This is a genomic window from Nocardia aurantiaca (genome assembly GCF_009708175.1).
In the GTDB taxonomy this organism is placed as follows: Bacteria; Actinomycetota; Actinomycetes; order Mycobacteriales; family Mycobacteriaceae; genus Nocardia; species Nocardia aurantiaca.
The window spans coordinates 1-115343 of the sequence record NZ_WMBB01000010.1; the positions used below are offsets into that span (position 1 = coordinate 1).

At 67.8% G+C, this 115343-nt stretch carries 105 protein-coding genes, 1 tRNA gene, 1 pseudogene and 1 riboswitch; of the genes and pseudogenes, 48 read left to right on the plus strand and 59 right to left on the minus strand.

What is annotated here, in order from left to right; all coding sequences use genetic code 11:
• Window positions 1-347 (plus strand): hypothetical protein (locus tag GLP40_RS33320; protein WP_230329795.1); only part of this gene is annotated, 347 nt, incomplete at its 5' end.
• A gap of 124 nt (window positions 348-471) precedes the next feature.
• Complete coding sequence (locus GLP40_RS21290) at window positions 472-2424, plus strand: ABC1 kinase family protein (protein WP_154789757.1); 1953 nt, start codon at window positions 472-474, stop codon at window positions 2422-2424.
• 147 nt (window positions 2425-2571) lie between these two features.
• Here GLP40_RS21290 and ychF read toward each other — a convergent pair whose 3' ends face one another.
• The 5 genes from ychF to GLP40_RS21315 all read right to left on the minus strand — a co-directional run bounded on the left by ychF (window position 2572) and on the right by GLP40_RS21315 (window position 8155).
• On the minus strand, window positions 2572-3666 hold the full coding sequence (gene ychF / locus GLP40_RS21295) for a redox-regulated ATPase YchF (protein ID WP_328290484.1): 1095 nt from the start codon (window positions 3664-3666) through the stop codon (window positions 2572-2574).
• A 29-nt stretch (window positions 3667-3695) separates the two neighbouring features.
• Window positions 3696-4616, minus strand: coding sequence for a glycoside hydrolase family protein (locus GLP40_RS21300; protein ID WP_407671649.1), 921 nt, complete (start codon window positions 4614-4616; stop codon window positions 3696-3698).
• 310 nt (window positions 4617-4926) lie between these two features.
• On the minus strand, window positions 4927-5739 hold the full coding sequence (locus tag GLP40_RS21305) for a carbohydrate ABC transporter permease (RefSeq protein WP_154790015.1): 813 nt from the start codon (window positions 5737-5739) through the stop codon (window positions 4927-4929).
• Between the two features lie 182 nt (window positions 5740-5921).
• Window positions 5922-6818, minus strand: coding sequence for a carbohydrate ABC transporter permease (locus tag GLP40_RS21310; protein ID WP_154789759.1), 897 nt, complete (start codon window positions 6816-6818; stop codon window positions 5922-5924).
• Window positions 6815-8155 (minus strand): ABC transporter substrate-binding protein, encoded by a 1341-nt coding sequence (locus GLP40_RS21315; RefSeq protein WP_154789760.1) that lies wholly within the window; start codon window positions 8153-8155, stop codon window positions 6815-6817. The genes GLP40_RS21310 and GLP40_RS21315 overlap by 4 nt, the downstream gene beginning before the upstream one ends.
• Before the next feature lie 352 nt (window positions 8156-8507).
• Between GLP40_RS21315 and GLP40_RS21320 the strand changes: the two genes are divergently transcribed.
• The 5 genes from GLP40_RS21320 to GLP40_RS21340 all read left to right on the plus strand — a co-directional run bounded on the left by GLP40_RS21320 (window position 8508) and on the right by GLP40_RS21340 (window position 13690).
• Window positions 8508-10901 (plus strand): carbon starvation CstA family protein, encoded by a 2394-nt coding sequence (locus tag GLP40_RS21320; protein ID WP_154789761.1) that lies wholly within the window; start codon window positions 8508-8510, stop codon window positions 10899-10901.
• A gap of 7 nt (window positions 10902-10908) precedes the next feature.
• A complete protein-coding gene (locus GLP40_RS21325) occupies window positions 10909-11148 on the plus strand; it encodes a YbdD/YjiX family protein (protein WP_154789762.1) in 240 nt (79 codons plus the stop codon).
• 209 nt (window positions 11149-11357) lie between these two features.
• Window positions 11358-12854, plus strand: coding sequence for an Ada metal-binding domain-containing protein (locus tag GLP40_RS21330; protein ID WP_407671642.1), 1497 nt, complete (start codon window positions 11358-11360; stop codon window positions 12852-12854).
• Window positions 12851-13369 (plus strand): methylated-DNA--[protein]-cysteine S-methyltransferase, encoded by a 519-nt coding sequence (locus tag GLP40_RS21335; protein ID WP_328290485.1) that lies wholly within the window; start codon window positions 12851-12853, stop codon window positions 13367-13369. The genes GLP40_RS21330 and GLP40_RS21335 overlap by 4 nt, the downstream gene beginning before the upstream one ends.
• 48 nt (window positions 13370-13417) lie before the next feature.
• Window positions 13418-13690, plus strand: a complete 273-nt coding sequence (locus GLP40_RS21340; RefSeq protein WP_154789765.1) for a DUF2277 domain-containing protein — start codon at window positions 13418-13420, stop codon at window positions 13688-13690.
• 179 nt (window positions 13691-13869) lie between these two features.
• On the opposite strand, the gene GLP40_RS34520 is transcribed toward GLP40_RS21340, so the two are convergent.
• Both GLP40_RS34520 and GLP40_RS21350 read right to left on the minus strand, forming a co-directional pair.
• The gene (locus GLP40_RS34520; protein WP_154789766.1) at window positions 13870-17226 is read right to left on the minus strand and encodes an AAA family ATPase; all 3357 of its coding nucleotides are present in this window, start codon (window positions 17224-17226) and stop codon (window positions 13870-13872) included.
• Window positions 17223-18560: an exonuclease SbcCD subunit D gene (locus GLP40_RS21350; RefSeq protein WP_230329796.1), complete on the minus strand. Its 1338-nt coding sequence runs from the start codon at window positions 18558-18560 to the stop codon at window positions 17223-17225. Before GLP40_RS21350 ends, GLP40_RS34520 begins: the two co-directional genes overlap by 4 nt.
• A 260-nt stretch (window positions 18561-18820) precedes the next feature.
• Between GLP40_RS21350 and GLP40_RS21355 the strand changes: the two genes are divergently transcribed.
• Both GLP40_RS21355 and GLP40_RS21360 read left to right on the plus strand, forming a co-directional pair.
• A complete protein-coding gene (locus tag GLP40_RS21355; RefSeq protein ID WP_154789767.1) occupies window positions 18821-19963 on the plus strand; it encodes a DNA recombination protein RmuC in 1143 nt (380 codons plus the stop codon).
• Between the two features lie 287 nt (window positions 19964-20250).
• The gene (locus tag GLP40_RS21360; protein WP_154789768.1) at window positions 20251-21408 is read left to right on the plus strand and encodes a DUF6542 domain-containing protein; all 1158 of its coding nucleotides are present in this window, start codon (window positions 20251-20253) and stop codon (window positions 21406-21408) included.
• Window positions 21409-21692: 284 nt separating this feature from the next.
• On the opposite strand, the gene GLP40_RS21365 is transcribed toward GLP40_RS21360, so the two are convergent.
• A complete protein-coding gene (locus GLP40_RS21365; protein ID WP_154789769.1) occupies window positions 21693-22709 on the minus strand; it encodes a 4-hydroxy-3-methylbut-2-enyl diphosphate reductase in 1017 nt (338 codons plus the stop codon).
• 115 nt (window positions 22710-22824) lie between these two features.
• Between GLP40_RS21365 and GLP40_RS21370 the strand changes: the two genes are divergently transcribed.
• The 3 genes from GLP40_RS21370 to GLP40_RS21380 all read left to right on the plus strand — a co-directional run bounded on the left by GLP40_RS21370 (window position 22825) and on the right by GLP40_RS21380 (window position 25384).
• On the plus strand, window positions 22825-23541 hold the full coding sequence (locus GLP40_RS21370; RefSeq protein ID WP_154789770.1) for a lipid droplet-associated protein: 717 nt from the start codon (window positions 22825-22827) through the stop codon (window positions 23539-23541).
• 392 nt (window positions 23542-23933) lie between these two features.
• A complete protein-coding gene (gene xseA / locus GLP40_RS21375; protein WP_154790016.1) occupies window positions 23934-25160 on the plus strand; it encodes an exodeoxyribonuclease VII large subunit in 1227 nt (408 codons plus the stop codon).
• Complete coding sequence (locus tag GLP40_RS21380; RefSeq protein ID WP_154789771.1) at window positions 25160-25384, plus strand: exodeoxyribonuclease VII small subunit; 225 nt, start codon at window positions 25160-25162, stop codon at window positions 25382-25384. Before xseA ends, GLP40_RS21380 begins: the two co-directional genes overlap by 1 nt.
• 5 nt (window positions 25385-25389) lie before the next feature.
• Here GLP40_RS21380 and GLP40_RS21385 read toward each other — a convergent pair whose 3' ends face one another.
• A complete protein-coding gene (locus GLP40_RS21385; protein WP_328290486.1) occupies window positions 25390-25971 on the minus strand; it encodes a DUF4245 domain-containing protein in 582 nt (193 codons plus the stop codon).
• A 128-nt stretch (window positions 25972-26099) separates the two neighbouring features.
• Here GLP40_RS21385 and glpX point away from each other — a divergent pair, with 128 nt between their 5' ends.
• Both glpX and GLP40_RS21395 read left to right on the plus strand, forming a co-directional pair.
• Window positions 26100-27131: a class II fructose-bisphosphatase gene (gene glpX, locus GLP40_RS21390; RefSeq protein ID WP_154789772.1), complete on the plus strand. Its 1032-nt coding sequence runs from the start codon at window positions 26100-26102 to the stop codon at window positions 27129-27131.
• A 157-nt stretch (window positions 27132-27288) separates the two neighbouring features.
• Complete coding sequence (locus tag GLP40_RS21395; protein ID WP_154789773.1) at window positions 27289-28695, plus strand: class II fumarate hydratase; 1407 nt, start codon at window positions 27289-27291, stop codon at window positions 28693-28695.
• 96 nt (window positions 28696-28791) lie between these two features.
• On the opposite strand, the gene GLP40_RS21400 is transcribed toward GLP40_RS21395, so the two are convergent.
• Window positions 28792-29976, minus strand: coding sequence for an FAD-dependent monooxygenase (locus tag GLP40_RS21400; protein ID WP_154789774.1), 1185 nt, complete (start codon window positions 29974-29976; stop codon window positions 28792-28794).
• Between the two features lie 105 nt (window positions 29977-30081).
• On the opposite strand from GLP40_RS21400, the gene GLP40_RS21405 reads away from it, so the two are divergent.
• Both GLP40_RS21405 and GLP40_RS21410 read left to right on the plus strand, forming a co-directional pair.
• Window positions 30082-30810: a TetR/AcrR family transcriptional regulator gene (locus GLP40_RS21405; protein ID WP_154789775.1), complete on the plus strand. Its 729-nt coding sequence runs from the start codon at window positions 30082-30084 to the stop codon at window positions 30808-30810.
• A 49-nt stretch (window positions 30811-30859) separates the two neighbouring features.
• Window positions 30860-31282 (plus strand): limonene-1,2-epoxide hydrolase family protein, encoded by a 423-nt coding sequence (locus GLP40_RS21410; protein ID WP_154789776.1) that lies wholly within the window; start codon window positions 30860-30862, stop codon window positions 31280-31282.
• Window positions 31283-31518: 236 nt separating this feature from the next.
• On the opposite strand, the gene GLP40_RS21415 is transcribed toward GLP40_RS21410, so the two are convergent.
• The 4 genes from GLP40_RS21415 to GLP40_RS35100 all read right to left on the minus strand — a co-directional run bounded on the left by GLP40_RS21415 (window position 31519) and on the right by GLP40_RS35100 (window position 35162).
• Complete coding sequence (locus GLP40_RS21415; protein WP_328290487.1) at window positions 31519-32376, minus strand: acyl-ACP desaturase; 858 nt, start codon at window positions 32374-32376, stop codon at window positions 31519-31521.
• Window positions 32377-32490: 114 nt separating this feature from the next.
• Window positions 32491-33012: an LGFP repeat-containing protein gene (locus GLP40_RS21420; RefSeq protein WP_154789777.1), complete on the minus strand. Its 522-nt coding sequence runs from the start codon at window positions 33010-33012 to the stop codon at window positions 32491-32493.
• 233 nt (window positions 33013-33245) lie between these two features.
• Complete coding sequence (locus GLP40_RS21425; protein WP_328290488.1) at window positions 33246-34646, minus strand: PhoH family protein; 1401 nt, start codon at window positions 34644-34646, stop codon at window positions 33246-33248.
• Window positions 34647-35042: 396 nt separating this feature from the next.
• Window positions 35043-35162: a DUF488 family protein gene (locus GLP40_RS35100; protein ID WP_407671650.1), complete on the minus strand. Its 120-nt coding sequence runs from the start codon at window positions 35160-35162 to the stop codon at window positions 35043-35045.
• Between the two features lie 121 nt (window positions 35163-35283).
• Between GLP40_RS35100 and GLP40_RS21430 the strand changes: the two genes are divergently transcribed.
• Entirely contained in the window at window positions 35284-35556 is a 273-nt protein-coding gene (locus tag GLP40_RS21430; RefSeq protein WP_154789778.1) for a hypothetical protein, read from the plus strand.
• Window positions 35557-35647: 91 nt separating this feature from the next.
• Window positions 35648-35956 carry a glutaredoxin domain-containing protein gene (locus GLP40_RS21435; RefSeq protein WP_154789779.1) on the plus strand — a complete coding sequence of 103 codons (309 nt, stop codon included), beginning with the start codon at window positions 35648-35650 and terminating at the stop codon, window positions 35954-35956.
• Between the two features lie 87 nt (window positions 35957-36043).
• Here the strand turns inward: GLP40_RS21435 and glyA are convergent, their stop codons facing one another.
• Both glyA and GLP40_RS21445 read right to left on the minus strand, forming a co-directional pair.
• Window positions 36044-37339: a serine hydroxymethyltransferase gene (glyA, locus tag GLP40_RS21440; protein WP_328290489.1), complete on the minus strand. Its 1296-nt coding sequence runs from the start codon at window positions 37337-37339 to the stop codon at window positions 36044-36046.
• A gap of 124 nt (window positions 37340-37463) precedes the next feature.
• Window positions 37464-37548: riboswitch (ZMP/ZTP riboswitch) on the minus strand.
• Window positions 37549-37915: 367 nt separating this feature from the next.
• Entirely contained in the window at window positions 37916-39118 is a 1203-nt protein-coding gene (locus GLP40_RS21445; RefSeq protein ID WP_154789781.1) for a DUF885 domain-containing protein, read from the minus strand.
• 385 nt (window positions 39119-39503) lie between these two features.
• Here GLP40_RS21445 and coaA point away from each other — a divergent pair, with 385 nt between their 5' ends.
• Complete coding sequence (gene coaA / locus GLP40_RS21450) at window positions 39504-40436, plus strand: type I pantothenate kinase (RefSeq protein ID WP_154789782.1); 933 nt, start codon at window positions 39504-39506, stop codon at window positions 40434-40436.
• A 230-nt stretch (window positions 40437-40666) separates the two neighbouring features.
• Here coaA and GLP40_RS21455 read toward each other — a convergent pair whose 3' ends face one another.
• Together GLP40_RS21455 and GLP40_RS21460 are read right to left on the minus strand one after the other, a co-directional pair.
• A complete protein-coding gene (locus tag GLP40_RS21455) occupies window positions 40667-41272 on the minus strand; it encodes a hypothetical protein (protein WP_154789783.1) in 606 nt (201 codons plus the stop codon).
• A 115-nt stretch (window positions 41273-41387) separates the two neighbouring features.
• Window positions 41388-42215: an isoprenyl transferase gene (locus tag GLP40_RS21460; RefSeq protein WP_154789784.1), complete on the minus strand. Its 828-nt coding sequence runs from the start codon at window positions 42213-42215 to the stop codon at window positions 41388-41390.
• 181 nt (window positions 42216-42396) lie between these two features.
• Here GLP40_RS21460 and trhA point away from each other — a divergent pair, with 181 nt between their 5' ends.
• Both trhA and GLP40_RS21470 read left to right on the plus strand, forming a co-directional pair.
• Entirely contained in the window at window positions 42397-43104 is a 708-nt protein-coding gene (trhA, locus tag GLP40_RS21465; RefSeq protein WP_154789785.1) for a PAQR family membrane homeostasis protein TrhA, read from the plus strand.
• 58 nt (window positions 43105-43162) lie between these two features.
• Window positions 43163-44737: an adenylate/guanylate cyclase domain-containing protein gene (locus GLP40_RS21470; RefSeq protein ID WP_328290490.1), complete on the plus strand. Its 1575-nt coding sequence runs from the start codon at window positions 43163-43165 to the stop codon at window positions 44735-44737.
• A gap of 149 nt (window positions 44738-44886) precedes the next feature.
• Here GLP40_RS21470 and GLP40_RS21475 read toward each other — a convergent pair whose 3' ends face one another.
• Entirely contained in the window at window positions 44887-46974 is a 2088-nt protein-coding gene (locus GLP40_RS21475) for a thioredoxin domain-containing protein (RefSeq protein ID WP_328290491.1), read from the minus strand.
• Between the two features lie 78 nt (window positions 46975-47052).
• Window positions 47053-47832 carry an NAD(P)H-dependent oxidoreductase gene (locus GLP40_RS21480; RefSeq protein ID WP_154789786.1) on the minus strand — a complete coding sequence of 260 codons (780 nt, stop codon included), beginning with the start codon at window positions 47830-47832 and terminating at the stop codon, window positions 47053-47055.
• 138 nt (window positions 47833-47970) lie between these two features.
• Here GLP40_RS21480 and GLP40_RS21485 point away from each other — a divergent pair, with 138 nt between their 5' ends.
• The 3 genes from GLP40_RS21485 (at window position 47971) to GLP40_RS21495 (ending at window position 50784) form a co-directional block, all read left to right on the plus strand.
• Complete coding sequence (locus GLP40_RS21485) at window positions 47971-48819, plus strand: helix-turn-helix transcriptional regulator (protein ID WP_154789787.1); 849 nt, start codon at window positions 47971-47973, stop codon at window positions 48817-48819.
• Between the two features lie 102 nt (window positions 48820-48921).
• Window positions 48922-49623: an alpha/beta hydrolase gene (locus GLP40_RS21490; RefSeq protein ID WP_328290492.1), complete on the plus strand. Its 702-nt coding sequence runs from the start codon at window positions 48922-48924 to the stop codon at window positions 49621-49623.
• Window positions 49624-49995: 372 nt separating this feature from the next.
• Window positions 49996-50784: an alpha/beta fold hydrolase gene (locus tag GLP40_RS21495; RefSeq protein ID WP_196054740.1), complete on the plus strand. Its 789-nt coding sequence runs from the start codon at window positions 49996-49998 to the stop codon at window positions 50782-50784.
• 343 nt (window positions 50785-51127) lie between these two features.
• Here GLP40_RS21495 and GLP40_RS21500 read toward each other — a convergent pair whose 3' ends face one another.
• Window positions 51128-51946 (minus strand): MBL fold metallo-hydrolase, encoded by an 819-nt coding sequence (locus GLP40_RS21500; RefSeq protein WP_154789789.1) that lies wholly within the window; start codon window positions 51944-51946, stop codon window positions 51128-51130.
• 131 nt (window positions 51947-52077) lie between these two features.
• Here GLP40_RS21500 and GLP40_RS21505 point away from each other — a divergent pair, with 131 nt between their 5' ends.
• The 4 genes from GLP40_RS21505 (at window position 52078) to GLP40_RS21520 (ending at window position 55977) form a co-directional block, all read left to right on the plus strand.
• On the plus strand, window positions 52078-52665 hold the full coding sequence (locus GLP40_RS21505) for a helix-turn-helix domain-containing protein (protein ID WP_328290493.1): 588 nt from the start codon (window positions 52078-52080) through the stop codon (window positions 52663-52665).
• A 634-nt stretch (window positions 52666-53299) separates the two neighbouring features.
• Window positions 53300-53698, plus strand: coding sequence for a DUF4870 domain-containing protein (locus GLP40_RS21510; RefSeq protein WP_154789791.1), 399 nt, complete (start codon window positions 53300-53302; stop codon window positions 53696-53698).
• Window positions 53699-53998: 300 nt separating this feature from the next.
• Complete coding sequence (locus GLP40_RS21515; RefSeq protein WP_154789792.1) at window positions 53999-54436, plus strand: hypothetical protein; 438 nt, start codon at window positions 53999-54001, stop codon at window positions 54434-54436.
• A gap of 305 nt (window positions 54437-54741) precedes the next feature.
• Window positions 54742-55977 carry an IS256 family transposase gene (locus GLP40_RS21520; RefSeq protein WP_154789793.1) on the plus strand — a complete coding sequence of 412 codons (1236 nt, stop codon included), beginning with the start codon at window positions 54742-54744 and terminating at the stop codon, window positions 55975-55977.
• Between the two features lie 229 nt (window positions 55978-56206).
• Here the strand turns inward: GLP40_RS21520 and GLP40_RS21525 are convergent, their stop codons facing one another.
• The 7 genes from GLP40_RS21525 to GLP40_RS21550 form a co-directional block, all read right to left on the minus strand.
• Complete coding sequence (locus GLP40_RS21525) at window positions 56207-56650, minus strand: hypothetical protein (RefSeq protein WP_154789794.1); 444 nt, start codon at window positions 56648-56650, stop codon at window positions 56207-56209.
• A 474-nt stretch (window positions 56651-57124) separates the two neighbouring features.
• A complete protein-coding gene (locus tag GLP40_RS21530) occupies window positions 57125-57964 on the minus strand; it encodes a phosphotransferase family protein (protein WP_328290494.1) in 840 nt (279 codons plus the stop codon).
• A 463-nt stretch (window positions 57965-58427) separates the two neighbouring features.
• On the minus strand, window positions 58428-59126 hold the full coding sequence (locus GLP40_RS21535) for a DUF3558 family protein (RefSeq protein ID WP_196054741.1): 699 nt from the start codon (window positions 59124-59126) through the stop codon (window positions 58428-58430).
• Between the two features lie 47 nt (window positions 59127-59173).
• On the minus strand, window positions 59174-59377 hold the full coding sequence (locus tag GLP40_RS33325; RefSeq protein WP_196054742.1) for a hypothetical protein: 204 nt from the start codon (window positions 59375-59377) through the stop codon (window positions 59174-59176).
• A 468-nt stretch (window positions 59378-59845) separates the two neighbouring features.
• Window positions 59846-60253: a hypothetical protein gene (locus GLP40_RS21540; RefSeq protein ID WP_154789796.1), complete on the minus strand. Its 408-nt coding sequence runs from the start codon at window positions 60251-60253 to the stop codon at window positions 59846-59848.
• 136 nt (window positions 60254-60389) lie between these two features.
• Entirely contained in the window at window positions 60390-60548 is a 159-nt protein-coding gene (locus GLP40_RS21545; RefSeq protein ID WP_154789797.1) for an N-6 DNA methylase, read from the minus strand.
• Window positions 60549-60560: 12 nt separating this feature from the next.
• Window positions 60561-61583 carry a fused (3R)-hydroxyacyl-ACP dehydratase subunits HadA/HadB gene (locus GLP40_RS21550; RefSeq protein WP_154790023.1) on the minus strand — a complete coding sequence of 341 codons (1023 nt, stop codon included), beginning with the start codon at window positions 61581-61583 and terminating at the stop codon, window positions 60561-60563.
• 550 nt (window positions 61584-62133) lie between these two features.
• Between GLP40_RS21550 and GLP40_RS21555 the strand changes: the two genes are divergently transcribed.
• Entirely contained in the window at window positions 62134-62832 is a 699-nt protein-coding gene (locus tag GLP40_RS21555) for a hypothetical protein (protein WP_154789798.1), read from the plus strand.
• A 9-nt stretch (window positions 62833-62841) separates the two neighbouring features.
• Here the strand turns inward: GLP40_RS21555 and GLP40_RS21560 are convergent, their stop codons facing one another.
• Entirely contained in the window at window positions 62842-63864 is a 1023-nt protein-coding gene (locus GLP40_RS21560) for an AraC family transcriptional regulator (RefSeq protein ID WP_154789799.1), read from the minus strand.
• Window positions 63865-64345: 481 nt separating this feature from the next.
• Between GLP40_RS21560 and GLP40_RS21565 the strand changes: the two genes are divergently transcribed.
• The 3 genes from GLP40_RS21565 to GLP40_RS21575 all read left to right on the plus strand — a co-directional run bounded on the left by GLP40_RS21565 (window position 64346) and on the right by GLP40_RS21575 (window position 66725).
• Window positions 64346-64813 (plus strand): VOC family protein, encoded by a 468-nt coding sequence (locus GLP40_RS21565; RefSeq protein ID WP_196054743.1) that lies wholly within the window; start codon window positions 64346-64348, stop codon window positions 64811-64813.
• A gap of 127 nt (window positions 64814-64940) precedes the next feature.
• The gene (locus tag GLP40_RS21570; protein ID WP_154789801.1) at window positions 64941-66173 is read left to right on the plus strand and encodes an FAD-dependent monooxygenase; all 1233 of its coding nucleotides are present in this window, start codon (window positions 64941-64943) and stop codon (window positions 66171-66173) included.
• 111 nt (window positions 66174-66284) lie between these two features.
• Window positions 66285-66725 (plus strand): PaaI family thioesterase, encoded by a 441-nt coding sequence (locus GLP40_RS21575; protein WP_154789802.1) that lies wholly within the window; start codon window positions 66285-66287, stop codon window positions 66723-66725.
• Between the two features lie 85 nt (window positions 66726-66810).
• Here the strand turns inward: GLP40_RS21575 and GLP40_RS21580 are convergent, their stop codons facing one another.
• Both GLP40_RS21580 and mca read right to left on the minus strand, forming a co-directional pair.
• The gene (locus GLP40_RS21580; protein WP_407671651.1) at window positions 66811-67107 is read right to left on the minus strand and encodes a hypothetical protein; all 297 of its coding nucleotides are present in this window, start codon (window positions 67105-67107) and stop codon (window positions 66811-66813) included.
• Window positions 67107-68006 (minus strand): mycothiol conjugate amidase Mca, encoded by a 900-nt coding sequence (gene mca, locus GLP40_RS21585; RefSeq protein ID WP_154790024.1) that lies wholly within the window; start codon window positions 68004-68006, stop codon window positions 67107-67109. Before mca ends, GLP40_RS21580 begins: the two co-directional genes overlap by 1 nt.
• Window positions 68007-68246: 240 nt before the next feature.
• Here mca and GLP40_RS21590 point away from each other — a divergent pair, with 240 nt between their 5' ends.
• Together GLP40_RS21590 and greA are read left to right on the plus strand one after the other, a co-directional pair.
• The gene (locus GLP40_RS21590) at window positions 68247-68666 is read left to right on the plus strand and encodes a DUF4307 domain-containing protein (protein ID WP_154789803.1); all 420 of its coding nucleotides are present in this window, start codon (window positions 68247-68249) and stop codon (window positions 68664-68666) included.
• Window positions 68667-68906: 240 nt separating this feature from the next.
• Window positions 68907-69398, plus strand: coding sequence for a transcription elongation factor GreA (gene greA / locus GLP40_RS21595; protein ID WP_154789804.1), 492 nt, complete (start codon window positions 68907-68909; stop codon window positions 69396-69398).
• Between the two features lie 261 nt (window positions 69399-69659).
• On the opposite strand, the gene GLP40_RS21600 is transcribed toward greA, so the two are convergent.
• Window positions 69660-70805 carry a cystathionine gamma-synthase gene (locus GLP40_RS21600; RefSeq protein ID WP_154789805.1) on the minus strand — a complete coding sequence of 382 codons (1146 nt, stop codon included), beginning with the start codon at window positions 70803-70805 and terminating at the stop codon, window positions 69660-69662.
• Window positions 70806-70921: 116 nt separating this feature from the next.
• Here GLP40_RS21600 and GLP40_RS21605 point away from each other — a divergent pair, with 116 nt between their 5' ends.
• Both GLP40_RS21605 and GLP40_RS21610 read left to right on the plus strand, forming a co-directional pair.
• Entirely contained in the window at window positions 70922-72097 is a 1176-nt protein-coding gene (locus GLP40_RS21605) for an acyl-CoA dehydrogenase family protein (protein ID WP_154789806.1), read from the plus strand.
• A 147-nt stretch (window positions 72098-72244) separates the two neighbouring features.
• Window positions 72245-72589 carry a DUF6401 family natural product biosynthesis protein gene (locus GLP40_RS21610; RefSeq protein ID WP_328290495.1) on the plus strand — a complete coding sequence of 115 codons (345 nt, stop codon included), beginning with the start codon at window positions 72245-72247 and terminating at the stop codon, window positions 72587-72589.
• A 43-nt stretch (window positions 72590-72632) separates the two neighbouring features.
• Here the strand turns inward: GLP40_RS21610 and GLP40_RS21615 are convergent, their stop codons facing one another.
• From GLP40_RS21615 to GLP40_RS21625, 3 genes are all read right to left on the minus strand, one after another.
• Window positions 72633-73718, minus strand: coding sequence for a mechanosensitive ion channel family protein (locus GLP40_RS21615; RefSeq protein WP_154789807.1), 1086 nt, complete (start codon window positions 73716-73718; stop codon window positions 72633-72635).
• Window positions 73719-73927: 209 nt separating this feature from the next.
• Window positions 73928-74539: a transglycosylase SLT domain-containing protein gene (locus GLP40_RS21620; RefSeq protein WP_328290496.1), complete on the minus strand. Its 612-nt coding sequence runs from the start codon at window positions 74537-74539 to the stop codon at window positions 73928-73930.
• 1509 nt (window positions 74540-76048) lie between these two features.
• The gene (locus GLP40_RS21625; RefSeq protein WP_154789808.1) at window positions 76049-77437 is read right to left on the minus strand and encodes a cystathionine beta-synthase; all 1389 of its coding nucleotides are present in this window, start codon (window positions 77435-77437) and stop codon (window positions 76049-76051) included.
• A gap of 81 nt (window positions 77438-77518) precedes the next feature.
• On the opposite strand from GLP40_RS21625, the gene GLP40_RS21630 reads away from it, so the two are divergent.
• The 3 genes from GLP40_RS21630 to GLP40_RS21640 all read left to right on the plus strand — a co-directional run bounded on the left by GLP40_RS21630 (window position 77519) and on the right by GLP40_RS21640 (window position 80116).
• Entirely contained in the window at window positions 77519-77983 is a 465-nt protein-coding gene (locus GLP40_RS21630) for a hypothetical protein (RefSeq protein ID WP_154789809.1), read from the plus strand.
• A 347-nt stretch (window positions 77984-78330) separates the two neighbouring features.
• Window positions 78331-79548: an acetyl-CoA C-acetyltransferase gene (locus GLP40_RS21635; RefSeq protein ID WP_154789810.1), complete on the plus strand. Its 1218-nt coding sequence runs from the start codon at window positions 78331-78333 to the stop codon at window positions 79546-79548.
• A gap of 229 nt (window positions 79549-79777) precedes the next feature.
• Window positions 79778-80116, plus strand: coding sequence for a DUF1330 domain-containing protein (locus GLP40_RS21640; protein ID WP_154789811.1), 339 nt, complete (start codon window positions 79778-79780; stop codon window positions 80114-80116).
• Between the two features lie 140 nt (window positions 80117-80256).
• Here GLP40_RS21640 and GLP40_RS21645 read toward each other — a convergent pair whose 3' ends face one another.
• The 7 genes from GLP40_RS21645 to GLP40_RS21675 form a co-directional block, all read right to left on the minus strand.
• Window positions 80257-81114, minus strand: coding sequence for a Bax inhibitor-1/YccA family protein (locus GLP40_RS21645; RefSeq protein ID WP_328290497.1), 858 nt, complete (start codon window positions 81112-81114; stop codon window positions 80257-80259).
• Window positions 81115-81294: 180 nt separating this feature from the next.
• Entirely contained in the window at window positions 81295-82221 is a 927-nt protein-coding gene (locus GLP40_RS21650) for an LLM class F420-dependent oxidoreductase (RefSeq protein WP_328290537.1), read from the minus strand.
• Between the two features lie 14 nt (window positions 82222-82235).
• Window positions 82236-83384, minus strand: a complete 1149-nt coding sequence (locus tag GLP40_RS21655; RefSeq protein ID WP_328290498.1) for a class I SAM-dependent methyltransferase — start codon at window positions 83382-83384, stop codon at window positions 82236-82238.
• Window positions 83385-83503: 119 nt separating this feature from the next.
• Window positions 83504-84928 (minus strand): MDR family MFS transporter, encoded by a 1425-nt coding sequence (locus tag GLP40_RS21660; RefSeq protein WP_154789813.1) that lies wholly within the window; start codon window positions 84926-84928, stop codon window positions 83504-83506.
• 89 nt (window positions 84929-85017) lie between these two features.
• Window positions 85018-85272 carry a type 2 periplasmic-binding domain-containing protein gene (locus tag GLP40_RS21665; protein ID WP_154789814.1) on the minus strand — a complete coding sequence of 85 codons (255 nt, stop codon included), beginning with the start codon at window positions 85270-85272 and terminating at the stop codon, window positions 85018-85020.
• 93 nt (window positions 85273-85365) lie between these two features.
• Window positions 85366-87042 carry a DUF885 domain-containing protein gene (locus GLP40_RS21670; RefSeq protein ID WP_230329798.1) on the minus strand — a complete coding sequence of 559 codons (1677 nt, stop codon included), beginning with the start codon at window positions 87040-87042 and terminating at the stop codon, window positions 85366-85368.
• A gap of 59 nt (window positions 87043-87101) precedes the next feature.
• Window positions 87102-88019 (minus strand): ribonuclease Z, encoded by a 918-nt coding sequence (locus GLP40_RS21675; RefSeq protein ID WP_328290499.1) that lies wholly within the window; start codon window positions 88017-88019, stop codon window positions 87102-87104.
• Window positions 88020-88137: 118 nt separating this feature from the next.
• On the opposite strand from GLP40_RS21675, the gene GLP40_RS21680 reads away from it, so the two are divergent.
• Window positions 88138-88605, plus strand: coding sequence for a DUF6153 family protein (locus GLP40_RS21680; protein WP_154789817.1), 468 nt, complete (start codon window positions 88138-88140; stop codon window positions 88603-88605).
• Between the two features lie 90 nt (window positions 88606-88695).
• The gene (locus tag GLP40_RS21685) at window positions 88696-89349 is read left to right on the plus strand and encodes a DUF305 domain-containing protein (RefSeq protein ID WP_154789818.1); all 654 of its coding nucleotides are present in this window, start codon (window positions 88696-88698) and stop codon (window positions 89347-89349) included.
• A gap of 97 nt (window positions 89350-89446) precedes the next feature.
• Here GLP40_RS21685 and GLP40_RS21690 read toward each other — a convergent pair whose 3' ends face one another.
• Window positions 89447-89734: a hypothetical protein gene (locus GLP40_RS21690; RefSeq protein WP_154790029.1), complete on the minus strand. Its 288-nt coding sequence runs from the start codon at window positions 89732-89734 to the stop codon at window positions 89447-89449.
• 147 nt (window positions 89735-89881) lie between these two features.
• A complete protein-coding gene (locus GLP40_RS21695) occupies window positions 89882-91405 on the minus strand; it encodes an amino acid permease (RefSeq protein ID WP_328290500.1) in 1524 nt (507 codons plus the stop codon).
• Between the two features lie 198 nt (window positions 91406-91603).
• Here GLP40_RS21695 and GLP40_RS21700 point away from each other — a divergent pair, with 198 nt between their 5' ends.
• Window positions 91604-92476 carry a hypothetical protein gene (locus GLP40_RS21700; RefSeq protein WP_154789820.1) on the plus strand — a complete coding sequence of 291 codons (873 nt, stop codon included), beginning with the start codon at window positions 91604-91606 and terminating at the stop codon, window positions 92474-92476.
• A gap of 383 nt (window positions 92477-92859) precedes the next feature.
• On the opposite strand, the gene GLP40_RS21705 is transcribed toward GLP40_RS21700, so the two are convergent.
• The 7 genes from GLP40_RS21705 to GLP40_RS21735 all read right to left on the minus strand — a co-directional run bounded on the left by GLP40_RS21705 (window position 92860) and on the right by GLP40_RS21735 (window position 103121).
• Entirely contained in the window at window positions 92860-93900 is a 1041-nt protein-coding gene (locus GLP40_RS21705; protein WP_154789821.1) for an NAD(P)-dependent alcohol dehydrogenase, read from the minus strand.
• A 131-nt stretch (window positions 93901-94031) separates the two neighbouring features.
• Window positions 94032-94601 (minus strand): TetR/AcrR family transcriptional regulator, encoded by a 570-nt coding sequence (locus GLP40_RS21710; RefSeq protein ID WP_154789822.1) that lies wholly within the window; start codon window positions 94599-94601, stop codon window positions 94032-94034.
• 249 nt (window positions 94602-94850) lie between these two features.
• Window positions 94851-96086, minus strand: coding sequence for a cytochrome P450 (locus tag GLP40_RS21715; RefSeq protein WP_154789823.1), 1236 nt, complete (start codon window positions 96084-96086; stop codon window positions 94851-94853).
• 81 nt (window positions 96087-96167) lie between these two features.
• Window positions 96168-98849, minus strand: coding sequence for an alkaline phosphatase family protein (locus GLP40_RS21720; RefSeq protein WP_154789824.1), 2682 nt, complete (start codon window positions 98847-98849; stop codon window positions 96168-96170).
• 256 nt (window positions 98850-99105) lie between these two features.
• Window positions 99106-101364 carry an ArnT family glycosyltransferase gene (locus GLP40_RS21725; protein ID WP_154789825.1) on the minus strand — a complete coding sequence of 753 codons (2259 nt, stop codon included), beginning with the start codon at window positions 101362-101364 and terminating at the stop codon, window positions 99106-99108.
• 308 nt (window positions 101365-101672) lie between these two features.
• Window positions 101673-102596: a hypothetical protein gene (locus GLP40_RS21730; protein ID WP_154789826.1), complete on the minus strand. Its 924-nt coding sequence runs from the start codon at window positions 102594-102596 to the stop codon at window positions 101673-101675.
• Window positions 102597-102866: 270 nt separating this feature from the next.
• Complete coding sequence (locus tag GLP40_RS21735) at window positions 102867-103121, minus strand: hypothetical protein (RefSeq protein WP_230329799.1); 255 nt, start codon at window positions 103119-103121, stop codon at window positions 102867-102869.
• A 266-nt stretch (window positions 103122-103387) separates the two neighbouring features.
• Here GLP40_RS21735 and GLP40_RS21740 point away from each other — a divergent pair, with 266 nt between their 5' ends.
• The gene (locus GLP40_RS21740) at window positions 103388-104635 is read left to right on the plus strand and encodes a hypothetical protein (RefSeq protein ID WP_230329800.1); all 1248 of its coding nucleotides are present in this window, start codon (window positions 103388-103390) and stop codon (window positions 104633-104635) included.
• A 138-nt stretch (window positions 104636-104773) separates the two neighbouring features.
• On the opposite strand, the gene GLP40_RS21745 is transcribed toward GLP40_RS21740, so the two are convergent.
• The gene (locus GLP40_RS21745; protein ID WP_154789828.1) at window positions 104774-105823 is read right to left on the minus strand and encodes an alpha/beta fold hydrolase; all 1050 of its coding nucleotides are present in this window, start codon (window positions 105821-105823) and stop codon (window positions 104774-104776) included.
• Window positions 105824-105915: 92 nt separating this feature from the next.
• Here GLP40_RS21745 and GLP40_RS21750 point away from each other — a divergent pair, with 92 nt between their 5' ends.
• From GLP40_RS21750 to GLP40_RS35105, 4 genes are all read left to right on the plus strand, one after another.
• Entirely contained in the window at window positions 105916-106524 is a 609-nt protein-coding gene (locus GLP40_RS21750) for a TetR/AcrR family transcriptional regulator (protein WP_328290501.1), read from the plus strand.
• A gap of 285 nt (window positions 106525-106809) precedes the next feature.
• Window positions 106810-107655: a universal stress protein gene (locus tag GLP40_RS21755; protein ID WP_154789829.1), complete on the plus strand. Its 846-nt coding sequence runs from the start codon at window positions 106810-106812 to the stop codon at window positions 107653-107655.
• Between the two features lie 113 nt (window positions 107656-107768).
• Window positions 107769-107842 (plus strand) — tRNA-Leu (locus tag GLP40_RS21760).
• A 505-nt stretch (window positions 107843-108347) separates the two neighbouring features.
• Entirely contained in the window at window positions 108348-108716 is a 369-nt protein-coding gene (locus GLP40_RS35105) for a MerR family transcriptional regulator (protein ID WP_407671652.1), read from the plus strand.
• A gap of 90 nt (window positions 108717-108806) precedes the next feature.
• Here the strand turns inward: GLP40_RS35105 and GLP40_RS21770 are convergent, their stop codons facing one another.
• From GLP40_RS21770 to GLP40_RS21790, 4 genes are all read right to left on the minus strand, one after another.
• Entirely contained in the window at window positions 108807-109199 is a 393-nt protein-coding gene (locus GLP40_RS21770; protein WP_154789831.1) for a carboxymuconolactone decarboxylase family protein, read from the minus strand.
• Window positions 109196-109861, minus strand: a complete 666-nt coding sequence (locus GLP40_RS21775) for a class II aldolase/adducin family protein (protein ID WP_154789832.1) — start codon at window positions 109859-109861, stop codon at window positions 109196-109198. The genes GLP40_RS21770 and GLP40_RS21775 overlap by 4 nt, the downstream gene beginning before the upstream one ends.
• Window positions 109862-110775: 914 nt before the next feature.
• A complete protein-coding gene (locus GLP40_RS21785; protein WP_154789833.1) occupies window positions 110776-110967 on the minus strand; it encodes a hypothetical protein in 192 nt (63 codons plus the stop codon).
• Between the two features lie 210 nt (window positions 110968-111177).
• Window positions 111178-111747, minus strand: a complete 570-nt coding sequence (locus GLP40_RS21790) for a TetR/AcrR family transcriptional regulator (RefSeq protein WP_154789834.1) — start codon at window positions 111745-111747, stop codon at window positions 111178-111180.
• An 84-nt stretch (window positions 111748-111831) separates the two neighbouring features.
• Between GLP40_RS21790 and GLP40_RS21795 the strand changes: the two genes are divergently transcribed.
• Window positions 111832-112761, plus strand: coding sequence for an NADP-dependent oxidoreductase (locus GLP40_RS21795; RefSeq protein ID WP_154789835.1), 930 nt, complete (start codon window positions 111832-111834; stop codon window positions 112759-112761).
• 136 nt (window positions 112762-112897) lie between these two features.
• Here the strand turns inward: GLP40_RS21795 and GLP40_RS21800 are convergent, their stop codons facing one another.
• The 3 genes and pseudogenes from GLP40_RS21800 to GLP40_RS21810 all read right to left on the minus strand — a co-directional run bounded on the left by GLP40_RS21800 (window position 112898) and on the right by GLP40_RS21810 (window position 115330).
• The gene (locus GLP40_RS21800) at window positions 112898-113650 is read right to left on the minus strand and encodes a Mut7-C RNAse domain-containing protein (protein ID WP_154789836.1); all 753 of its coding nucleotides are present in this window, start codon (window positions 113648-113650) and stop codon (window positions 112898-112900) included.
• A gap of 297 nt (window positions 113651-113947) precedes the next feature.
• Window positions 113948-114052 (minus strand): annotated as a pseudogene (locus tag GLP40_RS21805) (helix-turn-helix domain-containing protein); the annotation flags it as partial.
• Between the two features lie 15 nt (window positions 114053-114067).
• Window positions 114068-115330: an MFS transporter gene (locus GLP40_RS21810; protein WP_328290502.1), complete on the minus strand. Its 1263-nt coding sequence runs from the start codon at window positions 115328-115330 to the stop codon at window positions 114068-114070.
• Window positions 115331-115343 lie beyond the last annotated feature (13 nt).

Here is a 115343-nt window from a genome sequence, read left to right on the forward strand (position 1 = left end):
CAGGCTTCGCCGTGGACCGCAATGTCCCGCTACTGGCCGTGGGCGCCAGCGAGATGTACCTCATGCGCCGCGAGGCCACCCGCACCGGCGACCGCACCTTCCGCTTCCTCTCCGACGCCATGGCGGCATCCTTCGCCTGCTATCTCCCGGTCATTCTCTGGGCTCGCCGCATCCCCCAACTGGGCCTGCTCATGATCCCCAAGACCATCGCCTACCTGGCCATGGCCTTCCGCGTCTACCGCGACTTCTTCAGCGGCACAGCGCAATCGGCCGAGACGGGACCGCAGTCGCGCCCAGGGCACGACTCACTCGAAGGCAGCAGCGAGCCGCGACCCGCCCACCGGTGAAGTGCTCGCCGTGTGCGAACCCGGGTTCTGAAGAGTTCGGCCCGAAGGCCCATAGGCCGTTCCGACATCCGAAGGTTGCTGTCAGATCATCGCTGGCAGCCTTGACACAAAGGTTGCTGATCAGATGCTCGTCAGTGTGGTGATCGCGATCGTCGCGACATTGGTGTCGGTGGCACTGATCTCGCGAATCGCCCAACGGGTGCTCGGGGTCCGGGTGGGGCTTGTCCGGGCCACGTTCGCCGCGCTGGTAGCACTGGGCGTCGAGCTGGGATTCGAATCCCAGGTGGTATGGAAGCAGTCGGTCAATCGATTGGCGTTCCTGCCTCAGCAGATCGGTGTGATCCTGCTCGTCGCGCTGTTGTTCCTGGTCGTCGCCGAGATCGTGATCCCGCGGGGCAGTATCACCCGTCCGGACCAGATGATGCGCGCGGTGCGGCTGCGGACGCAGCAAGCCCGGCGCGGTTTCCAATTGAGCAGAGTGGCAGTCCGGCACGGCATTCCGGGGCTGGCTCGCACCGGCCCGAACGCCGGCACACCGCAGGAACGAATGGAACAGGCCGCTGCGCTGCGCGCGGCGCTGGAAGAAGCCGGTGTCACGTTCGTCAAGCTGGGGCAGATCCTGTCGACGCGCCAGGATCTGCTGCCGCAGGAATACATCGACGAGTTGTCACACCTGCAGCAGCGAGTCGGCCCGGTGCCGTGGCCGGACATCGCGGCGGTGCTGGCCCACGAATTGAAGGATGACCCTGACAAGGTGTTCGCCGCCATCGATCGAGAGCCGTTGGCCGCCGCCTCCATCGCCCAGGTGCACCGGGCGCGGCTGCACACTGGTGAGGAGGTCGTCCTCAAGGTACAGCGCCCCGGCGTCGGTCCGGTGGTCGAGCGGGATCTCGGGATCGCTCTGAGCCTGGCGCGTCGCCTCGAATCGAGCACCGTCTGGGGTCGCTCGATCGGAATCGGTGAGCTGACCGAGGGCTTCGCCCAGGCGCTGCGGGAAGAACTCGACTTTCGGATCGAGACTCGCAATATGGCGGCATTGCGGGCCACAGTCTCCCAGCACGACACCACGCCCTCGATCGTTGTCCCGAAGCCCTACCTCGACTATTCGACCGAGCGCGTGCTCGTGATGGACTTCGTCCCCGGCAAGACGCTGAGTTCGCCCGATGCGGTCGAAGGCCGGTCCGGGGCGGAGCGGAACCGGATCGCCGCTGTCCTGTTCGAATCGCTGCTGCGGCAGGTCATGGTGGACGGTGTCTTTCACGCGGATCCGCATCCCGGCAATATCGTGCTGCTCGACAACGGCGGCGTGGCACTGATCGACCTCGGCTCGGTCGGGCGGATCGACTCCGAACTGCGCGCGAACCTGAGCCAGTTCTTGATGGCCGTGGACCGCGGCAATCCCGAACTGGTCTGCGACACCCTGCTCTCGTTCGTGGTCCGCCCGGAATTCGTCGACGAGGACGGGTTGCGGCGTGGCATCGGCCGATTCATGGCGCTGCACATGACCCCGGGCACCTCGGCCGACATCACCGTATTCACCGATCTGGTGCGGTTGGTCGCCGAGTACGACCTGATGGTTCCCGGAGAGGTGGCAGGAGCGTTCCGGGCCATCGGCACGCTCGAGGGCACGCTGGCCGCGGTGGCACCCGATTTCGATATCGTCGCGCAGTCGCGTGAGTTCGCGAACCGACAGTTCACCGAGCGACTGGCACCGGAGTCGTTGCAGGCCGCGGTCACCGATGAGTTGCTCACGGTATTGCCACTGCTGCGGCGGATACCCAGGCACGTGGACCGGATAGCCTCCTCGCTGGAGGCGGGCCGGGTGACGGTCAACGTCAGCCTGTTCGCCGATCATCGGGATCGCTCGGTGGTCACGGGTCTGGTCAATCAGGTGCTGCTGGCGTTCCTCGGCGGCATCGTCGGAATCATGGGCGTGGCGCTGCTGGCCAACCCGGGCGGCGCTCGGATCACCGACGCCCTCACATTGCACGAAATGTTCGGGTACAACCTGATTCTGGTCAGCGCGGTTCTGGTGCTGCGCGTGCTGTACGTCGTCTTCGGCACGCGCCGCGAATAGCCGCACAGCGCGAATTTCTTGTCCAACACGATGACGATGCGCTGACCGAACCTGCCGGCACACGGCGCCGGCGAAACGACCGAGCCCCCACCTGGACACCGGATGGGGGCTCAGCAGAGTCTCTACCAGCAGCGATGCGCGCGCTGCCTACTTCTTCGCAGAGGCTAATCCGCTTCGGAACTCGACGACGTCGCCGTCAGCCATGACATAGTCCTTGCCTTCCATGCGAACCTTGCCGGCGGCCTTGGCGGCGGCCATGGAGCCGGCCTCGACGAGGTCGTTGAAGGCGACGACCTCGGCCTTGATGAAGCCGCGTTCGAAGTCGGTGTGGATAACGCCGGCGGCCTTGGGGGCGGTGTCGCCCTGGTGGATGGTCCAGGCGCGGGCTTCCTTGGGACCGGCGGTGAGATAGGTCTGCAGGCCCAGGGTGTGGAAGCCGGCGCGGGCCAGGGCGTGCAGGCCGGGCTCGGTCTGGCCGATGGACTCCAGCAGTTCGAGGGCGGACTCTTCGTCGAGCTCGAGCAGTTCGGCCTCGACCTTGGCGTCGAGGAACACCGCGTCGGCGGGGGCGACGGCGGCCCTCAGCTCGGCCTTCCTGGCCTCGTCGGTGAGGACCGACTCATCGGCGTTGAAGACATAGAGGAACGGCTTGATCGTGAGCAGCGAGAGCTCCTTGAGCAGCTCGGTGTCCACCTGGCCCCGCGCGGCGAAGAGCGTCTTGCCGCTGTTGAGGATCTCCTGCGCCTGCTTGGCGGCATCGGCGACCGGCTTGCGGTCCTTCTTGACCTTGGCTTCCTTGTCCAGCCGGACCACGGCCTTCTCCAGGGTCTGCAGGTCGGCCAGGATGAGCTCGGTCTCGATCACCTCGATGTCGGACAGGGGGTCGACCTTGCCGTCGACGTGAACCACGTCATCGTCGGCGAAGACCCGCACCACCTGGCAGATGGCATCGGCCTCGCGGATGTTCGCGAGGAACTTGTTGCCCAGGCCCGCGCCCTCCGAGGCGCCCTTCACGATGCCCGCGATGTCGACGAACGACACGACGGCGGGGACGAGACGCTCGGAGCCGAAGATCTCGGCGAGCTTGCTCAACCTCGGGTCGGGCAGCGGCACCACGCCGACATTCGGCTCGATGGTGGCGAACGGGTAGTTCGCGGCCAGCACGTCATTGCGCGTCAGAGCGTTGAACAGCGTCGACTTTCCGACGTTGGGCAGGCCGACGATTCCGAGGGTGAGACTCACGAGAGAAGGAGTCTACCCGGGTCATCGTCCTACGCCGTCACCGCAGGTCCGGGGCCCGGGTTCGACAGGCCTGCGGGTAGCGGGGTACCGGCCGACTCGGGTAGGACCGAGACGTGGCGGATGGTGCCGGACAAATCCGGCAGTTGGACGGGTGGGGTCCATGTGCGGAATCCGTCGTAGCTGTCGCTGTAGAAGTATCTCTTCTCGGTGTATGCGTCGAGGTAGATGCGGTGGCCGCTGTCGGGCAGCGGGATTACGCAGTGACCCTCACGGGGCGCGCCCCAACCGGCCCAGTCGCCGGTGCCGATGAAGCGGTAGGGCCCCAGCGGGCCGGAAGCGACGGCGAGCTCGATGTACTTGGTGGATTCGTTCTTGGTGAAGGCGTAATAGCTGCCGCCGTACGGCACGACGGTGGTGTCGATGTAGCCGAGGTGGCCCGGCTGCTGTGGCCCGATCCCCGCAAGCGGGATCGGTGGACTCCATACCGGGCGGGCCGGATCGGTCGCGATGATCAGGTAGGGGCGGAAGCCCTGTCCCGTCGAGATGGAGACCAGCACGCTGACGTATCCGGAGAGACCGGTGAACCATGTTGGCGCCCAAGCGGCTTTGGCTCTCAGCACCGGGACGGGATAGTCGCCCAGATGGGTCCAGGTGAGGCGGTCGGCGCTGCGGGCGAATCCGATGGTGTTGCCGTCTCCGGCGGTGGTGTAGGCGAGGTAATAGCCGCCGTCGGTGTGCCGGAGCAGGCTGGGGTCCCGCACCAGCCCGGCCGGTGGACGGTACGCGCAGGCCCGCAGCAGCGTGAAGGTCGTCGCGTCCTCGGATTCGTAGACATACAGATCGTTGTCGCTGCCGTTGGTGAACGCGGTCATGGTGTACCGCGTGACCGCCGACGCCCGCGCCATCGCGTCTCGACGGCCCATCCCGGCCCCGACCGACAGCACAGCCATCGAAGCCAACACCGATCGGCGATTCCAGCGGATCGTGCTCACCCGCGGCATTATTCAGCCTCCGATAGCTGCCCCATAGCCGACGCGCCGAGGTCAGATCAGGGGGCCGAGATGATCGGCCAGGCGGACTGCCTGCGATCGGTTGGGCGACCGTATGCCTCGAGCAGACGGCGCACCATGCGAAAGGGTTGTACCGCATATCTTCTGGGGCACTCTGCTCGGCATCGAGCAGGTGCGGCGGGTGTCCCCGTTTCCATGCGACGGCGCTCGTGAGCACCCGCCAGGTCGAGCGCGAAGCTGAGGGTCCTGGTCAGCGGCCGCCCAGGCCGTAGAGGGCTATGCCTCGGATGAAGGCTCGTTGGGCCACGGCGTAGATGAGGAGGAGGGGCAGCAGGATCACCGTCGCCGCGGCCATCAGCAGCGGCCAGTTCGTGGTGTATTGGCCCTGGAGGCGGATCAGGCCGAGGGTGGCGGTGGCGTACTCGTCGCGTTGGATCATGATCAGGGGCCAGAGGAAGTCGTTCCAGACGGTGATCCAGGTGAGAACCGCGAGGACCATGACGGCGGGTTTGATGTGGGGCAACAGAACTCGCCAATAGGTTTGCCAGGGGGTACAGCCATCGATAATGGCGGCCTCCTCCAGTTCTCTTGGGAGAGTGCGGAAGAACTGGCGCATGAGGTAGGTGCCGAAGGCGTTGCCGAAGAGGCCGGGGACGATCATGGACCAGGGGGTGTCGATCCAGCCGAAGGCCCGCATCAGGAGGAACTGCGGGATGACGGTGACCGTCAGGGGGACCATGAGGGTGGCGAGATAGCCGATGAAGAGGAATTCGCGGCCGGGGAAGCGTAGGCGGGCGAAGGCATAGCCGGCCAAGGAGCAGAAGAAGACTTGGCCGGCGGTGACGCAGGCGGCGTAGAGGACGGTGTTGAGGAGCATGCGGCCGAGGGGGATGGAGTCGAAAGCCTCGCGGTAGTTGGACCATTGGGGACGCGAGGGCAGGGGTGCGATGTCGGTCAACTGGCCGTCCGTCTTCAGGGACGCCGAGACGGACCACAGAATCGGTACCAGCGCGCACCAGGCCACCAGGATCAATGCCAGATAGGTGAGCAGACCGGCGGTCAAGCGTCGCCACGTGGCGGTGCCCCACCGCCCGGCTCCCCCGCAGCGCCGCACCCGCCCCGCTCCGCCGCTCGACTCGCTGTGCCGGCCCACGATCCCGCTCCTCTGCTCGACTTCCCCGACCGATCGCGCGGCTCCCCCTCGTGGTCCGGCTCCTCCGCGCGACCCCTCACCTCCATCGCGCCTCACAATTCCATCTCCGAACGCCGGGCCAGCCACTGTTGAATCAGCGTGAAGGCCAGAAGGATTGCGAAAATGATCCAGGCGAGGGCTGCGGCATAGCCGACCTCGTAGAAGCGGAAGGCGTTCTGGAACAGCATGATTCCCAGAACATAGGTGCCGGTTTCGGGGCCGCCGTTGCCGCCGGTCAAGGCATAGGCCTGATCGAAGGCTTGCACCGTATTGATGACGGTGATGACGAGGACGAAGGACAGGGCCCCGCGAATCAGCGGCACCGTGATCGAGAGGAAGCGGTGCCAGCCGTTCGCGCCGTCGATTTTCGCTGCCTCGTACAGGTTTTCGGGCACGCCCTGCATGGCCGCCAGCAGGATGACGGTGGCGAATGGGACCGTTTTCCACACCGTCACCAGGCTCAGCGAGACCATCGCCCAGCGGGGGTCGGTCAGCCACGGCACCGGTCCGAGTCCGATCCAGCCGAGCAGGATATTGGCGAGGCCGTCGTCGCTGGCGAGGATGAAGCGGAACACCACCGCCATGGCCACGGTCGACGCCACCAGGGGCAGAAACGCCAGAGTCCGGAATACCCCTACGCCGCGCAGTTTCCGGTTCAGCAGCCAGGCGACGCCCAAACTGATCGCCACCGTCGGCACCAGCGTCAGCACCGTGAACACCGCCGTATTGCGCAGGGCGATATAGAACAGCGGATCGTCGGAGAACAGCCGCCGATAGTTCGCGACGCCCACGAATCGCGGCGGGCTGAACAGATCCCACGAGTGGAAGCTCAGATACAGCGAAAACCCCAGCGGGAACAGCAGAAACACCAGAATGGCAGCCAGATTGGGCGCGACGAACAGCCTTCCGGCGCGCGCCCGCCGCCGTTCGAGCGCCGACCCTCGCCTCATATCGACGCCCGCAGCAGCTTATCGATATCGGTGCTGGTCTGCCCGCCCAGCGACGCGGCCGTGGCCGCACCGCGCAGCACCCGATTGCAGCCACGCTCGAGCAGCGCTTCCACCTTGCCCCACACGGGCGTCACGGCCAGCGGACGCGAATTCTCCGGCCCCTCGGTGAAGACCTCGAGGTTGCGCAGCGTCGGGTGAGCGGCGGCGAATCCCGGCGACCGCATGGCCGAGTTCAGCACCGGCACGAACAGCCCCGATTCCGCGATGATGGCCTGCCCCTCCGGTCCGGTCGCGAACTTCACGAATTCCCAGGCCTGTTCGCGACGCGGACTGCTCGCGGCGATGGCCAGCCCGGTGCTGCCGATATCGGTGATCGCACCGGGCCCGCCCTGCGGCCCCACCGGCAGCACGGTGACATCGAAGTCGAGATCGTCCCGCCCGGTGAACTCCGAGTACAACCAGTGCCCGCCCATGAGCATGGCGGCGCGCCCACTGCGGAACAGGTCCTGCGCCGAAACCGATTGCAGGTCACCGACGCTGGGCGCGACGCGATGACGCACGGCCAGGTCGGCGTAGAACTGCATGCCCGCCGCGAACCGCGGGTCCCCGAGATTGGTGCGGGTGGGCCGCACCGGTGGGCTGAACCATTCGGACCCGTTGTTCATGCCGAAGCAGGCTGCCGAGAAATACGGCACCCAGGCGTCCGCGAATCCCCACTGCCCGACGCGGCCGTCGGAATCGCGATGGGTGAGCGTCCGCGCGGCCGCCAGGAACTCGTCGAAGGTCCAGGCCTGCGACCACCGCGCGGGCGCCCGAATTCCCGCCTCGGCGAACAGCTTCCGGTTGTAATAGAGGAACACCCCCGACCACTGCTCCGGCAGCGCGAACTGCCCGCCGTCCCAGACGAAGGTGTCGCGCAGCGTGGCGTACCCGTCAGCGCGCAGCCGGGCCGCGTAATCCGGTTCGCGGTCCAAGAATTCGCGCAGGTCGATCAGCACGCCTCGATCGGCGAGCCCCGCGTAGAGCAACTCCCAGGCCATGAGCACGTCCGGGCATTTACCGCCCGCGCAGTAGGTGAGCATCTGCTGCAGCGGATCCGGCCCGGACATGATGGTGCGCACCGTGATATCCGGTCGCCGCCGATGGAACTCGTCGATGATGCGCAGCCGGGCCCGGGCCTCCTCGGGCCGTGCCTGGAAGAAGAAGGTGACCGCGTCGTCGTTCCCGCGCGCGCAGCCCCCGGCAGCGAGGAGTGCGGCCAGCGCGGCCGAGCGCAGCAGGGTACGCCGATCGCAGCCGGGCTGCCGGGTGCTCGCGGAGCGGGACTGCACCGGCATCGCGTCTCCTCTGGTCGCGGGCGTTCGCGGCGGATGGAACAGGGCGGCGACGGCGATCGGAACGACATGTCCGTGAACTAAATGAACTAATGCCACCACCGTGACGTAGATCTCGAATCAGCATGGCAGCATACGGGGAGCAACCTGCGACATGTGGAAAACACGCGAACTCGCGGGAACCACGCCGGACCGCACCACCCCCGCGACGCCCGGCGCAGCGTCCGCCGGGCCACCCGCACCCGGCGGTCCGACATGAGATGAACAGCTGGTCGAAGCCGGTTCGCTCGCGTGTCGGTTGGGCTACGTTGTGACCATTTCAGTTAGAAACCGCAGTACCGCAGGGAGTTGTCGCATGGCGACCATCGAATACCTCCGGACCGACCCCGACCTACCACCGGTAGGTGTCGTGGACCGGACGCCCATGACGCCCCTCAAAAAGGGCATCTTCCTCGCCATCGCCGTACTCGGCGCGATCGCCTGGGCCATCCTCGCATTCGTGCGAGGCGAGAACGTGAACGCGGTGTGGATCGTCGTCGCCGCCATCTGCACTTACGTTCTGGCATATCAGTTCTACGCCCGGCTCATCGAATACCGGATCACCACACCGCGTGATGATGTCGCCACTCCCGCCGAGGAGATGGAGAACGCCAAGGACTACATGCCGATGGACCGCCGGGTCCTGTTCGGCCACCACTTCGCCGCCATCGCGGGCGCCGGCCCGCTGGTCGGCCCGGTGCTGGCCGCGCAGATGGGCTACCTGCCCGGCACCATCTGGATCATCGTCGGCGTGGTGCTGGCCGGTGCGGTACAGGACTACCTGGTGCTGTGGGCGTCGGTGAAGCGCCGCGGCCGCTCGCTGGGGCAGATGGCGCGCGACGAGCTCGGCGTGGTCGGCGGCGTCGCGGCCATCATCGCGGTGCTGGTGATCATGATGATCCTGCTCGCGGTGCTGGGCATCGTCGTCGTGAACGCCCTTGCGGCAACGGAGAACAAGACGACCCACGTCCTCGAGGGCGGCAGCCCATGGGGCGTGTTCTCCATCGCCATGACCATCCCGATCGCCCTCTTCATGGGCTTGTACCTGCGCTTCCTGCGTCCGGGCAAGGTCGGCGAGGTGTCGATCATCGGCTTCGCGTTGCTGCTGCTGGCCATCATCTCCGGCAACTGGGTGGCCGGATCCGGTTGGGGCCGTGACCTGTTCACGCTGTCCGGCACCGCCATCTCCTGGATGCTGATCATCTACGGTTTCATCGCCTCGGTGCTGCCGGTGTGGATGCTGCTCGCCCCGCGCGACTACCTGTCCACCTTCATGAAGATCGGCACCATCGCCCTGCTGGCGGTGGGTGTGCTGTTCACCATGCCGGTACTGCGGGCTCCGGCCGTCTCCCAATTCGCGAGCAACTCCAACGGTCCGTCCTTCGCGGGCAGCCTCTTCCCGTTCCTGTTCATCACCATCGCCTGTGGCGCGCTGTCGGGCTTCCACGCGCTGGTGTCCTCGGGCACCACGCCGAAGTTGTTGGAAAAGCAGTCGCAGGCCCGCATGATCGGTTACGGCGGAATGCTCATGGAGTCGTTCGTCGCGGTGATGGCGATCATCGCGGCGTCGATCCTGGATCAGCACCTGTACTTCGCGATCAACAGCCCCAACCTCACCAGCGCGCAGGCCGCCGCGGACAGCGTGAACAAGCTCGGCCTGAGCGGAAATCCGACCAATGCGGACTTCCTCAACCAGATCGCGCAGGACGTCGGTGAATCGCGCGTCTACTCGCGCACCGGTGGCGCGCCCACGCTGGCGATCGGCATGACCGAGGTCATGCACAAGTTCATCGGCGGCAACAGCCTCAAGGCGTTCTGGTACCACTTCGCCATCATGTTCGAGGCACTGTTCATCCTCACCACCATCGACGCCGGCACCCGCGTCGCGCGGTTCATGCTCTCGGACTCGCTGGGCAACCTGGGCGGCGCGGCCAAGAAGTTCCGGGATCCATCGTGGTGGCCGGGCGTGTTCATCTGCTCCGGGCTCGTAGTGGCGGCGTGGGGTTCGGTGCTGCTCATGGGCGTCACCGATCCGCTGGGCGGCATCAACACGCTGTATCCGCTGTTCGGCATCTCGAACCAGCTGCTGGCCGCGATCGCGCTCACGGTCGTCCTGGTGATCGTGGTCAAGAAGGGCCTGGTGAAATGGGCCTGGATTCCGGCGATTCCACTGGTGTGGGACCTGATCGTGACCATGACCGCCTCGTTCCAGAAGATCTTCTCGGGTGATCCGAAGATCGGCTACTGGACGCTGCACTACAACACCATCAAGTCGCACGACGCCGCCGTCCCGAAACGGGACGCCCTGATCGCGGCGCGGAACGCCTTCTCCGCGTCGCATGATCCGAGTCAGCTGCCCAAGGGCATCACCGATCCCAAGGATCTCGACAAGCAGATCGACACCCTGAACACCACGATCAGCAACGCCGAGAAAATCATCCGGAACACCTTCATCCAGGGCACGCTGTCGATCGTGTTCGCGGTGATGGTGCTGATCGTGGCGCTGGTCGGCCTGTGGGTCTGTGTCCGAGCCGCCCGCAACGGCGGCGGCGAGACCACCGAATCGCCGGAGGTGCCGTCGAAGATCTTCGGCCCCAGCGGCTTCCTCGCCACCAAGGCGGAGCAGGAGGTCCAGCAGGAATGGGACGCTCTGATCGCCGAGGGCAAGGTCCGCGCGACCGGCGCGGCGGCCACCGCCGGAAGCCATTAGCGCGCCGATGAGTACCCCCGAAGCCCCGCCCGCCGCGGGTCCGCTGCGGCGGGCGGGGCTCACCCTCGTTCGGGCCGTGAAAGCCGTTGTCTGGTGGTTCAACTCGATCCTCGGCGGCAACGACTATGCCCGCTACGTGGACCACCTGCGGCTGCACCATCCAGGTTGCGAGATTCCCTCCGAACGGGACTACTGGCGCGACCGACACGCCGCCGCCACGAAGAACCCCGCCAACCGCTGTTGCTGAGTGATCGGACGTATGCCAAGGCCACCTCTGATCTCGCGACGTTCGGGGTAACTCGTCGGGTACGTCCAGAGTCAGTTCGCCGCCCAACCGCCGGCACGGCTGTCCAATTGTCAACGGCTCCCAGCCACCCGTGGATATCCGGGGAGGCGGGGGAGCCCGTGTCCGATATCCGCTAGCGGAGGTCGACCAGGACTGACATGGTGGAATGCGTGAGTGCGAACGACTTGGATTTCGAGCGTTGCTACCGCGCCGTGGCGACCAGGGATGCCCGGTTCGACGGGCAGTTCGTGACCGCGGTGCGCACCACCGGAATCTATTGCCGCCCTTCCTGTCCGGCCATCACTCCCAAACGAGCCAACGTCACCTTCCTGCCCACCGCGGCCGCCGCGCAGCAGCACGGCTTCCGCGCCTGCCGCCGCTGCCTGCCCGACGCCGCGCCCGGCTCACCGCTGTGGAACACCCGCGCCGACTTGGCCTCCCGCGCCATGCGCCTGATCGGCGACGGGGTCATCGAACGCGGCGGCGTGCCCGCCCTGGCCGATGCCCTCGGCTACTCCCAGCGCCAGCTCACGCGGGTGCTCACCAACGAACTCGGCGCGGGTCCGCTGGCGCTGGCGCGCGCCCATCGCGCGCACACCGCCCGGCTGCTGATCCAGACCACGCGGCTGCCCATGTCGGACATCGCGTTCGCTGCCGGATTCGCCAGCATCCGGCAGTTCAACGACACCGTGCGCGAGGTGTTCGCGGTCAGCCCGACCACGCTGCGCGACGAGTCCCGCCGCCGCGACGGCGATACGCTCCCGGCCACCAACGGCCTGCTCACGCTGCGACTCCCCTACCGAGAACCGCTGGACAAGTCGTGGCTGGAGTGGTTTTTGTCCGCCCACACCGTCCCCGGCCTGGAACTGTGGGAGAACGGCGTCTACACGCGCAGCCTGCGAACTCCGCACGGCCACACCACCATTCGGCTGTCCATTCAGCCCGGTCACGTGCGGGCGACGCTGTCCCTGCAGGATATGCGGGATCTCGCGCCGACCGTGGCGCGCGTCAGGCACTTCCTGGATCTCGACGCCGACCCGATCGGCATCGACGAGGCGATGGCCGCCGGCATGGCGGGAAACGCAGTGCACGTGGGCGATCCGGGCGACGCCACCGCGCTGCCCGCGGGCATCCGGGTGCCGGGCTGCCTGGACGGTCCGGAATTGTTGCTGCGCACCATGATCGGGCAGCAGATCTCGGTAGCGGCGGCCAACACCCACACCGCGCGGCTGGTGCAGAGCCTGGGCGAATCCATCGCCGGGCCGATTCCGCACCTGTTCCCCACCGCGGAGACCGTCGCCGAGCGCGGCTCCGAAGTACTGACCGGACCCGGGCGGCGCATCGACGCCATCGTCGGCGCGGCCAAAGCGCTCGCCACCGGTGATCTGGTGCTGCACTCCGGCCGCACCGCCGGCGACCTGCGCCGCGACCTGCTCGCCCTGGACGGGGTCGGACCCTGGACCGCGGACTACGTCAGCATGCGCCTGCTCGCCGACCCGGACGTGCTCCTACACTCCGATCTGGTCGTGCGCCGCGGCGCGGGCCTGCTCGACATCGACCTCGCCGATACCGCCCGCTGGTCGCCGTGGCGCTCCTACCTCTCCATGCATCTGTGGAAACACGCCCTCGCCCACCCGTCCGAGGCCAACCGGAGGACCTTGCAGTGAGCTCCGAAACCCATACCACCGCAGCCGATTTCGCCACCACGACGACACCGGCCGGTCCGTTCACCGCCATCGTGGACGCCGACGGCGCGGTCCTCGCCTCCGGATGGACCGCCGACGCCGAGGAACTCCGGGCCCTCATCCACCCGACGATCCGGCCCACCGGCCTGCGGGCCTTCGACTCGCTCGGCCCGGTCTCCCGAGCCGTGACCGACTACCACGCCGGGGACCTGACGGCCATCGACGGCATCACCGTCCGCCAGCGCTCCGGGCCCTTCCTCACCCACGCGTGGGAGATCCTGCGCAATGTGCCGGCCGGAGCCCCCGTCACCTACACCGACTTCGCGACCATCTCCGGCCGCCCCGCCGCCACCCGCGCCGCGGCCAATGCCTGCGCCCGCAATGCCGCCGCGCTCTTCGTCCCCTGCCACCGGGTCATCCGCACCGATGGCAGCCTCGGCGGCTTCCGGTACGGCCTGCCGATCAAGCGCTGGCTACTCGACCACGAATCCGCCTGAGCTCCGCGCGCCCGGACGCTGTCCGTGCCCGGGCGTACCGTGGCGACCATGTGCCGCAACATCCACACCCTGCACAACTACGAGCCGCCGGCCACCCCGGACGAGGTGCACGCGGCCGCTCTGCAATACGTCCGCAAGATCAGCGGGACCACCAAACCCTCCCAGGCCAACCAGGCCGCCTTCGACCTGGCGGTGGAGGAGATCACCGCCGCGACCGCCCGCCTGCTGGCCGGGCTGACCACCACGGCGCCGCCCAAGGACCGCGAGGTCGAGGCCGCCAAGGCACGCGCACGCGCGGAAGTCCGCTTCGCCCGCGGATAGCCGATCGCGCGCGGAGAACCGGCTCGGCGCGCACACAAACGGCACCGAACAACCAACCGGCCCGGCCGGCGGACAACCGACTCAGTGCGCGGACAACTGACATAACCGGCTCCGCGCGAAGACAATCGGCGGGTGCGGGTCGCACCCTCCACTCGGTATTCGGCGGGAAGCGGCGCGGTCTAGACGCCGACCGAGGTTTCGAGGCGGGAGCCGGTGCGGCCGCGGACGACGTGCAGGCGGCTGGGGATGCGCTGCCGCATCTCGTCGACGTGGCTGACCACGCCGACCACCCTGCCGCCGGAGCGTAGTTCGTCGAGGACGCCCATGACGGCGTCGAGGGTGTCGGCGTCGAGGCTGCCGAAGCCCTCGTCGATGAAGAGGGTGTCCATGACCAGGCCGCCGGATTCGGCTGACACGACATCGGCCAGGCCCAAAGCCAGAGCCAGGGAGGCCATGAACGTCTCGCCGCCGGAGAGCGTCTTGGCGGGGCGGATCGCGCCGGTGTAGTCATCGCGGATATCGAGGCCCAGGCCGCCACGACGGCCGCGCGGGCCCGCGGCATCGGTGTGGACGAATTCGTAACGCCCGCCGGACATCCGGCGCAGGCGCACCGAACCGGCCACCGCCACCTCCTCCAGGCGAGCGGCCAGAACGTAGGAGCGCAGGGACATGCGGCGGTTGTTCTCGCCGCGGCCCGCCACCACCTCGGCCAGGCGGGCCAGTTCGTCGTGGGCGCGCTGGCGCGGGGCGATCTGATCGACGGCCGCCCACAGCTGCGAGCACAGACCCTCCAGCTGGTTCACCCGGCGGTCGGCCTCGGCATTGGCGGCCACGGCGCGGTTCAGCTCGGACTCCGCCCGGGCCACCTCGGACTCCACTTCGCCGAGATCGCCGGGCTCGGTGTCCCCGGCGGCCTGGATGTCCGGTTCGGCGAGCACCGCCTCGGCGTGGGCGCGCATCCGGTCGGCCGCCACCAGTTCATCCTCGATGGCCGACTGCTGGGCGGCCGTGCGGGAGCCGGCGTCGACCGCACGGGCGTACTCGCCGAGCACGCCGTAATCCGGCCCGGACTCCCTCATCACCGGCGGCGCGGAATCCACCAGACCCGCATCGTAGGAAAGCTTTTCGACCCGCACGGCAGCCGCCGCGAGCTGTTCGCGGGCGGTAGCCGCCTCGACGCGGGCGGACCGCACCGCGGTGGCCTCCTCGACCAGCGCCGCCAGCCGGGCGCGCCGCCGCTCGACCGTGCCGTCGGAGCCCGCCGCCATGCGCAGCCGCTCGGTGAGTTCGGCCAGCCGCCGATCGATCGCGACGATCCGCTCCGTCGTTGCGCTGCTGCGGCTTTCGCATTCGCGGAACTCGTCTTGCAGGCGGGTCTGTTCCGCCCGCAGCGCGTTCAGCTCGGCGGTGAGCCCATCCATTAGCCCCGCCGCCCGCTTGGCCTCGGTGAACCGCCGGGTCGAATCATCCAGCGCGGCGGCCAGTTCCGCCTTGTCCACATCCCCACCGCGCTCGATCAGCACCTCGACGGCACGCTCCAGCTCGGCCACGAGTTGCCCGGCCCGCTCGCGTTCGGACTCGGCCTTCCGCTCCGCCGCCAGCGCCGCGTCCTCGTCCGCCTTGGACACCGCGCGCTCGGCCGGTCGCGCCGGATGGGGATGCTCGGCGGACCCGCACACCGCGCACGGCTCCCCCTCGACCAGTGCCTCGGCCAACTCCGCCGCCATCCCGGCCATGCGCTGCTCGCGCAGCGACTGCGTGCGCTTCCACGCCTCGGTGTGCGCGGTCCGCGCCCGCTCGAAAGCGGCACCCGCACGGGCGAGTTCACCGCGCCGCCGCTCCAGCTCCACCGCCGCCTCGGCCGAGTTCCGCAGCCGCAGGCACTCGGCCTCCAGACCCGGCAGGGCCGCTGCGGCATCCGCGGCTCCGCGCAACCGAACCTCCACCCCCGCAACAGCTTCCGGGAGTTCCGCCGCCCGCGCGGCCAGCTTGGCCGCGCGCGCATCCAGATCCGCCTGCGCGGTACGCAATCCGGCCAGCTCGCGGGTCAACCGGTTGGCCGAGTCCGCATCGGCCCGCACCTCGTCGAGTGCGCCCACCTGTGCGCTCCACCGATGCACGGCCGCTTCGAGCCCGGGCCGGCCGGCGCCGCGCGCGGCGACCCGGCCGGAAATCGCAGCGCCCGCGCTCCCCCCGCGCGCTGAATCACCGACGGCCGCCGGGCCATCGGTCGCCGGATCCGCGACCGGGGTGAGCTGATCGAGGCCGGTGCCGACCGATTCGTCCAGCCCGCCGTGATCCCCGTCGGCGGCATCGCCATCACGATCGAACCGGTCCTGCCCGGCCGTGCGGCCCGAATCGGTGTGATCCGACTCGGCTCCCAGCGCCGCGACATCGTCGAGGTCGACGGCGAGATCCGTGCCGGAGAGTTCAGCGGCGGCGAGATCCGCTGCGGCCCAGGATGTCCCGGGGAGTTCGGCGGTGGCGGGTTCCAGGAGGCGGTCCGCCAGTCGTTCGGCGGCGCGGGTGGCGTCGGCGGTGCGGCGGCGGAGGGTGACCGCGGCGGCGCGGGCCTCCGCGAGGGCGGCGGCGACGGGCTCGGCGCGGCGGGCGCGGTCGAGTTCGGATTGACGGGCCGCGCGAATCTCGGCGCCGGCGGCGAAGTCGGCGAGCTGGGCGCGGGCCGCGGCACGGCGGCGGAAGAGCTCGTGACGACGGCGTTCGGCTTCGGCGGCCGTGCGCACCCGGGTCGAATCCTGTTGGCGCTGTCGCAGATCGGCCGTGGTGTCGGTCAGGTGGGTGCGGGCGGCGGCCAGCAGGGACTGCGACCAGCCGACCGATTCGAGCACACCCACGGTTTCGATGGCGGGCAGGCCCGCGGCCGTGCCGACCTGGGCGATGAGGCGGTCGATGCTGTGCTGGCGGGCCTCGAGGTCGGCGGAGCTCGCGCGGCGCTTGTCGACCAGCCATTGCTCGGCGGTGCCGAAACGCTCGGTGTCGAAGAGCTTTTCGAGCAGCTTCTCGCGATCCTCGTTGTCGGCGCGCAGGAAGCGCGCGAAGTCGCCCTGGGGCAGCAGCACGACCTGGAAGAACTGGTCGGCGCTCATGCCCAGCAGGCGCAGCACCTCGTCACCGATATCGGGAATGCGGGACAGGTTCTGCCCGCGCCCGTCCAGCCACTCCAGCGTGGCGGTCGCGTTCTCCTTGACCCACCCGGATTTGGCGCGCTTGCTCGGCCGCTGGAACTCCGGCGACCGGATCAACCGCAACCGCCGCCCACCGACCGTCGCCTCCAGCAGCACCCGCGGCGGCGTCCGCTCATCGGCATGATCCGAATGCAGCCGCTTGGTATCGCCCCGCGCCCCCGGCACACTCCCGTACAGCGCGAACGCGATCGCGTCCAGCACCGTGGTCTTCCCCGCCCCCGTCTGCCCGTGCAGCAGAAACAACCCATCCGCACCGAGCTCGTCGAAGTCCACCACGGCGGTCTCCGCGAACGGCCCGAACGCCGTCAGCTCCAACCGATGCAGCCTCATGCGGTCATCCCGCCGGCCGCCTCACCCGGTTCACCCGACTCCAGTCCGAAATCCCCCGGATCGAACAACCCGAGCGCCTCATCCGCCTCCGCCGCGTCCATCCCACGCACCGACCCATCGAACCCGGCAGCACTCACCACCCGCGCAGCCTCGGCAGCGCCCGAGCCAGCCTCCTCGTGCGCGGAAATCCGGAGGGGACCGTCGGTTTCGTGGGTGGCGGCGGCGAGTGCGCGTTCGAGCCAGGTCATTTCGCCGGGCGTGGGGGTACCGCGGACGTCGGCGAGAAAGGTCTGGGCGATCTCGGTGTCGCGGCGGCCGTGGACGCGGTCGCGGTAGCGGAGTTCCGGGTTGCCCTCGGGTCGTTGCCATTCCACGTGGACGGCGTGGGGGTAGCGCTCGCGCAGGCGGCGCAGTGCGTCCACCGGGCGCGCCGCGTCGGTGAGGGTGACCGAGACATAGTGGGATTCGGCTTCGGCGTGCTCCGGGGACTCCAGCAGGGATTCCAGGGGGCCGGTGAGTTGGGACAGGCCGCGGACCACGGGCAGATCGTGGCGGCGAACGGCGGCCAGACCCGAAGCGTCGAGATCCACGATCCAGACCGCCTTGCGGTGTGAGCGCTCGCCGAACGAATACGGCAGCGGCGAACCGGAATACCGGACGGACTCCGACAGCGTCTGCGGGGAGTGCAGGTGGCCGAGGGCCGCGTAGTCGATGCCGTCGAAGGCCGACATCGGCACGGTCTCCACGCCGCCGACGGATATGGACCGCTCCGATCCGGTGGCTTCTCCGCCCACTACGAAGGCGTGCGCGAGCACCACCGACCTCGTCCCCGGTCGCCCCGCCAGCTCCGCGCGCACCATACCCATCGCCGCGTCCAGAATCTCGGCGTGCGAACGCGCCTGCGGCACGCCCAATTCCACCCGGGTGATCTCCGGCTCCAAGTATGGAATTCCATAAAAAGCAACATCGCCGAACTCATCGGAAAGCACGATCGGCCGTGCCACATCCGCGATCCGGCAGCGCAAATGCAATCCGCCCGCCGCCGCGAAACTCCCGAGCGCGCCGAGCCGTGTCGGCGAGTCGTGATTGCCGGAGGTGGCGACAATGGTCGCCCCCGCTGCCCGAATTGCCTCGAATCCCCGATTGCACACCGCAATCGCGTCCGCGCTGGGAATGGAACGGTCATACACATCCCCCGGCAGAACGACAACATCCACCCGCTCGGACGCCACCAATTCCGCCACGGCCCGCAGTGAGCACTCCTGATCGGCCAGCAGATCGACGCCGTGAAAGGTGCGCCCTATGTGCCAGTCGGAGGTGTGCAGGATCCGCATGCCGCAAGACGCTATGCGATTGGCCCGACAGGTTGAGCTACACCCTGGCGAGTCTTCTCAAACACGCCGATGTATGACAACGCGGAGGCTGGCGTTCGCCGACACGACAACTGGTTTCGGGGTAGCTCGCCGGGTACGCCCGAAATCGGTTCCGTCGGCACGGCAGCGGAACGGTCGACGGCTCCCGGGCCTCCGCGAAAGACACGGGGGAAGCGGGGAGCTTCACGACTTTGTCGGTGGCATGCGGCACTATCTCCGCCATGACCGCACCGATGCTGTTCGCGCTGCTGTTGGTGTTCGTATCGGGGCTGGCCCTGGGGTGGCTCGGGCACACGGCGCGCGCGGGACAGCGGGCGGCGGTCGCCGAGGCGCGGCTGGCGGCCGTGCGAGACAACGAGCGGCTGTTGCGGCAATCACTCGGCGCGGCCAGCGAAGACGCGGCCCGGCGACAGTCCCATGCCATCGGCGCGCTGGTCGAGCCGCTGCGGGATGCAGTCGGCAGCCTCGACCGCCACATCCGCGAGGTCGAGCACAACCGCATCAACGCGTACTCCGGCCTGCGCGAACAGGTCGCGGGCATGCAGCGGATGTCACACCAGTTGTCCACGCAGACCGGTCAATTGGTGGCCGCCCTGCGCGCGCCGCAGGTGCGCGGCCGCTGGGGCGAGATTCAGCTCGAGCGCGTCGTCGAACTCGCCGGCATGGCCCGGCACTGCGATTTCGATACCCAGGTGACCCGCCGCGGTGACACCGTGGTCCGCCCGGACCTGGTGGTGCGGCTGTCCGGCGGCCGCCAGATCGTGGTGGACGCCAAGGTGCCGTGCGCCGCCTACCTGGACGCCGCCGCCACCGAGGACCCGCGCGAGCGCGAGGGCCACCTGACCCGCCACGCCCGGCACCTGCGCAACCACGTGGATCAGCTGGCGGCCAAGGAGTACTGGGCGGCCTTCGACCCCTCCCCCGAATTCGTGGTGCTGTTCGTACCCGGCGACCCGTTCCTGGACGCGGCCCTCACCACCGACGCCGGATTGCTCGAATACGCCTTCGGTCGCAATGTGGTCCTGGCGACACCCACCACACTCATGGCGCTGCTGCGCACGGTCGCGCTGGGCTGGCGGCAGGAGGCGCTCTCGGCGGACATGACGGTGATCCAGCAGCTGGGCCGCGAGCTCTACACCCGGCTCGGCGCCACCGGCCGCCACCTCGACCGACTGGGCGCGCAGCTGGGCAAGGCGGTCGACGCCTACAACCACACCGTCGCCTCGGTGGAGTCCCGGGTCATGGTGACCGCCCGCAAACTGCACGACCTGGAGGTCGCCGACGCCCCGGTACCCGAAGTCCGCAGGGTCGAGAGCTGGCCGCGCGCAGTCGGCTTCGCGGATGCGACGGATCGCGAAGGATGAGGTTGGACACAGCAGCACGCCATTCAGAACTCGGTCGGCAAGCGCGCAGAGATTGTGCGAGCGCGCGGAGGCGCAGCGCTCGTTCCAGACTGCGCTTCGATGGACCACCGCCTTGCAGCGGGGAGCGAACGGCTCGATAGACCTGCGCGTTGAAGGAAGAAGGAACGAGACCTTCAGCGCCGCGCCCCCGCCGGGAGCGGAACGGAGGACAAATTTGACAGAGCTTCCGCATACCCGTGTGATGTCGCCTGCCTCGCGAAACACCGACATGCCCTAGTGTGCTTGACGTGGCAGTTACCCAACGCGAGCGAACCGAGGTGCCCCTGTCGCACCGTTCGATCCTGCCGTCGGTTCCCGGCGTCCCGGCCGGAGCCGCGGTACTGATCGCCGTGACGTGCACCTTCGTCGGTTTCCTGATCGACGCTCGCGGCGGCGACGAGCTCACGGGCACCTTCGCGAGCCTGTATGTGGCGGGCTGTGTGCTGGCCGTCCTCTCGGTCCGCTACCGGGGATTGTTCACCACGCTGGTGCTGCCGCCGCTGCTGATGTTCGTCGCGGTGCCGCTGTCCTACCAACTTCTGTTGGGTTCCGCCGGCAGTCTCAAGCTGAAGGACATCCTGCTGAACCTGGCCATCCCACTGGTGAATCGGTTCCCCACCATGGCGCTGGCCACCGTGATCGTGCTCATCGTCGGCGCGGTCCGCATCGCGCTGCACCGTCGCGAGAGCAAGGCCGACGAGAGCGGCGAACCGCGCAAGACCAGGGCGCGTGCCACCCGCCCCGGCGCCCGCGCCCAGCGCACCCGCTCCACCGATGCCAAGGACCCCGCCAGACGACGCTTGCGGCCCGGCGCGGAGGCCGCCGCGGACAGTGGCTCCCCCGAGACCGAGACAGCCCGCTCGTCCCGTCGCGGGACCGGCCGGGTCGCCGCCGGGCCGCCACGGGTGGGCGCGAACCGGCAGCCCGGCGAGGGCCGTCGCCGCCGCGCTCAGGACGCGGATCAGGCCACCGCCGAACGCAATCCAGCCGCCGAGGGCCGCCGCCGCGCGGCGCGTCCGGACCACTCCGGCGCCACCACCACGGAGGGCCGCCGACGGGCCCAGTACGCTGAACAGTCGCCGCGTACCGGCGACCGCCGGGCGGCAACCGGCGACCAGCCCCGTACGGGCGAGCGCCGCACCGCACCGGCCGACCGCACCCGCAACGGTGAGCGCCCTGCCGGCCAGCCGACGCCGGAGGCCGCTGCGGGCGAGGGCCGTCGCCGACGGGCCCAGAGCCCCGAGCAGGCGGCGACACGCGGTGCCGAACGTCATGCCGCTCCCGAGCGCAATCCGGCTCCCACCGAGGGCGGCCGTCGTCGGCGCGGGCAGCCGAGTGAACTGCCGCCGCATCCGCGGCCGAATGTGCGGTACCGCGAACGCGATTCGGGGCGCATCGAACGCTGAACCCGGGTATCGCACCGGCCAGGTCCGGGCATCGCCCAGTTCGAGTTCGGCATCGCCCAGTTCGAGTTCGGCATCGCCCAGTTCGAGTTCGGCATCGCCCAGTTCGAGTTCGGCATTGCCCCGTTCGAGTTCGGGCATTCACCGCAACGGCCGGGAATCCCCCGGCGACACGCGCCGTGAATTTTCGGCAACCGCGAAATCCTGCACGAATCAAGATCATCCGGAAAGCAATTCGCGCCCGCCGCAACGAATGCGGAGGGCGCGAATGTATTTCGCGGATCGAATTACGCGCGCGCGGTGCGGAGTTCGCGGGGCAGCGCGAAGACCAAGGTCTCATTGGCGGTCGTGACCGGTACCACCGCGCCGAAACCGTGCTCCGCCAGTAATTCCAGCACACCCTCGACGAGGATCTCCGGAACCGAGGCGCCGGAGGTGACGCCGACCGTGCGGATCCCGTCCAGCCAGGCGGCATCCACCTCGCGGGCATAGTCCACCAGGTGCGCGGCGCGCGCCCCCGCGCCCAGCGCGACCTCGACCAGGCGCACCGAGTTGGAGGAGTTGCGCGAGCCGACCACGATCACCAGATCGCATTCGGGGGCCATGGCCTTCACCGCGGTCTGGCGGTTCTGGGTGGCGTAGCAGATGTCGTCGCTCGGCGGGTCCTGCAGATTGGGGAACTTCTGGCGCAGCCGGTTGACCGTCTCCATGGTCTCGTCCACCGACAGCGTGGTCTGGGAGAGCCAGATCACCTTGTTCTCGTCGCGCACCGTGACGGAGTCGACGGCGGCCGGGCCGTCCACCAACTGCACGTGATCGGGCGCCTCACCGGCGGTGCCCTCCACCTCCTCATGGCCCTCGTGCCCGATGAGCAGGATGTCGAAGTCGTCGCGGGCGAAGCGCTTGGCCTCCTGGTGCACCTTGGTGACCAGCGGGCAGGTGGCGTCGATGGTGTGCAGATTGCGTTCGGCGGCGGATTCGTGGACGGCCGGGGAGACGCCGTGCGCGGAGAACACCACGAGCGCGCCCTCCGGCACCTCCGCGGTGTCGTCGACGAAGATCACACCGCGCTCTCGCAGCGTTTCCACCACGTGCCGGTTGTGCACGATTTCCTTGCGGACATAGATGGGAGCGCCGTGCTTTTCGAGCGCTTTCTCCACCGTTTCGACCGCTCGGTCCACGCCGGCGCAGTAGCCGCGCGGTTCGGCGAGCAGCACTCGCTTCTCTAATGGGCCCCGTGGCGCGTCGGCATCACCCGCCGCGGACCCGACGATTCCGACGTTCAAAGGGATAGCCGAGGACATGCCCCACAGAATACGGGGTGCGGGTCGGTGCGCATTCGCGCGGAGGTCAGGGGCACAATCATTTTTCGTGGCTTGTCACCTTTGCATCACACGGCGTTTCGGGCAGGCTAGGGGCATGTTCCGACCTCCGTTCCTGGCCCGGGTCGCCGCCGGGGCTGCCGTCTACGCCCTCGAGGAGACTCGGCGGCTACCGACGATGGCGATCAATTTCCCGATCACCGCGATCAGCCAGATGCTGCAGACCACCATGCACGTCCAGCAGTTCGTGACCAGCCTCGCCCTCAAGGGTGACGCTGTTTTCGACCGTTTGCTCAACCCGCCCGAAGAACAGCCCGCCTGGGCCACTTTCGATGAGGACGAGGCAGACGAGCAAACTCCGAGCTTCGCCGCCGAATCGGCATGGAAGAGCCGTTTCGACCTCTTTGCGGAACCGGAACCGGCCGCCGCGGAGCCCGCCCCCGCCATCGAGGAACCCGCCGCGGCCGTCGTGGAACCGACTCCGGCCACCGAATCCGTTGCGGCCGAATCCGAGCCGGTGTCCGCCGAATCGGCCGTGCAGGAGGCAGCCGAACCGGAGGCCACCGAAACCGCGGCGCCCGCAACGGCTTCCAATGCCGTCACCAACGGCCACAGCGGCCGCACCGTCGCCGAGCCGGAGGTGGCGACCCGCTTCGACTACTCCAACATGACCATCGCCCAGCTGCGCGCCCGCCTGCGCCAGCTGACGGTCGAGGACCTGGCGGCGCTGCTCGCCTACGAGCAGGAAACCCTCGACCGAGCCCCCTTCGTCACGATGCTGACCAACCGCATCGCTACCGTTCGAGCCAAGTAGGTGATCCCCACTCTCGGGAGCTCTCAGGGGTTTCACCCCTGAAACCCCTCGAGAATCCGAGGCTCCCGTCCCGGACCCCGGCACGACTTTCGGAGCTCGGGCCTGGAACCTCCACACCACCCCCGCAGGCTCGGGCCCGCAACCACCACACCGTCGCAGGCTCGTCCGCGAAACTGCGACACCGCTGCCTCGGTGGTCCTCGACCAGCGCCGGCCGCTCGGCTTCCGCCCGGGCGGCCGGTGTTTCGTTTTCGCCGTATTCGCGCCGTCGGGCAACGCGCGGATTCCCTGTCGGCGGGCGGTGTGTGCTGAGCGTCGGTGGGCACTGACAGAATCGGTGCGGTGAGCACCGATACGACGCCGCGGCCGCCGAGCTCGTCCGCCGAGAACCCGATGCCGGTGCGTACCGTCGCCATGAAGGTGGCGCAGTGGATCGACCGGTTGGGGGCGGTCTGGGTGGAGGGGCAGATCACCCAGATCAACATGCGGCCGGGGACGCGGACGGCGTTTCTGGTGCTGCGGGACACGGCGGCGGACATGTCGCTGTCGGTGACCTGTGACCCGGATCTGCTGCGCACCGCGGCGGTGCCGCTGCAGGAGGGCAGCCGGGTCGTCGTCTACGGCAAGCTGTCGTTCTTCACCGGGCGGGGCACGGTGTCCCTACGGGTCACCGAGATTCGGCCGGTGGGCATCGGCGAGCTGCTGGCCCGCATCGAGCGGTTGAAGTCGCTGCTGTCGGCGGAGGGTCTGTTCGATCCACGGCTCAAGCGGCCGGTCCCGTTCCTGCCCAATCGGATCGGCCTCATCACCGGCCGCGCCAGCGCCGCCGAGCATGATGTGGTGACGGTGGCCACCCAGCGCTGGCCCGCGGTGCGTTTCGAGATCCGCAATACCGCCGTCCAGGGTCCGACCGCGGTGACGCAGATCCTGGAGGCCATCGCCGCGCTCGACACGAATCCCGAGGTGGATGTGATCGTGCTGGCGCGCGGCGGCGGCAGCGTGGAGGACCTGCTGCCGTTCTCCGACGAAACCCTGTGCCGCGCAATCGTTTCCGCCAAGACGCCGATCGTCAGCGCCATCGGCCATGAGCCGGACAATCCGATCTCCGACTATGTCGCCGACCTGCGCGCCGCCACCCCGACCGACGCCGCCAAGCGCATCGTCCCCGACGCCGCCGCCGAAACCGCGTTGCTGCGCGAGCTGCGGTCCCGCGCGAACGCGGCCCTGCGCGGCTGGGTGGACCGCGAGGCCCGCGCCCTGGCTCAATTGCGTTCCCGCCCGGTGCTGGCCGACCCGCTGCGCCTGCTCGAGCAGCGCCACGAGGAGGTGGAGCGGCTGCGCGCCGCCGCCCAGCGCGCGGTCGACCACCTGCTCACCGGCGAGTCCACCACCACCCGCCACCTGCGCGAGAAGCTCGCCGCCGTCGGCCCCGCCGCCACCCTGGCCCGCGGTTACGCGGTGGTGCAGCGGGTGAGCGGCAAGGACCGCGAGGTGGTCCGCGTCATCGAGGACTCCCCGCCCGGCACCCAGCTCCGCATCCGGGTGGCCGACGGCGCGATCTCCGCCGCCGCCCTCGGCTCCCAATCCCTGGCTCCCCGCCCGATCCGGAAGGACTCCTGATGACCGACGACGACCGCGCCGAAATCGCCGCCTTCGGCTACGAACGGGCCCGCGACGAACTGGTCAATGTGGTCAAGATGCTCGAGCAGGGCGGCATGGACCTCGACGACTCGCTGGCCCTCTGGGAACGCGGCGAGGCTCTCGCCACGCGCTGTGAGCAGCACCTCGCGGGCGCTCGCCAACGGGTCGAGGACGCCCTCGCCCATCGCACCTCGGAGCAGTAGGGAGATCAGCTGCGCGGCAGCGGCTGCGCCTGGGCCACCGCGGCGGCGAGGGCGTTGAAGGCGGCGCCGTTGCCCGCGCCCTTGATCAGGACCCGGGCGTCGCCGAAGTCGGCGATCCAGGCCGGTTCGGACCCGGGTTCGGCGAAGACGTTCCATTTCTGGTTGCCGCGCTGCTCGCTACCGGAGGGGGTGGCGGTCGGCGCGTACTTCTTGGCGAGGGCGTCCACGGTCGCATCGGACTGGGTCAGCTGCATGTAGGTGCCCTCGGGGGTGATGAACCCGACCGTGCTGACATGGCCGCCGCCGGCGCCGGTGATGGTGTCGTGGCTGCCCGAGTTGGGGGTCCACTTGTCCGGCGGCGTGTCGGGGAGGGCGGGCAGGCGGATGGGGAACGACAGCGACCGAGCGTCGTCGGTGAGCGCGCTCTTCACATCGAAGTTCGGAATCCGCCCCTGCGTCGGACCATTCGCGGAGAACGAGCACTGGCTGGCGATGCCCGCGATGACCAGGCAGATCAGCACCAGCGGGAGCAGGGACCAGACCAGGTCCTTGTAGTCGTGCTGAGTGCGCGGCTTTTGGTACGACACGCACCCAGTATCCACGGGCCGCGGGTGCGACCGAGCTCACGGTCTCGGGAAACGTATGTACGTGCCGGGCGCCGCAAACCGCAATGCGACAATTTACCCAGCTTTAGACAACCAAGGAGGCTCTCGTCATGACCGCATCCAGCCGCCGCGAGGCACCGGACCGCAACCTGGCTCTCGAGTTGGTCCGGGTCACCGAGGCCGGTGCCATGGCCGCGGGCCGGTGGGTCGGCCGGGGTGACAAGGAAGGCGGCGACGGCGCGGCCGTGGACGCCATGCGGCAGTTGGTGGCGACCGTCTCCATGCGCGGCATCGTCGTGATCGGTGAGGGCGAGAAGGACGAAGCGCCCATGCTGTACAACGGTGAGCTGGTCGGCGACGGCACCGGCGCGGAACTGGATTTCGCGGTCGACCCGATCGACGGCACCACCCTGATGTCGAAGGGCTCCCCGGGCGCGATCTCCGTGCTGGCGGTCGCCGAGCGCGGCGCCATGTTCGATCCTTCGGCCGTGTTCTACATGGAGAAGATCGCCGTCGGCCCCGACGCCGCCGATGTGATCGACCTGGCCGCCCCGATCTCGGAGAACCTACGCCGCGTCGCCAAGGCCAAGAACTCGTCGGTCTCCGACCTCACGGTCTGCATCCTGGACCGCCCCCGCCACGCCGAGCACATGAAGGCCGTCCGCGATGCGGGCGCCCGCATCCGCCTCATCTCCGACGGTGACGTGGCCGGGGCCATCGCCTGTGCCCGTCCGGAATCCGGCGTCGACATGCTCATCGGCATCGGCGGCACCCCCGAGGGCATCATCGCCGCGGCCGCCATGCGCTGTCTGGGCGGCGCGCTGCAGGGCAAGCTGGCCCCCAAGGACGACGCCGAGAAGCAGAAGGCCATCGATGCCGGCCACGACCTGGACCGCATCCTGTCCACCACGGATCTGGTCTCCGGTGAGGACGTCTTCTTCAGCGCCACCGGCGTCACGGACGGCGATCTGCTGAAGGGCGTCCGCTACTACGGCGGCGGTGCGTACACCCAGTCCATCGTCATGCGCGCCAAGTCCGGCACCGTCCGCATGATCGACGCCTACCACCGCCTCACCAAGCTGCGCGAGTACGCGTCGGTGGACTTCGTGGGCGACGAGCACGCCACCCCGCCGCTGCCCTGATCGCCGCGCGAAACAGCTTGCCGCCCTGGTGGATCCGTCCACCGGGGCGGCGTCGTCTTCCCTCGCGCCCGTGTTCGCGTATTCCCGCACCCGCGTGTGCGGATTCCCTCAGGCGTGGCACCCCCACGGGGTCCGCGGCGGGCATAGGGTCGGGTTCATGACCGAGGAGACGCAGTACCGCATCGAACACGACACCATGGGCGAGGTCCGCGTTCCCGTCGACGCGCTGTGGCGGGCGCAGACTCAGCGGGCGGTGGAGAACTTCCCGATCAGCGGGCGCGGCCTGGAGCGCGCGCAGATTCGCGCGCTCGGCCTGCTGAAGGCGGCCTGCGCGGCCGTGAACCGCGATCTTGGGCTGCTGGACGAGACCAAGGCCGACGCCATCATCGTGGCGGCCGCCGAGATCGCCGACGGCCGCCACGACGACCAGTTCCCGATCGACGTTTTCCAGACCGGCTCCGGCACCAGTTCGAACATGAACGCCAACGAGGTGATCGCGGGCATCGCCGCCCGCGACGGCGTCACCGTGCACCCCAATGACGACGTGAACATGTCGCAGTCGTCCAATGACACCTTCCCCACGGCAACACATCTCGCGGCTACCGAGGCGGTGGTCAAGGATCTGGTCCCGGCGCTGGACCACCTGCGGCTGGCGTTGCTGGACAAGTCCCAGGAGTGGAAGTACGTGGTCAAGTCGGGCCGCACCCACCTGATGGACGCGGTCCCGGTCACCCTGGGCCAGGAGTTCGGCGGCTACACCCGGCAGGTCAGCTCCGGCATCGAGCGCCTGCTGGCCACCCTGCCGCGGGTGGGCGAGCTGGCCATCGGCGGCACCGCGGTCGGCACCGGTCTCAACGCGCCCGTCGGTTTCGGCGCGAAGGTCGTCGCGGAACTGGAGAAGGTCACCGGTCTGGACCACCTGTCCGAGGCCCGCGATCACTTCGAGGCGCAGGCCGCCCGCGATGGCCTGGTGGAGCTGTCCGGGGCGCTGCGCACGGTCGCGATCAGCCTCACCAAGATCGCCAATGACATTCGCTGGATGGGTTCGGGCCCGCTGACCGGTCTGGCCGAGCTCCGGCTGCCGGATCTGCAGCCCGGCTCCTCGATCATGCCCGGCAAGGTGAATCCGGTGCTGCCGGAAGCGGTGACGCAGGTGGCCGCGCAGGTCATCGGCAACGATGCCGCGATCGCCTGGGGCGGCGGCAACGGCGCGTTCGAATTGAACGTCTACATTCCGATGATGGCCCGCAATGTGCTCGAGTCGATTCGGCTGCTGGCCAATGTCTCTCGCCTGTTCGCCGACAGGTGCGTCAGCGGACTGGCCGCCAATGTGGACCGGCTACGGCAGCTGGCGGAATCCTCGCCGTCCATCGTGACCCCGTTGAATTCCGCCATCGGGTACGAGGAGGCCGCGGCGGTCGCCAAGCAGGCGCTCGAGGAGCACAAGACGATTCGCCAGACGGTCATCGACCGGGGGCTGATCGGCGACAAGCTCACGGTCGAGGAACTCGATCGCCGCCTGGATGTGCTGTCCATGGCGCAGGTGGACGAGAAGAACGAATAAGGCTGTCGGCCTGGGCATGGCGCTTCGCAGCACTGGTCGGTGGGCAGGGCGGTTGCCGTCATGCCCACGCCAGTTCGATGTCCATGGTCGCGGAACCTAGTGCGCCGCGATCAGTTCCGGGTAGTTCCTCAGATCGATGTCGTTCTTGGCGTTCTCGGCGTACTTCGCCATCATCTTGAAGCCGCGTGAGCGCACGAACCAATTGCGCAGGCGCAGGCCGAGCGTGGTTCGCGGCGCCAGGAACCGTCCCGGGCCGGCGCTGTCGGCCTTGCGCAGCAGCCGCTTCATGATCTGCTCGTAGCGCGCGAAGGCCACGATGTGATCGCCGTCGGCCGCGGCCAGTTCACCGGCCATCACATAGGCCCCGACGATCGCCGAACCGGTGCCGAATCCATTCAGCGTGTGGCCGTGCGCGGCATCGCCGATCAGCGCCACCCGGCCCGAGGTGAAGCGCTTCATCGACACCTTGGCGATGGCGTCGAGATAGAACCCGTCCAGGCGCGGGAGTTCGTTCAGCATGCGCGGCGCCTCCCAGCCCATTCCCGCGAAGTGCTCGGCGACGATTCGGCGCTGCTGGTCGAAATCGTCACGCGAATAGTCGAGTTCGGGCGAGGCGAACAGATACATCTGCGCGCCTTTGTTGCCGCCTGTCATGGCGAGCCGTCCGGGCGTATTGCAGCCGAGCGATCGGGCGCGGGCCCGATTCCCCTCCGGCATGCCCTCCCAGACCGACGCGCCCGCGATGGCGTAGTAGTAGCCGTCGTGCGTAACGAAGTCCTTCTCCGGGCCGAAGGCCAGTTTGCGCACCCGTGAGTGGATGCCGTCGCAGCCGAAGACCAGATCGAAGGCCCGCTCGGGCGTGTTCTCGAATTCGACGTACACCCCGTCGGCGGTCTCGCGCAGCGCGGTGACGGTGTCGCCGAAGAGGTATTCGCATTCCCCCGCGGTCCGGCTGTAGAGGATCTCGGTCAGGTCGCCGCGCAGGATCTCGATATCGCCGCCGAGGAATTCGCCTGGCATCACGGCCTGTTCCACTCCGCTCTCGTCGACCAGCACCCAGTCGGTCTTGCCGGTCTGCCGCCGCCGGATGTCCTCGAGCACGCCCATGCGCTCGAGCACGGTCATATGGGTCTCGCCGGTGAAATCGATGGCCTGACCGCCGGTGCGCAGGGCGGGCGCCTTCTCCACCACGGTCACCCGGAAGCCGTAGCGGTGCAGCCAGTAGGCGAGGGCGGGACCGGCGACGCCGGCTCCGGAGATGAGGACGGTGGCGTTGCGCATGTCACTGACTCCTTCATTAACTGCGTCGATCGGACGCTATTGCTTAATAAGAGCGTATGATGGACGCAGTTTCACGTCAAGCTCGTCATCGGGAAGGATGAGGCCATGCCGGCACCGACCACCCTCGAACTGCTCTGGGGCTCGCCCGACCGCCCCCGGCGTGGGCCGAAACCGTCCCTCACGCTGGAGCGCATCGTCGGCGAGGCCATCGATCTCGCCGACACCGAAGGACTCGCGAACCTGTCCATGGCGCGGCTGGCCGAACGCCTCGGCTGCGCCAAGATGGCGCTGTACCGCTACATCCCCGGCAAGGCCGAGCTCACCGCGCTCATGCTGGACACCGCCCTCGGCCTGCCGCCCGAGCCCCCTTGCGGCCCAACGGATTCCGACCCGGAGCCGTGGCGCACCTACCTGCGCCCGTGGACCGAGACCTTCTATGAACGCGCCGTCTCGCACCCATGGGCCAACGAGCTGACCACCGGGATCCGGCTACTGGGGCCCAATGAACTGGCCTGGCTGGAGTCGGCTCTGGCGGTGCTGGACGGCACCGGACTGACCGCCGCCGAACGCCTCGACACCGTCGTCCTGCTGGCCAACCACGTGCGTGGCATGGGGCTGCAGGCCGCCGCGGCGGGCGCGGACCTCGAGGGCGAACTCGCGCGCGAACTCGGCACGGTGCTGACCATGCAGGCGCAGCGCTACCCGCACGCCGCGGCCGCCTTCGCCGAGACCATGTCCGGCACCGCCGCCCAGACCGGGCGCGACAATGCCCTCTCCTTCGGCATCGACCGCATTCTCGACGGCGTGGCCGCGCTCATCGCGACGCGACGATAGTTGCCGCGAATATCTGTGCCGCGGCCCTGATTCGGCCTACGCTCGGCTCATGTCCGAGCTACCCGAGTTGAAGCAGGATCCGGTGACCACGGTGCGCGAGTTCTTCGCGGCGCTGGAAATGAAGATCGTGGACGAGGCCCTCGAACTGGCCGATCCGGGCATCGTCTGGAAGAACACCTCGCTGCCCGATGTGCGCGGCCTCGACCGCGTGCGGTGGGTGCTGGGTCTGCTCAACAATCCCCGCTTCGGTTTCCGCGCCGACGTGCATCACATCGCGGCCACCGAGGACGGCACAGTCCTCACCGAGCGCACCGACTACCTGCGCGCGGGCCCGGTCGAGATCGCCTTCTGGGTCTGCGGCACCTTCGAGTTCCGCGACGGCCGCATCAGCGTCTGGCACGACCACTTCAGCTGGGAGAACTTCCTGCGCGGCACGGTGGTCGGCGCGTTCCGCGCGCTATTGCCCCGCTGACGACGGCCGCGCGCCCCGAGTGCGTCCCGGGGGGGCCGAGCTCCCGAACATCCAACACCTGGGCCGGTACGGCCCGCGATCGATTCCGAGCCGCGAAGGATCGATCCGAGCGGCCCCCGGAAGCGGCTGTGCCCCGCACGAATCATCGTGCGAGGCACAGCGTCTCCAGCAGGTTCAGGGTGGGGTCGCAGGTTCAGGGCGGGGTCGGGCCGTCGGGTGACGACCGCGGGCCCGGATCAGGGACGCAGGTGGGCCAGTTCGGCCCGCGCCTTCTCGCCGTCCTCGCCGAAGTCGGTGCGGGTGAAGATCTTCCACTGCTCGAGCAGCGGCGCGAAGACCAGTTCGGGCTCGCTCGCGCGGTCGTACACCCCGGCCTCGGCGAGGACCTCGTCGCTGGTGCGGCCGTCGGCGAGCTGGACCACGGGGACGTGGAAGTCGGCGACGCGGCCGGCGATGGCACGGATGGTCTGGTCCGGGGCCAGGTCGAGGGCGGCGGCGACCAGGTTGGCGAAGAAGACGGCCTGAAGTTCGTCGTCGGCGGCCAGGCGCTCGGCAATGGCCCCGACGATGACATTGTCGGCCGAGCGCGCGGTATTGCGGTGCCGGACGGCCGCGGCGGCCTCCTCGAAGGCGCAGGTGGCGAGCACGTCGAGCAGGTGCAGGGCGGGGCGGCGGAACCCGGCGGTCATATGCGCCATACGCATTCGCTCCAGCTCGACCGGGTCGACGGCGCGGGTGACCATCAGGTAGTTGCGGATGAGGATCTCGTGCCGGTTCTCCTCCGCGGTCCAGCGGCCTACCCAGCGCCACCAAGGGCCGGTACGCAGGTACTTGCCGACCTCACGGTGATAAGAGGGCAGGTTGTCGGCGACCAGCACGCTCACCGTGAGCGCGGTCTTGGCGACCTCGCTCAGCTCGGATTGCGCCGGGTCCCAATCGGTTCCGCCGAGGAATTCGAAATTGCGGCCGTCGTCCCACGGCACATAGTCGTGGGGCTGCCATTCCGGGGCGGCGGCGATATGCCGCACGAGGTTGGTCTCCACCTCCGCCGCGAGCGATTCCAGCAGGTCTCGATCGGCCAAAACGTTCTGCACTCGAACAACCTAGCGGCAGGTGGGCAAACGCGGGACTCTTCGATCGGTATTCGAATCCGCTATGGCCGCAGCCGGGTCCGGGACGCCGCCGCGGGGCGTCCCGGTTCGGCGGGGCTACTTCTCGGTGACAGTGGTCTCGTTGTCGGCCCAGGTGATGGAGCCGCCGCTGAAATCGCTCTGCTTGCCGCCCGCGATGTCGTATTCGTCGCTGGTCGGGTACCCCAGCTTGCCGCTCGCACCGCCCTGCTCGTCCCAGGCCTTGCGGATCTCGCCCCACACCACCTGGGTGCCGTGGGTCGGGCTGTAATAGATTGCGCCGCCGTCGAATTCCTGCACCATGCCGCTGTCGGGCGCGTCCGTGGCCGGACCGGTGGGCATGCCGAGTACGCCGGTGGCCCCGCCCATCTGGTTGTACTTGTCGAGGATGCCGCCGGCGACGGCGATATCGCCGCCGTCCCGCATGGCGATCTTGGCTTCGGTGGCGTGGGTTTCGCCACCGGCCTGGGTGGCGGGGGTGGTCGAGGCCACCGGTGACGAGGACTTCTTGCTGTCGTCCTTGCCGCAACCCGCGCCTAGTGCGGTGACGACCGCAAGCGCCGCGATGATGCCCGCCGTGCGTCGTGCGTAGTGGTGCATGTTCCATCCTCCCGCGAATCCTGGCCGACAACTCGGCTGCATGGCATGCACACCGCAAGAACGGCATGCACTCCGCAATGATTCGGCGAATCAGACAGCGCTCACCGAAGGTGCAGTCGAGCTGGAATTACAGCGAAAACTACCCCACCACATGTGAGTTGAAACACACGCCAAAAAATTGCCCGGCCGGAGGGCGAGTCGCTCTCCGACCGGGCAGGTTCAGCTACCGGGCGTCAGGAGTTGGGCCCGAACTCCTCCAGCATCTCGGTGACCAGCGCCGCGATCGGCGACCGCTCACTGCGGGTGAGGGTGACGTGCGCGAACAACGGGTGCCCCTTGAGCTTTTCGATCACGGCGGCCACGCCGTCGTGCCGGCCGACCCGCAGGTTGTCACGCTGCGCCACATCGTGGGTGAGCACCACCCGTGATCCGCTGCCCAACCGGCTCAGCACCGTGAGCAGCACATTGCGTTCCAGCGACTGCGCCTCGTCCACGATCACGAAGGAATCGTGCAGCGAGCGCCCGCGAATGTGGGTGAGCGGCAACACCTCCAGCATGCCGCGCGCCTGCACCTCCTCCATCACCTCCGGGCTGGCCAGCCCGTCGAGGGTGTCGAAGACGGCCTGCGCCCACGGCCCCATCTTCTCGCTCTCGGAGCCCGGCAGATAGCCGAGCTCCTGTCCACCCACCGCGTAGAGCGGCCGGAACACCACCACCTTCCGATGCGAGCGGCGCTCCAGCACCGCCTCGAGCCCGGCGGTCAACGCCAGCGCGGACTTGCCGGTGCCGGCCCGCCCGCCGAGGGAGACGATGCCGACGCTCTCGTCCAGCAGCAGATCGAGCGCGATCCGCTGTTCGGCCGACCGGCCGTGCAGTCCGAAGGCCTCCCGGTCGCCGCGCACCAACTGCACCCGCTTGTCCGGCGTCACCCGGGCCAGCGCGCTGCCGCGCGGACTCAGCATGCGAATTCCGGTGTGGCAGGGCATGTCCCGGGCCTCATCGAGATCGATGACGGTGTCGGCGTACAGCCTGTCGACGGTGCCGGTGGCGACCTCCAGTTCCACCATGCCGGTCCAGCCGGAGGTGATGACGTCCTGCGCGTGGTACTCATCGGCCCGCAGGCCGACCGCGCTGGCCTTGACGCGCAGCGGAATGTCCTTGGACACCAGCACGACTCGCTGCCCCTCGGCGGCCAGGTTGAGCGCGCAGGCCAGGATGCGGGAATCGTTGGTGTCCGTGCGGAATCCGACGGGCAATACGGTTGGGTCGGTGTGGTTCAACTCCACCTGGAGTGTCCCGCCCTGGGTGCCGACCGACACCCGCTGATCGAGCCGACCGTGTGCCAGACGCATGTCGTCCAGCATGCGCAGCGCCTCGCGAGCGAACCAGCCGAGTTCGTGGTGCTGGCGTTTGGCCTCGAGCTCACTGATCACCACCAGCGGCAGCACCACGTGATGCTCGCCGAAGCGGGTCAGGGCCCAGGGGTCGGACAGCAGCACCGACGTGTCGACTACGAAGGTCTTCGGTCCGGATTCGGACGACTGCGAGGCGCGAACTCCCCGTGTCGTGGTCCGTCGGCCCTGGTCAGAGCCGGCGTCCCGAGTGGGAGAGGTAACGGAGCGTGCATCAGTCACGGTGGGCTCCTTTGCCACTCGCGCGACACCGCGCGAGCGTTCTCGCTGGGCCGGTCAGCCTTGGGGTCGTACGACCCGAGGGCCGGGTGCCGGCCCCCTCGCACTGAATTGCTCAGTCACGATCAGGACCTCCCGTACGAGCCACACCTACGCAGCCCGCACTCCCGACGCTACCGCCGAAATCGCGATCCGGCTTCCAGACTGTCGGGCGCATTGGTGAAGATCGGGTTAACGCGAGTCCGCTCTGCGCCTTTCATCCGATTCACGCGGCAGTACGGGAACATGGCCGCGCTCCAGGCCTTTCGTGGCCGTGACCAGCGTCAACGGCGTGGCCGCGGCCTCCTCGCGCAGACGCGCCGACCCTTCCCGCGCGGCGTCCGAGCCGAACTCGATTCGCTACTCGCGCTTGAACTCGACACGGCGTGTCTGCGGCGTGGCGTGATACCACTTCCGGAGCTCGCGGGACGAAGGCGCGTCCTCGGTCCATTCGTCCATGGCCGCTTGCTGTTTGCTGATGCCGCGCTGTCACAGCCGACCCGCCCGCACCCGGCGGCAGTCGGCCGCGTCGGGACCGGCGTGCACGCGCTTGACCCGGTACCTCGGTTGCTTCGTCGTGTCCTCCGTTAGAGTCGAGGTCATGGCCGAAACTGCGGATCTGGCAACCCTGCCCACCAAGGAATTGCACGACCGTGCCGTGAAGCTGGCAGCCCGGCGCGGCGACATCAAGTTCCTGTGGGAACTGTTGAAGGCGATCCCGGGCGCCGAGGTGGCGGCGGGCAATCAGGGCGAGGGCGAGGTCGACATCTGGAACACCGCCGCCCTGCTCGACGACTATTTCCACGCCGGCGAGGGAGAGGTCGGCGAGGCGCTGCGCCCCATGTACCTGGACTACCTGAACAAGCACGCCTGATCCCGGCGCGGCCGGATCGCGGGCGCCGCGGTCCGGTTCCGATCGCCATGGGGCATAGGCGGGTTCGCCTCGGCGGTCCTAGACTCCCGTCATGACCGCTGCTGCCACACCAGAACTGGTCGTCTATCGCCGCCCGGGTTGCCCCTACTGTGCCCGCTTGCGCCGCGTGCTCAATCGTCACGGCATCATCCACCGCGAGATCGACATCTGGCAGGACCCCGACGCCGCGGCCTTCGTCCGCTCGGTGGCCGACGGCAACGAGACCGTCCCCACCGTCGTCCTCCGCGACGGCGGCACCGAGCGCAACTGGGTCAACCCGCACCCCAGGCAGCTCATCGCCATCGTGTCCGCCGACGCCCCGCAACTCACCGGCGGCCCCCGCAAGTTCTGGCCCTTCTGAGGGCGGTCGCCGGGATCGCCCGCCTCCGACGCCAGAGTCCGCCGCGATCGTGAGATCGCGGCGGGCTCTTGGTCTTTCGGGGGGCGCTCAGCCCAGCAGGCGCCAGTCCTCGAGGCCCTCGTACAGCGGGAAGTCCTGGGCCAGCGCGGCGACGCGCTGACGCAGGGAGTCCAGGTCGGCCGAACCGGTGAGCGCGGCGGCGATGATGTCGGCGACCTCGGTGAACTGCTCGTCGCCGAAGCCCCGGGTGGCCAGCGCCGGGGTGCCGATGCGCAGGCCGGAGGTGACCATCGGCGGGCGCGGGTCGAACGGAACGGCGTTGCGGTTCACGGTGATTCCGATTTCGTGCAGCAGATCCTCGCCCTGTTGGCCGTCCAGCTGCGAATTGCGCAGATCCACCAGCACCAGGTGCACATCGGTGCCGCCGGTGAGAACCGTGATGCCCTTCGCCTTGGCATCGGGCGCGGTCAGGCGCTCGGCCAGGATCTTGGCGCCGGACAGGGTGCGCTCCTGACGCTCCTTGAACTCCGCGGAACCGGCGATCTTGAAGGCCACGGCCTTGGCGGCGACGGCGTGCATGAGCGGACCGCCCTGCTGACCCGGGAAGACCGCGGAGTTCAGCTTCTTGGCGAACTCCTGCTTGGCCAGGATCAGACCGGAGCGGGGACCGCCCAGGGTCTTGTGCACGGTGGACGACACCACGTCCGCGTGCGGAACCGGCGACGGGTGCAGCCCGGCCGCGACCAGACCGGCGAAGTGCGCCATGTCGACCCACAGGTAGGCGCCCACCTCGTCGGCGATCTCGCGGAAGGCGGCGAAGTCCAGGTGCCGCGGGTACGCCGACCAGCCGGCCACGATCACCTTCGGGCGGGTATCGCGGGCGATCTTGCGCACCTCGTCCATGTCGACGCGGTGGTCTTCCTTGGACACGCCGTAGGCATGCACCTCGTACAGCTTGCCCGAGAAGTTCAGGCGCATGCCGTGGGTGAGGTGGCCGCCGTGCGCCAGATCCAGGCCGAGCAGCTTCTCGCCCGGGTTCATCAGCGACATGAGCACCGCGGCATTGGCCTGCGCGCCCGAGTGCGGCTGGACATTGGCGAACTCCGCGCCGAACAATTTCTTGACGCGGTCGCGGGCCAGATCCTCGATGATGTCGACGTTCTCGCAGCCGCCGTAGTAGCGGCGACCCGGGTAACCCTCGGCGTACTTGTTGGTGAGCACGCTGCCCTGCGCCTGCAGCACCGCGCGCGGCACGAAGTTCTCCGACGCGATCATCTCGAGGGTGTCGCGCTGGCGAGCGAGTTCCCCTCCCATCGCGGACGCGACCTCGGGATCGAGTTCGGCGAGGGACTGGCTGTTGACAGAGGCGCTCGTCTGGGTCACGCCGCCGAGTCTATTGGCCTGCGACGCCGCGCCGATCAGGGGGTTCTCTGTGTTGTGCGTCGGGTTCTGAGAATCGCGCATGGCGCACCTCCGTGGTCCGGGTACCCCGAACGAGTCGGGGATCGCCAGGCACCCAGGCGCGCGGTGCCGGACATCGGTGCTTCCCGGTGGTTGCTTCCACCTCGAGTGCGCCAGTCGCGGTCCGGTCATCTTATCCGTCGCCGGCCGCGGCCGATCCGGCGACGCCATGAGCGATCCCCCCGCCCCGAAAATTGGGGGCATCGGAATCGTCGGCGCAGCGGAAGCCCCCGAAATGTCCGGAGCGGTGGACATCACTCCCAAATCGGGCTATGGCGGGGCAACGAATCTCGGTAATGTATCGCCGCGCTGGCAAAGTTACGCGCCAGTGACATTGGCCCAACCGATCTTTCGAGGAATCTCCATGAGCGCCGACGGCACCACCATCCAGTCCCTGATCTTCACTCTGCTCAAGACCATGTGCACCATGTCCAGCGGCGGCGCGTCCTGCGCCTCCTGGGGCGCGTAAGCACCATCCAGGACATCGGGGAGTACCCCTCACCAACGGCGGATCGCGCCGGGAGTGAGGGGTTCGTCCAAGAGCCGACGGAAACGCTCGGACCGGTCTTCGGCATCGGCCGCCCGGTCCAGCCAACCTCCCAGCAATCGATACCCCTCCACATACGTCGAGATATAAGCCCGCCACAGCGGCGATGACAGGAATCGCAGCGATTGCGCGGCCCGCTCCGGAGTGACCAAACTCCAGCGCTGCAGGAATTCCGCCACCTCGTCGGCAGCACGCCGGCGATCGTGCAACAGCAGTGCGGCATCCTGGCGCACGCTCAGCAGATTCGCGGACGCGTTCGAAATCCTTTCGGCGCGTTCGCCATCGAAGCGCAGACCCAGATCCGCGTAGATCTCCTGCGCCCAGCGGCCCCAGCCCGGGCCGACGATCGACTTCAGGGCCAGATCGGCCAGTCCCTCCGCCATCAGGCACTGCGGAGTGTTGACCACGAACAATGTCTGCTCGTCCTGGCCCGCGCCCACCAGCCCGGCCTCTTTGCGGCAGTGCTCGGTGTGATGGCCCGGGTAGGCCTCATGGGCGATCAGATGCGGCAGCTGTGACATGTGCTGTTTGAGATCGGAATTGATGGCCACCCGGGATTGATAATTGCCCAGGTAGTAGTTGAACCCCGACCACGGCTTGTCGCCCACCACTTCGTATTCCACGTGCTCGTTGTCGGGCAGCGGATAGCGGTCGCGGACCAGTTCCCGCAGCGCCCCGGAAAACGCGGCCACGCATTCCTTCAGGCGCTCGGGCGGAATCTCGTCGTGGCGGCGGTGCGCGGTGATGCGGTCGAGCAGGTCACCCTCGCCGGGCAGCACCTCGTCGAGCTGCCGGTGCGCCTCGCGGTAGTCCTCGGTATTGCCCGGCGCGATATCCACATCGAAGTAGGCGCGCACCTCGTCGATGAAGTTGATGTCCTCGCCGGCGAATTTGCGGCCCGAGCATTCCAGCGCGCGCAGGTGCGCTTCCAAGAATTCGACGCGCTCCGCGGACAGGCCCGCCTCGGGCAGTTCCTTGCGCAGCGCGGCGGCTCGGTGCGCGAGATCGCGCGGCTCGGGCGCGGGCGCGTTCTCCACCTCGCGGCGCAGGGCCGGATCACCGGTGAAGGCGTCGACGAAACCGTCTTCGAGCCGGTTGAATGCCAGGCCGAGCCGCAGGTATTCGGTGACGAGTGGATGCGCTGCTCTGTTCAATGTGCCCTCCGCTTCGCTCCGGGCGGGTTCGCGGCCCCGGAGGTCTCGATTCTTCCCTCCATCCGCTCCTCCGCTTCGCTCCCCCGCTCCAAGGCGGAGGTCTATCAAGCCGCAGCCCAGAATCGAGACGGGCCGCGAACCATTATGTCCTCCAGCCGCCCCGTATCAGCCTGTCGCGCAACCTCACCGAACACGCCCAAGGCCGGAAATGTTGTCCATCTCACTCCGGTTACCGACGAGTAGCAACACCTGGTGTTCACCCGGATGTTGAAGCCGAGCACAATTCGGCTATGCGTGGAGTGTTGGCCGGATCGCCGGGCACGGCGACGATGCGGCTTCCTGAGAGCTGTTGTTGTCGGCCGGCCCGAATGCGGGGACACGAGTAATGGCACGGATCAGCGAGCCCAGCCCCTATGTGGAATTCGACCGCAAGCAGTGGCGCACCCTGCGCAAGTCGACTCCCCTGGTGCTCACCGAGGAAGAATTGATCGGCCTGCGCGGCCTGGGTGAGCAGATCGACCTCGAGGAGGTCGCCGAGGTCTACCTGCCGCTGGCCCGTCTCATCCACCTCCAGGTCGCGGCCCGGCAGCGCCTGTTCGCCGCCACCGCCACCTTCCTCGGCGAGACCCATCCCGACCGCCAGGTGCCGTTCGTCATCGGCGTGGCGGGCTCCGTGGCTGTGGGCAAATCCACCACCGCGCGCGTACTGCAGGCACTGCTGGCGCGCTGGGACCACCATCCGCGAGTGGATCTGGTCACCACCGATGGATTCCTGTACCCGACAGCCGAACTCACCCGGCGCGGCATCATGCATCGCAAGGGCTTCCCGGAGTCCTACGACCGGCGCAAGCTGCTGCGCTTCGTCACCGAGGTGAAGTCCGGTGCGCACGAGGTGTGCGCGCCCGTCTACTCGCACATCGCCTACGACATCGTTCCGGGTGAATACCACTGCGTGCGCCAGCCCGACATCCTCATCGTCGAGGGTCTCAACGTGCTGCAAACCGGTCCGCGGCTCATGGTGTCGGACCTGTTCGACTTCTCGGTCTACGTCGACGCCCGCATCGAGGACATCGAAAGCTGGTATGTGCAGCGCTTCCTGTCGCTGCGCAAAACCGCCTTCCAGGACCCGAATTCGCACTTCCACCACTACGCGAACTTCAATGATCAGGAAGCCACCAACCAGGCCAAGGAAATCTGGCACAACACCAACCGGCCGAATCTGGTGGAGAACATCCTGCCGACCCGGCCGCGCGCGACGCTGGTGCTGCGCAAGGATTCCGACCACTCCATCAACCGGCTGCGGCTCCGGAAACTCTGAAGTTCTTACGCCACGCTCCCCCCGCCTCTCCGGGACTTCAGCGGACAACGCGGTGCCGTCGACAGTTTCGCGCTCCTCCGCCTCTCCGGGACTTCAGCGGACAACGCGGTGCCGTCGACAGTTTCGCATTCGTGCCGGCGGTTGGGAGCCGAACCTGTTTCGGACGTACCCGAGGAGTTACCCTCGACTCACGAAATCAGTCGTCGCCGTGGTCATAGCTTCCAGGCGGGTCATAGCTTCCAGGCGGCATCCAGCCGGGCGGCGACATCGATATCGGTGGCTGCCCGGATGTGCGGCTTGCGGATCTCGTCGGCGATATAGCGCGCCACGAAACGGCGGATCTCATGATCGACGCTGGCCAGGATGCGCAGCAATTCCCCGCGCCGGGTCGCGCTGGCGACATTGATGCGAACATTGCTGGGCCGCGGCTCGTCGATTTCGATGAGCACCCGCAGCGGTTCGGCGGTACGGACGGTCAGATGCAGGTGAATGGTGCCGTCCACACGGAACGGATAGCGATCCACGGCCAGGTCGATGAGCAGGTCGACCTTGAGCGGGATCACCAGGTCGAACGAAATGATGTCGTCCACTTCACGATTCAGCCGCGGCTGGCCCAATCGCACCGTGGCCGAGAGCTTCGCGAGCTTGCCCGGACCCGCGCCGATCGGACCGAACTCGAACGCCTCCCCCGTGAGCTTCTCGAAGGCTGCGACTATCCGCTCGGTGGAGGCGGCGTACTCCAGGAAGCGGCGGCCGAACTCCTCATAGCTGATATGGGGCGCCCTCACGACCTGGGATTCCACCGGGCCGCTCAGCCCCTCGCGTAGCTCGCTCATACCTCCCGACGGTACGGCAGCGACCAGCCCGCGAACACGGAAGCCATTGCACTGCAATGGAACCGTTGAACGACCGTTGCGGGATCATCCGCGCGGTTGGAGACCGCGGAGCCGCCTACACGCCGAAGCGGCGGTGCCGCGCCGCGTAATCCCGCAGGGCGCGCAGGAAGTCCACGCGCCGGAATTCCGGCCAGTACGCCTCGGTGAACCAGATCTCCGAATAGGCGCTCTGCCACAACAGGAATCCCGACAGCCGCTGCTCGCCCGAGGTGCGGATGACGAGGTCGGGATCGGGCTGGCCGGAGGTGTAGAGGTGCTGGCCGATGGCGTCGACGGTGATGGACTGGACCAGGTCCTCTCCGGTCTCGCCCGCGTCCATCTCCTGGCGGACCAGGGAGCGCACCGCGTCGGCGATCTCCTGGCGGCCGCCGTAACCGATAGCGACATTGACGTGCACGCCCGTGCGGCCCTCGGTGCTCTTGGCCGCCTCACTCAGGCGGCGGGCCATCTCGGCGGGCAGCTGGTCCAGGGCGCCCACGATGCGGACGCTCCAATTCTGTTCCGGCGCAGACAGTTCGTCGACGACATCGGTGATGACCTCGAAAAGGGTCTCGAGCTCGTCGGAGTCTCGCCGCAGATTCTCGGTGGAGAGCAGGTAGAGGGTCACCATCTCGATGCCCGCTTCGCCGCACCAACCCACCAGCTCGGCGATCTTCAGGGCGCCGACGCGATGGCCGTGCGAGATATCGCTGAACCCGTTCTCCCGGGCCCACCGTCGGTTGCCGTCACACATCACGGCGACGTGCCGCGGGTGTTGTTTGCCTGCCAGCTGCTTGGCCAGCCGTGCCTCGTATATGCGATATGGGAGTCCACGCACCTGACTCGCAACCTTCACGGCCGCAACCCTACGCCCTGCCCGCCGCACTCCTCCGCCTCCCCGCATCTTTTGCCGGTCGAAGGAGCCACTCACCGTTCCCACCGGACCGGCGGTCGTGGACGGGGCCAGGTTCTGCATTCGACGAGCTACTCCCATCGCGGCGAAATCAGACATCATCATGGGCATCGAAGCTCACAGTGGGCACCCATCCCAACCTACGGTACCGTAGGTTACCGAGGAGGAACTTATGTCGGACACTGTGCGGCCCGCTGTTCCGGCGGTGGGCGTTCTCGAAACCGTCCGGGAAGAGCTGGAGCTCATCAAGCCCCGCATGCGCGGGTGGATTCATGCCTGGGCCGTGGGCGTGGCCGCCATCGCGGTGATCGTGCTGGTATCGGTGGCGAGCTCGGTGTCGGCGAAGGCGGCATGGTCGACACTGGTCTACGGGATCACCGTATGCGGGGTCTTCGGCATCAGCGCGACCTATCACCGGGTGAACTGGAAGACCGCGCGGGCCCGCATGTGGATGAAGCGGGCCGACCATTCGATGATCTTCCTTTTCATCGCCGGCAGTTACACACCGTTCGCCCTGCTCGGAGTGCGCGGCAGCGCCGGGACCATCCTGCTGGCCGGCGTGTGGGCGGGGGCGCTGGCCGGAGTAGCGCTGAAGATGCTGTGGCCCACCGCCCCTCGCTGGGTCGGGGTGCCGCTATATCTGCTGCTGGGATGGGCCATCGTCCCGGTGGCCGGGACGCTCATCCACAATGTCGGCTGGACTCCGGTGATCTTGCTGCTCGCGGGCGGAATCGCCTATAGCGTGGGCGGGATCCTGTACGCGTCGCGCTGGCCGGACCCGTGGCCGGAGGTCTTCGGACATCACGAGTTCTTCCATGCCGCAACGGTGGTCGCGGCGCTGTGCCACTACGTTGCGGTCTGGTTCGTACTGATGAGCTGATCCGAGCAATTACTCACAAACGTGCATTCTTGCCCCAAAGGTCTCTAAAGTCTGCGACGTGACCAGCAGACTCATCCTGTGGGCGCTGCGGGCGCCGGGAGGTCTATCCGCTGTCGTCATGGCGTGCAATCTCAGCGGCCTCGCGGTGATCACCACCGAACTGTTCCTGAGCGGTTTCCTGAGCAGGCTCGGATCGGACTGGATGACCGCCTTCACCCAGGTGTCGATCTATCCGGCCCTCGGCGCACTGGTCGGCATCATGCTCGCGGTGCGGGACCGGCGCCACTACTTCAGCTGGCTCGACCAGCGGCGGCCGCCCACCGAACGCGAGGCGACACGGCTGCTGCGCCTGCCGATCGCGATCACCGGACGGGCGCTGGCCATCTGGCTGCCGGGCGTGTTCGTGGCGGCCGCCGTCTTCGCGCACGCCACCGAGGAGCGCAGTTTTCCGGTGGTGCTGTCCATGTTCACGCTGGGCGGGCTGGAGTCGGCGGCGTTGACCTATCTGATCGTGGACCGGCTCATCCGGCCGACCATTCCGGTGGTGGCCGAGGTGCTGGACGAGACCGCCCACTGGAGCAATACCGTGCTGGCCCGGGTGCTGGTCACCTTCGCGGTGGCGGGCGCGGTACCGCTGTTCATGTTGATCACCGTGCTGGCGGACCCGTCCACCGCTGCCCAGGATCGCATTCGAACCGGCATCTACATGGCCATCGTCGGTCTGTCCGCGGGCGCGGTGGCGACGGCGGCGCTGGCCCGCGCGGTGGCCACGCCCATGCACACCCTGCGCGACGCGCTGGACCGGATCGCCCACGGCGATCTCGAGGCCCGGGTGACCATCAACAGCACCAGCGAGATCGGGCGGCTCGAGCACTCGGTGAACGAGCTGGCCGCCAATCTCAGTGAGCGCGAACGCATGCGGACCGTCTTCGGCCGGCACGTCGGCACCGAGGTGGCCGAGCGGGCACTGTCGGGCAGCCCCAGCCTGACCGGCGACATGCGGGTGGTGACCGCGCTGTTCGTGGACGTGACCGGGTCGGTCGCCATGGCCACCGAGCTCGCCCCGCACGACTTCGTGGCCAAGCTCAACCGGCTGTTGTCGATCGTGGTGGCGGCCACCGAGGACAACCACGGCCTGGTCAACAAGTTCGAAGGCGATGCGGCGCTGTGCATTTTCGGCGCTCCCATCGCGCTCGACGACAATGCCACCCCGGCTCTGAAGGCCGCCCGCCGCATTCGCGACGAGGTGGCCGCGCTGGGCGAACTCGAGGTCGGGATCGGCATCGCCCGCGGGCTGGTCTTCGCCGGCGATGTCGGCACCGACACCCGGCTGGAGTTCACCGTCATCGGCGACGCCGTCAACGAGGCCGCCCGTCTCACCACCGAGGCCAAAAAGGTGCCGCGCCGGATCCTGGCGAGTCAGGCCGTCATAGACGCCGCCTCCGACTCCGAGCGCACACAGTGGACCCTGCACGACACTCTCCACCTCCGCGGCCGCAAGGAACCCACACCGGGCTGGACCGACATGGCGTCCCCCGCGTCGCCCCACCGCAACGGCACCGCCCCGCAGGCCGCCCCCCGACCGGCCGCACCCCGACCGGCGGAGTCCGCCGACCAGGCCGCCGATCGCTAATCATCAACCCGCACAAGGGTCACCCGCGAACGGGACAGGACCTGGCAATATCGTGGGGAAACACGTGATCTGAACACGATTCCGGACTGTAGGACCGCGCGATTCCCGAAGCAACGGAATATGCGCGGCGCGTGGAGCGCGCGGCCTGATCAGGCCGTGGGCGGCGGTAGCAGTCCGGCGCGCACATCCTCGACGGTGGTGACCGGCAGGTCGCACACCGAACCCCGGCAGATATAAGCGGCGGAGGTGTCGCGCACCGGCGGCCGATCGGACAGCAGCGGCTGGGAATCGAGACCGCCGGAGACGATCACCGACCCGCCCGGGGCGGCGGCGCGGGCGGCGGCCAGCAGGGTTGCGGCCCAACCGGATTCACCGTCCGGCCCGTCGACCACCGCCACCTGGATCGGACCGCGGATCGCGGCCTCGGCGACGGCGAGCCAGTGGCCCGCCGAGCGGGGCGCACGGGCGAGCAGGACCGCGCCGCGGGTGAGGGTGTGCTCGGCGAGCTGCCGGTAGCGGGCGGCCCGGTCCGGGTCGCTGAGGGCCGCGGCGGTGAGCAGCGCCTCGGCGAGAACCGAAGTGCCGGACGGGGTTGCGCCGTCCACCGGATCGCGCGGCCGGGTCAGCAGGGTCTCGGCGTCGTCGGCGGTGTCGAACCAGCTGCCGGGAGTTTCCGGATCGGCGAAGTGGGTGACGGCGGTATCCAGCAGGCGCTGCGCCTGGGCCAGCCAGTCGCCGTCGGCGGTCTGGTGCAGGGCGAGCAGGCCCAGGGCCAGCCAGGCGTAGTCCTCGAGCACACCCGTGGCCGCGCCGGGTACGCCCCCCAGGGAGGCGCGGCAAACCCTGCCGTCGGTCACATGGGTGTCGAGCAGATAGCGGGCGCAGCGGGCGGCGGCGGCGATCCACTCCGGATATCCGAGTGCCGCACCGGCTTCCGCGAGCGCCACCACGGCCATGCCGTTCCAGGCGGTGACCACCTTGTCGTCGCGCTCCGGCTGGGGACGGCGGGAGCGGGCGGTGGACAGGCTCGCCCGGATCGCTTCGAACCGTTCGTAGTCGGCCGGTGCGGGATCGGCGTAGCGGGTCAGCACCGAGGTTCCGTGCTCGAAGGTGCCCGCCGTGGTGACACCGAAAAGCTCTGCGGCCCAAGCACCGTCGAGCGCGCCGAGCACGCCGTTGAGTTCGGCTGGCGTCCACACATAGGTGGCGCCTTCCAGGCCCGGCCCGCCCGGTTCGAGGTGGGTGTCCGCGTCCAGCGCCGAGGCGAAGGCGCCCTGCTCGGTGCCGAGATCCGTCAGCAGGAATCGCGCGGTCTCGCGAGTCACCCGCAGCGCCAACGGTTCCCGCGCGCCCGTCGCGCGCTCACCGGCCGATTCGCCGAAGCCGCGCCGCGCCAGGTGCGCGTACACCCGCAGCAGCTGGGCATTGTCGTAGAGCATCTTCTCGAAGTGCGGAACCACCCACGCCGCATCCACCGCGTACCGGGCGAACCCGCCTCGCAGCTGGTCGTAGATGCCGCCGCGCGCCATGGACTCGCAGGTGAACGAAACGGTCTGCAGCACAGTCGGGTTGCCGGTCAGCTCATAGTGCCGCAGCAGGCCCTCGAGCAATGCCGACGGCGGAAACTTGGGCGCGCCGCCGAACCCGCCGTGCCGCTCATCCACATCCTTGCGCACCGTGTCGACCGCGTGCTCGAGCAGTTCCGGCCCGATCCCGATCTCCGCGTCCGGCAGTCCCGCGGTCTGTTGCCGCAGGGCATCGGCCACCTGCGCCGCGGCGGTATTCACCTCGTCCCGCCGATTTCGCCAGGTGTCGTTGACCGCAGCCAGCAGCTGCGTGAACGACGGCATCCCGTGCCGGGGCGTCTTCGGGTAGTAGGTCCCGCAGTAGAACGGCTCCCCTTCCGGCGTCAGGAAGCACGTCATCGGCCACCCGCCCTGCCCCGTCATGGCCACGGTGGCGCTCATGTACACCGCGTCCAGATCGGGCCGCTCCTCCCGATCCACCTTGATACACACGAAGTTCGCGTTCATGAGCGCCGCGGTGGCCTCGTCCTCGAACGACTCGTGCGCCATCACATGGCACCAGTGGCAGCTGGCGTAGCCGATGGACAGCAGAATCGGCACATCCCGCGCGGCCGCCTCCGTCAGCGCATTGGCATCCCATTCCCGCCAATCCACCGGATTGTCGGCGTGCTGACGCAGATAGGGCGATGTAGCGGTGGCCAATTGGTTCACGCTTCCAGGCTCCCACACCCAGGAAGCGCACAACTCGATCACACACGCCCTCGGCGGTCTGTGAACCAGCTTCCACGGTCAGCCGCGCACGTGGAGCCCGAAACTTGTGCGGCCCGCGGGCTCGAGTCCTTCCTTCAGGTGCAGCGAGGGAATCTCGTAGTCACCGAAGTTCTGCCGCCGGAACGCGATCGGCTCGGTCGAGTCCAGAGTGAGCAGGCGTTGCTCCCAAGCTTCGGCGACGTCTCGGTAGTCCTCGTCGGTCATCCGGTCGGTGCCGTACAGCACGAACGGCGGCAGCACCTCGATGCCCGGGTAGTAGAGGATGCCGTGCTGGATCGGGAACAGCAGATCCTCGATGGGGCCGTTGATTCCACGAGCGGCGTAGTGCGACCGCGGGCCGCCGACGGTCACCGACAGCAGAGCCTTCCGGCCCGCGAGGGTGCCTTCGCCGAAGCGCTCGCCGTACTTGACGTCGTCGTGTTCGCCGACGCCGTAGGCGAAGCGGTAGGTGAACACGCGGTCCACCCAGCCTTTGAGGATCGCGGGCATCGTGTACCACCACAGCGGGAACTGGAAGATGATCGTGTCGGCCCACAGCAGCTTCTCCTGCTCGGCCAGTACGTCCGGGGTGAGCGTCCCGGCGTCGAAGGCCCGGCCCGAGTCGAGGGCGACCTTCAGCGGACTCGAGGCGTGAGGGCCGTAATCCGCGGCGTCCACGACCGCCTTCCAGTTCATCGCGTACAGATCGCTCACCCGTACCTCATGCCCAGCGGTCCGCAAGGTGGACACCGCGAGGTCCTTCAGCGAGCTATTGAGCGACTTCGGCTCCGGGTGGGCGTAGACGATCAACGTCTTCATCAGAACTCCTTCGGATCGGGTGCCTTCGATCCTGGGCGCCCCGGCGCCCGGCGTTCAGGGGCTCCTCCTCCGTCGGACGGGACTTCCTGGTAACAGCAGGACCACCTTCACGGGCACCACCGCGGCCATACTGGCGGCATGGACGATCTCGCGGGCTTCCTGCGGACCCGGCGTTCCCGTGTCGACCCGGCGGCCGCCGGCATCCCCACCGACAGACACCGGCGGGTCGAAGGGCTGCGCCGTGAAGAGGTCGCGCATCTGTCCGGAGTCAGCGTCGACTACTACGTACGCCTCGAGCAGGGCCGCGCTACCCAGCCCTCCGAGCAGGTCCTCGACGCGCTCGCCCGCGTCCTGGGCCTCGACGAGACCGAACGCGAGCACCTCTACCGGCTCGCCCGGCAGCGCCGCCGACGCGCGAAGGCGCCGGGCGGGCGAGTCCGGCCGGAGTTGCTGCGTGTCCTCGACCTGGTCGCCGATGCCCCCGCGCTGATCATGGACCACCGCCTGGACGTGGTCGCCGGGAACCGCCTCGCCGGACTCCTCTACGGCCGTTCGATACCGGGCCTGAACACCGCCCGGCACATCTTCCTCGAGGAAGCCGAGCGCGGCCTGTACGCGGACTGGGAGAAATGCACACTCGACGTGGTCGGCCACCTGCGCCTGGCCGCCGGCAAATATCCAGAGGACCCCCGCCTGGCCTCGCTCATCGGTGAGCTGGCGATGGGCAGCGAGCGCTTCCGCCGCCTCTGGGCCCGCGCGGATGTGCGCGCCCGCACACATGGCTGCAAGGCATACCGCCACCCCCTGGTCGGCCTGCTGGAATTGCATCAGGAGAACTTCGCACTACCGGACGAATCAGGCATGGAGCTCATAGTGCTATCCGCGGCCCCCGGCAGCCCAGCCGAGGACGGGCTGCGCCTGCTCGCGGGCCTGGGCACGAACAGCGGTGACACCCATCCCACAATGAACGCTCAGGTCCATGAGTAGCTCAATGACGCCCTTTCACCAGCCAGGAATGCCACGACGCTGACGGCTTGTACGCGATGATGGCCCTCATTCGCAGGTCATATCCCCTCAGCCCGGCTGACCGTGGGAGCCCGCCTCGAGGGTCACGCGGATTACCGACTGGCGCCCGAGCACCCTTTCCCCGCGGCCGTCGACGACGGGCTCGCGGCCTATCGCGAACTGCTGGCGGCGGGTACCGACCCACGGGACCTCGTCATGGCGGGTGACTCCGCCGGTGGCGGCTCGAGCATCGCCACGCTGCTCGCGGCCCGGGAGGCCGGGCTGCCGCAACCAGCCGCCGTGGTCGTCTTCTCCCCCTGGGTCGATCTCACCCTCACCGGAGGAAGCATGCGTTCAAAGGAGGGCGCCGACCCCATTTTCACCGAGGCCGACGTGCGCGCCTACGCCGATCTCTACGTCGGTGCGGGCGACCGGGCGCAGCCACTGGCCAGCCCGGTGTTCGCCGACCTCACCGGACTGCCCCCACTGCTCGTGCAGGTCGGGGCAAACGAGGTGCTGCTCGACGACGCGGTCCGGCTGGCCGGCCGCGCGGGCGCCGACGACGTCGAGGTCACGCTCGACATCGGGCCCTCCCCCACGTGTTCCAGCACCAGTACGGCCGCCTCGACGAGGCGGACGCCGCCCTCGACCGCGCCGCTCGCTTCCTCACCGCCCATGTGGGCGCCGACCGTCTCGAAGCGGTCCGCTGACGCCGTCCCCAAGCGGCCTCCACGTGATGTCGGCGACGCTCGCGGGTGCGCCATCGCCGACTCACGTTCGGCTTAGGTCTCCGGCAGTCGACCATCCGCTATTTACTGAACACAGCCGCGCACACAGTTGAGGGGGAGGCACAGGAGCGCACGTGATCATCACACGATTTCAGCGCAACCACATCTAACGGGAATCAGCTCCGCCATGTTATTGACATGCCGCTAATAACTGTTCGAGAATTGGAAAGCGGCTGTGCCTGTCGCGTTGTGCAACCTCAATGGGGAGGCGTCCGCGATGTACAACCGATTTCGGTGGATACGCGATGACGCGTGGCGTTTCGTCGGTGCGGTACGCGCGCCGACGCGGGGCCGTGGCGAGCAGCGGGCCCCGGCGCTCGCCCAGGGTGCGTATGTCGAGTTGCCGGGGCGCGGGACGACATTCGCCCGAGTGACCGACGGGCCGGCGCAAACGCTTCCGGCGGTGTTGTTGCACGGCTGGACGTGGAACGCTGATATCAATTTCGCGGATGTCATCGAGCCTTTGTCGTGTCATCACCGCGTGATCGCGCCCGATGCCCGTATGCACGGGCGCGGAATCCGTACCAGCGGACCGTGGCGGCTGCGCGACGCCTCCGACGATGTCATCGCCCTGCTCGATGCCTTCGGCATCGAACAGGCCTTGTTCTGCGGATTTTCCATGGGCGGAATGATGGTCGCCGATCTGCTGACCCGATACCCGGATCGGGTCGCGGGGTACGTGATGCAATCCGCCGCGGCCCACTATCGACAGAGTCCACGTGAACGGGCGGTATGGGTCGCCCTACGCGGCTTGCAACCGCTTGCCGAGCGCGGCCTGAACATCACCGCGGGGCGGTACTTCAATGCCTCCCTTCCCGGCAATGCCGCGCTGGCGGAGCGCTGGGATTGGCTACAGGCAGAGCTGGGCCGCCAGTCGCTGCTCGAAATCATCACCGTCGCAGCCGATATCGGGGCGCTGGATCTGCGCCCAACCCTGCGCCGCCCGACCTGCCCGGGCGAATACCATCTGCTGACCATGGACCGCGTGTGCCGCCCGTCCATGCAAGCCGATCTGGCCCGCCGACTCGGCGCATCCATTGTGAGCGTCGACGCCGACCACGACTTGCCTGTCACAGACGCAGCCCGCTACATCGATCTCACGGTCTCCGCGATACGGCGGGTCGCCGCTCAGGCCACCGACCGAACGCGTGCGTCCTAGCCGGTCGTCGATTCGAGGGCACAGCTCGGCCGCTGGTCGCCGGGTTCTCCGCACCTTGGTCGTCGGCGGTGTCCTCGATCATTCCCCCGCCGAACACGTGCGCCAACCGCGCGGGCGTCGAACCAGTCAGCGACCGAATCAGGCGGCCGTGCCCTCCACCGGGTGTCGCTGCCGGTCACCGGAGGTATTCCTGCCATCCTCACCACCGAGATCGCGCAGCCGTACGGCATCGCGGTCAGGCCTTGACGGCGGCGGCTTCTTCAGCGTGGTCGCCGGGTTCCCTTTTGCGGCAAGTGTTTTCGATGCCGCCATCGCGAGTGCGGCCTGGAACCGACAGGCTCGATCAACCGATCGATGGTGCGAGATACTCCAGCGCATAACCATCGCCGGAGGGGGTTACGCGGGCGATGCCGGGTGAGTCGAGGTGGGCGCCGGCTACGAAGTGGTGTGGTTGGGTCAGTTGTTCGAGGAGGGCCGCTCGCGCGGCGCGGGCCTGGGACTGGTTGCCGTCGAGTTCCCAGGACACGTTCGGCTGATCGAATTGGACCGTAGGAACGTGAACGGTGTCGCCCCAGACGAGAAGGTGGCCAGTGCCGCTCCTGACGTCGTAGACGGTGTGACCGGGTGTGTGGCCCGGCGTCGGGACCGCGGTGATCCAGTCGTTGATCGCGACCTTCTCCGACACGGGTACGACCCGGTCGCGGATCGGCTCGAGCCGCCCCGTGAACACCGAGGTGTCGCCCGCGCCGATCCAGACGCGCTCGAGTTCGGTGAACGCCTCTGAACCGTCCGGCGTGATCAGGCCGCTGACGTGATCTTCATGCTTGTGGGTGATGGCCACATCGGTGACATGCGCGCGGTCGATTCCCGCTTCGTCGAACGCGTCGTAGATCAATCCCATGGTGGGGTCGTGCCAGGCGTTGGACGCGCCGGTGTCGATGAGAACCGACCGCGTGCCGTCGGTGACGAAGAAGGCGTTGACCGACAGCCGCAAGTTGTCGCCGGCCAGCGGCACAGCGGCTGGCAGCTCATCGAGCGTGCGCCCATCCTCGCCGCGGAGCCGTGTCGGCGGCATGTCGATGTACCCGTCTCGCAACGAGATCACCCGCAGATCGCCGAATTCGAACGTGGCATGGTGCTGGCCACTCGAGATCAAACGCATGGAACCTCCGTCGTGCTGGCGCATATCGCGCATCTCCTATCGAAGACAATCTCTACTTTAGGAGAAATCTACACTATGGGCAGCAAGGTACCCATCGATCGAGGAGCATGGTGGTCGAGCGAGACGGAAACGTGGCTGAACCACAGCACGGTGACGACCTGGCCGGCGCATTCGGCGCTAACGTGCGGCGACGCCGCGAGGAGGCGGGCCTGACGCTGGAGCAGCTGTCGGCACAGTCGTCGGTCAGCCGGGCGATGCTGTCCAAGGTCGAACGCGGTGAGAAGAGCCCGACGATCGGCGTCGCGTCCAAGATCGCCCACGCGCTCGACGCGTCGCTCTCGGACCTGATCGGTGGGGCGACTGCTGCCGCGTCCGGCGTGGCCGTTGTCCTGCGCAAGAACGATCGCCCTGTTTTCCGTGACCCGGAAACCGGCTTCGAGCGGCACATTGTGTCAGCGGCCCCGGGCGCGGGCGGAGCCGAGATGGTCGTCCACTATCTCCCCGCACAGGTCTCTACCGGGCTGCTGCCCGCGTATCCGCCGGGTACGGAGAAACAACTCATGGTGCTCGAAGGCACCCTCACCGTCGCGATCGGCGGAATCAGCGAGACGCTGAACACAGGCGACTCCCTGTTCTTCCAGGCCGACGCGGATCACGGCTTCGCCAACCGAACCAACGGTCCCTGCGAATACATCATGGTCATCTCGCGCAGAACCTGAATGGCCCAGATCCGAATAGCCGAGCACTGTTTCGAACTGCTCCCACTCGTCGCTGGTTGTCAACCTAACGTGTCTGGTTGCCATCCGGGCTTCAGCAAGATCGACGAAACGCGCTGTAGTGGTTCCCCTGCTTGTCTTCGAATGGCTGATCAGGCAGGGCAAGATTCCTCTGTCGATAGTGCCACACCAGGAAACGCGATTCACCTGCCCACCTCGCTTCGTCTGTCAGCATCCCTCAGGAATCGAAGGCTCTCCTCGCGCGCATCCGGGGCTCGAAGCGGCCAGAGCGGGCGCGGCCGGCAGCGGCCCTGACACCAGTCTCGAGTAGCCGCGCTGACCGAACCGGCCGTCGCGGGACAGGCGACCTTCAGGTGGCTGTATCGATTCGGGGCCGACCGAACATACCGTTGCATGATGACCGTGCAGCGCTCCTCGCTCGGAGATCAACTCGGCTGCTCTGCGGCCTTTCGGTGCATTGTGTAATGAGCCATCTCCCAGGCGTTTCGAGCTGGTTGGCAGTCATCTCGTCGCGTGAACCACGTCCGGGATCCCAGTCGTCGGCTGGCCCGCGACCTGTGGGTTCGTGCTGAAAGTTGGGATCGGTAGGAGGCGCGCGCGGCGTCTACTAACTCCCATGACATCTTCTCAACCTCCCGCGAACCAACCGCAGTCCGCCGGCTTGGACAAAAAGACCAGCGCGATCCTGTCGTACGCGCTGGGATGGCTCACCGGGATCATCTTCCTATTTGTGGGAAAGAACGATCCCGATGTGAAATTCCATGCCTCTCAATCGATCGTCTTCTTCGGGGCGGTCTCGGTGGTCAATATCGTTCTGAACATCGTCGGCTCGCTCCTCGGAGTCCTGGGGATCATCTTCAGCCTCGCCGGACTCGCAGTCGCGGTCTTCGCGGTCGTCGTCTGGATCATGGCCATCGTTCAGGCGATCAACACCGGCGGTGTCCGCGCGGCGCTTCCCATTGTCGGAAAATTCACTGCCCCGTATGCCGATCAGTTGGCCAACTCGGTCAAGTAGCGGCGTATTCGAACTCCCCAGTGGGATTTCGTAATCGATGATGCTGTCGGCAACCCCCGCACGGCGGCCAGATGCGACAGTCCGAAGATCAACGGCCCGAGGTCATCTCGGGCCGTTGGCGTCCGTGCGGAACGTCGGGACTGCCGAATGCAGAGCATTCGTTTCGGGACGGCAAACAGCCCGCTTTCTTCCTACACCCTGCACTGACGGTGTCATTCAGACAGCCGGGCGGCGGGTTCACAACTCGAATGGGCGGGCCCGGGCCATGTTCATTGCGCGCGTGTAGAGCGCATTGAAGAAGTGTTCACCCGGAAGGCCGAACCACGGGTATGTCTCGGGCTCGTAGCCATCGTCATCGTCGTACTCGGCGTCTTCCTCTTCACCCTCGACGACGGTCGACGCTGGCTACCGTCCCGACCGAACTTCGTCGAGGAGAAAGGCCAGCAGGTCGGTGAAGCTGTCAGCGCAGACGAAGTGTCGCTGCTAGTCCCACCCGAAATTGATGATCTGGCCGGGAACTCCGGCGCGATCGGGATCGAGGTCGAGGCCGATGTGGTCCGATCGCGTCGTGTCCGACCACAGCGGAATCCAACCCGGCGAGCTGTAGAGCGGCTTGACCCGTCCCTCTGCACCGGGCATGACGTCACCGAATGCCTGCAGCTGTTCGATATCGCGGCCCTCTCGTACTGCAATCCAGGATGCCCAACACTCCCGGATCAGATGCGTCGACAGGAATGACAGGGTAAGGATGCACGGCACAGCGCCCTCGCCGCCCTGTGGCGATGTCTGTCGCCAGCTGACCGTTGCTCATCCTGAGAACAGCCTTGATGTTACCGGAAGACGTTGGCCCAGAGCATGTTCCAGCTCATCAATCTCGGACGGGCTGGCGGGAGGCGCTAAGTTCTCGAACGCCAGGTTGCGTCCGCCAGAGTGGTGTAGCAGCTCGCCGATCAATCGGATGAGTGTCGAATCCCGGACATGAGGGTGGTCACCGCGTGATCCTCGAAGGACCTTCCACAGTCTCTCGTAGGAGATTTCACGCGATGACCGCTATCCAGCCTATCGATCCAGGCCAGCTGCTGTCCGACCAACTGGCCGCTGCCAGCCCGGACCTGCTCCGCACGATGCTTTCGACGTTCATCCAGACCCTGATGAGCGCCGTAGCCGACGCCGCCCGCGGCGCCGGCTACGGCGAACGCAGCGACGAGCGGGTCAACCACCGCAACGGCTACCGCCACCGCGACTTCGACACCCGCGTCGGCACCATCGACCTCGCCATCCCCAAACTGCGGTCGGGCAGCTATTTTCCCGACTGGTTGCTCGAACGCCGCAAACGCGCCGAACGCGCTCTCACCAGCGTCGTGGCGACCTGTTATCTGCTCGGGGTCTCGACCCGCCGGATGGAGAAACTGGTCGAATCATTGGGCATCACAACACTGTCCAAGTCCCAAGTGTCGATGATGGCCCGCGAGCTCGACGCCCAGGTCGAAGCGTTCCGAACCCGTCCACTCGACCAAGGCCCCTACACGTTCGTCGCCGCTGACGCCCTGGTGTTGAAGGTCCGCGAGAACGGACGCGTGGTCAACGTCCACGCCTTGATCGCTACCGGCGTCAACGCCGACGGCTACCGCGAAATCCTCGGCCTGCAAGTCAGTTCCGGCGAGGACCGAGCCGGATGGCTCGCGTTCTTCCGCGACCTGGTCGCCCGCGGCCTGAGCGGGGTCGCACTGGTCACTTCCGACGCCCACGCGGGTTTGGTGGCCGCGATCGGCGCGACCCTGCCCGGCGCGTCCTGGCAGCGCTGCCGCACCCATTACACGGTGAACTTGATGTCTGTCTGCCCGAAATCCTCCTGGCCCTGGGTCCGGACATTGCTGCATTCAGTGTTCGATCAAGCCGACACCGAATCGGTTGCCGCCCAATATGATCGGATGCTCGACGCGCTCGCCGAGAAACTGCCGAAGGTCGCCGACCACCTCGACACCGCCCGCGCGGACCTGCTCGCGTTCACCGCGTTCCCCAAACAGATCTGGCGCCAAATCTGGTCGAACAACCCACAAGAACGACTGAACAAGGAGATCTGCCGCCGCACCGACGTCGTCGGCATCTTCCCCGACCGCAGCTCGATCATCCGCCTGGTCGGGGCCGTGCTCGCCGAGCAACACGACGAATGGATCGAAGGCCGACGCTACCTCGGCCTCGACGTCCTGACCCGCTCACGCGGACTCACACCCACCGACGAACAGGAGGACCCGGCACCAGCAGAACTGACCGCCTGACCCCATTTCGGATCATGCGGTGACCACCCCAGTTACACCACGCCCCGGGACTTGACCGAACGCCAACGGTACGCTGGCGCGAAGCCAGTCGACATACTCCTCAAAGGTCAAGTCCCGGGCCATCGGAAGATGAACTGAGCGTGCCGATCTGAGGCCGGCGGAACGTCCGCTACTGCCGAAGACCGTGCCTTTGACACTCCGGAGAAGTCGCCGCCTTGTCATGCCCTGCTCAGGTAGGAGCATTTTCGAAACGGCTGCGGTAGAACCACGGCTTCGGACATCGTTCAGGTCGACGGCAGGTTCCGGCCTCGATCAACTCAGCACGTAATTCATCGCTGGCATTCGGGTGATGGACCGCCCGCTCGCGGATCGAAAAGTACTCATCCCCAAACTTTTCGGCCTCGAACTCCGCGGCACGACGCAGCGCTTCGGTCGACACACCGGGGTTGACAATCGCATTCCACCGTACGTATCCGTCCTGATCAACCACGAGCAGAGCGAGGGCATCAGGTGGGGTGTTCGGATTGCGCGCAGCCCACAACCGCACTGGCCGGACCGAATCGACAGCGAGTTGGCGCAACCGACCTGGTGTGGTTTCGGGGTCCCGGGTTTCCAGAACACGGCGGTATCTACTCATCCGCTCAGCACGAGATCGCACTCGCTGCACATCCACCGCGGAAGTCTTTCATCTCACGGGGTAGCCCCCATACCGCAGTTACCCGACTGCACGGCAAACAACAGCTCCAGATCGCGACCATCAAGTACCTCGCTCGCGGTGGCGGATGCTCCCGCGGCTACTCGGTATGCCGCGCAGGGGTTAACTCGATCACTGCCTCCGGGATAGCGCCAAAGGTGGGCAGCTCCAGTACTGGCTATCTGATCCCGGCGCCGTAAATACACTGTTCTGCCGCATACCGCGCTGACCGAACCGACCAGCGCGGGGCATCGGAAGATCAACTGGCCGTGCCGATCCGAGGCCGGCGGAACGTCCGCTTCTGCCGATTTTCGTGCGATCAACGAGCTTTCGTGTGATCAACGAGTCAGCAGTGGCAGTAACGGCGTCAGATGACAGCAAAGGGCCGTATTCAACTGTCCGGTATTCGAGGATGGTCAGGCGGGGCGCTAGCCGCACCGAGGTACGGCGCGGCTACGCGAAGGGTTCGGGGTGGCGGTTCGCTTCTGATTCCAGCCCCGGCGCGACGGCCTGGACGAAGCTGTCGGGGTTGGTCATGGGGCGGCCGTTCATACACGCGACGAGATGACCGACACCGAGAAGGTCGTCCCAGATGCGGGCGCGGTGAAACACTTCGGGGGGGACGGCACGGCGGACGGTGTCCCACCCGTGCCAGGCCATCATCGCCGCGTCGAGGGCAGGGTCGCCGGGCATGGCCAGGTCCCAGTCGAGGATGCCGAGCAACCTACCGTCGGTCGACCAGTGGACGTTGGGGCCACAGAGGTCGCCGTGCACCAAGGCATCGGGGACCGGTTCCAAGGCCAGGGCGGCGTCGAGCCGACGCAGGACCTCGGGCTGCCACCGGACCGGTAGGCGGGGAACGATGTCCGCGGTGATGATCTCCGACCAGTGACGGCCCTGAGTTCGGCTGTCGAGCACGGCCAACAGATCACTGTCGAGAGGCACGGAGCGGACAGCCGACAGCACCTCGGCGATCTGGGCGACGGAGCCGACACCTTCAGGCAGAGCTGCGCCGTCGATCCACGAGACAGCAACAGCGGTTCGGTCGCCGAACATGGCGACGGAGGTCAACGGCTCCGGAACCCGAAACGGCAGGCCCGCGCGGGCCAACCGGCGCAACACTTCCACCCGCTGTGGCATCGCGGCAGCAGCCAACGGTCCCTTGCTGACCCGGACGGCGGCGACATCGGGGATCAGCAGCACGTCATGGATGTTGCCGTCGGCCGCGAGGACGGCCCGATCGAGGCGGACACCAGGCAGGAGAGCCGCGGCGATCTCCAGCAGGTCATCCACGCGCTTCCCCTCTACGGCGGATCGGTTCGCGGCACCCTCCACGCGAAGGCGGACGAAGGTGCCGTTACCCCGAGTGCTGGTCCGGTACTGCGACAACGGTCTTGGGCGACCACGACAGGACGAGCAGCTGGTAGCCGAGCCCACCGGAGAACCTGCCAGGCTGAACGCACTATTCTGTCGCATACCGCACGATCCGAATCGGCCAAAGCGGGCGCGGCCGGCAGCGAGACCGACTGCGGCCCAGGACATCCTAACCTGCCGATGTTCGCGTGAATCAATGGTGGATATCGGCGGCTATTGATTTGAGCGCAGTTTGAAGTGGCCACTTCTCGATACGCCAGGCCACGCAGCGGCGATCTCGGCAGCCTCGCCCTGCCTTCTCGAAGCGGTCTTCCGCATCCAGCACACCGTGCGGCACAGAGGTATTCAGCATCTGTGCCGTGCGCGCCCGCCGACGTCCCGATCAGGGCAGCGATCTGAACAAGCGGGCTCCGACCTCGTTGCCCTTGGCGCAGGTATCGGTCCCGTTGGGTTTGCCACCGGCAGTTCGATACGCGAAAACGATGCTGCCGAATGTCGCTGGTGTGCCGAAATCGCAGGCGATTTTGTTCGTGTCCGCCACCGACCGGTATTGGACGATCTGCCGACCGTAGTATTCGGTCCGCCTGAGATCCTGGTACGTGCCGGGCTCGAGCAGATCGTCGATCGTGCGGTCCGAGGAGGCGATCACCAACTCGAAGGTCTGATCGGCGGACAGCCACTTGCACATCTGCCAAGTGGGGTATGTGGAGTCGGAGATCCGAGACTTGCTCGCTGGGTTCAATCCCGCTGCGGTGATGTCGGATTCCGGCAATGAGCAGGGATCCCAGAAGGCGTCTTTGGCGGGGGCCGGACTCTGCGACACTGTGGCGGGCGGGCCATCGGAGCCGGTGGCGGCCGAACTGCCGGACGCCGTGATCGCGGGCGTGCCCGTGGTCGGAGCCGGTGCGGCCCCTCCACGATCGGCGGGGACCGTCGTGCGCTCGGTGAGAGCACCCGTCGCCGAGGTGGTCCCGCCCGAAGTCGGTGAGGCATCCTCGGATGCGCCGTCACACCCGGCGAGCAGCGTCATCACCCCGCACGCCATGGTCGCGAAGCGACGGCCGATGACTCCGGACCTCATATCGGGATTCCTTCGCTGTCGAGGTGCCGAGCGGCGGACCGTGTGTGTCAGAACGAGCAGTCGGTGGGACGGCCCGCCCAGCCCCCCTTCAAGAATTTGATGACGGCGCAGAAGACGTCCGCCGACGAGGAGCCCACCGGAGCGTCGACCTGAGTCGCAGCGACAGGTGCGGTGACGGGTTGCGCGGCCGCCGATCCGACGGGCGCGGCAAGTCCCGCGATCAGAGCGGCGGCAACGACGAGCTTCTTCATGCGGCGTCCTCTTTCGCATTGGCGGATGGTCGCTGATAGTTCCACATGGAAGTGAACGACCGAAAGCCCCCATTTCCATGGGGAACACTTTGCGCGCCACGCGTTTCGGAACCTTCATGTTCGGAACGCCGTCCCCGCACCGGATTCGGTGACTGTCGAACAACGCGTTCCACCGCCGAGGAGGCTGCTGGATGTCCGTCCCGACACCACCTGTCCGCGGCCGCGACGGAGTCCCCGCCGGCGGCCGGTTGTAGATCGCCGCAGGCCGTCAGGCCGTAGTCGCCATTCCTCTAGCTCGTCGTGTCATGCCAACCCATAGCCTGGTCGGTGACGGTGAGAGCGGCGACGGTCGTTCCGTCACCGCCCAACTCGGCCTCGACCAGGCTATGCAGCCCTCCTCCGGTGTCCAGCGCTGGATTTTCGCGACCGCCGGCACGTCGAGCTATGGCATCCGAGGCCGCACGGACGTCAGTGATGGATCGTGCGCAGCAGCGCTCTACTCATCTCGGCGCAGCGTGTGGTGGCCTGGGCGCACATCCGGCAGTGTTCATGGTGGTCGGCATGTTCGCCGCAGAGCCGGGAGCTGCGCTCGCACGCCAGCAAGCAGGTCTCGAGCGCGGCGCTGAGCAGGCTGGTGTCGGGCCCGGCGTGCCGGGTCAGCAGCCTGCGGGTGGTCGCCACGACGTCTGCGCAGTCCAGGTCCGCGACCACCGCGGAGATCAACGGAGCCGCGTTCGGTTCGGACAGCATGCCCGCCGCGCACGCGGTGACCGCCTCTTCGCATTCCAACAAGATGTCCACACCAGCGGCCAACTCCGCACGGTCGAGATTGCTCTCGACCTTCAAGCTCGCGAACAGCTCCTGAGTATGAGACATGACGGTCTCCTAATCGTCGTAGCTGGTTTGGTCATGTCCATTCTTCGCTTTTGCACCCGCCCCCGAAAGGGAATCCGGAGCATAGAGGCGCCGCATAGCCGGGTGAGCGCGCGCTTGCCAGCGGCGTTGTGGATCGTCACGGAAACATCTTGGTGGGCAGGGCGATAACGGCCTGGATCGCGCCCGCCTCCACCATGGCCCGGCGGATATCCCTCTCCTGGCGGTCGGCCGAGACCGCAGCCTGCGCCGGCATGAGGACTGCCGCGACCTCACAGTCTCCCGAAGGAGAACTCACGCGGGCCAGTGCTCAGGCGAGGCGGACCTCGGCGGTGGCGAGGCCGAAGATCTTGCGTCCGTTCGACTTCGCGACAATGACGACAACAGCCGTTCTCGTCTGAGGATCGAGTGATTTGACGCGTCCGGTGAACTCGACGCTGCTGACGGATCGGGCATCGACGACCGTGTAATTCGAGAGCCGAACCGCGTACCTGGTCACCGCTCCCGGGTCACCCAGCCATCCGGTGATGAACCCCGCTCCGAGCCCCATGGTGAGCATGCCGTGCGCGATGACGTTGGGCAGCTGCGCGAGGGCCGCGACGCCCTCGTCCCAGTGGATCGGATTCTGGTCACCGGCCACGCCCGCGTAGTTCACCAGGTCGCCGCGCGTCAGCTTCGCGATCCGAGGCGGGAGCTCGTCGCCGACAGCGATATCGTCGAATCGAACCGCGGTGCGCGGGACTCGCGTTCGAACAACTCCGGACAGGGTCGGGCTGGTGTCCACGGAGGAACTCGGTGCGTCGCTCTCATCTGGCACGACGGTCTCTGCGCCCGAAACCGTGGCCTTGGAGGGCACTTCGAGGTCGTGCATGACGATGCTCCTTATCGCATCGCCGATGCCGGCGTCGACCTCCTCACCGGCGATACCGACGACGGTCGTGTGCATCACCTGCGCCACCTGACCTGTCCCGTCGGTGAAGGTGTTCTTGACAGTGAGCAGGTCCCTGCCCGCGACGCGGCGAACCGACGCAAGCTCGACATCGCTGACCAGTCGATCACCGGTGATCACCGGCTTGTACATCTCGAAGACTTGATCGGTCTGCACGAACACGTCGTAACCGGTGACGACGGTCTCGAACAGCCTGCGGTTGGCCATCATCGCGGGGATCGAGACAAACGTGGTAGGCGCGACCAATCCGGCGTAACCGAACTCGGCGGCGGCATCCTCGCTCCAGTGCACAGGATGGAAATCCTGCACCGCACGGGCATACTCGCGGATCTTCTCGCGCCCAACCTCGTAATAGTCCTCGACACGGTAGCGATGCCCCACCATCGACTGTGAATGCGTGGCGGAATCGAACGCTGCCTCGGTCAAGCTTTGCTCCTCGTTCCCCGTGTTCCGGCTCTTCGGACATCGTAGTCGGAGACCGACAGCACGGTCGATCGGAACACCGTCCGCCAACTCGGCGAGGTCGAGGTCGTACGCGCCTTCACCGACGAGGCTTCCGGCAAGGACACCGGGGCCCTCGGCGAGCAGGTCGCCAGCGCGCCCGGGCGGGCACCCACGCGGTGGCCGTGGTTGTCGCCGGGCGAGGATGTCGGTCAACGCCCCGAGTCCGGTGATTCGCGCTCGTCCAGGGCGTTTTGCAGAGGGCCTGGGCCTCGGCGAGCCGATCCTCGAGGATCACGATCCGACACGCCCCCTCGAGGGAATCACCGGCGTCGATCAGCTCGCGCACGCGCGCGGCGATCCACAGCTGATACCGCGAGTAGCGGCGATGCCCGCCCGTTGAATTGAAAACGGACCGAGGGGAATTCCTCCTTCGGACCGTTCGCGTCGAACCAGTGATCTGCCTCCGGTAACCGGGGTGGATGATGGCCCCATGCTTCCCACCGATCGCTTGGAACAGGTCGACCGTCGCCCAGCGGTGATCGACACGCCCCTGGGCATCGTGTCGTTCGCGGTCGCCCTCGAGTCGGACGCGGTGCCGGCCGGCCCGGATACCGCGTGGCGCTTGCGGAACGGCTCGCACCTGCACCGCTGGCGGCATCGGAACGCGACGCTCGACCTACTGATCGGCAGCATCGATATGCCGGCCTGGGACGGCGGCGCGGCGGTCCCCGTGTGGGCGGGAATCTGGCAGGTGCGCGCCCACACCGCGGTGTCCGCGCTGACCATCTCGGCCGAACTGACCGACCTGCCCGCCGATGCGCGCGGCGGCCCGGACTCCGGCGAATGCCTCGCGGCGGTGAGCGTCGAGAACGAGCACTTCATGGTGTCGATCGGCGGCCCGGATTCGGAACTGCTGGCATTGCAAGCCGCAGACGGCCGGCTCATGCCCGCCGGCTGGGCGGACCTGCTGCCGATCGACGACTACGACTCCAGCGCCGAATTCGGTGTGCGCTACCGGGATCCGGCCGGAATCGAGTGGCGTCTGCCCGGCCTCGCCACCGCGGAGGTGGCCCGGCTGTGCATCGCGACCGCCTGGTGCCCCCGCGACGATGATCGGCCCGCGGCCTGGTTCGCGGTCGACATGCCCCTCGACACCGCGTACCTCCACCTCACCGCCGACCGAGACTGAACGAAAGCCCTATCCAGAAATCGGACCGGAGCCGGCCCGTCGGCGGAACTCGCTGGGCGACTGACCCGCCCGGCGGCGAAAGGCCCGGCGCAATGTGCGCGGATCGGCGTAGCCGAGCCGGGCGGCGATGGCGTCCATGGGCAGGTCGGTGTCACGCAGCAGATCCATCGCGTGTTCGTAGCGGACCGCCTCGACTTCGGCGCGCCAGGTGGTGCCCAGGTCGCCCAACCGACGTTGCAGGGTGCGCGGACTGAGGGCGAGGGTCGCCGCGACCGAATCGAGGTCGAGCGCACCGCGGCCCATGGCCTCGCGCAGCGCGGCGCGGATCCTGTCGATCGAGCCCGGTGCGGGTCGCGCACTGGCGATCAGCAACTCGGCGTAGCCGCGGTGGATCGCGCCCAGGTGCGGGTCGCCGCCGGTGGGCAGGGCTCCCGCGTCGAGGAAGGTGAGCTCGGAACAGGGTGCGTCGAAGATGATCCGGCCGGTACCGAATACCTCGATGAGGTGGCGGTGGTTGCGGGGAGCGCGATGCCGGAACGCGACCCGAACGGGCACCAGCGGATGACCGGTCGCCTCGCGGGCCCGTTGCAGCATCAGCGCGAGCGTGAACTCCTCCACCAGAGCGAGGATCGGCCCCGGTTCGATGGCCGCGGTATCCCGCACGCTGAGCAGCCCTCCGCTCTCCACCACCTCCCCGTCACCGAGCGGATCGGCGATGACGGCCCGCAAATCGACCACGCTGCGCAGACTTTCGGACAGCGTCGGCCCGCTCGTGAACAGGTAGTCCCACACCGTCAGACTGCCCCGCGTGGCCGTGGCCGCCGCGCACAACCCACCCGTCGGCCCCGCCGCCGCGTAGATCAACTCCCAGGCCCGCCAGGCGGAGTCCGTCGGAATCCGCACCAGATCATCGCGCAGCTGATCGGCCCCCACCCGCAGCGCGCTGAACAGTTGCGCCTGCGACGCACCCGCCCGCAACGCCGCGCCCCCAACCAGGGCCGCCAGTCGAGACGAGATGGTATTGCCGATCATCGCGGCAGCTTATCGGCGAGCGGATACTTCCAATCGGGACGTTCCGAACGCTGAGGATCGCAACGCACCGGAATGTAGCTGATACCCCGTCCCGCTGGTGGCGGACGGCTGCTCCTCCGTTCCCCGCCCACGCCGGTCTTTCCCACCGCACGGGTGGCGGTCGAATTCCCGACCGCGGCGATCAGCCCGCTCGGAGAGCTTCGACTTCCGGCGGCGACGCCGTCGGCGAATCTACTTCTATTGCAATGTTTTTCGATCACCGGAAGCTACTGGATCAACTTCGCGACGGCGTGGTTCGCGACGGCCGTCAACAACGCACCCGAACGCGAATTCACCTGGCACGCCTGGCCCCCGACCAGGCCCGAGCGGTGCCTATTTCCGCCTATCCGATGCCCAATCCATACCCCGCGGGCGCAAAATGGCATTCTTCAGGAGTTCCCGCCCCCACGCTCTCGACGCCGCACCCGGATCAGGAGACATCATGGCCGGATTGACCCGCATTCGCCACGTCAAGCTGCCGGTGAGCGATCTGGCGCGCAGCGTTGCCTGGTACTGCGACCTACTGGATCTGCGGCTGGCAGGCGAATTCCGGGAGGAGGGCGAGCTGCGGGGCGCGCAGCTCATGCATCCGTCCGGGTTCGGCATCGCGCTGCGAGAGCGCGAATACTGCGCGGGCACACCGGATTTCGGCGGGTTCGACGTCTTCGCCCTGGAGGTCGAGTCGGTCGACGATCTGCACGCCTTCGCCGCCCGCGCCGACGAACTGGACGCCACCCGCGGTGAGGTGTTCGACCGGGGCGAGTACGGCGCGGCGCTGGATCTCGTCGATCCCGACGACACGGTGGTCCGCCTGCTGGCCAACAACCCCTTCGACGCCACCCGATTCCTCGGCGTGGACATCGACGGCAAGGGCGGTTTCAGCGTGTACGACACACCGACACTGGGCTGAGCGCCACACGGTTCGTCGAACCCATAACCACAGGTAAACGCTACTAAGACATACGTACTAGACAACTGTTCCATGCTTTTAGTACATTTGTCTTAGACGTTGGAGCTAAACCGGAAGGTTCGACACCATGAACACCACCGCCCACTCGCTGCACATCCTGGTCTCCGGCGGCGGCATCGCCGGCAATGCCGTCGCACTGCAGCTGCTCCGGGCCGGAGCCCGGGTCACCGTCGTGGAGCGCGCCACCGCGCCCAGGCCCGGCGGCCAGGCCGTCGACCTGCGCGCCGGCAGCAAGGAGGTCGCCGAGCGCATGGGCCTCATGCCGGGCATCCGCGAGTACCAACTGGAGGAGCTGGGCATGGCCTGGGTGGACCGCCACGGCCGCGAATACGCCGCCCTGTCCATGGAGGCCTTCGACGGCAAAGGCCCGGTCGCCGAAATCGAGATCACCCGCGGCGACCTGAACCAGGTACTGCTCGACCTGCTGGCCGAGACCCCCGGCGAACTCGACTACCGCTACGGCGAGTCGGTCGAGACCCTCGACCAGGACGACACCGGCGTGACGGTCGGTTTCGCCTCCGGCGCCACCGGGCGCTTCGACCTGGTCGTCGGCGCCGACGGCGTGCACTCGGCCGTCCGCCGCCTCGCCTTCGGCCCGGAGGAACAGTTCTCCACCTACCTCGGCGGCTACACCTCCTTCTTCACCATGCCCACCCCCGACGGAATGAAGCCGGGCTGGTTCGCCATGCACTCGGTGCCCAGCGCCGCCGTCGGCATCCGCCCCGACCGGGACCAGCGCACCGCCAAGGCCATCCTGACCTTGCGCACCCCGGAGGACCCCGCGCTGCGCCGCGACATCACCGCCCAGCAGCGCCTCATCACCGACATGCTGGCCGACGCCGGCTGGCACGCACCCGCCGCACTGGCCCACATGGCCGACGCACCCGACTTCTACTTCGACGTGCTCGCCCGCATCGACATGCCGGCCCTGTCCGCCGGACGCGTCACCCTGGCCGGGGACGCCGGCTACTGTGGCTCCCCGATGACCGGCATGGGCACCGCCATGGCACTGGTCGGCGCGTACATCCTGACCGGCGAAATCGCCGCCACCCCACACGATCTGCCCGGCGCGCTGGCCCGCTACGAGGCGCGGGTGACCCCGTTCCTGGACGCGGCCAAGGAACTCCCCGGCGGCGGCATCCAGATGATGCTGCCGAAATCGAAGTTCCTCACCGCCCTCGGCCGCCTCAATATGCGGATCATGACCTCGGGCCCGATGCTGCCGCTGACCCGGAAGCTGTTCGAGCCCAAGGCCGAGGACTACGAGTTGCCGGTGTACGAGACCACGGCGCGCGTCTGAATGCCCGGCCCGCACCAAATCCGGACGCGCCCAGGCTGTTACATGGTGACGCACCTACGCCGCAGACACGCGGGATATCCCCCGCTGTGGCGGCTGAATTAGGCTCCAGCAATGAACGACATCGTCGGCACTCTGAGTCCTTCGCAGGAAGCGCGACTGCGCGAAAGTATCGGGCGCCAGACCTTGCTCACCACACTCGGAATCGGAATCGCAAGCCTGGCGCCCGGCCGTGTCGTTCTCGAATTGCCGTTCCGCCGCGATCTGTGCCAGCAGAACGGTTTCGTTCACGCCGGTGCGATCACCACTCTGGCCGATTCGGCGTGCGGCTACGCGGCCATGTCGCTGCAACCACTCGACCGCGACATCCTCACCGTCGAATTCAAGGTCAATCTCATGAGTCCGGCTGTGGGACAGCGGTTTCTCGCGACAGCGACGGTCGTGCGGTCCGGCCGCACCCTCACCGTCTGCACCGCCGAAGTCGTTTCCGACGCCAACACCGCGGGCCCGGTGGCTCTCATGCAGGCCACCCTCATGGCGATGCCGTCCTCCTGATCGGGCTCGTTCCGCCGCATCCGATCCACCTCCTGAAATGCCACGACCCCGGCCCTCGGGACCGGGGTCGTGGCATGCCGGGAATTCAGGCGGTGCCGTTGGTGGCTTCCGGCTTGGTCTCATTGCGCGGCTCGGAGGTCGTGTCCTCGCCGTCCTCGCGCGCGGCGATGCCGGGCTCGGTGCCCTCGTCGGCCTCCTGATCCGGTTCCGGGTGCTCCGGGGAGAACTCGGAGGGCAGGTTCTTGATGTGCTTGTTCATGTTCCGGATGAGCAGGACCGTGCCCGCGAGCAGCACCAGCACGATTACCAGACCCAGCGGAGAGGCCTTGCCGAACTCCGGTCCGGTGGGTGAGTTGGTGCCCTGGGCGAGCAGCGTGAACATCATCGGGCGGTGTCCTCGATGTCGGTGTCGATGCCGGAATCGACGTCGTCGATTCCCGCGAACAGGTCGGTCTCCGGGATCGCGGTCTTGACCCGGGTCTTGGCCAGCTCGAATTCCTCTGTGGGCCACAGCCGCTGCTGCATCTCCGTCGGCACCGCGAAGAACGCCCCATTGGGGTCGATCTGGGTGGCGTGGGCGCGCAGGGCGTCATCGCGCTGCGGAAAGTACTTGGCGCACTCGATCTGGGTGGTGACCCGCGCCATGATGTCGCCGCGCTCGGCGGCGTACTTGCGCATGCGGTCCATCCACTCCTGCATGGGGAAGGGCTCGCCGAGGCGCTCGTACTCGTCGGCGAAGACCTCCAGCCGGGTGAGGCTGAAACCGTGGTTGTAGTACAGCTTGAGCGGCTGCCAGGGCTCGCCGGCGTCGGGGAAGCGCTCCGGGTCGCCCGCCGCCTCGAAGGCCGCGATCGACACCTTGTGGCACATGATGTGATCCGGGTGCGGGTAGCCGCCCATCTCGTCATAGGTGGTGATGACGTGGGGTTTGAACTCTCGGACCACGCGCACCAGTGCCTCGGTCGCCTCGTCCAGCGGCACCAGCGCGAAGCTGTCCTCGGGTAGCGGCGGCATCGGATCGCCTTCGGGCAGACCGGAATCCACGTAGCCGAGCCAGATCTGGCGCACGCCCAGCGCCTCGGCGGCGGCGGCCATCTCCTCGCGGCGGACCTCGGTGATGCGGTCCTTGACGCCCGGGGTATCCATGGCGGGGTTCAGGATGTCGCCGCGCTCCCCGCCGGTGAGGGTGACGACCAGCACGTCATTGCCCTCGGCGGCGTAGCGTGCGGTGGTCGCCGCACCCTTGCTGGATTCGTCGTCGGGATGGGCGTGCACCGCCATGAGGCGAAGACCACTCACTTCTCGTTCACCTCACCGATCACGTTTTTCACCTCGTAGCGTCGAGCAGTATGTCGAGCAGTATTGATTGGCACGTGCAGGGGTCCTACGTGGTTACGCAAGCTGCCTCCTCCGAACCCTGACTGCACGTGCCGAGTCCAGACACAGGCATCAGATATGCATTCCCTATAGTTCCATCCGATCGTTGTTTGTTCCGACCTACCCCCCGGGAGCGTCCCCGACATGAGTGAAAGACCGGCCGACCGGTACGGGATTGCGCCTCGGAAGACCCGCCGCTGGCTCCCGTACGCCCTCGGAGCGGTCGTCATCCTCGCCGGACTCGGGGTCGCCTACCTGGGCTATCGCACCTACGGGCCGCAGGACATCGAAGCGGATCGGATCGGCTACGCCATCGTCGACGACTCCACGGTCAGCGTGGATTTCAAAGTGACACGCAAGGATCCGGGCAAGGCGGTCGCCTGCTTCGTCCGCGCCATGGACGGCGACACCGACGAGGTCGGCCGCCGCGAGGTGCTGGTGCCCGGCTCCGACTCCGGCACCGTCCGCGTAGTCACCACCATCAAGACCTCTCGACGGGCCGGCGCGGGCAATGTCTACGGGTGCACCGATCATGTGCCGGCCTATCTGCGCGCGGGTGATTAGTCCGTTACGCAACCCGCTTTGATGCTTCTACCAGCGCCTTTTCGAATCGTGCTAAAATGACGCGATACACGGTTCCGACGTTCGGAGCCGTGTTTGCTGCATTGACGGCCGGCGCTGTCGGGACTCTCCCCAGGGATCGCTCTGGCTGTCCACTGCTGCTGCGTCCATCTCCGGATGGACACGGTAGCGGGCATCAGGGAATCCCGGCATGCCGGGGACAACTACTAGGGAGTGATCGAGATGACTGAGACCGTGACTTGGCTGACCCCGGAGTCGCACGAGAGGCTCACGAGCGAACTCGGCGCGCTCATCGCCAACCGTCCCGTCATCGCGGCCGAAATCAACGAGCGCCGTGAAGAAGGCGACCTCAAGGAGAACGGCGGCTACCACGCGGCCCGTGAGGAGCAGGGCCAGCAGGAGGCGCGCATTCGCCAGCTGCAGGAACTGCTGAACAACGCCAAGGTCGGCATCGCGCCCACCAAGTCCGGCGTCGCCCTGCCCGGCTCGGTCGTCAAGGTCTACTACGACGGCGACGAGTCCGACACCGAGACCTTCCTCATCGCTACCCGCGAAGAGGGCCTTGGCAGCGCCGACCTCGAGACCTACTCGCCCAACTCCCCGTTGGGCGGCGCCCTCATCAACGCCAAGGTCGGCGAAACCCGCGAATACACCCTGCCCAACGGCAACACCATGAAGGTGACCTTGGTCTCCGCGGAGCCCTACCACAGCTGATCGACGACCGACGGATTCGCGGCCCCGGTCCACACGGACTCCGGGGCCGCAGTGCTTGTCGGCGCGGCTCGCGAAGTGATCGGCATCGGCTATGAACACGGCGAAGCGCCGCACCACTCCGGTGCGGCGCTTCGCCGTTTCGTCGCCCGGCAGCTGATTTCGCGAGGTCCGGATAATTCACCGGGTACGCCCGGAATCGGTTCGACTCCCGACCGCCGGCCCGGTCGACCGCGGCGCCCGGCCACCCGCGCCGGGAAGCGGTCAAGCCAGAGCTTGCTCGATATCGGAGAGCAGGTCGCTGATGTCCTCGATGCCGACCGAGAGGCGGACCAGATCGGCGGGGACCTCGAGAGCCGAGCCCGCGGTGGAGGCGTGGGTCATGGCGCCCGGATGCTCGATCAGGGATTCCACGCCGCCCAGGGACTCGGCGAGGGTGAAGATCTTGGTCTTGGCGCAGAAGGCGAGGGCGGCGTCCTTGCCGCCGTGGACGCGAACCGAGATCATGCCGCCGAAGCGGCGCATCTGCTTCTGGGCCACGGTGTGGCCCGGGTGCTCGGGCAGGCCGGGGTAGATGACCTGGGCGATCTTGGGGTGGTTGGCGAGGAACTCGGAGATGGTCTCGGCATTGTCGCAGTGCCGGTCCATGCGCAACGCCAGCGTCTTGATGCCGCGCAGGGTGAGGAAGGCGTCCATCGGGCCGGGCACCGCGCCCGCGCCGTTCTGCAGGAACGCGAACTTGGCGTCCATCTCCTGATCATTGGTGATCAGCGCGCCGCCGACCACGTCGGAGTGCCCGCCCAGGTACTTGGTGGTCGAGTGCAGCGCGATGTCCGCACCCAGCAGCAGCGGCTGCTGCAGGTAGGGCGAGGCGAAAGTGTTGTCCACCACCAGCTTCGCGCCACCGGCATGCGCGACCTCGGCCAGCGCGGCGATATCGCCGACGTTCAGCAGCGGGTTGGTCGGCGTCTCGACCCACACCAGCTTGGTGTTGGGCCGCATGGCCGCGGCGACCGCGTCCGCATCCGACACCGGCGCGACCGAGTACTCGATCCCCCACTGGGTGAACACCTTGTCGATGAGCCGGAATGTGCCGCCGTACGCGTCGTTCGGGATCACCATGTGGTCGCCGGGCCGCAGGTTCGCACGGATCGCGCAGTCGGTGGCCGCCATGCCCGAGGCGAAAGCACGCCCATAGGTACCGGATTCGAGCGCCGCCAGATTCGCCTCCAGCGCGGCGCGGGTCGGGTTCCCGGTACGCGCGTACTCATACCCGCCGCGCATCCCGCCGACCCCGTCCTGGGCGAAGGTCGAACTCGCGTAGATCGGAACGTTCACCGCACCGGTCTGAAGGTCCGGATCGAACCCTGCGTGCACCGCCCGTGTGGAGAAACCCAGCTGATCGCTCATGCGAACAGCCTAAAGACGCTGCGTATTCGCCCTTGCTCCGGGGCAGGGGCGGCCGGGTGAGCGGGCTTCGGCGCGGCCGTTGTGGGCGCGGCGCGGACGCCCCTATGGTGGGGCGCATGGTCACCGTAGACGAACTGTTCGCCATCGACTCCCTGCTCAGTGACGAGGAGCGGGCGATCCGGGACACGGTGCGCGCGTTCGCAGCCGAACGGTTGCGGCCGCGGGTGGCGGAATGGTTCGAGGCCGGGACGTTCCCGGTACGGGAGCTCGCGCCGGAGCTCGGGAAACTCGGGCTGCTGGGCATGCACCTGGAGGGCTACGGGTGCGCGGGAACCTCGGCGACGGCGTACGGACTGGCCTGCCTGGAGCTGGAGGCCGTGGATTCGGGTGTGCGCAGCATGGTTTCGGTGCAGGGTTCGCTGGCCATGACCGCCATCCACAAGTACGGATCCGAGGAACAGAAGCTCCGCTGGCTGCCGGAGATGGCGGCCGGGCGGGTGATCGGCTGCTTCGGGTTGACCGAGCCGGACTTCGGCTCGAATCCGGGCGGCATGCGGACGCGGGCGCGGAAGGACGGCGAGGACTGGATCCTCGACGGCTCGAAGATGTGGATCACCAATGGATCCGTCGCGGACGTGGCCATCGTGTGGGCGCAGTCGCGCGAGGGTGAGCGGGATGTGATCCGCGGGTTCGTGGTCCCGACGGACACACCGGGTTTCAGCGCCCGCGAGATGAAGCACAAGCTGTCCCTGCGCGCCTCGATCACCGCCGAACTCTCCCTCGACGGCGTGCGGCTGCCCGCCGACGCCATCCTGCCCGAGGCCCGCGGACTCCGGGCCCCGCTGGGCTGCCTGTCCGAGGCGCGCTTCGGCATCATCTTCGGCGCGCTCGGCGCGGCCCGTGACTGCCTTTGCACCGCAATCGAATACGCGCGAACACGCGAGGTGTTCGACAAGCCGCTGGCCGGCTATCAGCTCACCCAGGCGAAGCTGGCGGACATGGCGCTCGAACTCGGCAAAGGCGAACTGCTGGCGCTGCACCTGGGCCGGTTGAAGGACCGGCACGAGATCTCCAACGAACAGATCAGCGCCGGGAAGCTGAACAGCACCCGCGAGGCCATCAAGATCGCGCGCGAATGCCGGACCATCCTGGGCGCGAACGGCATCACATTGGAATACCCGGTGTTGCGGCACGCCAACAACCTGGAGTCCGTGCTCACCTACGAGGGCACCGCGGAGGTGCACCAGCTGGTGATCGGCGAGGCCCTCACCGGCTCCAAGGCATTTCGCTGAGCGGAACGCCGCGCGCTCATCGTCGAGTGGTCGGCCGAACAGCACCGGAAGCAGCCTCCGCGCACTCCCGCGGGGACGGGATGCGGCGGCATGCGCGATATCTCACAGTGGGGCCTGCCGCTGCCGGTCGATTGCTAGCATCACCGGGTGTTCGTCCCCGGCTCCGCGTTGCTCGTCGTCTCGGCGCGTAAGACCCTGAATCGCTTGCAGCGCACCCACGGAGCCCCCGCCGCGGAGGCCGCGGCCGTCTTCCCCGGCGTGTCCGCAGCGATCGACCAGCATGCCGCGGCCGTCCGCGACATCCTCGACCTCGGCGTCGAGAACTCCAGTCTGGTCCCCACCAGCGTCCTGCTCGCCGGCTACGCCCGCGGCATCCTCGAAGACCTCCGCGAAGCCGAGGCCATCCTCCCCCGGTCACCGCTGGACTGGCAGGACGCCGACTGGCTCCACCTGCGCCTGGCCGCCATCTGCGCGCTGGCCCGCGCCTGCTGAGCATGAAGCAGCCCCGGACGGAATGTCCGGGGCTGCTTCGGTTCTAGATCATGCCGCCGGGGTTGTCCCGGTCCTGCTCGCCGGGTCCGGGCGGCGGCTGAGCGCCGGGACGCGGCGGATGCTGCCCGGGAGGCATTTGCTGCTGTCCGGGAGGCATCGGCTGCCCGCCCTGCGGCATCTGGCCGGGTTGTGCGGGCATCTGACCGGGCGGCGGCGGCATCTGGCCTCCACCCGGCCGGTATTCGCCCCCGTAGCCCGGCTGCCCGTAGCCCGGCTGCCCGCCTTCGGGCTCGGCCCACTTGCCGGGCGGCATCTGACCGCCCATCCCCTGCCCCGCCATCATGGGCCGGCCGGCCGAGCGCTGCGCCATCATCGCCTGCTGTGCCTGCCGCTGGCGCGCCGCATCCTCGCGGCCCCGCTGATAGGCCTGCGCATGGCCCTTCACCTCGGGCATTTCGCCCTCGATGGTGTCGAGCCAACTCTCCCAGCGCTGCTGCATGGGCCGGATCAGACCGCCGCCGAGGCCGACGATGAGGACACCGCCGATGGTCGCCAGCACCGCGATGAGAATCGGCATGGTGACCGAGGTCCCCACGCCGATCTGATTGAGCGCCGCGATGACGCCGATGCCCCAGATGAACACCGCCGCGATGCGGCCCAGCATGCGGCCATAATCCAGACCACTCAGCATGTTCGACACCATCTCCTGCACCACGTGCGCGATCGCGCCCGCGATGCAGACGATGATGATGCCGACCGCCAGCCGCGGCAGCCAGGCCACGATGCCGTTGAGCATGGTGCTCACCGGATTCGGACCGAAGACGCCGAAACCCAGCTGCAGGGCGATCAGGAGAATCGCGTAATACGCCAGTTTGGCGATGAGACCGGTGGCGTCATAGCGGCTGCGGGCGAGCATGTCCCTGATGCCGCCGCGTTCGACCAGGCGATCGAAACCGACTCGGTTCAGGATCCGGGTCACCAGCTTGGCCACCAGTTTCGCCACGAACCAGCCGATGAGCAGAATGACCAGGAAGCCGATGAATTTGGGCACCCAGGTGGCGATGGAACTCCACGCGTCGGAGAGCCCTCGTCCGAACTGGATATCGATAGCCGAACTCGAGGTGTGCATGACCCCGTCCCTTCGCTATCCGTCCCGGCCGTCTGCCGGAACTGCTCCACGGGGTGGTTATACGCCTGGTTGAGCTCCCGATTCAGACGTTTGCGAAATAGTTGCCAAATCGGATGTCCGCTATCTGCCGAAAGGCGAGAAACACCGCGATGGCCCACCCCTCATCAGGCAGGCCATCGCACTGTTGTCCGGTATCGCGCCGGAGTGGATCAGTAGGCGCTCGAGACGTTGTCCATCGAGCCGTAGCGGTGCGCCGCGTAGTTGCAGGCGGCCACGATATTGGCGACCGGGTCCCAGACGTCGAAGGGGGTGCCTTCGACGTGGTAGGCGTTGAAGGTCGGGTCGATCACCTGGAGCAGGCCCTTGGACGGGATGCCCTTGGCGGCGTTGGAGTCGTAGAGGTTGATCGCCCGCGGGTTGCCGCTGGATTCGCGCATGATGTTGCGCAGGATGCCGTTATAGCTGCCGGGGATGCCGTGCTGGGCCATGATGTCCAGCGCCTGGCGGATCCAGCCGTCGAGGTTGTCCGCGTAGACGGGCGGCGCGGGCGCGGGAGCCGGGGCCGGAGCAGGAGCCGGGGCCGGGGCCGGCTCGGGCGCCGGGGCGGGCGCGGGCAGCGGGGCCGGCATGGGCGCCGGGACCACGGCCGCGACGGGCTGCTCGTTGGCGGGAGCGACCGCGGCGGGCGCAGCGGCGGCCAGGGTGGCCTCGAGCGCGGTCGACCGGACGTCACCGCTGGCGGAGCCGGCGGCGGTGACGATGGAGCCGAAGACGCCCAGAGCGAGGGCGGCGGAGCCGACCGTACGAGCGGCGGCAACCACCTTGCTACATCTGGCAGGGTCACTGAGAGCAGTCATAACATTCATGGGCATGGCGAATTTGGATTCCTGTTCGGTTTCGGGCTCGCAGGCCTGAAGAAGGCAGCGCACGACCAGGGCGCGCGTCTCACGACACTCACCTGAGCGCTGCGGTCTGTTGTGGTTGCTGTTGTGAAACCCATTGCGGGTCACTGGAATTGGCGCACTCCACGGAGTACAGCGGAGATCTTCGCGACCTCCCGGCCGCGGAGCCTCATCACATCGATGTAGTGATCACGTTCCGCATGTGTGTTCACATCTCCTTGCGCTATCCAGACTTGCGGTCTGTTTCCGACGAGGTCACAGCTTGATTGCGCGTTGTTAACACAAACTGAACCAAAGTTGAACAGAAAGTGAACTGGCCCGTTGGGCAACTCCTGGACCTGCATTAATACATGCGCTGACCTGGTGATTCAATTCGAAACATAAAGTGTTTCAGATCACAGATTAATTTAGCCCCAAGATCGCGATATACCGACATTTGCCCGATTTGTCGGCGATTCATCGGCGTTTCGAATTCGTCAAGTAACGCTTTGGCAAATCACATTGGTTACCTGAAATCACATTAGTCACATTTGTCACGCGAAGTAGACCCACCGCGGCACATTCGCCGGATTGCACTCGATCCAGGTCGCCGAGCCGGCGTCGACCGCGCCCCTCACCACTGATCCGGCCACCGGGATCCCATTCGAGAAGGGCCCGGCGGTATGCCAGACGGCCGACGCGGTCACCCACCGGCTGGGCCGTGACGAGCTCTGTCTTCGCCATGGAATACGGCCTGCTGTCCATTTGGCCGCATCTCCCGCGACACCCGCCGCATACGTGGCCGGATCGGTCGATCGATACCGGCGCGGTGCGCCGGAAAGCATATGGACGTACCCAATCGGGTTGTAACCCCGGGGAATATCTCCAATGTCCCCTTCCGCCAACGCCACTCACGCCGACACCGTCGTTCGCTCTACCGCGCCATCGAGGCCGGTGACCTTCCGGCGACGTTGCCTGGGACGCCGCCTGGTCCGCCAATACCGCCCAGGCCGCGGGGGTTTCGCGGCCGCGGACCTGTGGCGACACCGCGAAGCTGATCGCCGCACACACGGTCGGCAACCCATGATGGCCTGAAACCGAGTCGAAATGTCCTTACTGACAGACATTTTCACCGCTTCTCGGCGCAACCTGATCGCGATGCCGGTGCTGTTAGCCGGCGGCGCTGCCGCGGTGATGCTCGCGATGGCGGGCACGCACTATTCGCGAGATAGCCCAGCCCCGAGGCCGTTCCGCCACCACCGCCGGCACCGCGGCGGTCATGGCGGGCAGTGTCGGCCTCAGCGCGGCGATCGTCTGGGCGCCTTCCCGCGGTGATCTCGAATGCGGAAGCGGATCCGCTTGTCCCGCACTTTTAATCACAGCGGTGAAAGAAATCCGCCCGCCGGAACCAGCTGCGGTTCCGACGGGCGGCACATGTTCGGCTGCGCCTCAGGCGAGGGCGCCCGTGCTCAGGAAACCCAACAGGTCGTGGCGGGTGATGACGCCGACCGGCTTACCGTCCTCGACGACCATCAGCGCGTCGGTGGACTCCAGCAGCTTGGTGGCGGCCGACACCGGCTCGCCCGCGCCGATCAGCGGGAAGGCGGGGCTCATGTGCTTGGAGACCGGGTCGGTGAGCTTGGCGCGGCCTTCGAAGACCGCCGACAGCAGATCGCGCTCGGTGACCGAACCCGCGACCTCGCCCGCCATGACCGGCGGCTCCGCGCCGACCACCGGCATCTGCGAGACGCCGTACTCCCGCAGGATCTCGATGGCGTCGCGCAGGGTCTCCTGCGGATGGGTGTGTACCAGATCCGGCAGCTCACCGGACTTGCCGCGCAACACATCTCCCACGTGCACCTCGGTGGTCGAACCGTCGAGGCCGCTGCGCAGGAAGCCGTATGAGCTCATCCACTGGTCGTTGAAGATCTTGGACAGGTAGCCGCGGCCGCCGTCCGGCAGCAGCACGACCACCACGGCGTCCGGGTCGCGCTCGGCGACCTTGAGCGCCGCCACCACGGCCATCCCGCACGAGCCGCCGACCAGCAGGCCCTCCTCCCGGGCCAGACGGCGGGTCATCTCGAAGGAGTCGGCGTCGGAGACAGCGATGATCTCGTCCGGGATGGCCGGGTCGTAGGCGCTGGGCCAGAAGTCCTCGCCGACACCCTCGACCAGGTAAGGGCGGCCGGTGCCGCCCGAGTAGACCGAGCCCTCCGGGTCCGCGCCGATGATCTTGACCTTGCCGCCCGAGACCTCCTTGAGGTACCGGCCGGTGCCGGTGATGGTGCCGCCGGTGCCGACGCCCGCCACGAAGTGGGTGATCTTGCCCTCGGTGTCGCGCCAGATCTCCGGACCGGTGGTCTCGTAGTGCGATTCCGGGCCGCCCGGGTTGGAGTACTGGTCCGGCTTCCACGCGCCCGGGATCTCGCGCACCAGGCGATCCGAGACGTTGTAATAGCTGTCCGGATCCTCCGGCGCGACCGCGGTCGGGCAGACCACGACCTCGGCGCCGTAGGCGCGCAGAACGTTCCGCTTGTCCTCACTGACCTTGTCCGGGCAGACGAACACGCACTTGTAGCCGCGCTGCTGCGCGACCAGGGCCAGGCCCACACCGGTATTGCCGGAGGTCGGTTCGACGATCGTGCCGCCCGGCTTCAACAAGCCGGCCTTCTCGGCAGCGTCGATCATCTTGACGGCGATGCGGTCCTTCGAGCTGCCGCCCGGGTTCAGGTATTCCACCTTCGCCGCCACCAGTCCCGAGTTCGGACCCACCACGGAGTTCAACCGGACGAGCGGGGTGTTTCCGATCAGATCGACGACATGGTTAGCGATGCGCATACCCCTTATCGTTGCAGAAAGGAGATACGCCCCCACGCGCGCGTCGGTGATATCACCGCGTGGCGAATTACGATCGGCCCTATGAGGATGCCGACGAGCTTGCCCGCCGCCTCCCTACTCGCCGCCTCCGGCATCGCGACCGTGCTCGTCGCGGCCGCGCCCGCCCGGGCCGCAACCGTCGAATTTCCGCAGGTCACGAGCCTTTATCACGACGCGATGGTGTGCGGCGGCACTATCCGATCCTGGGCGGACACCGGCCCGCAGTGGCCCGGCCGGGCCATCATCAACATCCAGGCGCTGCCGGTCACCGGGTTCGATCCGGGCGAGTACAGCTTCGCTCCGCAGTGCGTCGCCGTGGCCACGGTCGCCTGGCGGAACATGGACACGGGCGCCGCCGGCGAATATCGAGTTCCCGTGCTGGCGGGCTTCTACGGCAGCGAGCACTACGCCCTGTTCCAGAACACGGGGCCCGGCCACATCATCGTCACCGTCTACACCGACATGCCGAACATCCCGGCCCACAGCGCCTTCGACGTACCCGCGTGACCCAATTCCATCCCCGCCGCCGTCGGTCCCCGCGCGCCCCCGATTCCATCCCCGCCTTCCATCCGCACCCGCGCCCCCAACTCCACTCCCCACCTTCCGTCCGCACGCAACTCCGCCCCCGCCTGCAGCCTTGTTCGTGCCCGCGCGACCTCGACTTCTTCGCTGCGCCCGCCTCACTCGAAACCCTGTCCGTGTCGCGCCGCCGGGCAGGCAGCGAGGCATGAGAGCCGCGAGAGTGAGCGATATCCCACAGTTCAATGGTTGGGATACGGGCATACCGGATGTTTGAGCCGAAACACACCCGTCGTAAATTCGAAGCGGATCACCCCAGCAAAGAAGGAGTCCTCATGGCTGAGGCCGTCATCGTTTCGTACGCCCGCTCGCCGATCGGCCGCGCCGGCAAGGGTTCTCTGGTGAGCATGCGACCGGACGACCTCGCCGCGCAGATGGTGCGTGCCGCCCTCGACAAGGTGCCCTCGCTTGCCGTCTCCGACATCGACGACCTGCACCTGGGCTGTGGCCAGCCCGCCGGTGAGGCCGGTTTCAACATGGCGCGCGCCGTGGCCGTGCAGCTGGGCTACGACTACCTGCCGGGCGTCACGGTCAACCGCTACTGCTCGTCCTCGCTGCAGACCACCCGCATGGCCTTCCACGCCATCAAGGCCGGTGAGGGCGACGTCTTCATCTCCGCCGGCGTCGAGACCGTCTCGCGCTTCCCGAAGGGCACCTCCGACGGCTGGCCGGACTCGCACAACCCGCTGTTCGCCGAGGCCGAGGCCCGCACCAAGGCGACCGCCGAGTCCAACGCCACCTGGACCGACCCGCGCGAGAACGACATCCTCCCGGACGTCTACATCGCCATGGGCCAGACCGCGGAGAATGTCGCCACCTACACCGGCATCTCCCGCGAGGACCAGGACCACTGGGGCGTGCGCTCGCAGAACCGCGCCGAGGAGGCCATCAAGTCCGGTTTCTTCGAGCGGGAGATCACCCCGGTGACCCTGCCCGACGGCACCATCGTCACCACCGACGACGGCCCGCGCGCCGGCACCACCTACGAGAAGATCTCGCAGCTGAAGCCGGTCTTCCGCCCGGACGGCACCATCACCGCCGGCAACGCCTGCCCGCTGAACGACGGTGCGGCCGCGCTGGTCGTCATGTCCGACACCAAGGCTCGTGAGCTGGGCCTGACCCCGCTGGCCCGCATCGTGGCCACCGGCGTCTCGGGCCTGTCCCCTGAGATCATGGGTCTCGGCCCGATCCAGGCGGTCCGCAACACCCTGAAGAGCGCGGGCATGACCATCGACGACCTCGACCTGTACGAGATCAACGAGGCCTTCGCCGTGCAGGTGCTGGGTTCGGCCCGCGAGCTGAACATGGACCTGGACAAGCTGAACGTCTCCGGTGGCGCGATCGCCCTCGGTCACCCGTTCGGCATGACCGGCGCTCGCATCACCGCGACCCTCATCAACAACCTGCAGACCCACGACAAGCAGTTCGGTCTGGAGACCATGTGTGTCGGTGGCGGCCAGGGCATGGCGATGATCATCGAGCGCCTCAGCTGAGTCGCACCTGATCCCCGCGGCCAAGCCCGGGAATCAGTTGGGCCGTCCGACCGTAAGGTCGGGCGGCCCAAGTCGTCTTTCGGGGCGAGGGCGGGGCCGAGCGCACACCCTCGCGGGTCTGCCTGAGGCGAGCCATATTCCGGCGGCATTTACCTGGCAGGTAATCGACTTCATTCCTGGCGCGCGGAAATATCAAGGGCAGCAAAGCAATCCGAATGAGGAGCTTCGAATGCCCGGCTACGCTATCGCCAATCTGTGGGACGTCGACGTCAATGCCGACATCGTGGAGTACCTGGAGCGCATCGACGGCACGTTGGCTACGTACGGCGGGAAGTTCATCGTCCACGGCGGCACCCAGCGGGTGATCGAGGGCCCGGCGAGCGCGAGCGTGATCGTCATCGAATTCCCCGACTACCAGGCCGTGACGGACTGGTATGAGTCGGCCGCCTACCAAGAGATCCTGCCGCTGCGCCTGCGCAACTGCTCCAGCGTCGGGCTTCTCGCCGCCGACTGCGGTGAGAATCACGTCGCCACCGACGTTCTGAAGGAGGTGGTGACCAGCGACTGACCGCTCTCGAGCTGGCTACACAGCAGTGGGCGGGCATCGGATTCCGATGCCCGCCCACTCTTTTCGTCTCCGCCGAGTCGGGGTTAACGGGGAGCCTATCCCCCGAAATCTTCTCGGTTCAGCCGCGACGCGGCTGGGGATTACCTGTCCTGGAAGTAGCTCAGCAGGCGCAGGATCTCCAGGTACAGCCAGACCAGGGTGACGGTCAGGCCGAACGCCACGCCCCAGGCCGCCTTCTCCGGAGCCTGGGCCCGGATGAGCTGGTCGGCGGCGTCGAAGTCCAGCAGGAAACTGAAGGCCGCGACACCGATCACGACCAGGCTGAAGACGATCGAGAGGGTGCCGCCCGAGCGCAGCCCGAGGCCGTCGGCGGTGAAGAAGCTCGCGACCAGGTTGCCGAGCATGAGCACCACGACGCCGATCATGGCGCCCACGATCATGCGGGTGAAGCGCGGGGTGACGCGGATCGCGCCGGTCTTGTAGACCACGAGCATGCCGAAGAACACGCCGAAGGTGCCCAGTACCGCCTGCGCGATCAGGCCCGACCCACCGACGCCGCCGAACTGCACATTGGTGAACAGGAATGAGAACGAGCCCAGCAGCAGGCCTTCCAGCGCGGCGTAGCTGAGCACCAGCGCAGGGTTGTCCTGCTTGCGGCCGAAGGTCATGATCATGGCCAGCGCGAACCCGCCCAGGCCGCCGACCGCGAGGAACAGCACGGCCAGGCTGTGGTTGGCCGAGGTGAGCGCGTAGGACAGGATCGCCGCCAGGCTGACCACACCGAGGGTGATGCCGGTCTTCTGCACCACATCGTCGATGGTCATCGGGCGGGTGGTCGGCACGGTCGGCTGGTAGGGCTGCTGGTAGCCCGGGTACTGCGGCTGCTGACCGTACGGGTTGTTCGGGAACTGTCCGGCTCCAGGCGCCGAGCCGAAGCCGGCGTAGCCGCCCTGCTGCGGCTGCAAGTTCCGGAAGACCGGGTTGGATGTGGAGCGCACTGTGCGTCCCTTTCTGGAGTCGCGGCTCACGTCGGTCGTGGCCTTTGAAGCTACCCGTCCAACGCGCTATAGGGGTCCGGAGTTCCCGAACCCTGGCAGAACGGATGAGTCGGACTTTACCCGAGCTTTACTGAACGTGCCGCGCCACAAGGTGTGGTGTGGCCGCGCCGAATCCCGTTCTCAGCCCAGCCGACTCATCACGCGGGTGGCGATGAGCTCCAGGTGATCCAGGTCGGACAGATCCAGAATCTGCAGGTAAATCCGGCTGGTACCGGCGATTTCGGCGTAGCGGCCGATCTTCTCGACCACCTCGTCCGGGCTGCCGGCCAGACCGTTCGCCTTCAGCTCGTCCACCTCGCGGCCGATGGCCGCCGCGCGCCGCGCCACCTCGGCATCGCTTGCGCCGACACAGGCGACCAGGGCATTGGAGAAGGTGATGTCGAGCGGATCACGTCCGGCGTCCTTGGCCGCCTTGCGAACTCGATCGAACTGAGCGGCGCTGGCCTCCGCGGACTGGAACGGCACATTGAACTCGGTCGCGTATCGCGCGGCCAGGCGAGGGGTGCGCTTGGCGCCCATGCCGCCGATGATGACCGGGACGCGCGGCTGCGCGGGCTTGGGCAGCGCCGGGGAATCGGTGAGCGTGTAATGCTCGCCAGCGAAGGAGAAGGTCTCGCCCACCGGCGTCGACCACAGGCCGGTGACGATGGCCAGCTGCTCCTCGAAGCGCGGGAACCTCTCGGCCGGGAACGGAATGCCGTAGGCGGTGTGCTCGGCCTCGAACCAGCCCGCGCCGAAACCGAATTCGACGCGGCCGCCGGACATGGCGTCCACCTGGGCCACTTCGATGGCGAGCACGCCCGGATGACGGAAGGTGGCCGAGGTGACCAGGGTGCCCAGCCTGATGCGGCGGGTCTCGCGGGCCAGCCCGGCCAGGGTGATCCAGGCGTCACTGGGGCCCGGAAGGCCGTCGGCGTCACCCATCTTCAGGTAGTGGTCGGACCGGAAGAAGGCGTCATAGCCGAGGTCCTCGGCGGCCTTGGCGACGGTGCGCAGGGTGTCGTAGGAGGCGCCCTGCTGGGGTTCGGTGAAGATGCGGAGATCGATTCGTCCCATGAACCCTATTGTTCGACGTCGTGCAGGCCGCGCACCGAGCGGGTCACGGTGAACTTGCGATTGCGGCCCATCACATCGGTTTTGCCAACCATGCGCTCCATGACGCCCCGGTAGTTGAGGTGCGTGTTGTAGACCGTCCACAGCTCGCCGCCGGGGCGCAGCACGCGTCCGGTCTGCTGGAACATCTTGATGGCCGAGCCGGTATGCACGGCCGCGCCGACGTGGAAGGGCGGGTTGCACAGCACCAGGTCCGCGCTGTTGTCGGGGGCGCTGGACATGGCGTCGTCCCGCAGGACCGTGACGCGGTCGGCGACGCCGTTGGCGGCGGCGGTGGCGCGGGTGGAGGCCACCGCGGCGGCGGACTGGTCGGTCGCCGTCACTTTGATGCCAGGGCGGGCCTTGGCCAGCGCGACCGCGAGAATGCCGGTGCCGCAACCCAGATCGATGGCGTCGCGGGCATCCGGCTTCATGCGCTTCAGGTGGTCGAGCAGGAAGCGGGTGCCGATATCCAGGCGCGGGCCGGAGAAGGCCGCGCCGTGGGCGACCACCTCCAGGTCCCGGTCGTCGAGCCGGTTGCGTACCGGAAACCGGTGCTCGCCAAGGGTTTTGGGATCGGCCGCGAGCAGGACGCGGGACTTCTGCCGGCCGCGGCTGGCGCGCACCGAGCCGAAGTATTCGGCCAGCACCTCATTCATGGCGGGGGTCAGGTATTTGTCGCGGCCGCCGGCGAACACCTCGACCTCGGGTGCGGCATAACGCGCGATGGCCTCGGCGGTTTCGGCGAGGCCGGAAAGGGCGCGCGGGAGTCGCCACAACACCACGCGCACATCCGAGAGCAATGCGGCGCCCAATTCCCGGGTCGAAAAGCGATCGGTAAGGCCGACAATTCGGGCATTGTTGGCGAGGGCCAATTCACCGGTGAGCAAATCCTGATGTACCCGGACGCCGTGTAGATCGTGCGCGGCGATCGCCCCCAGGGTCAGACCGCCATAGCCGTCGTCGATCACCGCCACCCGGTTGTCTCCAGCGGCTGCCAGCGAATCGGCGGCGACATCCAGCATGAGCCGGTCGGCGGCGTCGACCGCATACAGGTTCACCGCTTCGACATCCGGATATCGCCGCAACCGGCGCAATACGTCCTCGACCTCAACCACACCTACAGTGTGCTAGATCATTGCCGAAGTATTCCATTCGGCACCGTGGGCGGCCATTCTCGAGAATTCGATCAGCCCGGCCTTATTCTGCGATGCCGCAGAACGCATGTCGATGGCGTTCACGCCGAATGGATTTCCGGGTTGCCCTCGCTTCGCCGGGGCATGACGGCCGCCGCCGCGATGAGAACCACCGCCATGGCGGCCACACCCAGGAACACCAGGTGCACCGCCGGGACCAGGTCCGCCGCGGCCGGGCGGCCGACTCCGCCGAGACGGGCATTGACCAGCGCGCCGAATACGGCCACGCCGACCGCGCTGCCCAGCGAGCGCGCGAACATATTGGTGGCGGTCACCACACCGCGCTCCGACCATTCGGCACTGGCCTGGGCTGCGATCAAGGTCGGACTGGCCACCAGGCCCATTCCCATGCCGACGATGAAACAGCCGATCGCCAACTGCCATAGGCTCGATCGCGCGTCCACCAGCAGCAGCGACGCCGCGCCCAGCACCGCGAGCACGCTGCCGATCACCGCCGTGGCCCGGAAACCTATGCGCAGATACACCTTTCCCGCCTGCGACGCCGATACCGGCCAGCCCAGGGTGAGCGCGCCGACGGTCAGGCCCGCGCTCAGCGCCCCGCTGCCCAGCACGCCCTGCGCGAAGGTCGGGACATACGAGGTCAGGCCCAGCAAGATCGCACCCACCAGCAAGGAGGCCAGGCTGCTGACCACCACGATGCGGCGGGTGAAAACCCACAGCGGCAGAATCGGATTGGCGGCCCGCCGCTCCACCAGACCGAATACCGCCAGCATGACCGCGCCGCCGGCGAACAGCACCAGGCTCGCGGGTGATCCCCAAGCCCACGCCTGCCCGCCCTCGAGCAGCGCCAGGATCAGCGCGCCGGCCCCGACTGTGAGCAGCCCGGCCCCGAGATAGTCGATCCGATGGCGCTGCCGCGGAGCGCTTTCGGTGAAGTTCCGCAGGATCATCCACGCCGCCAGCGCAGCGAGCGGCAGGTTGATCAGGAAGATCCACCGCCAACTGATGTACTGCGAGAACACCCCGCCCAGCAAAGGTCCCAGCACCGACGAGGTGGCCCACACACTGGCCAAATACGCCTGAACCTTCGCCCGCTCGGCCACCGTGTAGATATCCCCGGCGATCGTCATCGAAATCGGGCTCACCGCTCCGGCGCCGACGCCCTGCACCGCCCGGAACACGATCAGCGCGGGCATACTCGTCGCCAGCCCGCACAGCAGCGATCCCATCGCGAAGGCCGCGATCCCGAAAAGCATCACCGGCTTGCGTCCCACCATGTCGGCGAGCTTCCCGTAGATCGGGACCGTCACCGCCTGCGCCAGCAGATAGATGCTGAAGAGCCAGGGGAACTGGGCGAACCCGCCGAGCTGATCGGTGATCGTCAGCACCGCGGTGGCGATGATGGTGGAATCCAACGCGACCAGCGATGTCGACAACATGATCGCCGCCAGAATCGGTCCCCGCTCCGACCGCAAGCCGATCGACGACTTCACATCCGTAGCCATCACCGGCGACACCTTCCCACAGCCCGACTCACCACCATGAGTCGAACGCACGACAGGGGCCGCTATTCCGTTGTCGCGGAACGAGCTGGTCAGACGACCGGGGCCAGCAGTCCGTTCTGGTTCGCCACCGGGGTGCGAAGCATCGCGATCGCGGCGCTCACCCGGGCGAGCCGTTGCTGGTCGCGCGGCACGACCAGCCAGTACTTGCGGGCGACGGTGACCTCCTCGGCGAGCACGCGTTCGAGCCGCGGATCGGAATCGCCTATCTGGAGGGGCAATACGGCAACGCCCGGACCGCCGGCGGCAATGCCCTCACCGGCAATGAACTCACCGACGCCCAGCACACCAGCCGGAATTCGATGACAGCGCCGACGCGGTCCGGCAGCAGGACCACCATGAGGCCGCCGTCCTCGGCGAAGGCTTTCAGCCTCTCGCCGCTAGAGGGAGGCCGCCAGGTCGCGCAGGACGGGGAGGCTGACCGAGCCGGAACCCAGCACCTTGTCGTGAAAGGCCTTGATATCGAAGGCGGCGCCTCGGCGTTGCGCCACTTCGGCTCGCCGGCGGCGGATTTCGAGTTGGCCGACCTTGTAGGCGACGGCCTGGCCGGGCATGGCGATATAGCGATCGACTTCGACCCGGATCTCGTCGAGGCCGACCGGAGCGTTGGCGGACATGAAATCGATGGCCTGTTGACGAGTCCAGCCTTTGGCGTGCAGGCCGGTGTCGACGACCAAGCGGCAGGAGCGCCAGGAGTCAGCGGCGAGCATGCCGATGCGGGTGAGATCGTCGGGGTACAGGCCCATTTCGTCGGCGAGGCGTTCGGCGTAGAGCGCCCAGCCCTCGACGAAGGCCGTGTTGGAGAAGGACATGCGCTGGAAGCGCGGAAGATGCTCCAGCTCGTTGGCGATGGTGAGCTGGAGGTGATGGCCGGGGATGGCTTCGTGATACGCGACCGAGGCGGTCTCGTATCGATTGCGGCCCGTGGGTTCGTGCAGGTTGACGTAGTACGCGCCGGGGCGGGAGCCATCGGCGGCCGGCGGGAAATAATAGGCGGCGGGGGCGTCGGCGGCCAGGAATTCGGGGACCGGGACGATGTCGCAGGACTGGCGCGGGAGGCGGCCGAACCAATTGCCCATCTCGGCGTGGGCGGCGGCCAGGTAGGCGCGGGCATCGGTCATGATCTCCTCGCCGTCGCCGTAGCGCAGCGCGGAATCCTCACGCAGGCGGGCGAAGATGGCGGTCTGATCGGTCAGGCCGAACAGGCGACCGGCCACCTCCGCGTATTCGGCTCGCAGCCCGGCCAATTCGTCCAGGCCGAGCTGATGTATCTCCTCGGGACCCAGGTCGGGCAGCGTGGTGTGGTGACGCAGCAGGCGGCGGTAGATGTCGGCGCCGTCATCGCCCAGCCAGCACAGGCCCGGCTTGTCGTCGGGGCGGGCGGCGGGCTCGAGCTCGGTGGCCAGCGCCTCTCGATAGACGGCGAAGGCGGGCCGGATCACATCGCGCACGACCTCGGTCAGCTCCGCGCGCCATACGGTTTCGCCGTCCCAGCCCACCGGACCGGCCAGGGTGGCGAACGGGTCGTCGGCCAGGTCGGAAGCCAGATAGCCGTCCAACTGGTTGAGCGAGCGCTCGATGGCGATGCGCGCGGGCGTGCGCCCGGCCGCCAGGCCGGCGCGGAAGCGCTCCACGGCCTGATTCATCAGGGTGCCGAACTGCCTGTAGCGCTGCACCAGTTTCAACGCGTTCTCCGGTTCGGGCGCGTTCACCTGGGGAGCCATGGTCAGCATCCCGGCGTGCACGCCGGTCATCTGATCCGAGGCCAGCTCGAGGGGGCGCCACTCCAGATGCGAGACCGCCGAGGCCAATTCGGTGCGCAGCAGGGCGCGAGTGATCCGATCCTCGTCACTCAGCCGGGCCGGAACCAGCGCGTCCACTTCGGCCGACAGCGCCCGCCAGGTGCCGAGCAGCCGTTCCTCCGCGGCCACCGACAGATCCTCGATCCGATCATCGAATCGCCTGTCGCCCAACAGGGTTGCCTCACTGGGCGCGGACTCCAGCAGGGTGTCCCAGTACCGATCGGCGAGTGCGATGAGTTCCTCGTGGGCGTCCATGCCGACCATCATGCCCGCGCCCGGCGCCGCAGCGCGGCCGCACGCGAACTTCGCACGCCTCAGCGGCGGGGCGGGACCGGGATGCGCATGAGGTCTTCGGCCATGACGATCTCACCGCCGAAATGAGCGCGGGCGTCGGCAACATGCTGGTCGAGGGTGCGGTAGCGCTGGGAGAAGTGGGCGAGGACCAGGGTGCGAACGCCGGCCCGCGCGGCGACCCGGGCGGCTTGGCCCGCGGTGAGATGGCCGTGCTCGACCGCCAATCGCTCGTCGGCGTCGACGAAGGTGGCCTCGATGACCAGCATGTCCACGCCCCGGGCGAGTTCGTGGACGCCGTCGCAGAGCCGGGTGTCCATGACGAAGGCGAAACTTTGACCGCGGCGCACCTCGCTCACCTCGTCGAGGGTGACCGTGCGGCCGCCTATCTCGACCTCGCCGCGCCGCGCCAGCTCACCGACGATCGGGCCCGACAGTCCGAGTTCGCGCAGGCGCTCGGGAACGAAGCGCAGGCTGTCGACTTCGTCCAAGCGGTAGCCGAAGGCTTCCACCGGGTGGGAAAGCCGGGCCGCGCGGAGGGTGAAATCCGCTCCGGGAGGCGGCAACTCCCCATCACCGGCAATAGGGTGGGGCTGCAATCCGACCTGGCGATGATCGGCGGAGGAGTCGACGAGACGCTCGTAGTAGACCTCACCCGACGCCGGGAAGTACACATCGACCGGGTGCGGCGCACCGTCGAGGCTGAAGCGGCCCAACACGCCCGGCAGGCCGAAGCAGTGGTCACCGTGGAAGTGGGTGATGCAGATGCGGGTGATCCCGCTGGCCGCCACGCCCGCGAAGCTCATCTGCCGCTGGGTGCCCTCCCCCGGGTCGAACAGCAGGCCCTCGCGGTCCCAACGCAGCAGATAACCATTGTGATTGCGCTGTTTGGTCGGTACTTGGCTGGCCGTCCCCAGAATGACCAGTTCGCGCTGTGACACGGGCGCCAGGCTACCGTCCACCCCGCCGATCCTCACGGTGGCGAGCCGGGCGCGTCCCGTCGCAATACCAATAGGGGGTATCCAGCTCGAGCGGGCGGCGGTCCGTAGAATGGCCGCCATGATCGTGCGGCAGTCCCCGGGCACCCGGTTCGTCCGGGCCTTCGGGCTGCTCGCACTGTTGGCCGGACTGGTGGCCATGCACGCCCTGGCCCTCGGCATGAGCCATGAGGGCCTGGGCCATGAGGTCCCCCTGAGCACCTCGGCGGTCATGATCGACCACCACCATGCCGCGATGCCCGTCATGGGAATCGCCCCCGTGGCGGTGGCCGCGGCCATGGGCGAGGACCACGGCATGTCCACGCCCGGCTGCGGCGGCGACTGCGGCGACGGCCACGCCGGGATGCACGGCTGCCTCTTCGTCCTCGCGGCCCTGCTGTTCGGCCTCGGCCTGGCCCTGCTGGGCTGGGTCGGTCTCGGCCGCCGAGACGCCGCGCCCGTGAAAGTGCGCCACCCGCGGGCGAATCACGCCCGTTCACCACCGTGGACGGTGCTCTCCCTGGCCGAATTGGCGATTCTGCGGATCTGATGGGCCGCCGCTGTCGCGCGCATCTCGCACGCGGACGCGGATTTTCGCATGCCCCTTCCCGAATCGTCGCAATCACCAAGGAGTTCGACCATGTTCAGCACCCGAATCAAGCTCGCCGTGATCGCCGCTACGGCAGCCACCGCCTTGATCGCCGCCGGCTGTAGCGGCAATGACAACGACACCGCCAAGACGACGAGTTCGTCCGCCACGACCGCCGTCGATCACGGCAGCATGCCCGGCATGGATCACGGCAAGACCGGCACCTCGGCGCAGGCTGCCACCCGCAGCGACTTCAACACGGCCGACGTCGCTTTCTTGCAGATGATGTACCCGCATCACGCGCAGGCCGTCGAGATGGCGAAGCTGGTGCCCACCCGCTCACAGAACCAGCAGCTGATCACCCTGGCCGAGGCGGTCGAGCAGGCCCAATCCCCGCAGATGCAGCAGATCACCACGCTGCTGCAGAGCTTCGGCAAGCCCGCCCCGTCCGCCGACATGGGCCACGAGGGCATGGCGGGCATGATGACCAAGGATCAGATGGCGAAGCTGGAGAGCCTGTCCGGCACCGACTTCGACAAGATGTGGATGCAGATGATGGTCGAGCACCACCGGGGCGCGATCACCATGGGCAATACCGAACTGGAGCAGGGCGCCAACACCGAATCCAAGGCCCTGGCACAGTCCATCGTGACCGCGCAACAGAAGGAGATCGACCAGATGAACGGCATGCTGAGCCAGAGCTAGACGCGAAGGATGCACGGGTGCGCCGCTTCCGGCGCACCCGCACGCCTCGGTCTTCCGGGGTCCGGGGGCGAAGCCCCTGAGAGTTTCGAGAGTTGCCCTAGCTGCCGATGACGGAGTTCATGATGGTGCCCGCACTGGTGGCGGTGACGCCGCCGATCATGGCTCCGGCGATCATCTTCGGCGATTCGAGGCCGCCGCCGCTCCATTTCTCCCAGGCGAATCGGCCGCCGCCATAGGTGATGGCGGTGACGCCGGAGAGCATGGTGAACCAGGTGAAGTAGCGGACCAGCTTCATCAGCTTGTCCGCCACCGGCGGAGTCTCCGGAGTCGGGTTGCCGATCTGCGCGACAACGGTCGTATAGGCGTCATGCACGGCCAGGAGCATGCTCACGATTGATTCCTCTCGGGATGCTGAAGCGGTGCTGATGGGCGGAAATTGTGGCACAACTCTCACTAGTCGGTAGCAATTGAACCGCATTCCGCGAGGTGGCGTATGAAAGACACACCACCAACACCCAACTCGAGCACCCGATCAGCTACCGGATTTCACTACTCCGCGAGCCAGCACCGAGTTCCAGCGGCCATAGGCGAAGTACACGATCAGGCCCAGCGCCATCCAGATCACGAACCGCAACCAGGTCTCCACCGACAGGTTGAACATGAGCCAGGCGCACGCGATCACCGACAGGATCGGGATGAACGGCACCAGCGGCACCCGGAAGCCGCGCGGCAGATCCGGCCGGGTGCGGCGCAGCACCACCACGCCGATGGACACCAGCGCGAAGGCGAACAGTGTGCCGATGTTGACCATTTCCTCGAGGGTGCCGAAGTCCACGAACCCGGCGAGCACCGCGCAGATGACGCCGACGATGGCGGTGATCCGTACCGGCGTGCCCTTGGACCCGGTGTGCGCGAGGCGGCGCGGCATGAGGCCGTCGCGGGACATGGCGAACAGCACGCGGGTCTGGCCCAGGAAGAGCACCATGACGACAGTGGTCAGACCGGCCAGCGCGCCGATGGAGATGATGTTCTTGGCCCAGGTGACGCCGTGCAGGGCGAAGGCCGTTGCGAGGGTGGCGTCGTCGCCCTGAAGGTCCCTGTAGGACACCATGCCGGTCAGCACCAGCGAGACGGCCACGTACAGCACGGTCACGATGGCCAGCGAGCCCAGGATGCCGCGCGGCACATTGCGCTGCGGATCCCTTGTCTCCTCGGCGGCGGTGGCGACCACGTCGAAGCCGATGAAGGCGAAGAACACGATGGAGGCCGCCGCCAGCAGGCCGTACCAGCCGTAGTGGCTGTTGCCGCCACCGGTCACCAGCTGGAACAGGGTCTGACGCAGGGTGCTCGCGCTGCCGGAGTCCGCGTTCGGGACCGATTCGGGGATGAACGGCTTCAGGTTCGACGCCTTGAAGTAGGTCGCGCCGACCACGACCACCAGGGCGATGACCGCCAGCTTGATGGCGACCGCGACCGCGGAGACCCGCGAGGACAGCTTGGTGCCCAGGGCCAGCAGCACACCGAGGACGGCGATCAGCACGACCGCGCCCCAGTCGAATTTGACCGAGCCGAAGTGCCAGATGGGCTGATGCCCGCCCATGACCGTGCCCAGGTACTGCGACCAGCCCTTGGCGACCACCGAGGTGCCGAGCGCGAATTCCAGGACGAGGTCCCAGCCGATGATCCAGGCCACGAGCTCACCGAAGGTGGCGTAGGAGAAGGTGTACGCGCTGCCCGCGACCGGGACGGTGGAGGCGAATTCGGCGTAGCAGAGCGCGGCCAGGCCGCAGGCGACGGCGGCGAAGACGAAGGCCACCGAGACCGCGGGCCCGGCCATGTTGCCCGCGGTACGCGCGGTGAGGGTGAAGATACCCGCGCCCACCACGACCGCGACGCCGAAGACCGTGAGGTCCCAGGAGGTCAGGTCCTTGCGGAGTTTGGCATCGGGATCGTCGGTGTCCCGGATGGACTGCTCGACGCTCTTGGTGCGGAACAGTCCGGTGGTGCGTTGGGCAGCGGGACCGCCGGCGTCTCGCGGGGAGTCCGATATCGCCACTGTCTCTCCTAAATCTGGCTTCTCGGCAACAATGCAGTTCTCGCCGATCAGTCGCCATCCGGCGAGTTGTCGGCGTCACACGGCACCGTATCACCGGCTGGTACGTACCAGTTCAGCAACGGGTTGGTCACTGAGAACGCGCCCGCGCGCCGTCGAGACGGCACACCGAGGACCGGTGGGTCGGATTACTGTTTCGGTATGGCTTTCGGGGGAGCGTCCGCGGACGGCGACCTGGACGCACTGGATCGGGTGCTCGCGCACGCGCGCGGCGTCCGGGTCCGCGAGATGCCCAGGGACGCGCCGACCCTGCTGGAGGAGTGGGACCCGATTGCCGTGCGGGCGCTGCGGGATGCCCTGCGCGTCGCCGACCTGCCCGGCTTCGTGTGCATGTGCTGGGGCGATGTCGTGCTGGATTTCTTCGACGCCGCCGAGCGTCCCCTCACCACGGTGACCCTGCACCATGGTTATTCGATCCGCTGGGACGGCTGGCCACAGGACGCGCTGCTGGCCGATGGCGTCCGCTCGCTGGAATGGCTTGCCGTGCGCGGAGTCTCCGTTCCGCTGCGCGAATACCACGTGGCCGAGCAGCGCAAGGCCGACAACGACCGCACCGCCCGGCTCTGGGTGGCCGAGATTCCCGCACCGCTCATGCCCTATGCCGACCTCTTCCTCGATACGTCCACCACGGGCGGCGGTCTGACCGGATCCCAGGTGGCCGAGGTCCGCGCCCCGCTCTTGGCGGCGTACCCGGATGCCGTGGATCGAATCCTGCGCCTGTGCGACTGGTACGCCGGAGGCACCGGGGCCTACACGGGTTATCCGACGCACGAACGCATTCCGGCCCAATTCCTGGACCTGGAGAACCGCGCCGACTTCGCCCGCGCCGTCGACCTGGCCGACGATCGCGCCACCGCCGGCGCGGTCCGCTACCTGCTCAGCTGGGACAGTCGAAAACATCTGGCCCGCCTCCTGTCCGCCCTCTCCCCCGCCGCCCGCCGCAAGATCCTCCTGCACGCCCGCGACGCCGAATCCCGCCGCTGGCTGCAACACCGCATCGCGCGGTTGCGGTGACGAACACTCGGCAGGCTCGGCGCGGATGATCTCCTCGGCGCACAACCGCCGCGCCAGTGCGTCGTCGACCACATCGGGGTGTCTGTCGGTGATCTCGTCGTTCGGCCCGCACGCGCACTGCTGATTGTGACTGCGCACGCGCTTGATCGCTCCGGCCGGCCACGGCTATTTCCCGTCGAACCGCCGGAATTCGGCGTCCGGCGCTGCCGCCCCGCGCGCTTCGCCCGCGATGTAACCGCTTGCGGCGCAGGCGATTTCGATCTCGACCACGTGGGTCGAGGCCTCGCATGCCGTCAAACGGCGAGTTCCCGGCAGTGATCCCGGCACGCGTCGCGAAGCTCCCCGGCGAGACCGAGCCCGCCGCAGGCTGATTCGCGTTCCGCTCAGGGCACCAGGACCGCGCGCCCCCGGATCCGGCCCGCGTCAAGGCGTCGGAAGACGTCCGGGCCCTCGGCGAGATCGAAACGCTCGACCTCCATGCGCAGCTTGCCCGCCTGCGCGAGCGCCACGCACGCGTGCAGGTCGCCGCGGGTGCCGCCCAGCGATTTCCGCACGGTCGCACCCCACGGCCAGCCGGGGCCGCCGGCCGGTCCGGCGGTGATGTCCGGTGCGCCGCCACCGATTCCGACCATGCGGTACGCGCCGTTGGGCGCCACGGTCTCGCAGGCCAGCTTCGCGGTGGAGTCCACGCCGACGAAGTCGAACACCGCGTCGGCACCGCGACCGTCGGTGAGGTCGAGGATCTGCTCGGCGGTGTCGTCGCCGGAGAGGATGCCGAGTTCCGCGCCGCAATCGGCGGCCAGGTCCAGCTTCGCCCGCGCCTGGTCGACCGCGATCACCCGCACCCCGGAGATGGCGCGCAGGATCTGCACCGCCACATGCCCGAGTCCGCCGATGCCGATGGCGACCGCGGTTCCGCCGGGCCGCAAGGCTTCACGCGCACCGCGGATGGCGTGGTAGGCGGTGAGGGCGGCGTCGGCGACCGGCGCGGCCTGGATGAAGTCCAGGTCGCCGATGGGCACGAACGAACTCGCCGGAATCCGCGCGTACTCCGACATGCCGCCCTCGACGGTGAGCCCGGGGCAGGGCGGCATGGCGACACGCCCCGCCGCGAGGCAGACGTTCTCATTGCCGCTCACGCACTCCCGGCAGACGCCGCAGGTCCAGAACAGGTAGACCACCCCGCGCTCGCCGATCTCGCGGCCGCTCACGTCGGAGCCGACCGCCTCGATGGTTCCGGCGATCTCGTGGCCGAGGGTGAGCGGGTTCTCGCGCAACTGGATGGGGAAGTTGACCAGGGTCAGGTCGGAGTGGCAGACGCCCGCGGCGCCGACCTTCAACAGCAGCTCGGTGGGTCCGATGTCCGGAACCGGGATGTCGTTGATCTGAACCTTTTCCGGGCCGGTCCACTGGAGTGCGCGCATCGCGGTTCCTTGCCTCGAGCTTGTGATGAGGCGCACACGGTAGCATTCGCTTTACATAGCGTCTATCGAATGACGGAATGTCTACCGATTCTTCCGAAGTATCCCGGCCCACCGATACCGCGGCTCCACTGTCAGGCGAAGGCTCGAGCCACGACCGGCACCACGAACTCCTCGAGCATCGCGCGCTCCTCCGCATCGTCGCGGCCGGGTGCGGCCAGGAAGGAGACGATGATGCGGGTGAGCCAACGCGCCAGGCGGCTGCGTTCGGGATCGGTGAGGGCCGTGGGGGTGAACAGGCCCGCCGCAATGGATTCGATGACGTCGGAGTCCTGGCTGATGCGCCCGGCCGGACCGGATTCGCCCGGCCGGAACCAGGCGATGAGCATGGGGTCGGCGCGGACCGCGTGGATCGCGCCGAGCATCGCGGTGACCACCTTCTCCCCCGGGTCCTCGATCGCGGCCACCTGACCGAACACGCCCGCGGCAATGCGCCGGGTGGCGCGGTGCACGAACGCCAGGCGCACCGCCTGCCGGTTCTCGAAGTACCGGTAGAGCGTCGCCCGGGAGCAGCCGGCCGCCTTGGCGATATCGCCCATGCCGACCGCGGTGACGCCGCGTTCGGCGAACAGGCGCGCGGCGGCATCGAGAATCCGCTCGGCGGCCAGGTCGGCGCGGCCGTCGGCCAGCCAGTCTCGGCTCATGGGTTGTCCTTTCCTGCACGATCGGGGCGGCGGTATCGGCATGGGCTCCGCCGTCCGGCTCGACCGTTCCCGCGATATCCCTTCGATGCGCGCGGGCCCGGCGGCAACGCATGCCACCGGACCCGCTCGCTCACACTCTGCCCGCGCGAAAAGCGAGCGGTGCGACCGGGCCGACACCGCGCGGGGTACGGGTCCGGAGTTCGCGATGCGCACGGCCTTGTGGGACGCGTCGTCCGAGTCCTCGCGGCGCTATCCCGCCGCCTGAAAGGGGACGGAGATCGGCCAGCGCACGTAGTTGCCGTGCGCCCACCGCACGGCGTCGAGATCGACGGTGAAGTCGGGGCAGCGGGCCAGCAGTTCCTCGAGGGCCACCCGCGCCACCATGCGGGCGGCGGCCGCGCCGAGGCAGTGGTGGTGGCCGTGACTGAAGGTCATGATGCGCTTGGGGTTGCGGCGCACGTCGAGTTCGGCGGCGGTGGGCCCGAATTCGCGTTCGTCGCGGTTGGCGGACCCGTAGAGCAGCAGTACTCGGCGTCCCGCGGGGATGGTGACGCCGTGCAGTTCCACATCACGGGTGGCGGTGCGGGCCAGACCCTGCACCGGGGAGGTCATGCGGAGGAATTCCTCGACGGCGTCGGGGATGAGCGCCGGGTTCTCGACCAGCAGACGGCGCTGCTCGGGGAAGGCGGTGAGCAATTGCACCGCGCCGCCGAGGTTTCCCGTGGTGGTGTCATTGCCGCCGGTGATCATGGTGAAGGCGAAGCCGAGCATGGCCAGCAGGCCCTCGTTGTCGCCGTCCGCGCCGAGCCCGGAGGCCAGCAGGTGCGAGATGGTGTCGTCGCCGGGTTCCCGGCGTCGCCGCTCGATGAGTTCGTTGAAGTAGCCGACCATTTCGCCGACCGCGGTGAAGGCGTTCTGATCGCCGGCGGCCAGCCCGGCCCCCTCGACCGCGCCGCCGACGATGTTCTCGGTCCACGTGTCGAATTTGCCCCGATCCTGTTCCGGCACACCGAGATAATGGGCGACCACCATGGTGGGAAGCGGCTTGAACAGGTCCTTCACGATATCGCCCGTGCCCGCGGCCCGCAGCCGCTCGATGTGTTCGACGACGAAGTCGCGCACCGCGGGTTCGACCGAATTCACCTGCCGCGGTGTGAATCCCGGTGACACCCGGCGGCGGAAGTCGGTGTGGTCGGGCGGGTCCATGAACACGAACGGCTTGGCGGCCCCGAATCCGGCGGCCAACAGATCGACGTAGTCGACGGTGAGGCCGGAGGCCGAGGAGAAGGTCTCGGGATCGCGGGCGGCCGCGTACACGTCCGCGTGCCGGGACAGGACGTAGAAGTCGTCGGATGCGCGGCCGCCGGGGATCGCCCGGTGGACCGGATCATGGTCGCGCAGTTGGGAATACATGGGATAGGGGTCGCGCCAGGTTTCCCCGGAGCGCAATTCGAATCGCACCGCATGAGACGCCGTTGAACTCATGAACCGAAAGTAAGACAAAACTCATGATCTGTCTAGTAGTCATGGCAAAAGCGTCCTGATGTACCAGGCGGCCGGATCGGACTACAGCACGCGGAAGCGCACGGGACGGACCAGCGGACGACCCGCGTCATCCAGGTGATGCACCAGGTAGGAGCCGGTGGGCAGCGGTCCGGACCGCACGGCGCCGTCGCCCGGCACGGCGGCCGCGCCGACCTGCCGCAGGCCCGCCACCGCAGCGACTCCGGCGTCGGGCGCACCGGAGGCGACCGGCAGCACCACCTGATCCCCCGTCACCCCTTCCCCCAACACGAGGGTGCGCAGCGCGGGTGTCGCGGGCACCTCGGTGGTGAAGCCGCCGGGATCGGCGTAGACGGCGAGCCGATGCCCGGCCACCGCGTTCGCGAGGCAGAAGCTGACCACCAGGTCCCGGCCGGGCTCGTACAGGGACCGGTCCAGCAGCAGCCGATCGAAGGGCGCGGCATCGTCAGCGGTGATCCCGGCCGCGCCGGTCTCCACGAATCCGCGTGCCCGGCACAGGAATCCGGCGTCGGAGGCGGCGCTGACCGAGAGGTCGTACCAGCCCGCGCCCTGGGCGGCGCCGTCGCAGACCATGTCCCGGCGCTCGGTTGCGCCCGCGGCGATGTCGATGGTCCAGGGCCCGTCGTGCCGGTAGGCATTGGACGTCACCAGCACCGAAACCGGTTGCGTCCCATCGTTCTCGAACGACCAGATGAGCTTGCGCTTGCCGGAGGTCGCGGCGGTGGCGGTGACCCGTAGGCCCCCGCACGGCCCGGTGAGGTCACCGGCGAAGCGGCGCTGGAAGCCGTCGGGGCCGTAGACCGAGTAGTCGTAGCGGCCGTTCACGGCCGGGAAGTCGCGCGTGACCGAGCCGCCGCCGATGATGTCGAAGCGGGTCGGCGTGAAATCCGTCGCGAACGCGTTCGGATGCACCCGGCAGTGCACGGTGCCGGTGCCGGCATTGTCGATGGTGAGGGTGATCCCGCCCTTTCCATCGGGTGCGCACCGCGCCTGCATGCGATATGGCAGCGGCACCCGCGCCTTGCTGCCACCCTGCTGTCTCGGCAGCCGCTGCACGAATGGAAGTGGTTGCGCCACACCGGACATCGACTGTTCGGCGCGCGGCGACGCGGTGGGCAGGATGAGGGTGCGACGCGCACCGAAGTCGAACAGCGAGGACAGGTCGCCGCACAGCTGCCGCCGCCACGGGCTGATATTCGGTTCGGCGACGCCGGTGACCCGCTCCAGGAACTTCAGTACCGAGGTGTGGTCGAACAATTCGGAGCAGACCGCCTGTTTGCTCCACGGCGACACGATGATCGCGGGCGTCCGCGCGCCGAGGCCGACATTGTGGCGGCCGAAGTATTCACCGGTTGCGTCCGGCGGTGGCGCGGGCGCCGGGATGTGGTCGAAATACCCGTCGTTCTCGTCGTAATTGAGGATGAAGACCGTTTTGTTCCACACGTCCGGGTGCTCGGCGAGCGCTTCCAGGACACCGTGCACCAGGGCCTGCCCATTGCGCGGGCCCATGACCGGATGCTCGCAGTCGACGTAGGGCGCGACGATCCAGGACACCGTGGGCAGCCGCCCCGTCGCGACATCGGCGCGGAAGGATTCCACCAGCGTGCCGGTGCGCGACCGCAGCAGCCCCTGCTCCACCAGCGCCCGCTGTCCCGCGGCCAGCTCGTCCAGGCCGCGCTTCAGATCGGCGGCGTAGGCGGGTTCGAGGCTCGGATCCCGTTGCAGGTCGGAGTAATAGCGGAAGAAGTTCTCGAAGGCGAGCCCGCGGCCGCCGTTGGTGTATTTCAACGCGGCACGCGCGGCCTCGCGGAACGGCAGGAAGAAGTCCAGCGCGTTGTCGGTGTAGTTGTCCCATTCCTGATAGACCCGCCAGCCGATGCCGCGCTCCTGTAGTCGCTCGGCGTAGGTGGTCCAGGGCAGGCCGAAGATCACGTCGTTGACGTGGCGCCCGGCATCGGGTCCGAGCAGCGCGTCGTAGAGGAACAGATTGCCGGTGCGCGGCGCGACCAGCCCGGCCAGCGACTCGACGACGGATTGCGGCAGGGCGCTGGTCAAACCGTGCACCAGGCCCAGCACGGCATCCACGATCCCGGCGACAGGCAGGCTGCGCATCCAGCGCAGTTTCATATCGTCGGCGAACAGCGAGACCTGCAGGGATTCCGCGAAATTGTCCAGGGCCAGCGGGTTCTGCACGGTGCCGGTGAACAGGTACATGCGATTGGGGTCGGTGGGCCCGTTCACCGAGCAGTGGTAGCCGTCGCACAGGGTGAACGCCTCGGCGAGCTGGTAGTAGAAGCCCAGGCAGTCGCGGTCGTAGCCGACCATGGTGCCCTCGCCCTTGGCCGGGATCCAGCCGTCGTGCCGGCCGAAGGCGAAAGCCTCATGGCCGGTGCGGGTTCCGTGGTCGGTGCCGTCGATGTTCTGCAGCGTGGTGAGATACGGCAGCACCACTCGGCCGTCGTCGGGCTGGTGGAAAACCGAGCGTCCGGTCGGCAGTTGTAGCGCATTGAGGTCGGCGTAACCGCGCACGCCCGCCATGGCGCCGTAGTAGTGGTCGAAGGAGCGGTTCTCCTGCATGAGGATCACCACGTGCTCGATGCGGTCCCAGCCGCCGGGCGGGGGTGGTTCGGCCCAGGCCTGCACCAGGCTCGGCGGGAGCATCGACATGGCTCCGGCCGCACCACCCAACTGCGCGGCGTGCTTCAGAAAACGCCTCCGATCCATGGCAACCCCTGTGAGCTCAGGAACGGTTACCGTCGAGGATCGCCGACCGAGCTTGGGGGGTCGTAGCGGTGAGGGGGATCAGTGATGAAGTATCAGTTAATCATCGGCTCCGGATGTCGTGGATCGGTCATATGGGATTCACCGCTGTTCAGTCGGCGTTGTCCTCGGCGCGGCCCGATTCCGTTCCACCGAGCCCGGATGAGAACGAGCATGCACTGCCTGCGCCAGTGCATGCTCGCGATCTGGTGGGTGCGATCTACGGGTTGAGGTTGTAGACCTCCACGTTGCCGATCACGGTTACCGGGTAGTTGGCCTTCACCCAGGCGGTGATCTGGTCGGAAGTCGACTGGTCGGCTTCCGAGTCGCCCCGGCCGGACTGCTGCGGATCGCCGCCCTGGGCGCCGGTGCCACCCTGCTGTGCGCCGCGGCCCTCGCCGTTGCGGGGGTTGTGGCCGGACTGCGGGTTGCCGGACTGGGTGTTGTTCGGCTGACCCGGCTGCGAGTCATTCGGCGCGCCGGGCTGAGTGTCATTCGGCGCGCCGGGCTGAGTGTCATTCAGCGTGCCGGGCTGAGTGTCATTCGGCGTGCCGGGCTGAGTGTCATTGCCCTGCCCGGGTTCCTGCTGACGCTGGCGGACCAGTAGATAGCCGATCTGGTGGTCGTCGACGTACTGCTGGAACCGGGCCAGCGTCGGGGAATCGTCGCGGCCGCTGAACCCGCCGACCGCCAGCAGCGCCTTGCCCGTGCTCAATTCGAGGGTGCTGACGTCCTGCGCGCCGATGGCGGCCGCGGCCCAGCGGCTGTCGCTGCCCTTCACGAGGTCGGCGATCTGCGGGTCGGCGACGCCGGCGCGCTGTCCCCCGGCGTACTGGCCCGGACCGCCGCCGTGCCGGCTGCTCGGCGGACCGGCGACCGGGCTGCCGCCATTGTGCACCTGGGCGACGGTCTCGAGGGTGTAGGCGGTGGGGCCGAGCAGACCGGCGAGCAGTGCGAAGAGGCCGATGGCGAGGCCGAAGCCGGGCAGCTTCGGGGTGAGCAGCAGCGCGGCCGCGGCGACCACCGACAGGGCGACCAGCGTCCAGCGCAGCCACGGCAGCCATTCCGGGGTGCGGTGCAGCAGCACGAACGACCACCCGCCGGTGGCGAGTGACATGGCCGCGAGGGTGCCGCGCGCCGCGAAATGCGCACGGCGCTGCCATAATTGGGTCGCGCCGATGCCGACGAGCGCGGCCATCGGGGGGACCAGCTCCATGGCGTAGTACGAGTGGAAGCTGCGGCTCATGGTGCTGAGCACGGCCGCGGTGACCAGCAGCCAGCCGCCCCACAGCAGCAGTCCGGCGCGCAGACGGTCGGTGCGCGGCTGCCGGCGGGTCAGCCACAGTCCGGCGATCAGGGCGATCAGCGCGGCGGGCAGCAGCCATGAGAACTCGGTGGCGAGCTCACCGCTGAACAGGCGGGTGAGGCCGGGCCGCGAACCGAAACCGCCGAAACCGCCGCGCATCTGGGAGGGATCGGCATGCGGGACCTGGTCCGGCGTGGGCGTCGGCGGCGTGGGCGCGTGCCCACCGCCGCCCCCGTGTTGATTGCCCAGGACTCGGCCGAGGCCGTTGTAGTCGACGGCCAGTTCCCACAGGCTGTTGCTGGTGGAACCGCCGATGTAGGGGCGTGATCCGGCGGGCCACCATTCGACCAGCGCCACATACCAGCCCGCGGACAGCACCAGGGCCACGCCCGCGGACACCAATTGCGTGGTGCGCGTGCGCCATCCGCCCGCACCGGCCACCAGTACCACCAGGGTCAGGCCGGGCAGCACCAGGAACGCCTGCATCATCTTGGCCAGGAAGCCGAAGCCCATGAGCACGCCCGCGCCGACCAGCCAGCCGGTGCTGCCGGACCAGAAGCGTTCGCCGCGTGCGTCGATGGCTCGCACCGTGCAGTACGCGGCGGCCACCAGCAGCAGGAGCATGAGGGCGTCGGGGTTGTTGAAGCGGAACATCATGGCCGCCACCGGGATCATCGCGAGCCCTGCGCCGGCGATGAGTCCGGCGGTCGGGCCGGCCCAGCGCCGCACCGCGGCGATGAGCAGCGCGACCGCGGCCACACCCATGAGGGCCTGTGGCGCGAACATGGACCAGGAGTTGAAGCCGAAGATGCGACCGGACAGGCCCATCACCCACATGGCGGCGGGCGGCTTGTCGACGGTGATGGAGTTCTGCGGATCCAATGAGGCGAACAGCAGGGCCTTCCAGCTTCGCGTGCCCGACTGCACGGCGGCGGCGTAGTACCCATTGCCCCAGCCCGCGCCGCCGAGTCCCCACAGATAGACGACGGCCGTGGCGGTCAGCAGCGTGAGGGTGGCCGGCCGTTCCCAGCGCGGCCGGCCGGGCGGGGCGATCAGTGTCGCCCATCGCGACCCGCGCCTGCCCTCCGACGCGGCTGAGTTGCTCTCCCCGGCCGAGGCGTCGCCGCCTCCGGAGGAGGCCGCATCGCCCGCGACGCCGGTGATGGTCGACATGCCACCCGCCTTCCTGTGTTCCCCGATTCCCATTGACTGTGGGGAGCCTAGGCGGCGGGTTTTGACCCGAGCTTCACGTCGGCTGGGAGTTCCCTGTGAAGGACGAGCCCGGTTGACCTGGGAAAACGTCTGGAAGGGCACTCATTTCGGGTGCGCTTCCGCGGTGTCGTCCGGTGCCGTGAACGATGTCGTCCGGTTGTGGTGTGCCTATCGGATCGACGCGGTCGCGAACGCTTACCCGGTCCACGCATCGGCGACATCGGCGGGCGCGCAGGGTTTCTCCGATTCGGTGGGGAGCTCGGGCCGAATCAGACGGTGGGCAGGGTGAAAGCGGCGGTGCGGACCTTGTCGGCGTGCTTGAAATCGAGGAAAAGCCGATAGACGCCGCGACCGGGAACCGCGGTGTGGAAGGCGATCTCCGGGCCGGGCGCGGTGACGCCGTCACCGGGCTCGCCGTTCGGGTGCACGTGGACGTAGGCCAGATCCCCGGCGCGCAGGATCACCAGATGGCCGTAGGCGGCCAGATAGGGCTGGAGATCGGCGACGGGCTCGCCGTCCTTGCGCACGGTGAGCGTGAGCAGGCGGCCCTCGCCGGCAACCAGATCGCCGTCCAGGGTGACCTCGTAGCCGTCGACGGTGATGGTGCGCTGCGGTTCCGGCGCGGTACCGGGCCGGTAGTCACCCGCGATGGCGAAATCGGCTCCGAGCGTGATGGTCCGGCCGAGGGCGCGTGGGGCGATATCGGCGAAGGCGCGGTACGCGCCCGCCGCCGGCAGGTTCAGGCGGATGGTCCAGGTGCCGTCGGCCGTGCGCTCCGGGTGCACATGCCAGAAGCCGGTCAGCTCGCGCTGCACCACGATCAGGTGCAGTTCCTTGTCGTGGATGGCGTCGAAGTCGGTGACGGGCAGACCGTCCGGGCCGAGGATGCGGAACCGGAACTCGATTTCGCCTGCGGCGACGACCTTTTCGGCGAGGTCGAGGGTGTACCCGTCCTGGGTGACCTGCAGGCCGCCCGGCAGGCCGCCGTCATGACCGCCGTGGCTGTGGCCACCATGGGCGGTGTGGACATCGCGCCCGGCGTGGGCCGCGATTCCAGCGTGGTCAGCGTGCGCCGCGTGGTCGCCCTGTGCGCCATGGTCGGCATGGTCGGCGCGGACCGCATGGAGCGCGTGTGCGGCGTAGTCTCCGTGAGCAGCGTGGTCGTGGTGGCCGGTGTGCGCCTGGGTGGTCATTTTCTCGTCCCTCTCAACTGCTTTCGGTGCCTTACGAAAGATCAAATTAATACCCCCCAGGGGTATCTGCAAGGCAGTGTGGACTGAATCACCGCCGCATGGGCTGGATTCGGATCACGGTGGTCCATCCGGCACCGCACACACCTGATCCACCCCGCGCGAACACCTGGACCTCCGCCCGTCCCTCATCCGGCGCCGACCCGCCATCGGCGATTCGCTGCCCGCACCCCTCGCGGCGGGAGGCGAATCGCCCGCCATGCCCGCAACTCGCTACGCCTCGTAGCGTTCCGCGACCTGCCACGCGGCAGAGCGGGCGTAGGTGTTCTCCGGGTACACCGTGATGATGTCGGCAACGGCCACCAGATCGGCAGGTACGCAACCTCCTTCGAAATGATCCACGCTGGGCACGATGACGGCCTCCAGGTCGAGTCGCGAGACCAGCACGCGGAGCCGTTGTACCGGCCGGTCGGTCCGTGGACCGAACACCACGGTTCTACGCAGGTCGTAGCCGAGCCGGTGGGCCAATCCGCGTATCCGAGTCTCATCCCTTTGCAGACGTTCGCCGGATATGTCGCTCCGCAACCATCCGATCGCACTGGGTTCCGATGTCATGGCTATCCCCCAGGGGTTTTCGCTGCCGGCGACTGTGCCGACTTCAACGTTGGTCCGCGGCATGCGATTGATCGATGGCGTGCGATGGGGAAAGTACGGGGCAAATGAGGGTCATGGCGGCACGGCAAATCTGTGGAAGACCTATTCTCGGGATAGGTCCAGCAGAGAGGCCGCATGCCGTGACCGGACGGAACGAGCTGCTCATCGAGGCTCGGCTGCGCATGGAATCACCCGGAGCGCCGGGTCGATCGATGACTCGCCGGGAGTTGGCGGACGCTGTCAACGACCACGTCTTCCGGGCCACCAGCAAGCGCGGGGCCGTCGACGAACGACACGTCGGGAAGTGGGAGCGAGGCGAAACGACGTGGCCCAGAAAGCATTACCGAGCCGCACTGCGTGCGGTCCTGAACGTGGCGACCGATGCCGAACTCGGCTTCAGCACGCCGCATCGCACGGCGGATGACGAGGCCGTGAACCGCAAGCAATTCCTCTGCGGCGCGCTCGTGGTGACCACGAACGTGGTGCTGCCGAATTCCGCGCCAACCGAATCCGAGCTCATCGACACCCTGGCCGGACCGACCGCCAACTATCGGCGGATGGAATCCTCGCTGCCCTCGGATCGGCTGGCGCCGGTGGTGTACGCGCACCTGAACCTGGTGGCCGGGGTGGTGCGCGATCGGCTGCGCACCTCGGCCGGCTTCCGTGCGCTGTCCGAAATCGCCGGGCTGGCAGCGTGGTTGGCGGCCGATCGCGGCGACGACGTGGCAGCGCGGCGGCGGTATGCGGAGGCGATCCGGCACGCCGAGCGGACGCATCATCCGCTGCTGGTCTCCTACATGACGGCCAGCCTCGGGCACTACGCGGTCGAAATGGGTGACGCCCGCGCGGGTTCGATTCTGCTGAGGACGGCCGCCGCGCAACTGGGACCCGACGCGCCCGACAGCGCGGGCGCGTGGATGTCGTCATTGTTGGCCGTGGCGTACGCCGCGACCGGGGAGCGCGCGGGTGCGCTGCGGGCCTTGCGGCGGGCGGAGCGGCTGGTGGATCGGCAGCGTGGGGAACCGCGGTGGCCGTGGGTATTCGCGTTCGACGGGCCGAAGGCGGCGCGGTATCAGGCCAGCGCGCTGACCCGGCTGGGCGATCATCGCGCGGCCCGTATCGCCTTCGAGAACGCCGATTCCGCACTCACCGCGGAGAAACCACGGGCGCTGGCAAAGGTCGAGCACGCCCGGGTGCTGGCGCACAGCGGCGACATCGAGGCCGGGTGCGCGCTCGCCACGGAGGCACTGCTGGTCGGGCTGACCTATCACAGTGAGCGAATAACCCGCCTGGTCAGGTCATTCCGCGCCGACCTGCCCGCGCGCACCGTCGAGGCGAGGGCCCTCGATGACGCCCTCGCGACCCTCTACAACCGAGACGATCGATGACAAGGGTCGCCATTGCCGGGCATCACGGGCTGTCCGCGCGCGGATACGGCGGCACCGCCGATGTGGTGGCCATCACCCGCACGAGCGGGATGCCGGTGTTGTGGCCGGAAGGGGCCGCGCGCCCCCGACCGGGCTCGCTCACCAGCGAGCGGCGTCCAGCCAGTCGATCATGATCCGAGTCGCCTCCGGCAGTTTGGTGATCGCGCAGTGCCCGGTATCGGGGAGCAGGTGCACCTCGGTGTCGCGGCGGCCCTCGAAGACCAGGGTGTCGGTTGCCGGGATGTGCACGTCGTCCGCGCCGTTGAGCACCAGCATGGGCGCGTTCCAGTCCCGGTCCAGCCACTGACGCAGGCTGAACTGCGACATGCGCTGGGCCAGTTCGGCATCGGTGGGATCGGCGTCGAAACCCATGGCGTTGCCGATGATTCCGCGCATACCGAAGACCCAGGCGCGGTCCGGGTCGAAGGCGCGCTCGATCGGGCCGCCCAGCACGATGGCGGCATCCACCTCGGCGGCCAGGCCGGAGCGCGCCGCGAACCAGCCGCCCATGGAGACGCCCAGGTGCGCGACCCGGCCGTCGCCGAGGGTGCGGGCGCGGTCGATGATCGCGCGGACCACGCCGTAACCGCCATCGGCCGACATGGGGACGGGCGTCTCGCCGGTGCCCGGAATATCGAAGGCCAGCACGCGCATTCCGGTGCGCAGGGCCAGATCGGCGAACAGCGAGTGCAGATCGATCTTCCAGGAGTCGACGCCGCCGGAGACCAGCAGGACCGGGTCGGCGGCCGACCAGCCGGGCGGGGTCAGCAGGTGCACCGGGACGTCGACGCGCATGCCGCGATAGGGGGCCTCGATGGTCAGGCGGGTGAAATCGAGGCCGAAATCCGGTGCGGCGAGCAGGTATTGATCGACCTGATCGGACAGGGCCGCGCGCTTGGACTCATCGGCCAGGGTGGGGAATTTGGCCCAGCCGTAGGCCAGGGCGGCGAGGCGGTGCTGTCCGCCGGCCACGTATCCCTCGGCCAGGGTGGACCATTCGCGGACCCACCCGCCGGGACCGTCGAGCCACATGTCCGTGATGGCCGCCCGCACGGTATCGACGTCGGTTTTCGGCAAGCCGGTGCCCACCATCTGCGGGTATCGCTCGACGAAAAGGTCCTGCGGGTCGACCTGCCATTGGAACGCCATTCGATCCTCCTGCTGCTAACGCAAGATGCTTGCGTTTAGGACGGTAGACCCGTGTCCCAGTTAATGCAAGATTCTTGCGTTAACATCATGGGGTGACCGATTCGGAAGTTCGCCGCCGCACGGGCGGCCGCTCCGCGCGCGTCCGGCGGGCCGTGCTGGACGCCACCCTGGAAGTGCTGGCCGACAATGGATTCGACCAGCTGAGCATCGGCGCGGTCGCGGTTCGCGCGGGCGTGCACGAGAGCTCGATCTACCGGCGGTGGAAGACCCGAGAGCGGCTGATCTTCGACGCGATGATGGAGCACAGCCGGGAGAATTTGCCCGTACCGGACACCGGATCGCTGCGCACGGACCTGATCACGTTCAACCGGTCCATGGTGGCGATCGTCGATTCGCCGCTCGGCACGGTCCTCGGGCGGGCCATGGCGAGCGCGGGCGACAGCCCGGAACTCGCGGAATCCCGCGCCGAGTTCTGGCGGATCCGCCTGGACGGCGCGCGGGTGATGCTCGATCGCGCCATGGCGCGCGGTGAGCTGGAGGCGGCTCCGGATCCATGGTTGGTACTCGAAACTCTCACGGCGCCAATTCATTTCCGAAAGCTGCTCACTCGGGAGCCGATCTCGGAGGACTACGCCGAACGAGTTGTCGACCTCGTGCTGAACGGGCTGCTTTCGGCCCCTGGCGAGAGGAAATCGGAATGATGGCCCTAAGGGGAGCATCCGGGGAGACGGGTGGCGCGATGTCTCGCCGGAGGAGCTGACGCCCATGGTGTTCAGCCCTGGGGCGGTACGGCGGCGGCCGCGCCGAATCCCCTCGGCGAGGCCGCGGGTTTCCCTCCGCGTCGGTCCCCTGCCTCATCGCGATCCCGTGAGCCAGCTCGCGGTGCCGCTCGGCTGCGCGCAGCCCACTTCGGCGTAGGGTCGATGGCGACCGCTCAGCTATCTCGTAGCCGCACCGCGTGATTCGCGGTGGGAGAGGACGCAGCAATGTCGACCGGGGAACCAGTCATCGTCGCCGTGGACGAATCGGCCGGTTCGGCGGTGACCTGGGCCGCCCACACCGCCGCTCTGCACCACGCGCCCCTGCACCTGCTGCGCGTCCTCGAGATCACCCCCGACGAGGGCCTGGGCCTCGGCACCGCGATCACCACCGAGGACTACGCCCGCCTCGAGGAGCACGGCAACTGGCTGCTGGAAACCGCCGCCCGCGAGGCCGCCAAAACCGCCCCCGATCTCACCATCACCACCGAACTCGCCACCGGCGCAGTCGTCCCCACGCTCGTCGAGCGCACCCGTGTGGCCCGCATGGTCGTCGCCGGCGCCCGCGGCGGCGGCGCCCTTCGCCGCGCCCTGCTCGGCTCCGTCAGCTCGGTTCTGGCCCGCCGCTCCCACTGCCCCTTCGTCGTGGTCCGAGACGGCGTCCCCCTCCCACCCGACCTCGCCACCCGCCCCATCCTGGTCGGCGTCGACGGCACCAAGATCAGCGAACCCGCCATCGCCGCGGCCCTCGACGAAGCCTCCGTCCGAGGCGTAGCGGTGATCGCCCTCCACTCCGAAGGCTCCTCCGACGACCCCGAAATGGACGCCCTCGACGACTACGTCCTCGCCGAATCCCTGGCAGGTTGGCAAGAGCGCTACCCCAACGTCCGCATAGACCGAGAAACCACCCATATCCGCCCCGAACGCTCCCTCCTCGACCTCTCCACCAGCACCCAACTCCTGGTCGTGGGCACCCGAGGCCGAGGCGGCTTCACCAGCAGGGTCTTCGGCTCCACCAGCCAATCCCTACTGCTCTCGGTCGAAACCCCCATCATGATCGCCCCCACTCCCTGACCGCTCCCCTTGTTCCTCCCCGAGGTCGTTCCCCTCGAGGGCCCTCCCTTGTGGATGGCCCCCCGAATACCTGCTACCAGCACGACCGTACGGCTCGGTAGTCTGACCCAGACGCCCCCGTAGCCCAATTGGCAGAGGCAGCGGACTTAAAATCCGCCAAGTGACGGTTCGAGCCCGTCCGGGGGCACATTCCTGCGCAGGTCACGGGCTTTCACGCAGTACCACCGCATACGACGTTGTCGCGCTTTGTCACAGCTCGACCGAAACCGGTCCAGCAGCTTTCAGCGCCCACACTGGCTATGCGTGTACGTCGCTGGCGTGATCGCTGAGGACGCGTGCCCGAGCCAGGCAGCGATGTGCGATCCATTCGGGACTGCCCGCACGATCAGGTGACAGGTTCGGCCACGCGAAATAACCGCGATTTCCGCTGCACAGCAATAAAATTCATTCTAAACCGTGTCACCATCGATCGAATGATACTGCGACACAGGAATTCTGGGCATCGCTGGCGAGTCAATCACGCCTCCGAGAGACGCTCCTCGGCCTGCTGCAAGTGCGACAACCGGCTCGTGTGCTTGTGCACGTCCGATGTGTCCGTGATCCTCGGTTCCGTTGTCCGCCCCGGAACTGGACCTCCTTGAACTAAGGTTCAAGTCAAGTGCCGAGACCATGGGAAAGAAATGGGCATGCTCATGACTATCGGGCGGCTCTCCGAACTCACCGGGGTGCCCGCATCGGCCATCCGCTTCTGGGAACGCCACGGCCTGCTGCCGGAACCCGAGCGGCACAGCGGCCAGCGACGCTATCCGGAGAATGCGGTGGAGCGAATCGCTCTGCTGCGGAAATGTCAGCGCGCCGGGTTGACCCTGGCTGATCTCGCTGAACTTCAGCAGGATCGACCACGGCGAACCGAGATGATCACCGCGAAACTCGCCGAGACCGAACAGCGGCGGATAGACCTGGAACACGCCCGTCAGTTCCTCGAACACGCGGTGCAATGCAGCCGTACGGACATCCTCGACTGCCCGAAGTTCCGAGCGCAGATGGCATTGTGGAAATGAATTGCGCGTGGGCTCATACGTTCGCCCGATGGCGGACGGCCGCGGGAGATGCCCTCGGCCCGCGCGGCCGCCCGATCGGTCGAGGCCTGGTCAGCCCGCGGGCGTGTCGTCGGGAAGCAGGTCGGCGACGATCTCGATGCCGAGCGCGTAGGCCGGGGCGCCGCCGGTGATCAGTGCCGTCTCCGCGACACCGACGAGATCGGCGAGGCCGGCGCCCGCGCGCAGGGCGCCGCGGGCATGCAATCGTGCCGCGTCGCCACGGCCGAGTACCAGCAGTTGGCCGACATGCACGAGCTGCTGTGTTCGCGTGCCCAGAGGATTCTCGTGGAGGACGCGGTGACGCAGCGTCGCGAACGTGTCCTCGATTGTGAGCCGACCGACCGCGCGAGCGACCCGCAGTCGATCTTCGATGCCGGGTGGGACGGATCCGTATGTCACGCGGTAGCGGGCCCGGATCGTGTCGAGTTCACGCGAGTCGGTCATGACGCCGCCCGCGCCATGTATGCCCGTACGGCTTCGAGAGCACCGGCGGGGAAGTCGACCGCCCCACCGAGCGCGCGTGCCGCGAGTTCGGCCTCGGCGCTTTCCTCGATCGCGGTCAGCAGATCGGCCGCCTGCCGCGGGTCAGGCCCGAACACCAGCAGGCCGTGGTTCGCCAGCAGCACCGCCGATGTGGTCGGACGCTGCGCCAGGATCTCCGAGATTCCGCGCACCGAGACGTCCGAACCACGCGGGCCCCACGGCACGACCGGCACTTCCTCGGCTTGCCCGAACCGCAGCATGGGCTCGGTGCGGCAAGGCAGCGGCTGGTGAGCGACGGCGAAGGCCGTCGCGGCGGGCGAATGCGTGTGCAACACCGCCCCGACCTCCGGACGGGTCCGATAGACGACGCCGTGCATGTTCACGATCTCTGTGCTGGCGGATTGCAGTCGTCCCCCGAGCACCTGGCCGTCGACGCCGACCACCGCGACCTGGTCGGCTCGCAGGCCGCGAACGAAGCCCGGGGTCAACAGGAATCGTTCACCGTCGAGCCGGGCGCTGAGATTAGCGTGCCCGGAATGCGACATCACTCCCGAGTCGAAGAGGTGTTCAGCGGTTCGCACCAGCAGGTCGGCGGTTGCCGCGACAGTCGATGATTCGGTCATTTCGATCCTCCAGTTTCTCGTTCCCCCTCGAGGACAACCGTCCGCCTTGAACCAAGGTTTAAGTCAAGGGTTGTGACCTACGCTCTGCTACTCGAGCGATCGTCACGGCGATCAACCCGGCGGCGGGCCGCATGCCTACTACGGCCGAGTTCCAAGTCCTGAGGTAACAACGGCTTTGGCGCCCTTGGGGTCAAGTCCCGGGGCGTGGTGTAACTGGGTGGTCACCGCATGATCCGAAATGGGTGCTTTCGGCTCCGTCGAATGCCTCACGGCCCGTTGATCTTCCGAAGCACTGCACTTGCCGGTTCGGTCAGCCCGGCCTGCGGCACATCAGCGAATTCCTTCACAAACTCGGCTCGCCGTGGGGCGAGAGTCTGTTCTGGCCGTATCGTTCGGACACCGCAAGAAATGTCGGTCGTAGATCCGTGCGGGCCGGGGCTGCGGGTGCATTCTCGGTGACCTTGTCCTCATGGCTGAACAGCTGGGCCCGAATGGGTTGCTCGTCGCTCACAATTGGGTTCTTTCGTTTGTTGGGTCTCACGCGGCTCGTGCCGATCCGCGCGATGTGCGTTACTAAGTGTCAGGGTTCTCGGTGCGATGGATATCGCGTTCCCGCACGACCTCGAACCACGGTCTCGAGAACCATGAAACCCGCGTCGGCGGCGCGGGTTTCATGCTGTCGGCTCCTGGGTCGCGCGGACGCTCTGGGCCTGCGGGCCGTTCGGGCCCTGGTCGATCTCGAACCCCGTCGTCGAGGGACTCGAAGCCGGAGCCGGAAATCTCGGAGTAGGGGACGGAAACGTCAGGTCCGCCGTCGTCTCTGCGCGATGAACCCGAAGCCCGGCTCGATCAGCGGTACTCGGACGGCTAGGCCGGATTCTTCACCGGCTCACTGCAATTCGGTCTTCACCGGCTCACTGCAATTCGGACAGGTCGAGGCCGAGCATGGCCAGCAGATGTACGCAATCGGCGGCATCGTGTGCGTGGTCGGCGACCGTCTTCGCGGCCAGCGCGTTTCGCTCGAGGTGTGCCGCCTTCTCAGCGGCGCGGACATCCGCGAACACGGTCGCCGGACCGGCGAAAGGGTTGCTTCGGGCCGAGGTCATGAAGGCTCCTTGCGGGTAGCCTCGACCGAACACCGAATGCCTGCGATCGAGGGCCGATAACAAATCACTACCCGCCGCATCCTGTGTGACGGCCGATGATCGAATTCGGCTGATACCGACATTACCCCCTCAACCGCCGCGGTACTTGATTACCGGTTTACGGACCAATCTCATGTCCGCAGCGGAGCAGAGACGGCGGGTGTGAATCCCTCAGCATGAGGCGCTGGCCGCCTGCACTTCGGTGAGCGCACGCCGCGCGAGCTCACCGAAGTCGTCGCTGTTGGCGGGGTCGCGCCAGCGCTCGTAGGCGACCTCCCACGCGAGGGCGCCCAATTCGGCGGCCACGCGCGCGGTCAGGCCGGGAACGCCGCGGCGTTCGAGCGCGTCGATCATCGCCGTGGTGAGGCCGAGCCCCTTCAACGCCTCACGTTCTCGCAGTTCCGGATTGGCGGCGATCACCGCCTGCCTCCGGGCGCCGAATTCGCGACGATCGAGTGTGAAGGCTTCCCTCCCGATCACATCCAGGGCGTGCGCCACCGCTTCGAGTGGTCCGGCCCCGGCCGGCGCCGCGGCGATCCCGTCGATCACCAGTCCGGTCATGGTGCCCCCACCGAAGAGCACCTCCCGTTTGTCGGGGAAATGGCGGAAGAAGGTGCTCTTCGTGAGCCCGGCACGCTCCGCGATCTCGATCACCGTCGTGTTGTCGTAGCCCTGCTCCTCGAACAGCTCGAGGGCGGCGACGGCGAGTCGTTGTGAGGCGTTGGGTTGCCAGCGGGCCATGGAAAAAGAATACGGGACTTGGTCCCGTCACTGAGTGTATGGTGATGGGACCAAGTCCCATCATCTTGTCTGCTGGAGGTAGCCATGAGCCGAGCTATCGTTTATGAGACGTTCGGAGGTCCCGAGGTCCTGCAGGTGCGGGAGGTTCCGGAACCGCACGCCGGGCCGGGCGCGGTCCGCGTCCGCGTCACGGCCGCCGGTCTGAATCCCATGGATTGGGGTATCGCCTCGCGGCTCGAAGCGGCGGCGCAGTTCGGCATCACCGTGCCATCCGGCTTCGGTTACGACTTCGCCGGGGTCATCGACGAAATCGGCACCGGCGCCGCGGGTTTCGCCGTAGGCGACCGTGTCTACGGCGGCGCGCTGGGACGGGCCGTTGCCGATTTCGTGGTGATCGAGACACCCACTTCGGGGAGCGAGATGCTCTGGCATACGCCGGAGGTCATCAGCGACGAGGTGGCGGCCGCGCTTCCGGTAGCCGGTATGACCGCGGCCGCCGCATTGGCGGCGATCGACCTGCGATCCGGCGATACCGTCCTGATCGGTGGCGCCGCGGGCGGTGTGGGCATATTCGCGGTACAGCTCGCGAAGCTCACCGGTGTCAGAGTGCTCGGGACCGCGTCGGAAGGCACGTTCGAGTTCCTGCGCCGGCTCGGGGCCGAGCCCGTGGCCTACGGCCCCGGATTGGCGGACCGGGTACGAGCCCTGGCTCCCGACGGCGTGACCGCGGCAGCCGACCTGTTCGGCACCGAAACCGCGGAGACCGCACTGGCTCTCGGCGTTCCGCCCGAACGCATCTCTACGATCGCCGCCGGCCCCAGCCCACCCGGCGGCGTGCGCGCGACCGGCGGTTTCGACGCAAGCCCGGAGTCCATGCGGCAGATCACCGACGCGATCCTCGGCGGCGAGATCACCGTCCCGATCGCCGCGACCTACCCGATCGAAAAGATCCGCGATGCCGTGACGCTACAGGCCGGCCGCCACGTCCACGGCAAGATCGTGGTGACCCTCTGACCGAGATGGGCAGTACGCGGACCAGAGCGAACCGGTTTCGGAACTACGACATCAACGAGCCCGGCCCGGACACAGAAAGATCAAACGCCGCACGATAGAACTACGAGCACAGACCTACCCGAGTGCCATCGCCGTATCACGACGAGATGGCCGCGCGAATCCGGGCGACCAGGGCGTCGAGACGCCGCTGATGTGAACCCTCCCAATAGATTCGGCCGCAATCCGAGCACTGCCGGAAGGTGTCGTAGTAGCGGCGGGTCAGCGGTTCGAGCCGATCGATGATGTCCTGCTTGGCCACATCGGTGACGACGCCGCCGCAGCGCAGGCAGCGACTGAACGGCACCAGCCGATCCGCGAGGTCGAGCCGGCGGACGACCTCCACCATCTGCTCGAGCGGATGGTCCGACCGGACGAATACGCCGTGGGTCACGGTGCGGCGCTTGAGAAGTCCGCGGTCGCGGGTGAGCACGATCCGATGCTCGTCCGCGGCTGTCTTCGCCAGCGCTGCGTCGTCGGCTCTCCAGTCGGCGCGGACGTCGAGTCCCATCAGCCGCATCAGCCGTGCGAGCCCGCCGAGGTTGACGTCGACGATGAAGCGCGGATCGCGCAGCGGACGGGGACGCACCCGGGTCAGCGGCCCGATGTCGAGCGTCTCGAACATCGGGTAGACGACAACCCGATCACCCGGCCGCAGATGGCGGCCGAAGTCGGCGGACTCACCGTTCACCAGCACCAGGTCGACCTCGGTGTGCGGAATACCCGCGGCCTCGACGACGTCCTTCACGGTCTGGTGCGGCCGGACCGGCCGCAGCTGCGCCGCGTACCGCACGCCCGGGGGCAAGAAGTCGTTCAGCTCGGCATACGCCCGCAGTTCGACACCGGCGGTCATACGACCATTGTCCGGCTCGAGCACCCAGCCCGCCCAGGGCAATCTCCAGGTGAGCAATCGACGCCGGTCATCGTCTCCCCCGGATGCGCTGATTGAGAGCGGTCCCGCCCTCTCCCCTGACGGACCACCAGAGCAGCCGGTGCCACTGAACGTCGAGGTAGGCAAGGGACATCCGCCCATCAGTGCGGGCTCAGAAGCGGATACTGTGCGCCCCATAAGGTTTCGGCCACCGCACTCTCCGCTTCGGTCAGCGCGGTATGCGGCATTTGGATTCCCTTGGCCGGCGACCTCACGCGAGATGGTCGAAGGTGCCCGCCCCAAACTCCTCGCGATCCCGCGCAGCGAGTCATCGGCAGCGAAACCACGCGAAATCTGTTCGCGCTCGGCCGGACTCAGTCGCAGCTCAGGTCGCTCTCATCACGCGCTCACCGGCTGCGGCGTGGGGGTCGCTCGCACACCGCGCAGCAGCAGGGGCGTGGCCAGCATGGCGACCCCGGCGACCGTCAGCGCGGTGCGCACGCCGGTCGCGGAGGCGAGCACGCCGAACAACACCGTCAGGGCCGCGATGGACAGGTTGCTGGTCACCGACCAGGACGACAGGGTGCGTGCCGCGAGTTCCCTGGGGGTCTGTTCGAGGCGGTAGGCGGCGAAGATCGGATTGAAGACACCGCAGCTGGTGACCAGTCCGAACTGCACGGCGATGACGAGCGCGAGGCCGGGCACGCCGCGGGGGACGAAGGCCAGGCCGATTATCCAGAACGCGCGCAGCATGCCGGAGGCGATCATGACCTTGTGCCGCCCGAACCGCTGCGCGAGCGGGGCCGCGCTGCGGGCGCCGATCAGTCCGCCGACGCACGGTGCGGCGAAGGCCAGGCTGTATTGCCATGGCGCGAAGCCGAGCTGGCGGAGCATGAGCACGGCGATCAGCGGCTCGCCGGCCATGACGAGTCCGTTGCACAGATTCGTATTGAACAGCAGCGGGCGTAGTGACGGATGAGACAGGATGTGCCGCCAGCCGTCGAGCAGATCCCCGACGCGCATCCCCGGCGTGGCCGGGTGGCCGGGGTGCGGTTCACCTCTGCCGATCGCGGAGATGCCCAGCGCGGAGAGCAGATAGCTGATCGCGTCGACCGCCATGGTGATGACCGGGCCGAAGATCCCGATCGCCGCGCCGCCCAGCGGCGGACCGATGATCAGCGAGGTCCAGGTAGTTGCCTCGAACCGCCCGGTGCCGATGATCAGATTCTGCTGGGGCACAAGCGTTTTCAGATAGGCGCCGCTGGCCGCGTTGAAGGCGATCTTGGCGGTGGCTACCAGCACCACCACGAGCAGCAGGTGGGTGTAGGTGAGGATGCCCAGGAGGTAGGCGGCCGGGATGCTCGCCATCGCGGCGAAGCGGCCCACGTCCATCGCGATCATCACCGGCCGCTTGCGACGCGCCTCGACCCAGGGGGCCAACGGCACCGCTAGCACCGCGCCCACGGCCAGTCCCGCCGCCGACAGGGCCGACACCGCCGCCGGTCCCGCGTGCAGCGCGAGTACGGCGATGATCGAAAATGCCCCGAGCCCGAACCCGGATCCGTAGGCGCTGGCCGCATACGCGGTCCACAGCCACCGGAATTCCTGGCCCAGTGCTGGTCCCCGCGCGGCTGCCCGCCGCGTATTCGTTCCCCATGCCACGGGAGGTGGTCAA

Coding starts and splice junctions, on each gene's coding strand:
- GLP40_RS21290 (WP_154789757.1), top strand. CDS start 472: ATGCTCGTCAGTGTGGTGATCGCGATCGTCGCGACATTGGTGTCGGTG.
- GLP40_RS21300 (WP_407671649.1), bottom strand. CDS start 4,616: ATGGCTGTGCTGTCGGTCGGGGCCGGGATGGGCCGTCGAGACGCGATG.
- GLP40_RS21310 (WP_154789759.1), bottom strand. CDS start 6,818: ATGAGGCGAGGGTCGGCGCTCGAACGGCGGCGGGCGCGCGCCGGAAGG.
- GLP40_RS21315 (WP_154789760.1), bottom strand. CDS start 8,155: ATGCCGGTGCAGTCCCGCTCCGCGAGCACCCGGCAGCCCGGCTGCGAT.
- GLP40_RS21320 (WP_154789761.1), top strand. CDS start 8,508: ATGGCGACCATCGAATACCTCCGGACCGACCCCGACCTACCACCGGTA.
- GLP40_RS21325 (WP_154789762.1), top strand. CDS start 10,909: ATGAGTACCCCCGAAGCCCCGCCCGCCGCGGGTCCGCTGCGGCGGGCG.
- GLP40_RS21340 (WP_154789765.1), top strand. CDS start 13,418: ATGTGCCGCAACATCCACACCCTGCACAACTACGAGCCGCCGGCCACC.
- GLP40_RS34520 (WP_154789766.1), bottom strand. CDS start 17,226: ATGAGGCTGCATCGGTTGGAGCTGACGGCGTTCGGGCCGTTCGCGGAG.
- GLP40_RS21350 (WP_230329796.1), bottom strand. CDS start 18,560: ATGCGGATCCTGCACACCTCCGACTGGCACATAGGGCGCACCTTTCAC.
- GLP40_RS21355 (WP_154789767.1), top strand. CDS start 18,821: ATGACCGCACCGATGCTGTTCGCGCTGCTGTTGGTGTTCGTATCGGGG.
- GLP40_RS21365 (WP_154789769.1), bottom strand. CDS start 22,709: ATGTCCTCGGCTATCCCTTTGAACGTCGGAATCGTCGGGTCCGCGGCG.
- GLP40_RS21370 (WP_154789770.1), top strand. CDS start 22,825: ATGTTCCGACCTCCGTTCCTGGCCCGGGTCGCCGCCGGGGCTGCCGTC.
- xseA (WP_154790016.1), top strand. CDS start 23,934: ATGCCGGTGCGTACCGTCGCCATGAAGGTGGCGCAGTGGATCGACCGG.
- GLP40_RS21380 (WP_154789771.1), top strand. CDS start 25,160: ATGACCGACGACGACCGCGCCGAAATCGCCGCCTTCGGCTACGAACGG.
- glpX (WP_154789772.1), top strand. CDS start 26,100: ATGACCGCATCCAGCCGCCGCGAGGCACCGGACCGCAACCTGGCTCTC.
- GLP40_RS21395 (WP_154789773.1), top strand. CDS start 27,289: ATGACCGAGGAGACGCAGTACCGCATCGAACACGACACCATGGGCGAG.
- GLP40_RS21400 (WP_154789774.1), bottom strand. CDS start 29,976: ATGCGCAACGCCACCGTCCTCATCTCCGGAGCCGGCGTCGCCGGTCCC.
- GLP40_RS21405 (WP_154789775.1), top strand. CDS start 30,082: ATGCCGGCACCGACCACCCTCGAACTGCTCTGGGGCTCGCCCGACCGC.
- GLP40_RS21410 (WP_154789776.1), top strand. CDS start 30,860: ATGTCCGAGCTACCCGAGTTGAAGCAGGATCCGGTGACCACGGTGCGC.
- GLP40_RS21420 (WP_154789777.1), bottom strand. CDS start 33,012: ATGCACCACTACGCACGACGCACGGCGGGCATCATCGCGGCGCTTGCG.
- GLP40_RS21430 (WP_154789778.1), top strand. CDS start 35,284: ATGGCCGAAACTGCGGATCTGGCAACCCTGCCCACCAAGGAATTGCAC.
- GLP40_RS21435 (WP_154789779.1), top strand. CDS start 35,648: ATGACCGCTGCTGCCACACCAGAACTGGTCGTCTATCGCCGCCCGGGT.
- coaA (WP_154789782.1), top strand. CDS start 39,504: ATGGCACGGATCAGCGAGCCCAGCCCCTATGTGGAATTCGACCGCAAG.
- GLP40_RS21455 (WP_154789783.1), bottom strand. CDS start 41,272: ATGAGCGAGCTACGCGAGGGGCTGAGCGGCCCGGTGGAATCCCAGGTC.
- GLP40_RS21460 (WP_154789784.1), bottom strand. CDS start 42,215: ATGCGGGGAGGCGGAGGAGTGCGGCGGGCAGGGCGTAGGGTTGCGGCC.
- trhA (WP_154789785.1), top strand. CDS start 42,397: ATGTCGGACACTGTGCGGCCCGCTGTTCCGGCGGTGGGCGTTCTCGAA.
- GLP40_RS21480 (WP_154789786.1), bottom strand. CDS start 47,832: ATGAAGACGTTGATCGTCTACGCCCACCCGGAGCCGAAGTCGCTCAAT.
- GLP40_RS21485 (WP_154789787.1), top strand. CDS start 47,971: ATGGACGATCTCGCGGGCTTCCTGCGGACCCGGCGTTCCCGTGTCGAC.
- GLP40_RS21500 (WP_154789789.1), bottom strand. CDS start 51,946: ATGCGTTTGATCTCGAGTGGCCAGCACCATGCCACGTTCGAATTCGGC.
- GLP40_RS21510 (WP_154789791.1), top strand. CDS start 53,300: ATGACATCTTCTCAACCTCCCGCGAACCAACCGCAGTCCGCCGGCTTG.
- GLP40_RS21520 (WP_154789793.1), top strand. CDS start 54,742: ATGACCGCTATCCAGCCTATCGATCCAGGCCAGCTGCTGTCCGACCAA.
- GLP40_RS21535 (WP_196054741.1), bottom strand. CDS start 59,126: ATGAGGTCCGGAGTCATCGGCCGTCGCTTCGCGACCATGGCGTGCGGG.
- GLP40_RS33325 (WP_196054742.1), bottom strand. CDS start 59,377: ATGAAGAAGCTCGTCGTTGCCGCCGCTCTGATCGCGGGACTTGCCGCG.
- GLP40_RS21540 (WP_154789796.1), bottom strand. CDS start 60,253: ATGTCTCATACTCAGGAGCTGTTCGCGAGCTTGAAGGTCGAGAGCAAT.
- GLP40_RS21550 (WP_154790023.1), bottom strand. CDS start 61,583: ATGGTGGGGCATCGCTACCGTGTCGAGGACTATTACGAGGTTGGGCGC.
- GLP40_RS21555 (WP_154789798.1), top strand. CDS start 62,134: ATGCTTCCCACCGATCGCTTGGAACAGGTCGACCGTCGCCCAGCGGTG.
- GLP40_RS21560 (WP_154789799.1), bottom strand. CDS start 63,864: ATGATCGGCAATACCATCTCGTCTCGACTGGCGGCCCTGGTTGGGGGC.
- GLP40_RS21565 (WP_196054743.1), top strand. CDS start 64,346: ATGGCCGGATTGACCCGCATTCGCCACGTCAAGCTGCCGGTGAGCGAT.
- GLP40_RS21570 (WP_154789801.1), top strand. CDS start 64,941: ATGAACACCACCGCCCACTCGCTGCACATCCTGGTCTCCGGCGGCGGC.
- GLP40_RS21575 (WP_154789802.1), top strand. CDS start 66,285: ATGAACGACATCGTCGGCACTCTGAGTCCTTCGCAGGAAGCGCGACTG.
- GLP40_RS21580 (WP_407671651.1), bottom strand. CDS start 67,107: ATGTTCACGCTGCTCGCCCAGGGCACCAACTCACCCACCGGACCGGAG.
- mca (WP_154790024.1), bottom strand. CDS start 68,006: ATGGCGGTGCACGCCCATCCCGACGACGAATCCAGCAAGGGTGCGGCG.
- GLP40_RS21590 (WP_154789803.1), top strand. CDS start 68,247: ATGAGTGAAAGACCGGCCGACCGGTACGGGATTGCGCCTCGGAAGACC.
- greA (WP_154789804.1), top strand. CDS start 68,907: ATGACTGAGACCGTGACTTGGCTGACCCCGGAGTCGCACGAGAGGCTC.
- GLP40_RS21600 (WP_154789805.1), bottom strand. CDS start 70,805: ATGAGCGATCAGCTGGGTTTCTCCACACGGGCGGTGCACGCAGGGTTC.
- GLP40_RS21605 (WP_154789806.1), top strand. CDS start 70,922: ATGGTCACCGTAGACGAACTGTTCGCCATCGACTCCCTGCTCAGTGAC.
- GLP40_RS21615 (WP_154789807.1), bottom strand. CDS start 73,718: ATGCACACCTCGAGTTCGGCTATCGATATCCAGTTCGGACGAGGGCTC.
- GLP40_RS21625 (WP_154789808.1), bottom strand. CDS start 77,437: ATGCGCATCGCTAACCATGTCGTCGATCTGATCGGAAACACCCCGCTC.
- GLP40_RS21630 (WP_154789809.1), top strand. CDS start 77,519: ATGAGGATGCCGACGAGCTTGCCCGCCGCCTCCCTACTCGCCGCCTCC.
- GLP40_RS21635 (WP_154789810.1), top strand. CDS start 78,331: ATGGCTGAGGCCGTCATCGTTTCGTACGCCCGCTCGCCGATCGGCCGC.
- GLP40_RS21640 (WP_154789811.1), top strand. CDS start 79,778: ATGCCCGGCTACGCTATCGCCAATCTGTGGGACGTCGACGTCAATGCC.
- GLP40_RS21660 (WP_154789813.1), bottom strand. CDS start 84,928: ATGGCTACGGATGTGAAGTCGTCGATCGGCTTGCGGTCGGAGCGGGGA.
- GLP40_RS21670 (WP_230329798.1), bottom strand. CDS start 87,042: ATGGACGCCCACGAGGAACTCATCGCACTCGCCGATCGGTACTGGGAC.
- GLP40_RS21680 (WP_154789817.1), top strand. CDS start 88,138: ATGATCGTGCGGCAGTCCCCGGGCACCCGGTTCGTCCGGGCCTTCGGG.
- GLP40_RS21685 (WP_154789818.1), top strand. CDS start 88,696: ATGTTCAGCACCCGAATCAAGCTCGCCGTGATCGCCGCTACGGCAGCC.
- GLP40_RS21690 (WP_154790029.1), bottom strand. CDS start 89,734: ATGCTCCTGGCCGTGCATGACGCCTATACGACCGTTGTCGCGCAGATC.
- GLP40_RS21700 (WP_154789820.1), top strand. CDS start 91,604: ATGGCTTTCGGGGGAGCGTCCGCGGACGGCGACCTGGACGCACTGGAT.
- GLP40_RS21705 (WP_154789821.1), bottom strand. CDS start 93,900: ATGCGCGCACTCCAGTGGACCGGCCCGGAAAAGGTTCAGATCAACGAC.
- GLP40_RS21710 (WP_154789822.1), bottom strand. CDS start 94,601: ATGAGCCGAGACTGGCTGGCCGACGGCCGCGCCGACCTGGCCGCCGAG.
- GLP40_RS21715 (WP_154789823.1), bottom strand. CDS start 96,086: ATGAGTTCAACGGCGTCTCATGCGGTGCGATTCGAATTGCGCTCCGGG.
- GLP40_RS21720 (WP_154789824.1), bottom strand. CDS start 98,849: ATGGATCGGAGGCGTTTTCTGAAGCACGCCGCGCAGTTGGGTGGTGCG.
- GLP40_RS21725 (WP_154789825.1), bottom strand. CDS start 101,364: ATGTCGACCATCACCGGCGTCGCGGGCGATGCGGCCTCCTCCGGAGGC.
- GLP40_RS21730 (WP_154789826.1), bottom strand. CDS start 102,596: ATGACCACCCAGGCGCACACCGGCCACCACGACCACGCTGCTCACGGA.
- GLP40_RS21745 (WP_154789828.1), bottom strand. CDS start 105,823: ATGGCGTTCCAATGGCAGGTCGACCCGCAGGACCTTTTCGTCGAGCGA.
- GLP40_RS21755 (WP_154789829.1), top strand. CDS start 106,810: ATGTCGACCGGGGAACCAGTCATCGTCGCCGTGGACGAATCGGCCGGT.
- GLP40_RS35105 (WP_407671652.1), top strand. CDS start 108,348: ATGACTATCGGGCGGCTCTCCGAACTCACCGGGGTGCCCGCATCGGCC.
- GLP40_RS21770 (WP_154789831.1), bottom strand. CDS start 109,199: ATGACCGACTCGCGTGAACTCGACACGATCCGGGCCCGCTACCGCGTG.
- GLP40_RS21775 (WP_154789832.1), bottom strand. CDS start 109,861: ATGACCGAATCATCGACTGTCGCGGCAACCGCCGACCTGCTGGTGCGA.
- GLP40_RS21785 (WP_154789833.1), bottom strand. CDS start 110,967: ATGACCTCGGCCCGAAGCAACCCTTTCGCCGGTCCGGCGACCGTGTTC.
- GLP40_RS21790 (WP_154789834.1), bottom strand. CDS start 111,747: ATGGCCCGCTGGCAACCCAACGCCTCACAACGACTCGCCGTCGCCGCC.
- GLP40_RS21795 (WP_154789835.1), top strand. CDS start 111,832: ATGAGCCGAGCTATCGTTTATGAGACGTTCGGAGGTCCCGAGGTCCTG.
- GLP40_RS21800 (WP_154789836.1), bottom strand. CDS start 113,650: ATGACCGCCGGTGTCGAACTGCGGGCGTATGCCGAGCTGAACGACTTC.